The sequence below is a fragment of the Agilicoccus flavus genome (genome assembly GCF_014857905.1).
Classification (GTDB): Bacteria; Actinomycetota; Actinomycetes; order Actinomycetales; family Dermatophilaceae; genus Agilicoccus; species Agilicoccus flavus.
In genome coordinates, this window is record NZ_JACYXE010000002.1 from 1 (window position 1) to 115,343 (window position 115,343).

Below are 115,343 nucleotides of genomic sequence, written 5' to 3' on the forward strand. Positions count from 1 at the left end.
GTGATAACCGCTGAAAGCATCTAAGCGGGAAGCACGCTTCGAGATGAGGTTTCCATGCCCCTTGTGGGTGAGAGGCTCCCAGCTAGACTACTGGGTTGATAGGCCAGATGTGGAAGCACAGTAATGTGTGGAGCTGACTGGTACTAATAAGCCGATGACTTGACACCATGAAGATGCTACGCGTCCACTGTGCGGTTCCCGGAACATGAACCCCTGCCTGTCCCCCCCCTTGGTGGGGGGTGGGTGGAGGGAGTGTCGTGTCCCGAGAGGGTTACGGCGGTCATAGCGTTGGGGAAACGCCCGGTCCCATTCCGAACCCGGAAGCTAAGCCCAACAGCGCCGATGGTACTGCACTGGTGACGGTGTGGGAGAGTAGGACGCCGCCGGACAATATTTGCATGGTGGGGGTCGCATCTTCGGGTGCGGCCCCTACTGTCATGTCCGGACCCTGTCGTGCCCGGAGCCAGACATGCCCGGAGCCCGTCATGCCCGCAGCCTGGCGTGTCCGGTCCCTGTCGCGGTCCCCCCTCGGTGGGTGAGGGCGTCCGCGGTGCGTGCCGGCGGGCGCCGGAGCATCGGATCGTCCCGGAGCAGGCGCGAATTGCGTTGTCTGCGCTAGGGTTTCGCGTCACCGGAGCTGACGCGGCTTGGATGCAGTGCCCCCTGCTCGCCACCAGGACCACCGATGCTCCAGAGGACCCCGCACGTCATCCGTCGTTCGCTCGCGCTCACGTCGTGCCTCCTGGCGACGACGATCGCGCCCGTGCCGGCCGCCTCGAGCGAGCCGAAGGCCCCGGGGACGCCGGCCCCGGCCCCGGCCCCGTACTCGGAGCCGTTCCGGCCGCAGTATCACTACTCGCCCGCGAAGAACTGGGTCAACGATCCGAACGGACTCGTCTACTACGAGGGCGAGTACCACCTCTTCTACCAGCACAACCCGCTCGGCAACGACTGGGGCAACATGTCCTGGGGCCACGCCGTGAGCCGTGACCTCGTCCACTGGACCGAGCTCCCGGTCGCCATCCCGTTCGATGCGACCGAGGGCGTCTTCTCCGGCAGCGTCGTCGTCGACACCGCGAACACCTCCGGATTCGGGCGCCCCGGCAAGCCGGCCATGGTGGCGGTGTACACGTCCGCCAAGGCGGGGAACCAGTCCCAGGCGCTCGCCTACAGCCTCGACAACGGTCGGACCTTCACGAAGTACGCCGAAAACCCGGTGCTCGACATCGGTTCGGGCGAATTCCGCGACCCCAAGGTGTTCTGGCACGCCGGCAAGCGCGCCTGGGTGATGGTCGTGGCCAAAGCGTTGGACCGTCAGGTGGCCATCTACTCCTCCCGCAATCTGAAGACCTGGACGCACGAGTCCGACTTCGGGCCGATGAACGCCACCGGGGGAGTCTGGGAGTGCCCCGACCTGTTCCCGCTGCCGACCCCACGGGGCGGCAAGGCCAAGTGGGTGATGATCGTCAACCTCAACCCGGGCGGCCCCCAAGGTGGCTCGGGCGCCCAGTACTTCGTCGGCGACTTCGACGGCACGACGTTCACCCCGGACGAGAAGCCGTACGTGGCGCCCCGTGGACGGAGCCTCGGATCGTTCGACACCGGAACGTTCGGGTCGTGGACGGCAACCGGCACGGCCTTCGGGACCGGCCCCGCGGCCGGGAACCTGCCCGGGCAGGCGGGAGTCCGCGGCTGGGTCGGGGCGGGCCACGTCAACAGCTTCCACGGAGGGGACGCGGCCACCGGGACGCTCACCTCACCCGCCTTCCGGATCGACGCGGACCACCTCAACTTCCTCGTGGGCGGCGGCGCCCACCCGAGGGTTCCGGGAGCGGTCACCGGCGGGCAGGCACCGGTCGGGCGCGTCATCGCCGACTTCGAGTCGACGACCTGGCCGCAGGGCTGGACCGCGACCGGCGGGCTGGCCTCGAAGGGCCCGGCGGCGGGCACGATCGGCACCCAGCAGCCCGTGTCCGGCTTCCAGGGCAGGCGTCTGGTCAACACCTTCCTCGCCGGCGACGAGACCACCGGAACGCTCACGTCCCCGGCCTTCACCGTGACGTCGCCGACCCTGTCGCTGCTGGTGGGGGGCGGCAACCGCCCGATGAGCGGAGAGAACCCCACCGCGGTCAACCTGCTCGTCGACGGCAAGGTCGTGCGCACGGCCACGGGCTCCGACAGCGAGGCGCTGAACTGGATCGACTGGGACCTCGCGAGCGTGCGCGGCAAACAGGCCCGGATCCAGATCGTGGATCGACACACGGGTGGGTGGGGGCACGTGCTCGTGGACCAGATCGTCGCCGCGGACGCCCCGGCGAAACCGGTCGCCACGGACACCTCCGTCGACCTCGTCGTGGGCGGGAGGGTCGTCCGCTCCACGACCGGCGCGAACGACGAGAACCTCGACTGGCGGAGCTGGGACGTGCGCGCCCTCAGGGGGAAGAACGCGCGGATCCGGATCGTGGATCGGAACACCGGCGGGTTCGGACACATCCTCGCCGACCAGTTCACTCTCTCTACGCGGGCCGCGACGACCTCGCTCCAGCGCGCCCACTGGCTGGACGAGGGCGCGGACCATTACGCGGCGGTCACCTGGAACGACGCACCGCGGCGCAAGCGCATCTCCATCGCCTGGATGAACAACTGGCTCTACGCGGGCACCACCCCGACGTCACCGTGGCGCAGCTCCTTCACCGTCCCGCGCGAGCTGTCTCTCGTCCGCCGCGGCGGGGCCTGGGCCCTGGCGTCCCGTCCGGTCGCGCAGTTCGACACGCTCGAGACGACGCCGCCGACCGACCTGCGCAACGTCGCAGTAAACGGGACACGGCCCACGAGGATCTCGGGTCGTCAGCTCGATCTGCGCGTCGCTCTCGACCTCTGGCGGGCCGACAAGGCCGGGGTGGACGTGCTGGTCGGGGCGGGTCATCGCACCCGCATCGGGGTGGACCGCAGCTCCGGGGAGCTCTTCATCGACCGGCGGGCGTCGGGTGCCACGGGATTCAGCGCCGCGTTCCCGGCCGTCCACCGGGCACCGCTGAAGGTGCGGAACGGACTCGTGCACCTGCGCGTGCTCGTCGACAGCAACAGCGTCGAGGTCTTCGCCGACGGCGGAGCCCTCGTCATGTCCGATCTCGTGTTCCCGGACGCGCGAGGACGCGGCGTCTCGCTGTGGTCCGAGGGCGGGCGTGCCGAGGTCCGGCACCTGTCGGCGCGCAGAGTCGACTCGACCTGGCGCCAATGACAGCTGACCAGCGGACGATGCGGGGCGACGCCGACCGACCTCGGCCCGCGTCGCCCCGGCCGGATCACCGCCCGCGGGGCCAGAGCGACGCCCACGGGACGTCGATCTCGAGGAGGAGCTGCCGCAGCAGGGGCAGGCTCACGCCGACGACGTTGTGCGGGTCGCCCTCGATGCGCTCGACGAACGGGCCGCCGAGCCCGTCGAGGGTGAAGGCGCCGGCCACGGCGAGCGGCTCACCGGTCGCGACGTAGGCGTCGATCTCGTCGTCGTCGAGGTCGGCGAAGTGGACGGTCGTCGTCGCGGTCTGTCCGAGGGTGCCGCCGGTGCCGTCCGCGCGCAGGTCGACGAGCCAGTGACCGGTGTGCAGATCCCCGGAGCCGCCGCGCATCGTCGCCCACCGATCCCGGGCCGTCGCCGCGTCGCCCGGCTTCCCGTACATCGCGCCGTCGATCTCGAGGACGGAGTCGCAGCCGAGGACGATGACGTCGTCGTCGTCCTCGGACGCCTCCACCGCGGCGGCGACGGCCTCGGCCTTCGCGCGCGCGAGGACGAGGGCGGCGTCGGCCGGCGCCAGCTCCCCGTACCGGGCACGGGCGTCGGCGAGGGCCACGTCCTCGTCCACCCCGCTCACGAGGACCCGTGGGGATACCCCCGCGGCGCGGAGCGTGGCCAGCCGGGCGGGGGAGGCCGAGGCGAGGAGCAGGGTCGCGTCGGAGCCCGCCGGCTCGGCCGGAGGCGTGGACGTGGGGTCGGTCATCGGAGAAGCCTCGTTCCAGGAGTGGGGTCGGTGCCGGGGACTGGGCGTCCGGGCGCCGGCGTCGCGGGGTCGACGACAGCCGGTGGGCTGCCGCCGACGGGACCCGGTCAGTCGTGCCGGGGGCGGCGGTCGGCGAGGACGGCGAACCGGAGCGTGTCGAGGCCCAGGTTGCCGAGCCCCAGTGCGCGGCGGTGGAACTCGCGGACGTCGAAGCCCGCGCCGTCGGCCGCCCGCGCCTCGTCGCGCAGCCGGAGCCAGCTCCGCTCGCCGATCTTGTAGGACGGGGCCTGGCCCGGCCACCCCAGGTAGCGGTCGAGCTCGAAGCGGGCCACCTCCTCGGCGAGGTTCGTGTGCGCCCGCAGGAACGCCCACGCCTTGTCGTAGGTCCAGGCGCCGCCGCCGACGGACGCCGGGGCCGGCAGCTCGCAGTGCACGCCGATGTCGATGACGACGCGGGCCGCGCGCAGCGACTGCGCGTCGAGCCACCCGAGGCGATCGCCGGGGTCGGCGAGGTACCCGAGCTCGGCCATGAGGCGCTCCGCGTAGAGCGCCCACCCCTCGCCGTGACCGGACGTCCACGCGAACTGGCGGCGCCACGTGTTGAGCGTGTCGCGGGCGTACACGCTCTGGCCGACCTGCAGGTGATGCCCGGGGACGCCCTCGTGGTAGACGGTGGTCCGCTCCTGCCACGTGGCGAAGCGGGTGACGCCCTCGGGGACGGACCACCACATGCGCCCGGGGCGGGAGAAGTCGTCGGCGGGGCCCGTGTAGTAGATGCCACCGGTCTGGGTGGGGGCGATGCGGCACTCCAGGGTGCGCAGCGGCTCCGGCACGTCGAAGTGCGTACCCGCGAGGTCGTCGATCGCGCGGTCGGAGGTCTCCTGCATCCAGGCGCGCAACGCCTCCGTGCCCTCCAGGGCGTAGCGAGGGTCGGCGTCGAGGGCGGCGACGGCGTCGGCGACGCTGCCGCCGGGAACCACGCGGTCGGCCACCTGGCGCATCTCCGCGACGATGCGCGCGAGCTCCTCCTGGCCCCAGGCGTACGTCTCGTCGAGGTCGACGGCGGTTCCGAGGAAGGTGCGGGAGGCGATCTCGTACCTCTCGCGGCCGCACGCGTCCGACTCCGGGGCGACCGGGAGCAGCTCGCCGCGGAGGACCTCGGCGAGATCGGCGTAGCCGCGCCTCGCCTCGCGCGCCCCGTCGGCCAGAGCACGCGCCGCGGCGCCGTCCACCGGGCCGTCGGCGGTGGCGGCCCGGCGGGTGAGCGCGTCGAAGAACCCACCCTCGGCCGCGCAGTCGTCGGCCTGGGCCGCCGCCGCCCGGACCTGCCGGACCGGGCTGACGATCCCGCGGGCGGCCGCCGCCCGCAGCGACTCCGCGTACTGCGACAGAGCCCGCGGCACGGCCCGCAACCGTTCCGCGACGACCTCCCAGTCCTCGGACGAGTCGGTCGGCATGAGGTCGACGATGTCGCGGCAGTGCTGCACCGGTGACTCGATGACGTTCAGGGAGGCGAGGTCGGCGCCGGCCTCGTAGCTCTCTTGGGCCACCCCGAGGCGTTCACGCATGGCGTGGACCGTCACCTCGTCCACCTCGTCGGCGGGGGCGAGCCCGTCGAGGTCGGCCAGGGTGGCCGTGCGCAGGCGCGCCAGGGCCTCGTGGCCGGCGGGGGAGAGGTCGTCGATCTCGTCGTGGCGCCCCGGCAGCCCGCAGGCGGTGGCCGACAGGGGGCTGAGGTCGAGGAGGCTGACCACGTACGCCTCGGCGAGACGGTCGACGGCGGTGGGTTCGCGGGGTGTCGTCGGCGTTGTCGTCACCCGCTCGACGCTACCCGAGACGGCCGGGCGCTCTCACGGGTCCCGCCGGGTCCGGCGCCGCCGTCGCGGCAGCTCACGGAATCCGCACGGAACCCCTGCGCCGCGTGCCGAGGGTGACCGACGACGACCGCACCGAGGTCACGCAGGCTGCCGGCGACCGCGCGTGGGCCGCCTCGCTCATCCTCATCCTCCGCGGGGCCCGCGGCCGGTGGACGCCCGCGCGGGCGACCGGTCCGCTCCGGTGCGCCCACGGGTGTGGCCCTGGCTCGAGCGCACGTGCGGGCGCGGGGCGCGGGGCCCGGTTCGTGCGGAAACGGACGACACCGTCGGTCCTCGGGAGTACCGTCGGGGCAGCCTCACCCGGCGGCGTCGCGGATTCTCTCGCGTCCTCGCCGGTCCCCTCACACGGCACTTGGAGCGCTCATGACCCCCTCCCAGCGACAGACGTGTCGCGCCGCCGGCGCCCTCCTCCTCGTCGGCTCGACCCTGTCCGCGGCCCCCGCCCAGGCGGCTCCCGCGGGCGCCGGCTCCGGCGCGAGCGCCTCGAGCGCGACCCAGCAGTACCTCGTCCTCGCCCGGGTCGGCGTCGCCGACGCGCAGGTGCGGGCGGCCGTGGCCGCCGCCGGCGGCACGGTCCGGTCGGTCAACGCGGCCGTCGGTGTCTACACGGTGGACTCCGCCGACGCCGGGTTCGCGGCCAGGGCCCGCGCCGCGGGCGCCGTCGACGGCGTGACGACCGATCGACGCATCGGCAGCGCGGTGCCGTCGCAGACCCCCGCGCAGGCTCGCGCCCTCGAAAAAGCGACCCGGGCTCGGGCGCTCGCCGCGTCCACGTCGGCGACGACGAAGCCCAAGCCGCGGCCCGGCGGCAGCGCGACCGAGCCGCTCGCGGGGTTGCAGTGGGACATGGCGATGATCGACGCCTGGCGCGCCCACCGCGTCGAGCAGGGCGACGGCGTCAAGGTCGGGATCATGGACACCGGCGTCGAGGCCGCGCACCCGGACATCCGGCCCAACTTCGACTACCGGCTCTCGAGGAACTTCACCACCGACAAGCCCGACATCGACGGCAAGTGCGAGGACGAGCCCGACAAGTCCTGCTCGGATCCGGCCACGGTCGACGAGAACGAGCACGGCACGCACGTCGCCGGCACGATCGCCGCGGCCCGCAACGGCGTCGGCATCGCGGGCGTCGCGCCCAAGGCCGACATCGTCAACCTGCGCGTCGGGCAGGACTCGGGGTACTTCTTCGTCGACGCGACCGTCAACGCCCTCACCTACGCGGCCGACCACGGCATCGACGTCGTCAACATGAGCTTCTTCATCGACCCGTGGATGTTCAACTGCGCCGCCAACCCCAAGGACAGCCCGGAGGCGCAGGCCCAGCAGGCCGCGACGATCAAGGCGACGAACCGCGCGCTCGACTACGCCCGCAAGCGCGGGGTGACCCTCGTGGCGGCGGCCGGCAACGAGCACCTCGATCTCGACCACGTCACCAAGGACGCGACGAGCCCGAACTACCCGGCCGACAAGGCGTACGAGCGCACCCTCGACAAGGGCTGCCTCAACCTGCCGGCGCAGGGCAACGGCGTCATCACCGTGTCGTCGGTGGGCCCGTCGGGCATCAAGGCCGATTACTCGAACTGGGGCGCGGAGTCCGTCGACGTCGCCGCCCCCGGCGGCTCCTACCGCGAGGGGTTCGGCACCCCGACCTACGCGAAGCCGACGAACATGGTCCTCGCGCCCATGCCGAAGGCCCTCGCCCTCGCCAACGCGAAGGTCGACAAGACGACGGGCGCGTCCAGCGACCCGTTCATCGTCTCGCAGTGCAAGAAGAAGGGGGACTGCGTGTACTACCAGTACCTGCAGGGCACCTCGATGGCCGCGCCGCACGCCGCGGGTGTGGCCGCGCTGATCGTCGGCCGGTACGGCAAGAAGGACCGCGCCCACGGTGGCCTGAAGCTCGACGCCCGCACGACGGAGCGGATCCTGCTGAAGACGGCGACCGACACCCCGTGCCCCGCCTCCCCGTACGCCTACCCGGGCCGCCCGGCGGAGTTCACGGCCACGTGCACCGGCTCGCCGCGCGAGAACACCTTCTACGGCGAGGGCACGGTCGACGCCCTCGCCGCCGTCACCGGCCACCGGAAGGCCGCGAAGGGGCACCACCGTCCCTGACCCGTCCTCTCGCTGACCCGTCGGTGCCCCACCTCCGCGCAGGTGGGGCACCGACGTGCGTCAGGCGCCGACCTCGCGCAGGCGGCCGGTAGAGGAGTCGACGACGACGACGCGGAGCGAGTCCGTGCGCGGTGCAATGCCGAGCGACGGTGCGACAGAGGCCGTCAGCGTCGGGGGTGCGCGGCGGCGTCCAGGGCCCGGCGGGGGTCGGCCCACCGTGACCGGGTGGGCTCGGGGGCGGGGTCGGTGCCGCCGGAAGCGAGCAGGACCGCGGTGAGCGCGGCCACCTCGGCCGCGTCGGGCGACCCGGCGACCACGCGGAACAGGGGCGCCTGGGGGCTCACGTCGGCGGGGTCGGCGTCGGGCATCGGGCGCTCCTTCGTCTCGGGCGATGGCGTCTCGTGGCGTCTCGTGGCGTGGCGTGGCGCGCGGCGCGCGGTCACCGCCGGCGGGTCACAGGGGGATGTTGCCGTGCTTCTTCGCGGGCAGGGTCTTGTGCTTCGTGCGCAGCGCCCGAAGTGCGTGGACGACGTGGCGGCGCGTCTCCGACGGCGGGATGACCGCGTCGATGTAGCCGCGCTCGGCGGCCACGTACGGGTTGGCCAGGGTCGTCTCGTACTCGTCGACGAAGGCGGCGCGGGCCGCCTCGACGTCCCCGCCCTCGTCGACGACCTTCTGGATCTGCCGCCGATAGAGGATGTTGACGGCGCCCTGGGCGCCCATGACCGCGATCTGCGCCGTCGGCCACGCGAGGTTGATGTCGGCACCGAGGTGCTTGGACCCCATGACGTCGTAGGCGCCGCCGTACGCCTTGCGGGTGATGACGGTGACGAGCGGCACGGTCGCCTCGGCGTAGGCGTACAACAGCTTGGCCCCGCGCCGGATGATGCCGTTCCACTCCTGGTCGGTGCCGGGCAGGAAGCCGGGCACGTCGACGAACGTGAGGACGGGGATCCCGAACGCGTCGCATGTGCGCACGAACCGGGCGGCCTTCTCGGAGGCGTCGATGTCGAGGGTGCCCGCGAGCTGGCTCGGCTGGTTCGCGACGACCCCGACGCTGCGCCCCTCGACGCGCCCGAACCCGCACAGGATGTTCGGCGCGAAGAGGGCGTGGACCTCGGTGAAGACCCCCTCGTCGAGGACCGCCTCGATGACGGTGCGCATGTCGTAGGGCGTGTGGGCGGAATCGGGGACGAACGCGTCGAGCGCCTCGTCCTGCGGCGTCGTGCCCTCGAACGGCTCGGCCTCGAACACGACGGGGTCGTCGAGGTTGTTCTGCGGCAGGTAGGAGAGCAGCTCCTGGACGTAGGCGATGGCGTCGTCCTCGTCGAAGGCCATGTAGTGCGCGACGCCGGACCGCGTGTTGTGGGTGCGCGCGCCGCCGAGCTCCTCGAAGTCGACGGTCTCGCCGGTCACGGTCTTGATGACGTCGGGCCCGGTGATGAACATGTGCGACGTCTGGTCCGCCATGACGACGAAGTCGGTGATGGCGGGGGAGTAGACCGCGCCGCCGGCGCACGGGCCCAGCACGAGGCTGATCTGCGGGACGACGCCGCTCGCGTGGACGTTGCGGCGGAAGATCTCGGCGTACAGGCCGAGGGCCGCGACGCCCTCCTGGATGCGCGCACCGCCGGAGTCGTTGATGCCGACGACGGGGCACCCGATCTTCATGGCCAGGTCCATGACCTTGACGATCTTCTCGCCGAACACCTCGCCGAGGGACCCGCCGAACACGGTGAAGTCCTGCGAGAAGACGCACACGGTGCGCCCGTCGACGGTGCCGTACCCGGTGACGACGCCGTCGCCGTACGGGCGGTTGCCCTCCTGGCCGAAGTTCGTCGAGCGGTGCCGCGCGAGCCCGTCGGTCTCGATGAAGCTGCCCTCGTCGAGGAGCGCCTGGATGCGCTCGCGGGCCGTCTTTTTGCCCTTGGCGTGCTGCTTCTCGACCGCGCGGGCCGAGCCGGCGTGCACGGCCTCGTCGTTGCGGCGGCGGAAGTCGGCGAGCCGTCCGGCCGTCGTGTGCAGGTCCACCTCGGGTGCCTCGCTGCGCCGAGCATCCTCACTCATGCCCTCACCCTAGCCTTGGGCCATGACCTCGATCGCTCGTCTCGGCGAGGAGCTCCGCGCCGCCGGGCGCCCGTGGCGCCACGTCGACGTCCTCGGGGAGGTGGACTCGACCAACGCCGTGAGCCTGCGCGACCCGCGCGCCTGGCGGGTCGTCGTCGCCGACACCCAGAGCGCCGGCCGCGGCCGGCGAGGACGCACGTGGGCCTCGCCCCCCGGGACGTCGCTCGCGATGTCGCTCACCCTGCCGATGCCGGCCGATCACCCGGCGCCCGGGTGGATCCCGCTGCTCGCCGGGCTCGGGGTCCGCGACGCGCTCGCCGGGCTGCTGCGGTCTTCGGGGCGGTTTGCGCTCAAGTGGCCGAACGACGTGCTCGCCGCCGACGTCGACGGGACGTGGCGCAAGGTGTGCGGCGTCCTCGCGCAGGCGGTGTCCGCGCCGACGGCCGGCGCGTGGGGCTCGTCCTCCTCGGCGGGCGGCGGTCTCGTCGTCGTGGGGGTGGGGATCAACGTCGGCGTCGAGGACCTTCCGGTCCCGACGGCGACGTCGCTGCACCGCCTGCCCCGCCCGGCGGGGATGCCGGCCCCCGACCGGGCGGCGGTGGCGCTCGCCGTCGCCGACGCCGTCGCGCCCTGGTACGCCCGATGGGCGGAGGGAGACGTGGCCCCGCTGCACGCCGCCTACCGGGCGGCGTGCGCGACGATCGGCCGCGACGTCGTCGTCCACCTGCCCGGCGGGGACGTGCGCGGGCGCGCGACCGGGGTCGGGGACGACGGCGCGCTCCTGCTCGACACCCCCTCGGGGAGGCGCGTCCTGTCGGCCGGTGACGTCGTGCACGTCCGGCCGGGCGAATCCGATTCTCCCCGTGAAGGATCGGAGCTCGGATCGCCGACCGGGGCGGGCGATTCGGGCATGATCGGACCATGACCGGGGGGGAACGGCACGCAGGCGACGCGACGCCGCCGCCCGGTCGTGGCGACGCTGCGGAACGGCTGCTCGGCGCCGGCCACGCCCTCAGCAGGCGCGAGGTGAGCGCGGGCGCGGGGGTGTCGCTGCTGCAGGCGCGCCGGTTCTGGCACGCGCTCGGCTTCCCGGCGATGGGCGACGACGAGCTGTCGTTCACCGACGCCGACCTCGCCGCGCTGGACCGGGTCGTCCACCTCTCCGGGGCGTTCGACGACGCGATGATGCTCGCGATGACCCGGGCGTTCGCGCGTACGGCCGAGCGGCTCGCGACCTGGCAGCTCTCCCTTGGGGTCGAGGCCGCGTTGGGCGGGGCCGACGACGAGACGGGGGCGCCGGTGGTGCCGGACCTCGCGGCCACGCTCGCGGCCGACGAGGAGGCGGAGGAGGGCCTGTTCGACCAGCGTCTCGGCCCGGAGGCCCGGGCGTCGGTCGCGGAGTTCCTCGTCGCCTCGGCCAACGACCTCGAGCCGCTGCTCGTTTACGCGTGGCGGCGCCACCTCGCGGCCGCGATCGGGTCGCTCGTCGCGGAGGGCATGCCCGACGACGCGACGTCGACGGAACGGTGCGTCGGGTTCGCCGACCTCGTCGACTTCACGAGCCTCGTCAGCCGGCTCTCGGAGCGGCAGCTCTCCCGGCTCGTGCAGCAGTTCGAGGCCCACGCGGCCGACATCGTCACGGCCCACGGCGGCCGCATCGTCAAGACCCTCGGCGACGAGGTCGTCTACACGTGCGAGCGGCCCGCGCCGGCAGCGGCCATCGGTCTGGACCTGTGCGAATCCCTCGCGCAGGACCCGGCGATGCCGTCGTTGCGGGTGGGGATGGCCCGCGGGCCGGTCCTGTGGCAGCTCGGCGACGTGTTCGGCACGACGGTCAACCGGGCGAGTCGCCTCACGCGCATCGCCCGCCCCGACACCGTCGTCGTCGACGCCGCGCTCGCGGCCGAGCTGGGCAACCTGTCGGGCTTCGAGACCCGCCCGCTCCCGCCGCGGGCCCTGCGCGGCCTCGGCGTCACCGCGTTCTCGGAGCTGCGGCGCACGCCCGTGGCGGCCCGACGCCGCCCGGTCGCCCGGCGCCGACCCTGACCCGGCGGCCCTGAACCGTAGAACTGAGGCGTGGCCCCGGACCCGCTGTCGCTGAGGCCGACGCGCCGTCACGGGCCGACGCTGTTGCCGACGCTGTCGCTGTCGTTGACGCGCCTGACCCGGCGGCCATGATCTGCCGAGCTGAGGCGCTCCCCTGAACCGCTGTCGCTGAGCCCGACGCGCCACCCCGGACCCGCTGACGCTGAGGCGCCACCCCGGACGCGCTGGAAGCTGTCGCTGAGGCGCTGCGCCGGGCCCCACGACGACGCCGACAGCGCTGAGGCGCTGCCCCTGACCTGGCGGCCCCGACGCGCCGCCGCGGCCCGCGCCCGGAGGGCGACTCGCGAGGGTGCCGCGGATCGAAGAACCGTACGGACGACACGGGCGCAGGTGCGGTGGGGGGCCCGACGCTGTGACCTGGTCGTTCGCGACGGGAGGTGGCGACAATGTCGTCCGAACGGGTCTTCGATCCGGGACACGCCCGTCTCGCGGCGGCCCGAGACCCCCGAGTGCGGGGGCGGGGGAGGTCCCCGCGTCGATACGCTGCCGAAGAACGCCCGGAGGACCCCGGGCCCCGAGCGCGAGGGAGCGCCATGAGCAGCGACGACCGCCGACAGACCACCGACGACACCTGCGACGCCGGGCCGGACACCCCGTCCGGATCGACCGGTCAGGGCGGTTCCGGGCGGGGGGCCGGCCCGAATGTCGAGGCGACCCGCCCGCTCGTGCGCCTCGAGCGGCACGGTGACGAGGGCCACGTGGCCGAGATCGTCCTCGATCGCCCGGAGGCGATGAACGCGGTCTCCAGCGACCTCGCGATCGCGCTCGCCCGCACGTGTGCGCAGGTCGCGGCGCTCGCGGAGGCGGGGGACGTGCGGGCGGTCGTCGTGAGCAGCACTCACCCGAAGGCGTTCTGCGTGGGGGCCGACCTCAAGGAGCGCAACGCGCTCTCCGACGCCGAGCTCGTGGCCCAGCGGCCGACCGCGCGCGCCGCGTACCGCAGCGTCCTCGACCTGCCGGTCCCGGCGGTCGCGGCCGTCGACGGGTACGCGCTCGGCGGCGGGTGCGAGATCGCCCTCTCGTGCGACCTCATCGTCGCGGCGCCGGGGGCGACGTTCGCGCTGCCCGAGGTGTCGGTGGGCGTCGTCCCCGGCGGGGGCGGGACCCAGCTCGTCACACGGCGCCTCGGGTGGGGCGGCGCCGCGTCGCTCGTCTTCACCGCCCGCCGCGTCGACGGGACGCAGGCGGTGCGGATGGGGCTCGCCGACGAGCTGGCGCCCGATGGGGCGCGCGCCCACGCCCTCGAGCTGGCCGCCGGTATCGCCCGGCACTCGCCGGTCGCGCTGCGCAACGCCAAGCGGGCGATGCGGCTCGGCGCGGACGTCGACCTCGCCGCCGGCCTCGAGATCGAGGACAACGCCTGGCGCGCCACCGCCTTCTCCGGCGACCGCGCCGAGGGCGTGGCCGCATTCGTCGAGAAGCGCTCCCCCCGCTGGCCGGGCCGCTGAGCCACCGAGTCGGCGCCCGGGACAGGTCGGGCGTCCCGGCCCGCGGGGCGGCACGGCCGGACGTCACGCACGGCCGAGCCGCTCAATACGGCCGGGCGGTGCGCACGGCGAGGCCCGGGTCGCGCGGGGTGGGGCCGGTCGGCGCGGCCTGGGTCACTCGGGGCGGGGCCGCGCGTGACCGCTCGGTCCGATCGGCGCGACCGCCCGCAGTTCCCGTCGGACCGTTCAGGGACGTCCGTCCCCGCTCTGACGCGCCGGGTCGACGATCCGCCGACCAAATCGGAACTCTGGACATAACATGTGCGCCATGACGAAGGTGCTACTGGCAGAAGACGATTCTGCGATCAGCGATCCCCTCTCGAGGGCCCTTCGTCGCGAGGGGTACGAGGTCGTGGTCTGCGCGGACGGCTTCGAGGCCTACCTCGTCGGGCGGGAGGGGCCCGACCTCGTCGTGCTCGACCTCGGCCTGCCGCGGATGGACGGCCTCGAAGTGTGCCGGCGCCTGCGCGCCGAGGGGCGCACCGCGCCCATCCTCATGCTGACCGCCCGGGCAGACGAGGTCGACACCGTCGTCGGCCTCGACGCCGGCGCCGACGACTACGTCACCAAGCCGTTCCGCCTCGCCGAGCTCCTCGCCCGGGTGCGCGCCCTGCTGCGCCGCAACGCCCCCGATCAGGACGCCGGGGTGCGTCTCGACGTGCAGGCCCGGCGCGTCTTCACCGGCGACGTCGAGGTCCAGCTCACCGCCAAGGAGTTCGATCTGCTGCGGGTGCTCGTGCGGGAACAGGGCAAGGTCGTCTCCCGCGAACAGCTCATGTCGGAGGTCTGGGGGACGGGCTGGTTCGGGTCGACGAAGACGCTCGACATGCACGTGTCGGTGCTGCGGCGCAAGCTCGGCGACGACGTGGCCCGCCCGACGTTCATCACGACGGTCCGCGGGGTCGGGTTCCGCTTCGAGCGCCCCACGACCGCCGCCTAGCCGTGCACGCCGTCCTGCGTCGCACCGCGCTCGTCGCGACGGCGATGACCGCGGGGTTCGTCGGGGTCCTGTGCACGGCGGGAGCCCTGTTCGTGAACTTGCGCGACATCCAAGACGGCGGGGTGCTCGTGGGAGCGTGCGCCGTCCTCGGGGTGCTGCTCGCGTCCCTCGGGGCGCAGCGCTACGCCGAGTGGGAGGCGCGCACGATCGCGGGGTTCCTCGACGTCGTCGCCCGCCAGGCCGAGCGACTCGGGACCGGCGACCACGACCCGGCGCACCTGCCGGTCGGGGTGCCCGAGATCGACGCGGTCGGCTCGTCCATCGCCCGCAGCTCGCGGCAGCTGCTCGGGGCGCTCTCGAGCGAGCGGGAATTCGCGGCCGACGCCTCGCACCAATTGCGCACGCCGCTGACCGCGCTGCTCATGCGGCTCGAGGAGATCGGCATGACCGACAACATCGACACGGTCCGGGAGGAGGCCGCGGTCGCGATCGAGCAGGCGGAACGCCTCGACGCGACGGTGGCGACCCTGCTCGCCCGCAGCCGGCGGTCGGGGGACGTGTCGCGGCCGGTCCGGGTGGACCACGTCCTCGTCCTGCTGCAGCGGCACTGGCAGCCGCGGTTCGAGCTCGACCACCGCTCGATCGCCGTGACGGGGGCCCGCGGCGTGCGGGTGACGTCGACCGAGACCGCGCTCGAGCAGATCCTCAGCACCCTCGTCGAGAACGCGCTCGTCCACGGCGGCGGGACCGTGAGCATCGACGTGCGCCACTCGGGGCCGTCGGTGGTCGTCTCCGTCGTCGACGAGGGGGAGGGGATGACGGCCGACATGGCGCGCCGGGCCTTCGAGCGGCACGCGAGCACGAGGAGCACCGGCATCGGGCTGCCCCTGGCCCGCGACCTCGCGGAGCGGCACGGCGGGCGCCTGGAGCTCGTGTCGCCGCGGCCGGCGCACTTCGAGCTGTTCCTCTCCGGCGTCGAGGACGAGGCGGCCACGGCGGCGCCGGAGGGCGGGAGCGGCGGGTCAGCCGCGGCGGGCGGGGACTGAGCGCTCGGCCGGCTGGGGCGTCAGATCTTGGAGCTCGTGCACGAAGACGAACCGGCGGTAGGCCCAGAAGCGGAACAGCGTGCCGAGGCCGATCCCCACGCCGCGGGCCACGGACTCCCATGTGAGGGCGTCGGCGTGCAGGACGTCGATCGCGAGGGCCACGCAGGCGACGGTGATGAGCGCGCCCACGACGTTGAAGGCCGCGAAGAGCAGACCTTCGCGGACGAGGTCGTCGCTGCGCTTGTCCCGGAAGGTCCAGTACCGGTTGCACACCCACGAGAAGAGGGTGGCGACCGCGGTGGCGGCCACCGAGGCGAGCTTGGCGTGCGTGTACAGCGGCCCGTGCTCCGGGCCGAACCAGCCGTAGCGGAAGAACGCGTAGGCGCCCATGTCGACGAAGACGCCGATGCCGCCGACGACCCCGAACTTGGCCGCCTCCGCGAGGAACATCCCCCACCAGCCCCGGAGGCGGTCGCGCAGCGACGTGCTCATGCGACGGCTCCTCGAGTCGGGGTCGGGGTCGGGCCGGGTGGCCGGCGGGGCGCGAGCCGGGCTCGGCGGCGCCCGGAGGGCCGGGCGGGCGGCGCGACAGCGGTGACTCCACAGCATACGGATCAGGCTGGGCGGGAGCTGGACCGTCGGCGGGGCTGGGGGTGGCTGTGGCGGCGGGGGACTCGGTCGGGCTCCGGGAGCGGTGCGGTCGCGTCGGCGCGAGTCGGACTGTCGGACGCGCGAGGCGGGAAGTGCGAGGCGTGCGGGTGAGCGGCTTCGCGGCGAGCGGGCGGCGCAGGAGGGAATGGGGCGGAGGGAACGGGCCTGCGACGAGGGGGCCGGCGAGGGGGCCGTGGCGCGGGAGCGCCGTCGGGGCGGACGGCCTCGCGGGCGGGGGCGCCGGTAGTCTCACCGGCGTGAGCACCCCCAGACGCGCACCCGGCGGATTCCCGGTCGTCGGCATCATCGGCGGAGGCCAGCTGGCGCGGATGTGCGCGCCGCCGGCGGTGGGGCTGGCCGTCACCCTCGACGTCCTCGCCGAGTCGCCCGACGCGAGCGCCGCGCTCGTCGTGCCGGCCGCGCCGGTGGGGGCGTGCGACGACCTCGAGGCGGTCCGGGCCTTCGCCCGCGACTGCGACGTCGTCACCTTCGACCACGAGCACGTTCCGGGGCCCGTCCTCGCCGCCCTCGAGGCCGACGGGGTGCCGCTGCACCCGTCGCCGGCGGCGCTGCGGTTCGCGCAGGACAAGCTCGCGATGCGGGAGCGGATGGAGGCGATCGGGGTCGCGAATCCGCGCTGGGCCCGGGTCCGGACGCGGGCCGACCTGGAGGCGTTCGGGGCGCAGGCCGGATGGCCGCTCGTGCTCAAGACCCCGCGGGGCGGTTACGACGGCAAGGGAGTTCGGGTCGTCGACGCGCCGGAGCAGGCCGCCGACTGGCTCGAGGCCGCGCGGGCGGGGCAGGCGCCGTTCGAGGACGGGATCCTCGCCGAGGAGCGGGTCGGGTTCGTCCGGGAGCTGGCCGTGCTCGTGGCGCGCAGCCCGAGCGGGCAGGCGTCGGCGTGGCCCGTCGTCGAGACGGTGCAGGTGGGCGGCATCTGCACCGAGGTGCTCGCCCCCGCGCCGGGACTGTCGGACGAGCTGGCCGGCACCCTCGTCGAGGCGGGGCTGCGGATCGCGGGCGAGCTCGGCGTTACCGGCGTCATGGCCGTCGAGATGTTCGAGGTGCCCGACGCGGACGCGCCCGGCGGGACCAGCTACGTCGTCAACGAGCTCGCGATGCGCCCGCACAACAGCGGGCACTGGAGCATCGACGGGGCCGTGACCAGCCAGTTCGAGCAGCACCTGCGGGCGGTGCTCGACCTGCCGCTCGGCTCGACCACACCCCGCGCGCGGTGGACCGTCATGGGCAACGTGCTCGGCGGGGAGTATCCCGAGCTGTACGGCACGTACAAGCACCTCCTCGCGCGCGACCCGGGGCTGAAGATGCACCTGTACGGCAAGGGGGTGCGGCCGGGGCGAAAGATCGGGCACGTCAACGTGTGCGGCGACGACCTCGGCGACCTGCGCGCCCGCGCCGCCCACGCCTGCGACTACCTGCGCGGGACGGTCACCGAATGACGCCCGCCCGACGAAACCCCGCCCGATCAAGCGAGCAACTCGCGTCGCTGCGTGTCATCCCGGGCCTCGAGGTCGTCCGCCCGGCCGACGCCAACCCGCCCGAGCAGACCCCGCCCGACGAACCGCCCGCCGACACCGGAGGACCGCATGAGTGAGACCGCCCCCCTCGTCGGGGTCGTCATGGGCAGCGACAGCGACTGGCCCACGATGGAGGCCGCCGCGCAGGCGCTCGAGGAGTTCGGCGTGGCCTACGAGGCCGACGTCGTCTCGGCGCACCGGATGCCCACCGAGATGATCGAGTACGGGCAGCGGGCGGCCGACCGCGGCCTCCGGGTCGTCATCGCGGGGGCCGGGGGCGCGGCCCACCTGCCCGGGATGCTCGCGGCGGTGACGCCGCTGCCGGTCATCGGGGTGCCGGTGCCGCTGAAGCACCTCGACGGGATGGACTCGCTGCTCTCGATCGTGCAGATGCCTGCCGGCGTACCGGTGGCGACGGTGTCCGTCGGCGGGGCCCGCAACGCCGGCCTCCTCGCGGTGCGGATCCTCGCCTCCGGCGGCGGCGACGACGCGGCCGCGCTCCGGTCGAGGATGCTCGACTTCCAGCGCGACCTGCGCGACCAGGCCCACGCGAAGGGCGCGCGCCTGCGCGAACGCCTGGGCTGAGAGTGCCTCCGGCTGAGGCATCCACCTGTTGAGATGTCACGTCTGACCGGCCGGAATCATCCGCCGTCGGTCAGAACCGTCATCTCACGATGTGGCACCCCCGTGGTGGGTGGGTGTCAGCGTGTCAGCGTTCGTTCCCACCGCCTGCGCTGAGGGCGCGTCCGGCTGTTGAGATGTCACGTCTGACCGGCGCGGATCGTCCGCCCTCGGTCACAACCGTCATCTCAGGATGCGGCGTCCGCCCCGGGTGGGTGGGTGTCAGCGTTCGCCCCCACCGCCTGCGATGAGGGCACGTCCGGCTGAGGGCGCGTCCGGCTGTTGAGATGTCACCTCTGACCGGCGCGGATCGTCCGCCCCCGGTCACAACCGTCATCTCACGATGTGGCGCCCCCGCGGGGGTGGGGGTCAGCGGCCATAGGCGATGCCGTCGAGGCGGAGCAGGTTGCGCTTGCCCGTGGGGACGTCGACGACCTTGACCGTGTGGGCGCCCCATCGGACGGGGACGGCCTTGATCATCACGCGGCTGCGCCCTTGGGCGCGTACGTGTTGATGAGGGCGGCGGGCCGGCCGTCGACGTAGACGCGCGCCTTGGCGCCGAGGGGGCCGGTCGCGAACCACAGGAGGACCTTGTCGGTCTTCGCCGTGCGCACGGACCATGAGGCGCCGGCGCGGGTGGTGCCCACGAGGGTGCCGCCGATCGCCGTCTTGTCGGGCGTGCGCACCCAGCCGCGGGGGCCGCTCGTGACGTCGAGGGGCACGTACACGGTGGTCGGGGAGGTCCACGGTGTGGCCTCGATCCCGGCGCGGCGGGCGCTGATCCGCACCTGGTAGACGCCGCCGGGCAGGCCGCTGAGGTTCGCCGAGAGCGCCTTGGTGCCCGCGAGCCACGGCCTCCAGGTGGTCGGGATCTCCTCGCCCCACGCGTTGCGCGTCGGCGCGGTGCGGAACTGGACGTCGTAGGTGAACCGGTCCTTCGACAGGTACGGCGGCGCCCAGCGCACGACCGAGCGCCGGCCGATGCCGGCCTCGTGCAGCGGCGCGACGATCGCGGGCTTCTTCGGCAGGGGCATGCAGGTGGCCTCGGTGACGGTCCACGTCGTCCGGCCATCGAGGACGGTCTCGCGGTCGACGGGGGTGGCGGTGACGACGACCTTCGTCTTCGTGCCGATCGGCACCTCGACGAGCGGGGTCTTCGCGTCCGCCTTGACCGGCTTGCCGTCGACGATCCACGTGATGCCGTCCACTGCCGTGACGACGACGTTCGGGTTCGGCTTCGTGCTCTTCGCGCCCGGCTCCGCGGGCTCGGCGAGCTTGAAGGTCGGCACGGCCGTGTCCGGCACCGCGACGGTCCGGCTGGGGTCGAACGTGTGCGTCCACCGCGTCTGGCTCAGCGGGATCGGCGTGCCGTCCTCGTCGGCGAGGCGGTACCCCTTCGCCGCCGTGGCGGTCACCGTGACGGTGCCCTTGCCCGGCTGCGTGCCCGACTTGGGGGAGTACACGACCCCCGTCGTGGTGGGCACGGTGAGCGTGTCGTTCGCCTTGCCGGGCAGGTCGTCGAACGTGGGCTCTTCGGGCTCGACGCAGTCCTCGTTCGTCAGGACAAAGGTGTCGGTGCCGCGGGCGCTCGCGCCGTCGATGCGCACGTGCTGCATTTGGTCGTCGACGACGCGGAACGTGAGCCCCTTGACGGCCAAGCTGTCGATGTAGTTGGAGCGCCGGGTCCAGGTCCAGGTGTTGCCGTTGAGGGCCATCTGCTCGGTGGCCATGATCTTCGGCGATCGAGGGTTTGCGGGGTCGGATGGGACAAGGACCGTGGGGAATTCGAGCGTGTAGCTCGATCCCGAGCCGGTCACCGAGACGCTGTCGACTCTTCCGCAGCCGTCGATGGGGGTGGCAATCGCGTCGGAAACGGCTCCGGAGGCCAGGGGCGTCAGGCCGGTGAACGCGACGGCGAGGGCGGCGGACCCGCCGAGCAGCGCGGTGCCGCGGGAGGCGGCGAGCGGTGTGCGGGGTCGCCGCGGCGCGGAGTGCTTGCCCATGAGGTCCTTCTCTCGTGATCATCCGTGATCCGGGCGCGCATCCTGCGGCCCGCGCCGCCGTCCGGGCAGCGCTGTCCTTTTCCGTACGGCCGCTGCTCGGGTCACCCCAGCATCGCGCACATCACGATTCGGTAACGGCCCGTCGAACGCTCGAGGATCCCCGGTGTCAAGCGACGTCGCGCCGAGAGGGGCTATGCCGACAAGCCGTGGCATGAACGCCCGCTGTCCGAGTCCGACCGACGCCCGCGGCAAACACTGCAGCGGGGCGACACAGACGGGGCGGCGACCGGGGAGAGCTTCGACAAGTTCGGCCGCAACGAGGTGGCGTGATCGGTCCGCGGTGGCCCGGCGGCGTTCCGGCCGCCGGACGATGGAGGGCCGACGGCGACCGTGGTGAGGTGCGACAACGTCGGTCGTGGGGAGCATGCGCCCGGGTCCCGCGGTGGCCTGCCGGTGTTCCGGCCGCCCGGATGATGGCGGGCCGGCGGCGACCGTGGGGAGGTGCGACGACGTTGGTCGGGGGGAGGTGGCGCGCTCGGTCCCGCGGCGGCCCGGCGGCGTGCCGGCCGCCGGACGATCGGCGACCGTGGGGAGGTGCGACGGAGTCGGTGCGACAGGGGCGGCCGCGGCGAGGCGGAGCGATCAGGCCGCGAACCGCCCGAGACCCGGCTCGTCCTCCTGTCGCGACGAGATCAGTCGCGGGGCAGGCCGGTGGCGTTCCAGCCGTAAGCGTTCGCGACGTGGGGGCTGGAGTCGAGGACGCGGCCGGTGTGCACGGACGTCGCGCGCCACGCCCCCGAGCGCCACGTGTAGGTGCGGACGGTACCGTCCATGACGTTCGGGTTCCGGGAGAAGTCGCGCTCGTAGATCGAGGCCGTGAGGGTGGTGACGCCGCGGCGGGTGGCGAACCGGTAGCCCTTGCTCACGGAGAGGGCGCCGTCGGTGCTCCACTCGGCGTCGCCCGTCGACGGGTCGGCCTGCGCGACGAGTCGGCCGCCGCGCCACGAGAACATCCGGAACATCGCCGTGTGCGCCCCGAACCCGCTGCGCACGACGATCTCCGCGCCGGGCGCGCCGTCGAGGGCGGCCGCGCCGTACCAGGCGGGCTCGCCGAACAGCCAGGGCGTCTCGACGACGACGCTCGAGGACCGGCCCCGGGCGGTGCGCGTCGTGAGCCGCCACGCCAGGTCGCCGTGGGCGGTGGTGCGGGCGATGGTCGTCCGGTCGGCGCGGCCGTCGCCGTCGATGTCGGCGCGGGACACGAGCCGCGCGGCGGCGGTCGCCGTCCGGGTCGGCGCGGCGGCCGGGGCGCTCGCGCGCGTGGCCGGGAACGAGGTCGAGGCGGTGGCGGGGGCGGCCGTCGCGGGGGCGGCGGTGGCGCCCAGGAGCCCCGCCCCGAGGGACAGGACCGCCGCGCGGCGCAGGGTGGTCGACCGACGGATGGACGGGACGGACCTCGACGTGCTGAACATGATGAAACCCCTGATGAAACGTGCCCCACGCGAGCACCCGATGGTGCTCACGCCGTCATGGTGCGCCTGTTCTGTGCCCACCGGTGGGGCAGTGAGTGCCCTCCGGCGTGTCGGCCAATCGCGGTGTCGCGCCGGAGGCTTCGCCCGCCCGGGGAGTCCACGGCCCCGGGCGGGCGGACGCGCCGGCCCGTCAGCGCTCGTCGAGCGTCAGGAGGGTGGCGAAGTCGAGGTGCAGGGTGTGGAACTCGCCCGGTGATCGGGGGTGCGCGGCGGCCCGCCGCAGCGTGTGGCTCAGCTCGGCGCCGGTGCGGGGTTGCCCGGTGATGCGGATCGACGCGGGTCGGCCGTCGGGGCTGGGGCGGGGTGGTTCGTGGCCCGGCCAGTCGGGCCGGGGGGTGAGGTCCCAGACCACGCCGTCGGCGGTGACGGTCGCGGCGTAGTGCCGGGCGTGGACGACGTCGTGGTGGCGCGCGCACAGCGACGCGAGGTGGTCGACGTCGGTGGGGCCGCCGAGGCCCCAGGGGATGAGGTGGTGGGCCTCGGTCCAACTGTGCGGCCGGTCGCAGCCGGGGAAGGTGCAGCCGCCGTCGCGGACCGACAGCAGGGTCCGCTGCCGGGCGGTCGCCAGGCGGAAGCGGCGGCCGACGTCGAGGACGTGCCCACCCCCTCCGCTCTGCCCGAGAGAACCGGCGCCCTCGTCGTCCGCCCCGGGGCGGCCGGTGTGGCGGTCGAGGACGACGGGGGTGAGGCCGCCGTCGCAGACGAGCCGGTCGATGAGGTCGAAGGAGAGGGGCTGGCCGGTCTCGGTGGTGGCGTACCCGCGGCGGCCGTGGTCGGCGAGCTGCTCGGCGGTGAGGGTGACGACGACCTGCGCGCGGGTCGCGGACCCGGGGCGGGTCTCGGGCAGCGCGGTGGGGTCGGTGCCGACGTGGGTGAGGACCTCGACGAGCACGTCGGCGCGGCGCTGGGCGCGGTCGCGGGCGTCGGTGGTGCCGTCGGGCCGGACGAACGCCGCGGAGCGGGCGTCGAGGACCGCGGCGACCTGCGCATGTGCGCCGGGGTCGAGGCGCAGGGTGGCCACGTACATGCCGGAAGCGTCGGTGCGGAACTCCCCGAAGCTGCGCAGCCGGCGCTGGACGCGGGCGCGCTCCTCGAACTCGCCCTCGTCGCCGTAGTTGGCGATGATCGCCTCGTGCGCCTCGGCCAGGCGCCGCACGCCCACCCCGGAGGCGAGGTAGTCGACGAGCGTGTCGGTCGCGACGTCCCACAGCGCGGCGGGGATCCGGGGCCGCATCGCCCGGAACTCCCGGAGCGCGGCCGCGGTCTCGTGGGCTCCGATTCGCCCGGCCGTCGCCGCGCCCATGAGACGGGTCATGCCCCCGTCGTCGGCGCCGGCCGCCGCCTTCGCGAGGTCGGACGCGAACGACGCCGTCAGCGTGACCCCGCCCGCCGCTGCGGTCTCCCGCGCCCAGCCGGCCGGGGTCGGGTGATCCGAGGACGAGACGACGCCCCGCTGGGTGGCCTCGACGAGCGTCGCCAGCGCCGCGCCCTCCGCGACCGCCCGCAGGCGGGTCAGGGCCGCGAACGTCTTGCCGAGCGACTCCTCGGGCAGGCGTGTGAGCGCACTCCGGGCGTCGTCGATCGCGGCGAGGGCGTCGGCCAGAGCGGCGGACACCTCACCCTCGCTCGTGAGCTCGACGGTGGTGGTCACTCGTCCAGTTTTGCTCGAACTGGCGAACGAAAGAAGGCTACTGATCAGTAATTTATCACCTAGTCCGAAACGGTTGAACTATGCTCGCTTGCCCGTTCGGTCAGCCCCTGCCCTGTCAGCGGCACCCGTCGTCGAGCGGATGAGTCGATGCCCGGCGCTCACCCCCGATCGGCCCCCGGCCGTTCGCATCGGCCACGTGCCGAGCGGGCTCGTCGATGCCGGGCCTCTCCCCGCCCGACCTCACGGCTACCGCGCCCGGAAACCCCTCCCGGGGGAGCACACCCGCCGTCAGCGCACCTGGAACGTCGTGGTGGCGGTGCCGGCGGTCCAGCGGATGCGCAGCTCCCAGTTGGGCACCCGCTGGCCGAACGCGGGGAAGTGCCAGCCCGCGACGGGGCGGGTGGCGCCGCGCACGGCGGAGGCGAGGCGGCCGGTGGTGCGGATCGTCAGGGTGCGGCCGTCGGGATGGCGGAACGACATCGTGGTGCGGCCGGCGCGCAACGACACGGCCTGCCACTCCGGCCCGAGGTGCCAGTACTGGGTCGCGGCGCCGCGGGCGAACGCGTCGCTGACGGACACGGTGCGGGTGGCATCGGTGACGGCGACGGTCCGCTTGTGGGCGAGGCCGTGCGCGCGGTCGGCGAGCACCCAGGTGCGGGTGCCGCGGCGCAGGCTCGTCGCGGTGACGGCGGCGGTGGCGCGGGTGTCGTAGCGGCGGCGGTCGGGGACGGCGACGTTGTTCGCGGCGACCGACTTCTGGTAGGTCACGTAGGGGCTCCGCGGGTCGTTGGCGCCGTATCCGGTGCCGACGAGCACGCGCGTCCCGGCGGTCGACCACGTGAGGCTCGTCTTGTCGGGGTGCCCGTGCGCCCACTGCCGCGGCCCGTACCGCAGCGTGTAGTGGTTGCCGAGCGGCGAGGACCAGGAGTCGCGGCCGACGACGAGACCGCCGGCGTCGTCGCGGAACACGCCCACGTCGCGGCGGGCGGGAGCCGGCATCCCGGGGGTGTGGCCGGCGTCGCCGTACTGCGCGAGGCGCCCGTCGGGCTCGGTGAGCCACTGGGCCACGTTGGTCGCCCGCGCGACGGTCCCGTTGATGGCGCGCACGGTCGGGTCGGTCGGGTTGAGCTGCGCGAGCGAGCGGGCCGCGCCGGCCCAAAGGCCCAGGTTGACGAGCTGGTAGGCCGACGACTGCTCGTGGGACGTCCCGAGCCGGGTGAACGCCGAGCCCGCCTCCGCCCGAATCCGCGCGCTCGCGGCGCGTACCCAGTCGGGTCGGCCGATGAGCAGGCCGGCGTCGACGAGCCGCAGGTTCGCCATGAGGCCGTGGTTGTGGGTGCGGCGGTAGGGCGGCCCGTAGTAGCGCGGCCCGAACTGCACGGCCGCCTCGGCCTTCATCGCGGCGACGAGGCGCGGGTCGCGGGTCATGCGGTACAGGCAGTTGACGGTCTCGAGCCGGCGCAGCGAGCTGCCCTCGTCCCACCCAGCGGCGTTCGTGCCGCGATCGGGGTTGCCGCGGTAGAACTCCATGACCTGGCCGATGAGGGCGTCGCGGGAGCGCATCTGACCGTCGTCGACGGCCCGGCGCACCGAGGGCGAGATCCACCTGAAGCTGTAGAACCACAGCAGCCACGCGGGGTCGGCGACCGGGGGCTTGCGCCAGATCTCCGGGGCCATCGCGCCGATGGTGAACGTCGGCGCCGGGGCATAGTCGATCCGGATGGGGGCGCCGTCCGGGACGGGCTGCTCCGCGCTCGCGACGCATGGGGCCGTGGCGGGGGCAGCGGCGGCGAGGCGCCGGCCGGACGTGCGCACGACCGTCGGCGCGGGCGTGAGGATCGCGCCCGGATCGGCGGGCGCGACGAACGTCTGCGGCGGCGGGTCCGGGGTGGTCGTCGGGCCGGGCGAAGCGATGGCGGTGGACGCCGTGAGGCCGAGGCACAGCAGCGCCGTCGTGGCCGCGGTGGCGGGGGTGGCGAACATGATGCCTCTCGGGTGGCGTCGTCGGTGCCCTCCCTGTCGGCCGGGCCGACCGGCAACTGAGGGCCCTTTGACCCGCTCCCGGGGGCGATCGTCAAGCGGTTCAACGAGGTTCGCCGGGGCAGTCACCGCCCTGCTGTGGGTGCGCCGCGCAGGAGGAAGATTGGGGGCGATCGAGTAGCGGGAGGTGGACGGCTGTGACCGTTCGGTTGGTGTACCGGTCCTACGGCGGCGAGAACGGCAAGGGCCGCCCCGCGTACTACGACAAGGACATGGCGTTGGCCTCGTTCCTCCGGGCGGCGGGCCGGGCGCGGGAGTCCGGGGCCGACGTCGAGGTCGTGTTCGCCAACGACGGGCCGATCGCGGAGCATCGGGCCGCCCTCATGCGGCGCCACGGCCCGGTGTACTCGACGCCGCGGGGCCCGGTCGGCCCGCAGGCCAGCTACCGGTTCGCCCTCGACCTCCCGGACCTGCTCGGGTGGGACCACGGTGACGTCGTCGCCTACAACGAGGACGACTACCTCTTCGACCCCGACGCCTTCGCCGCGCTCGCGCGGGCCGCCGACGAGCTTCCCGACGCGCACTACTTCGCGCTCGGGCACGGCCGCCCCACCGACCTCGCCGACCAGGCCCAGTGCCTCTTCTACGGCGTGCCGCCGGGGTGGGCGCCGGCGGCCGACCGCCGCGTCGGCGGCGTCACGTGGATCAACATCCTCGGCGTGACCAGCACGTTCGCGGGGCGGGTCGGGTCGCTGCGCCGCGACCGGCACATCTTCGAGATCGCGCAGAAGCCGTTCCGGAAGCGCTGGCTCGACCACGAGACGGCCCTGATGTACCAGGGCGTCGTCCCCTACTCGGGAGTCCGGTTCCTCACGGGGCTGGCCGAGCCGCTCCCGCTCACCCCCCGCGGCATCGCGCGGGCCATATACCTGCTGCCCTACCGGTTCGCCTACAACGCGAAGGCCCGCGCGCAGGGCACGCCGCACTACCTCTACGCGCCGTCGCCGCCGCTCGCCGCGCACCTCGAGACCGCCGTGCTCGACACCTCACGCGACTGGGGCGCCCTTGCCGCCGAGACGGTGGAGTGGGCGCGGCGCGAGCTCGTGTCGCAGGGCTGACGGGCGGCCGCTTCCTTCGGATCGCGGGGGCTCAGTCGTCGGCGTTCCCCGCACCAGCAGATGAGAAGGCGGGACCAGGGCGACCCCTGGTCCCGCCTCGTCGGTTCACCTCGTTCGCCCCCGGTCGCCAGATGTGCGTCTCGGCCGCGGTGACCCGCCCCGGCCGGCCCGGTCAGCGCCAGCGCAGGCCGAACAGGCCGGAGTAGTGGCGCTGGGCCGTGGCGTCGGGCACGAGGCCGGAGGGGCGGGTGGCGACGCGGACCCAGCCGGTGCGTCCCCAGCGGTACGTGGTGTGGGTGCCGCGGTAGGGCCCCCCATAGCGGACGCCGTTGAGCTCGTGGGCGACGACCTGCCGCGTCCCGCGCACCGTGGAGAACGTGTAGCCGGCGACGAGCATCCCGTGGTTGGCCACCATCCAGCTCGACCGGCGGGATCCGGGGGCGGGGGCGTTGACGAAGCGTCCGCCGCGGAAGGTGTAGACGCGCACGTCGGGGAAGTCGCCGACGGTCCAAAGGTCGAGGACGACCTCGCCGCCGCGCACCCCGTCGACGCCCGCGGCCCCCACCCACACGTAGTCGGTCGTGAGGTTGGTGCCCTCGTCGGGCAGCGTCACGGACATGCGGGCGCGGTGGCCCGTCGCCGTGCGCGTCTCGAGGAGGAACCGGTGAAGGCCGCGGGTGAACCCGACCTTGCGGAACGTGGTCGTGTCGGCCCGCCCGTCCCCGTCGATGTCGATGCGGCTGCGCTTGACCGGGCCGGTGGGCGCGGCCGCCCGTTCGGCGGACCGGGCGGCGGGCGCGGACGTGGCGGGCGCGGCGCTGCTCGGGGTCGGGGCGGCGACGAAGCCGAGAAGTCCGAGCGCCACGGCCGCGGCCGGCGCGGTGGTCCGGGTGATGAGCGAGTGAGTCATGGTCGTCCCCTCCGAAGGATCGGGGCGGGCCATGCCGTTCGGCGGCGCCGCCGTGTCGAGGGCGTCATCCTCCTCCGTGCACGCGCGCACGGACAGGGCGCAGGCTGCCCGCGGGGTAGGTGGGATGTCTGGGTGACTCAGCCACGAGTCTGAGCTGCCAGCCGGGGTATCGCGCGGCGCGTCGAAGCATGGATACGAACCGGTCACCCCATTCCGTGGTCCTGTGTAAAGGTGGCGTTCTCTCTGTCGCAGCCCCCGGGTGATGGACACGCGCCCGATTCATCGTCGGGGCTCGAGATGCTGCCAACGGGCGTATGCCATTCAAGTCGGTCGACCGACTTGAATAGCGGCTCGGTCGCGGTGGAATGGGTTCTTCATGCAAGTGCATCTTGATGGATGTGAGGGCGGGTGCGGTCGGATCGGCGGCGACCGCTACGCGAGCCGTCGATGTTCGCCCTGGTGAGAGTGGCACACGGCCGCTGCTGGTAGCAGACATGGACCCAAACGTGATCTACATCACAAGAGCTGCCCTCAGAAGAGCATGCCTCGCGCCGATCGCGCGCCTTGTCCATGAATTACTGGACGTACGTCTTGAATGCGCGAGCCGATCGAGTCTGAGTGTGAGGCGCATTGATCCGTAACGAAATCTGTGTATCTTCGATCTAGCGAGTGGATCGGAACCCCGGGGGGAATTGGGGCGCCGACCGGGGGAGGGCCCAACCGTGGGCTCCGCTCGTCTCAACCCCGAGTTACCTCACAGCACTATGCCTTCAGGAGGCCACAGTGAGCTCTGCAGCCAAGCTGCGTACCCGCGGGATCGCCATTGCCGGCGCCACCGCGATCGTCATGACGTCGTTCGGCCCTGCGGCCTTCGCCTCGTGGGACGACGCGCCCCAGACGGCAACCGTCGAAGCCGCCCAGACCACCGGCACGATCGGCGTCGTCGACTCCGACCCGGCCGACGCCCAAAACCAGGGTGCGACGCTGGTCGAACCGGGCAAGACGGGCCAGGCCATCGGTGACGTCCGCATCACCCTTCCCAACCGTTTCCGCGCCGGCGACATCGTCGACCTGGTCCTCATGGACCGCAGCGCCGCCGAAGCGACCAACGGCTTCACGAACTCCGGCCCGTCCACGTCGCTCGGCTTCTCGGGTGAGCCCACGGTTGCCGTCAGCGCCGTGCAGAACGACAACACCATCGTCGATGCGGACACCGACGCGGGCGGCACTACGACGCCGAACCCGAACATCGGTGAGACGGTGAGCAACCCTTGGATTGCCCCGGCCACGGTCGACCCGACCAACCCGACCACGGTCAAGCCCACGGTGGCGCCGACCTTCAGCACCGCCATTCAGCAGGACACCGGCCTGCAGGGCAAGAACCGCATTCGCCTCACGGTCACCTCCGACCCGTCGACGGGCGACCCGGACGCCATCTGGGCCGTCACGCTGTCCGGCCTCAAGGTCGACCTCGGCGCCAACGTCACCCCGGGCGAGCTCCGCGTCGTGCCGTTCGCCGCGAACCGCGACCCGGAGAGCCAGGCGTACACCGAGTCCACCTGGTTCCAGGCGAACGAGAAGAACGACGACACCGCGGCGGCCGACCGCGTCGTCAACACCTACACGGTGCCGGCCTACGTGTCCCCGGTCACCGTGTCCAGCGAGCTGCAGAACATCACGGCAGACGGACAGCCTCAGGCGGTCGGGACGCTGACGGTCGCCGAGACCACCGCGTACTCGATGGGTAACGGGACCTACCGTCTCAACGTCGACAATGCCACGATCGAGAATGAGGACGCGACGAGCATCCAGGTGACGACCACCGGTGGCCCGACGACGCAGCAGGTCAGCGGTGTGACCACCGGTACTGACGCCGGCACGGGTAACGATTACATCGAGTTCACGCTCGCCGGCGCCGACGCGGCGACGCTGAGCAACATCAAGGTCGACGGTCTGCTCCTCTCGACCACGACACCGGCGACCCTGGAGTTCTCCGTCACCGGTGGCACGATCAGCGGAACGGCCGCTTCGTGGCTCGCCGCCCCGGGTACGGGCACGCTCCCGGCCGGTGCGCCGACGCAGATCGGTGCCGCCGCGGACCTGGGTGTTGTCAACCAGGCCGACATCGAGGCGCCCCTCGACGAGCTCCTGCAGTCGGGCGTCGCCGTCGCGCCGTCGACGCGCATCGGTGGCAACAACCGCTACGAGACCGCCACGAAGATCGCGGCGACGCGACTGGGCGGTCAGTACGTCAAGTCGTCCACGATGATCATCGCCTCCGGCGAGAGCTACGCGGACGCGCTGTCGGCGTCCTACCTGTCGCAGCGGACCGGCGCGCCGATCCTGTTGACGATGCGCGGCATGCTCAACGAGGACACCCGCGACGCGCTGCGCAACCACCAGGTCGACCGCGTCTTCGTCATCGGCGGTGAGGCCGCCGTGAGTAGCGACGTGGCCACCACCCTGCGTGGTCTCAACACGTACCAGCGCGACGCGGTGACGGGCAACGTCACGGAGAGCACCGACAGCCTCCAGGTGACGCGTCTCGGCGGCGCCTCGCGCTATACGACGAACCAGCTCGTCAACATGTACGCCGCGGCCTGGGGCACGGGTACGACGCCGAACACCATCGGCAAGACGGTCTACCGGTACGGCGAGGCCGCCAAGAACACCGCCATCGTTGCGCGCGGCGACGTGTTCCCGGACGCGCTCGCGGCCGGTGTCCTCACCGAGGGTATGCGGATCAACGGCGCGACTCGCGGCGCAGACGCGGCTCTTCCGCTGATCCTCACTGAGCCCAACCGCCTCTCGGAGGCGGCCGAGGCTCAGGTCGACCGCCTCGACGTGCAGCACGCCCTCCTCATCGGAGACTCCGGCGCGCTGAGCGACACCGTCAAGACGGACCTCGAGGACAAGGGCCTCACCGACACCCGGATCGGGGGCGCCGACCGCTACGCGACCGCCGCTGCCGTCAACGAGTTCGCCATGCGCGATTCGGACGTGCGGGCCGCCAACACCTACCCGGGTCTCGGCTTCCTCGAGTACGTGAACGGCGAGGTGGCGGCCGGCAACACGGTCAACACCTACCTGGCCAACGGTCTGAAGTACCCGGACGCCCTCACGGCCGCTCCGTGGATCGGTGACCTGGGTGACACGCTCAGCCTCGTCCTCCCGAACGAGATCCCGGGCGGCACGCGCGACTTCCTCACCAAGCGCTCCAGCGACGTCGCTCGTGCGATCGCCCTGGGCCTTGGGGACGTCGTCAGCTTCAAGGTCCTCAACGACGCGAACGCCATCGTCTCCGCGAAGTGACCACGCTTCAACCGGTGAGCCGGCCATAGGGCCACTCATCAGCAGCGGGCCGGAACCTCTTGGTTCCGGCCCGCTGTGCGTTGTCGTTCGATCTGATGCCACCTCGCCCCGAGACGGTCAGCCGGCGATCGGTCATCGCGGCTGAGACTGGCGGAACGGAATGTGCCTTGCTCGCACACGTGACCCCGAGGTCCGGCTGGTCCAGACTCGCGATGGGGCGCCTGCGTGACAGGTCCTGCCGCGTCTGCATCCTCCACTCCGCTCCGAGCGCGCGGCTCTGACGGAGCCGGGGGCGGGCGTCAGTTTGTGGTCTACGAGAACAATGAGGCGTCAGGCTGACCGGTTGTCGACGCTGGTGTGCTTGCCCATGGCCTGCTGTGATGCCATGCGGGTCGGGCCGAACTTCTCCTCAGTCCGATCCCACGGATCCCTGCCCCGTCGAGCCCGTTCGACCCGCCCACGTGTTCATCGCGGGGAGCGTTGTTCTCAGGGCGTGCTCGCCTGCACGACGGGCTACGCCGGATGCTGCGTCGACACGCCGCCGCCAAGATGGCTCCTGAAACTGTCGGCCAACGCGTGGGCCGAGCGACGACGAACGCCCCGGATCGACCTGGTCCGGGGCGTTCGTCGTCCTCGTGGCGTGTCAGCCGAAGGTGGCGCTGGCGGTGGCGGTGCGGGTGCCGATCGTCTTGCCGGAGGCGTCGGTGTAGGTGATCGTCGAACTGAACCCGGCGCTGCCGCTGATCTGGCCCTGCGTGGAGGTCGTCAGGGTGCCGGAGCCGAGGGCGGGGTTGAGTGCCAGGGGGGCATCGACGCGAGCGTTGCCGGTCAGCGAGGCGACCATGAGTGTCCCGGAGATGGTCGTGGTCTCGGTGACCGTCTGGGGGACGTCGTTGACGATCGCCGAGATCGTGCGGGTCGTGGAGGCCTGCCGGTAGTTCATGGGGCCTGGCTTCCACTGCGTGGTCGGCTCGATCGAGAAGTAGAGGGGGCCGCCGACCGTCGGTCCCTGACCGCTCATCGCGATCGACCCGTTGCGGATGACCAGGGCATGGCTCCCCGAAAGGCCCACCCCACCGCTCTGGCTGATGAAGTAGCCGGTGGCCGATCCCGCCCCTCCGATGAAGCTGAGCGGGATGACGTTGCTGCCCTTGGCGGCGTCGATCCGGTTGACCGGGGCGGGCGGGGGCGGCGGCGTGTAGACCGGCGGGGGCGTGTAGACCGGGGGCGGAGTCGTCGTCGGGGCGGGGGTCGGCGTCGTGGGCGTCGGGGTGGGCTTGGGCGTGCTCGTCGGAGTCGGGGCGGGGGTCGGGGCGGGTGTGGGCGTCGTGGGCTGGTGCTTGGTGGCCTCGGCGATGAACGCGGCTGCGTCGGTCGCGGAGACCAGGGCGGTGGTGCCGAGGACGACGACCTTGGCGGGCTTGAGCGTGGCGAGGGCGGCGGTGGTCTCGGCCGAGCGGGCGCCGGTGACGTTGAGCAGGATCGGACCGTCGGTGACCGACCCGGCGGCCAGAGCGGACTCGGGGCGGATGCCGTCGGCCAGGTAGACGGTGCGGGCACCGCCCGGGAAGGCGGCCAGGGCGATCGCGGCGGCCGTGGCCGCTCGGTCCCGGCCTGCGAGGCGGGTGGCCTTGGCCTTGACCAGGGACGCCGCCGACGTCAGGCTCGTCGCGGCGATGGCGCCCTGGGAACCCAGCGCGGTGACGCGGGTGGGCTTGAGCCGCAGGATCTCGGCCTTCACCGCAGCGGGGAGGGCGCCACGGGGCGGCATCGGCAGGACCGGACCGTCGGTGAGGGTGCCGCCGGAGATCGCGTCGGCCATCGTGACGGAGTTGGCGAGGTAGACCGCGGTGGCGGTGGCGGGGAAGGCCCGCTTGGTGATGAGGGCAGCGGTCTCGTAGCGGTCCTTGCCGCCGAGACGCCCGGCGATGCGGCCCTTGGCCAGCGTCGTCAGGGTCGCCTGGCTCACGACGTCCGCGCCGCCGATCGCGATGACGCGGCGCGGGGCCAGACGGGCGATCTCGGCGCTGATGGAGGCGGGGACGGCGCCGGTGCGGGGGACGTAGAGCAGCGGGCCGTCGGTGAGGGCGCCCGCCGAGAGAGCGTCGGCCAGGACGTCGCCGCGAGTGATGTAGACCGTGGACGCGCCGATGGGGAAGGCGTGCCGGGAGATGGCGGCAGAGATGTCGTAGACCGTGCGCCCGGACAGGCGGGTGGAGGCGACGTCGGCCTGGGCCGGGGCGGGCGACAGGGCCAGGCTGGCGGACAGGGCGACCGCGGCGGCGATCGTCCTGGGGGTCAGGCGCTTCATCGTGGTGGTTCCTCTCGGATGCTCGCACTCGAGGTGGTGGTGACCAAGAGCGCGGGCTTCCCGGCATGGACACGTGGATAGCCGCGGGGCCCACGACGCCATTCGCGCGGGCGCCAACCGCTTTGCACGAGGCGCGTGGCGAATTTGGTCCGGGGGCGCCGTGGCCGGCGTCGGGGTGCGTGAAGTGTGAGGGTGGTACGAGGTTATTGCTGAGCCTGGGTGGTGGCGAGCTGCGCGAAAGCAACAGCTTGGTGGGTGGGCGGTGCGCACCGGCTAGTTGCGGTGCTGGTCCTCGACCGACATGCACGCGCCCCGCGTGGCAGGAACGCACGGGGCGCGCGCGCCAGTGTCTCAATCGACAGGGTCAAACTCGCCCGGAGGCGCTGTGCGCAGTACCTGTGCAGCGCCGAAGCCCACGTATTCACTACCGCCGTCCCGGTCGGTGGTCGCCAGCGTCAGTCGTTGAACGCCCTGCAGTCCGGACTCGACTGCCCGTCCCTCCGAGGACCCGAATTCTGCTCCGAAAAGTTGCCTTCCGTCGCCGAGGACTTGCAGAAAGTGCTTACCTTTGATGTGGTCGCCCCATGCGGGGGTTCCTGCAAAGGCGGTGATTCGCGAGCAGGTGCCATTGAGCCGGTAAGTTCTGAACGAATTGGATCCGAGCCAGCTCGAACCGATGAAGTACTGGTACGTCTGGCCGGCCAGCTCAGAGGCCGCGTTGGCCGTGGAGACGGCAGAGGCTGCGCTGGGCTTGTAGTTCGCCAGCCAATACCAACGTGCGACGGGTGGCGCCGAGACCACGACCGATGAGCTGAACGTGGACCTCTTGGCGAAAGTCGCGGCCACGCGGTAGGCCACGCGTCCATTGATCGGATGCTTCACCGCAATCCGGTAATTCCCGCGGTTGCTCGCTTTTGCCCGAGCAGGGAGCGTGCGCCAGTTCCTTCCGACGGCGTACTGCACGAGGACGCTTGCGCTTGAGGGTGCCTTGCCCGTGAACGAGATGACCTGATCCTTCTTGGCGGCCCGTACCGAAGCCCTGATGTTCGGCTTTGCCAGTGCCGGTGCCGCCGCCACAGCTCCGGGTGCGGTCTGCACCGCAGCAATAGACGCTGCGGCCTCTTGGGCCGAAGGTGCAGTTGCTCCCAGACAGTTGCCAAGGTCGTGGCTGCGCACACCGCAGCCCTGTGAAACGCCTGCATCGGCTGACTTCCTTCCGTGGGGCCGACTGCCTGGCGCCCCGCGGGTTCTGTCTTCACCCGTTCAGCTTCCGGGCTTCATCGGCGATCCTGGTCGACCGTGCTGGTCGCACGTCCGACACATTCCACATCGACCCGAAGATAATCGACTTGAGGGCATGAAGACGTCTTTCACAACGGCCGAATATGTCAGTCGACCGGGTCGGCCTCGCCGGGGGCGTGGGCGCAGTAGGCGCGCGCTCCTGTGATGCCGAAGCTCTCGGCGCCGGTGCCCTGGTCGACCATGCCGACGGTGAGGGTCTGGGCGCCGCTGACGTCGACCCGGACGGGTTCGCCTTGGCCGTCGAACACCTGCTTCGAGTACACCTGGATGGCGTCGGCCGCGAGGGACACCGTGTAATGGTCGTCGTTGCCGGGCGTATCGCCGGCGGCGCCGATGTAGCCCTCGACGATCGAGCACACGCCCGCGATGCGCCACGCCATGCTGCCGCCACCGGTGGCGGTGATCGCGTAGTTGCGCACCTGCCCGCCCAGCTCCGCCATCGTGGTGCGCTGGGCGCCGGTCTCGGCGATGGGCCGGTAGTTCGCCAGGTAGTACCACCCCTCGCCGCCGGTCGGCGCGACCGTGCCGCCGCTCGCGGCGGCGGGGTCGGCCAGAACTCCACCGACGTTCGAGTCGGTGCTCGCGGCCGGGTCGCTCAGGGTCGTCGCCGTCCCGGTCGGGGTCGGAGCGGTGGAGGCCGCCGTGTTCGCGGACGTGGAAGCGGCGGAGGTGGCGGGCGTTCCGCAGCCCGCGGCGAGAGCGGCGATGCCGAGCACGAGCGTCAGCGTCCGCGCGTGACGGATCGGGGGCCGAGCGCGCATGGTCATCGGGTCCTTCGGACGGGGGCCTGGGAGGCGGGAGTGGGGGCGGCGTCGCCGGTGGACGCCGGGGTGTGGGCGCTCACCGGTACAGGCGGACGGCGGCGTTGCGGCCGCCGCGGCACTCGACGACCTCCGACGAGCGGCGCTCGCACCGGAGGAAGATGTCCCGGCCGGTCGCCGGGCTGTAGACGCTGAGGTTCGTCGAGCCGCCCTGCGCGCCGGAGTCGTTGTACGCCCGGCGGACCCGGTCGGCGAATCCGACCGACATCGTCGACGTGAGCTCGGAGTAGTACGGGAACGGCGACCACGCCCCGGCGCCCGAGTCGGAACCGGACGCGTCCCCGGGGGCGACGGTGACGGTGCGGGTCACGACCCCCGGACCGGTCGGCGGCACCGCGAGCGCCCCTCCCGTGGCGACCGCCCCCGTCGGGGCGGGCGTCGCCGTGGCCGCCGAGGCCTCGGGCGGCCGGGGCGCGGCCGGGGTCGTGGCCACGGCGGTCGGTGCGGTCGTCGGGGTGGCGGACACGAGCGCGTCGCCCTGGGAGCGCGCCAGGAAAAACCCACCGGCGGCGAGGCCGAGGACGGCGACGGCGGCGACGATGGCCGTCACCACCTTCTTCCCGTTCCCGGCCGGCGCGGCGTAGGCCTCGGACTCGGAGTACGTGGGCGCCGCGTAGGCGGGCGGCGGCCCCGGATGTTCGGGCGTGATCCCCACCGGCCGGGTGGGCGCCGACGCCGGAGCGCCCGCTCCGCACGATCCGCAGAACGCATCCTCCGCGCCCCGCGGCGCTCCGCAACTGTGGCATCCCTGCGACATGACGTTCTCCGTGATCGTTTCGGCGGGGAAGGTCGCCGTCGTGAGTGCGACGTCGGAAGGAAGGGCTTCGACCGACCCATCGACCCGCGGACCAGGGGCTTGAGACATTCCGCGGGGCCACCGTGGGCGCGGGTGTGCCGGTGAGGAGCTCGGCTCGGGGGGGTACGCCACTCGGCCCGAGAGCCGACGCCTTTGCGAATGAGGTAGATCGGACGACTTTCTCCACCTTCGAATGTCCCTGCCGATATGGCCGATGAACGGGGAGTCGTCCGAGAACCGGGCCGCGCACCGCTCGCCGCACGCGCATTCCCCTCGGTGCGTGCGTCAATCTGCGATCGGTTCATCCCGGCCGGTTCGCGCTCATGCACCACCGGACCCCGTGAGGGAAACATGACCACCTGTTCCTGCGGCAACGCCCTGGCGCCCGGCGTCCGCTTCTGCACCTCGTGCGGGCAGCCCGTCGCGGCCGCGGCGCCGACAGCTCACATCGCGGATGCCGTCGTCGCCCAGGCCGACACCGCCTCCGCCGTCGCTCAGGCGACCGCTCCCGCCCCGGTCGCCGCGGCGGCCGGCTCGGCCGCACCCGGCGGCGCCACCGCCGTCGTCCCGCCGCCGGCGTCGTCGCCGCCTGCCGCGCCGTCCTACCCCGTGCCCCCGGCCGGCCCGGCCGGCCCGGCGGGCCCGGACGCCGGCCACGCCCGGCTCGCCGAGACGCCCGGCGCTCCCACCGAGCCCGCTGCGTGGGGCGCCGCGCCGGAGGCGTCGACGACCTCGAGCCCGTACCCGGAGCCCGTTCCCGCCGCTCCGCACCGCTACGACGCGCAAGCGCTGTCGTCGGCGGCCGAGCGGGCCCGCACGGGCGTGGCCGCGTCGGTCCAGCGGATCCCGCTGCCGCAGGAGCAGGTCGTGCGCGCGCTGCGCGACGGAGCCCTGCTCGCGCTGGGGTCGTGGATCGTCTGTGCCGTCCTCCTCCTGCTCGTGGACCTCTTCGACGAGCCCAACCCGCGCCCGCTCATGTGGGCACGCGGCGGAGTCCTCGTCCTGGCGCTCGCGCTGCGGGCACCCATGGGGGTCACCGGAACGGTCCAGGACCAGGAGCAACTCGGTCGGATCCTCGACTCCTTCAACATCGACGCGGTCGGGAACGCCGGGGTCAGCGTCACCGCCATGTCCTTCACCCTGACGCTGGCCGTCGCCGCAGCGACCGTGGCCGTCGCCCGTCGTGCCAACCGGTTCTCGTCGTCCAACACGCGCCGGGACCGGGCGATCCGGGCTGTTCTCGTCGGTCTGGCGTTCGGTGTCGTGGCGGCCGTCCTCGCTCTCGTGCTGCGGGGTGAGGTCACCGGCACCGCCACCCTCAGCATCGGAGCCGACGCGGGCTGGATGTTGATCTGCGGCGCCGTACTGGTCGCCGTCGCCGCGTTCGTCGGCCTGGGCGTCGAGGCGCGGGCCGGAGTCGGTCTGCCGAGCACCTGGCAGCGGGACGTTCGCGCCGCGCGGGACTTCGTCGTGGCGGGACTGGGCGCGAGCGCGCTGGTGCTGCTCGGCTACACGATCCACGAGATGTCACAGCGGCGGAACGAGCCGTGGGCCCCCGCGGTGACGCAGGCGGCGACCACCGAGGGAGCCGGACCGGGTGCTCTCGCGCTCGCCGTCGTGCTGTTCGTGCTCTTCGTACCGACGCTCGTCGTCGTCGCGGCGGGGGTCCTCATGGGGGCGTCGGTGACCGGGTCGGCCGTCGCGACATGGTCGGGCGCAGAGAACGAGCAACCCCTGCTGGACGTCGACCGTCGGATGGGCATCGTCGAGGGGACGGTGCCGGGCTCGATGATCTTCGCGGCCCTCGCGGTCGCCCTCCTCGTGGTCGCGTTCGTCGCCGTCAGGTCTGGAGTGCGGGCGCCCGCGGGCGCCCGCGCGCGGTGGTGGCAGCCGGCGCTCGTCGCCGCCGGCGGGTGGGCGCTGCTGGCCTGGCTCGCCTCGATGCGACTGGACGCCGACGCCACCGTCAGTGAGGCGGACGGTGCCGGCGGACTGAACAGTGTCATCCAGATGTTGGCCGGCGGGGAATCGGGCGGATCCGTCACCGCGGACGCCGGGGCCGGCCTGGGTCTCGCGGTCCTCGGCGCGGCGCTCGCGGCGGCCCTGTGGACGGCCGTGGCGGCCTGGATCGGGCCGATGGTCGTCGGCGCGGTCGCCCGGTCGGCGCCCAAGGTGGTCGCCGTCGTCGGCGGCCGTCACATGGACGACTCCTGGCGGGTCCTGCTCGCCGACGCGATGCTGCGCCGCGGCCAGCAGCCGCCGCGCCACCTGGCTCCCGTCGCCGCCGGCCTGCGGGAGGGGCGTATCGCCCCGCCGCAGCACCCACTCGTCTGACCGGGCTCGGAGTACACAGAGCCGCCCCCGGCGTCGTGTCGGGGGCGGCTCTGTCGTCGTGCAGGAATCGAGGTGGGCTGGTCGATGAGCCGATCCCGGATGGGTGCGTCGCCGATCACCTTGCCGCTACGTCGTCGCTCAGGCGCGCTCCGGCGGGCTCCGTTCCGGCCGCAGGGCGTCTGTGACGTCTCTGAGACATCATGCGCGAGACGCGCGGATGACGCAGGCGCGCGCTTCCTCATCCGCGCGAGACATCACCGATCGCGGCGTACCAGGTGGGCGGCGAGGACGGCGCCTCCCCCGAGGCCGAGCACCCCGAGCACCGGCAGGGCGTCCCCGGGGGAGACACCCTCGTCGGTCGATCCTGCGGCCGCGACCACCTGGGTCGTCGAGGTGGGCGATGACGAGGTGGGCGACACCGACGTCCGCGATGTGGCCGGAGTCGAGGCCGAGGGCGTCGCCGATGCGGTCGTGGTCGGCGCGCCGGAGGCCCCGCGAGATGCCGTGGCCGACGGAACGGCACTCGGCGCGGCCTGGGTCGGCGGACCGGAGGCGACCTGTCCGCGACCTGCCGCAGCGACCACGGCTCGGGCCTGCGGCAGGAGCCGGGAGCGGACGAGCGGGTACAGAGCGTCCCCGGGGCACTCGGTCAGGGACATGTCGCGGTGCGCGGCGATCGGGTCGGTCGCCACGCGTGCTCCACGCGGCCAGCGGTTGGAACCACGCGAGACGAACGCGACCCGACGCCGCGGGGTCAGGTCGATCGAGTAGCGCCCGGCCAGCCACCCCAGCAGGGCCGCCATCGCGGCCATGGCCTGCGGCGTGGGTGGGACGCCCGTGTGGTCGCCGACGAAGCAGCACAGCTGCGCGAAACCCTGGCTCCCGCCGGTGGCGTCGCCGCGGACGGGCCCGGCGAGGCTGCCGGCGCGTCCTTCCCAGATGCCGCCGAAGGGGTCGACGAGAAAGTTGTAGGCGAGGTCGGGCCAGCCCTTCTCGCCGGTGTGGAAGTCGTACATCTGGCGCAGACGCGCCGGGACCGCCGCCGGTCGATCCGGGGTCGGCGTCTGGGTGTGGTGGACGAGGAGGAACCGCACGTCCTCCCGCCCGGCTCGCGCCGTGGGGGGCCGGTTGTCAGCCCACTCCGCGCGGGGATGGATCCGAGGTCGCGCGACGTCGGGGCCGGCGTGCGCGACCGCGAACGGGGTCGCTGCGAACGGCACCGCGAGCGCCCCCGCGAGCAGAACGGTGCGGCGACGCACCGGGGCGTCGAGCAGCTCGACGGCGTGGCTGGAGGGCGGCGACGCGGTGGAGGGGTCACACACCGTTCAGCCGATCCGCCGCGGGTAGCAGGCGCCGCCGACGCTCCGACTGTGGCTCGAACACCAGGCGGTGGCGGCGGACTTCGACGAGAAGTACGTGTCATGGACGACGGCCCAGTAGCCGGAGTTCAGCCCCGGGGTGGTGCTGCTGTCGAGGACCGAGGCGCTGCCGATGCGGGCCGCCGTGGCATTCGCCGACGCGAGTGAGTACGTCGACTTCGGCAGCGATTCGAGGACGAGCACATAGGAACCGTAGGGCAGGTCGGTTCGTGGGGCGGCAGGCGCGCTGTCTCCGTTGCGTGGCTCGGGGGCGCGGGTGACGGTGACGGTCTGGCCCGGCCCGGTCGGCGGTGCCGCGAGGAGGCCGCCTGGGACGGGCGCGGTCGACGTCGCGACAGGGGCCGTCGCCGGCGTCTCGGCCGGCCTGGGGGCCGTGGGTGTGGCCGCGGCCGAGGCGGCGGCCTGCGAGGTCGCGGCGGGCGTGGCCGCGACCGGTGCCGCGGCCTGCGTCTCACCTCGACCGAGCGCGAGCCACCCGATGAGGCACGCGGCGCCGACCGCGACCAGAGCCGCCGCGACGATCCACCCGACCGTCGACCTCCGCGGCGGCGGCGCCTGCGGGTAGCCGGCCTGTGGCCCGGGCGACGGCGTGACCTGCACCCGTTGGTCGTGGCCGCAGGTGCCGCAGAACACGCCCTGGCCGGCTTGCGGCGCGCCGCATCGAACGCACGTGTCCATGTGTTCGCTCTCTTTCGTCGAGGTCGGGATGTGGGCCTGACGGCCTTGAGACGTCGTCAGATCGGTCGAGACATCACAGGCCGCGGGGCCCCATCCCGCGCTGCCACGCGCTCACCGGCACGAAATCGGTCCCGGACCATCTGAAGATGCGGTGGCGGTAGTTCGCCGCGGCACACATGGGGTTGCAGGTGTTCTCGTGATGATTGATCCGGTGCCGACCGTCCTTGCCCACGGGAAGGAGCTCGGAGTTGTACCAGCGGCCCAAGTAGTACCGCTTACCTGGTAACGACGAGAGGTCGGTGAATCCGGTCTCGGTCGGTCGGAAGACGGCGACGCTCGGGTAGCGACCGGGGTCGTATCGGAGGTAGATGTTGCCGGAGGAGTCGCGCTTGGCGCGGGGGTAGAACGTCCAGGCGTAGCCGACCTGCTCGACCCTGCGGACCCAGCGGACCCTCTTGGTGCCGTCGATGGCGGCGGCGACCCCCTGCGTCCTGTCCACCTGCAGCGCAAGCACCAGTCGGACCGCTCCGAACCGTGGATGCCGGACCGTCGTGGTTCCGGTGATCGTGCACGCGCTGCGGCACACGCCGCGGGCACGCAGCCATGCAGCCGTCGGAGTCGGGGGCGCCACGGACCGGCCGGTCTGCGGCGAACTGCTGGTGGCGGTGCCGACGTAGCCGGCGGGCGTTGCGGAGGCGGCGGGCATCATGGGCAGGCCGACGATCGCAACGAGGAAGGCGATGGTCGCGGCCCAGAGCCTGTGACGGTGACGCGTCGATATGTCGGATGGTGGACGTCCACCAGTCCGTGAGGTGATGGGATCGGTGCCATCGGACTGTCGACGTTCCATCGTCTTCTCCCTGAGGTTGCCGGGGTCGGTCGTCCCGGACACCTGACCATTCACCGACCTGATCGACCTTGCTGGGACGCACCTGAGTGCATCCCGGGCGCAACCTGGTTTTCGTCGATCCCGGGGCCTCGGCGGGCCTGAAAGGCGCTCTTTCATGAAAGCGACGACATCGTCGCTTTCATGAAAGAAGGTGGCCCCGTCCGCTGCTGCGTCTGAGCGCAGCGCGGTCTTCGAGGGGCGCACGTCCACGGCTCCGGGCGCCTCGATGCCTCCAGTCGTCACCGGCAGACCGTGGTCGGGTCGATGTCCCCGACGACCGGCCGCCCGCCGATCCGCACGACCCGGCTCAGCGGCAGCGGCGTCAGGGCGGAGACGACGGCCGGGGAGAGGCATTCGCCGGACGTGAGCACGAGCGGGGCCTTCGCCGCGGCGGAGGCGGGAACGCCGACGAGCGCGTCCGGGAACGCGCCCCCGGAGGCGACGTAGACGCTGGTCGCGGTGCCGGACCGACCGGTGACGGCCGCCACCACCGCCGCCGACGTCGCGTAACGGTCGGCGCCCGCCAGGCGTGTGACGCTCGCCCCCGGGAGGAGCTCCCGCACCTGCTGCGCCACCGAGTCCCCGACGACGGCCGGCCCGCCCACGATGACGACCCGCTTGGCCGAGGTCCGGGCGAGCGCGGCGGCGGTGGCCGGGGTGATGGATCGATCGTCGGTGAGCAGCAGCGGCGCGTTTTCCGCCGCCGCGCCCGAGCCGGCCGACAGCGCGTCGGGGAACGCGGTGCCGGCGGCGAGGTAGACGGTCGGGGAACCGGACCACGTGTCGGCGACGCGCGCGGCCGTGGCCCAGCGGTCGGCTCCGGCCACGCGGCTGACCGGGGCGATCTTCGCGAGCGCCGTCTCGACCGTGGCGTCGACGGCGCCCGTCCCGCCGACGACGGTGATGCGCTTCGGCCGCAGGCGCGCCACCTCGGCGAGCACGTCGGCGCGGAGCGAGCGCGTGCCGCTCAGGAGCAGGGGTCCGCCCGCCCGGGCGGCCGCGGGCCCCGCGGCGAGGGCGTCGGGGAAGGTGACGCCGCTCGCGAGCGTCACGCGCTCGACCGGACCCGGGAACGCCTGCCGCGAGACGGCGACGGCGGTCGAGAACCGATCGGCGCCGGCCAGGCGCACCGAGGCCGGAGGCCCGTCGAACCGGAAGGTGAACTCGAAGTGTGGCGATCCGCCGACGAAGGCGCGCCCGTCCGCGGCCACGGCGACGACTCGGACGGCGCCGTCGGCCTCCGGTGAGACCGGCACCGTCGCCGTGTCCCGGCCGCTCTCGAAGGTGACCGGCGCCCCCGCGACGCGCCACGAGTAGTCGGCGCTGCGGGTGAGGGTGAGGGTGTCCTGCAGGCGGCCGGGTTCGTCGCGGCGGACCGGCGTGGCCGGGTCGTCGAGGAACGCCGGCGCGGGGTTGTCGGGGGTGAAGCGGTAGGCCTTGCGCCACGTGGTCGACCCGTCCGGGAACGTCGTGCCGGGGGCGGCGTCGCCGACCACCTCGACGTCGCGCCACGTGAGCGCCTGGGCCTTCACCGCGCCCGCCGCCGCGCCGAGGGTCCACGCGTCGACGAACCGGCGGGTCTCCCCGTCGGCGAACGTGACCGCGACGCCCGCCACGCGCCACGTCACGCCGGGCAGGCGCTCGAGGCGGATGACGTCGTTGCCGGTGCCGCCCATGTCGACCGCGGCGGGGAGGGCGGTCGGCGGCGGGGCGCCCGAGGGGGCGCTCGCGGCGGCGACGACGGTGACCTCGGTCCGCGCGACGACCGCGGCCACCGCGTCCCGGAGCTCGACGACGTACCGGCCCGCGGTGTCCTCCTCCAGCGTGCACGTGAGCGGCGTCGACCCGCCGTCGGTGCGGGGCGCGCGGCACGAGTTCGCCTCGGCCGCGTCGGCGCCGCCGCCTGGGGCGTCGATCGGGGTCAGGGCCGCGGTGTAGAACTCGTTCGGCGCGAGACCGGTCGCGGTGACGGCGAAGTCGTCGCCCGCGACGGGAGCCGCAGACGGGCCCCAGATCACCTCGACGCCGGACGCGGCCTCGGCGGCCGGTGTCGTGGTGAGGCCGGTGGCGACGAGAGCGGCGGCAGCTGCCCCGACGGTGATCCTGCGGCTCGTCCTCATGCTGACCGACCCCTCTCGGCGCGCCACGCCGACCCGACGGCCCACCCGCGGACCCGGGCGGGACAGCGCGACCGTGCGACGGTGCACCGCCGTTCCCATCGGCGGGCGGCCCTTCGTACCAAGACGTCTCGCCGACGCGTCGCGGCAGCGCCCCGCGGAGGGCGCTCGGTCGATGGGCGTCGTGGGACGAGAGCGGCATCGGGCGCGGGCACCTCGGGGTGGCGGCGTCGGGGAGGGCTGCGGTGCCGGTAGCGCTGCGATCCGTCTGGAGCCACAGCCGACCACGGCTCGAGGCGCCCCGGCCGGAACGAGATCGGATGGGGCGCCGACGCGTCGGGATGGGGAGCCGTCGTGAGGGCTGGGAGCCGCCTACCGCCGCGACCGTCAACGGCTCGAGGCGCGCCGGCCTGGACGACCTCGGCGCCGGGCGGGGCACCTCGGGGCGGGAGCCTCGTGAGGGCTGGGAGCCGTCCGCCGCCACGACCGCTCCGGCGTCGAGCGGGTGCAGCGGAGGGGGGCCTCTCGTCCGCCGGAACTCAGAGCTTCTCGCAGGCGATGCCGTCCTTGTCGCGGTCGAGCGTGCGGGGCTGGGCGGCGTACAGCTTGGCGTGGACGAGGTGGGTCGTCACCGGGCGGCCCTTGGTCTTGTCCTTCGCCTTGGGCTTGCCGACGCCGTGCGGGTGCACCTTGTTGAGCGCGGCGCAGTTCTTGTACTTCACGACGCGCACCGTCTTCGTCGCGGCGGGGGCGGCCGCCGCGGACGCGGCCTGGACGGCCGGACCCGAGACGCCGGTGGCGGCGACGAGGGCCACGGCGGGAAGCGCCGACAGCAGGGAGGCGATCCGGATCATGGCGGTTCTCCTTCAGGAGGTGATGCTCGAAGGTGAGCGCCGCACGACGTGCGCGTTCATCCGCCTATCGGCCGCAGCGGGGCGAACGTCCAGCGTTCCGTGAGCTCATCCGCCGGTGAGGTCCGCGCCGGATCGACGTGCCTCACATGTCCGTCTCGGTGCGCACGGCCGCCAGCCCCATCGGGCGTCGGACCGTCTTCTCCCACTGCTCGATGAACTTGCGCTTGTGCCGCTGGGCCGCGGCGGACTGGATGAGGCCCGCCTCGTAGGACTCCGTCGCGGTCGTGCACGGGCGCGGCGTGCGCACGCGGTACGTGGCCCACTCGAGGAAGTTCGCGTCGGCGTACATCGACAGCTCCCACGCCTGGCGCAGGTGGTGCTGCAGGTGTTCGCCGCCGGGGAGGGGCGCGAAGTTCGCGTCGCCCACCTGCTCGAGGAGCCGGCGCCGGCCGTCGTAGACCTCCTCGAGGTCGCGCACCGCGGCGGCGGCCGACCGCCGGCACGTCACCGCCCGCTGCAACGTCGAGCGCTGGGCGGCGCTGCGCGCGAGCAGCTTGTCGATCTCCTTGGCCGCGGCCAGCGACTTCGGGGCGACGGGCCTGACGCTCTGCCGGCCGCCGGTACCCGAGTTCCGCGGGGTCGTCGGAGACGGGGAGGAGCGCGGCGCCGCCGTCGGCGTGGTGCCGCCGTCGCGGATGGGCCACGCGAACGTCAGCAGCGAGGCGACGAGGATCGCCGTCACCGTGACGGTGACCGCGACGAGCCAGGCCGAGCGGACCCGCGCCGACCGCGCCGCCGTCTCGTCGGACAGCCGCATCGGCTGCCGCGGCGCGTACGCCTCGCCCGGCCATCCCCGGGAGGCGGGCGCCTCCCACGTGCGCGGCGGGGTCCACCCGCTCGCCGCAGTCGCCCCGACCGCCCGGGTGGGCTGCATCGGTGGCGCGGGATCCTCGTGACGACGCTCCGCCGACCGGTCAGACCGATCGCCGGGGGCGCCGGCGTCGGGAACGGGGTCGGACCGCTCGGCCGAGGGCGGTCCTCCCGTGTCGGGGCGGGCTCCGTCGTCGTGCTCGGGCTCGGGCCGGTAGGCGGGGACAGCGCCCGTCTCGGCCTGGCCCCACCCGTCGTCGACGGGCCCGGGCCGGTCACCCGACGAGAGCGACGCGGGGTCGGTCCACTCGTGCGGACGGCCGCCCCCGGCGCCGGTCTCGGCCTCGGCCCACGCACGGTCCGCGCCGACGGGCCCGTCCGACGACGTGGCGAGACGGACGCCGCAGTTCCCGCAGAACCGTTGACGTCCGTTGACCGCACCGCACGCGTCGCACCGTGTCACGGGCGGCTCGCCGCGGGGTCGACCGACGCCGAACGCACCGGTGGCGCGGGGGAGAGGGAGTCGTTCGCGGGCAGCGCTGCGTCCTGCCCGGCACCGAGCTGCCGACGGCCGACGCGCATGATCCCGCTCCTTTCGACGATCGAAACCACCCTGTCACGCACCCGCTGCCCCACACAGGCCCCCGAGGTTGCGAACCGGACACGGTGGACACGGGGGCGGCCGGCCGCGCTCACCGCGGCTCGCACTCGCCTGCGTCCGCTGCTCAGAGCTCACTGTCGCGCTCACTGCGGCTCGCGCTCGCCTGCGTTCGCCGCTCGTGTTGTCTGTCGCGCTCACTGCGGCTCGCAAGCTCGCCTCCGTTCGCCGCTCGTGCTTGTGGTCGCGCTCACTGCGGCTCGCACGCTCGCCTACGTTCGCCGCTCGAGCTGCCCAGCCCCTGGGCAGGGTTCAGCGGGCGCCGGCCCTCACTGCAGGGCGGAGGTCAGCCGCATCGCGTTGTCGACGTACCGCCGCAGCCACGAGCGCTGGTTCCACTCGTGCTGGGTGAGGAGCACGCAGCGGTCGCGGTAGCCGTCGATGAGGCGGCCGAGGTCGTCGACCATGTTCCCGCCGAACCCCATGAGGCTGATCTCGAAGTTGAGGCCGAAGCTGCGCATGTCCATGTTGCTCGACCCGACGACGCCGACCTCGTCGTCGACGACGAAGCACTTCGTGTGCAGCACGGCGGGCTTGGGGAGGCGGTAGATGCGCACGCCGGCGTCGAGCAGCGCCTGGTAGTACGACGACTGCGCGTGGTCGACCATGAACTGGTCGGCCTGCTCGCTGACGAACAGCTCGACGCTCACCCCGCGGTAGGCGGCCGTCGTCACGGCGGCGAGGATCGACTCGTCCGGGACGAAGTACGGGCTGACGAGGCTCAGCCGGCGCTGCGCGCGATAGACGAGCGAGGTGAACAGCCGCAGGTTCGGTTCCGTCGTGAACCCCGGCCCCGACGGCACGACCTGGAACACGTTGCCCTTCCCGCCGACCGGCGTCTGCGGCGTGGCGTGGAAGTACCGGTCGCGGGAGAGTCGCTCGCCGGACTCCGTGTACCAGTCGACGGCGAACACCGCCTCGAGCGCGGCGACGACCGGGCCCGACAGCTCGATCATCACGTCGTTCCAGCGCCGGCCGCTGCGCTGGTTGGCCCGCGTGAGGTAGGCGGCCTCGATCATGTTCTGCGACCCCATGAACCCAACCTCCCCGTCGACGACGAGGAGCTTGCGGTGGTTGCGCAGGTCGACCCGGCGGAACCGACCCCGCCACGGCTGGATCGGGAGCATGTAGTGCCAGTCGATGCCGGCCGCCGTCAGCCGGCGGCCCAGCTTCGCGAACCCCCGGTACTTGATCGACCCGATGTGGTCGAAGAGGAACCGCACCTCCACGCCGCGCGCCCGCGCCCGCTCCAGGGCGCGGAAGAAGACGTCGGTCGTTTCGTCCCAGGCAGCGATGTAGATCTCCGCGTGCACGTAGTCCTGCGCCCGGTCGACCGCCGCCGCCATCGCCGCGATGGACTCCTCGTAGTCGCTGTGCAGGCCGTGGTTGTCGCCGGTGACGCACGGCATCGACGTGAGGTGTCGGTTGAGGGTCGGGATCGTCGCGAACCGCGGCGGCGGCTCGATCCCGGCCGGGATGTCGGGCAGGTGCGAGAGGCCCTCGTCGAGCGTCGCGTTCGCCTCCGCCTGGATCTCGTGGCGGCGCCGGTTGACGTACGGGCTACCGAGCAGGAGGAACAGCGGCAGCCCCACGATCGGCACGAGGAGGATGAGCAGGAGCCACGCCGTCGACGACGACGGGCGGCGGTTCTCGGGCACGACCCCCACGGCCACGATCTTGATGACGTAGTCCAGGACGAGCAGCGACGTCTGGACCGTCTGCAGGAGCGTGGAGTCGGCCATGGGCTCATCCTGCCCGGCGCGCACCCGCCCCACCGCGCCCCGCCCACGAGTCGCACCATCCGCACCGCGCCCCGCTGACACGAGTCGCGCTCACCGCGCCCCCGCTGACCGAGTCGCGCTCACCGCGCCCCCGCTGACACGAGTCGCGCTCACCGCGCCCCGCTGACCGAGTCGCACCCACCACGCCCCGCTGACACGAGCCGCGCCATCCGCACCGCGCCCCGCTTACGCGAGTCGCGCGTGCAGCGCCGCCTCCGCCTCGAGGTTGCGGCGCCGCAGGTCGACGGCCTCGGTGAGGCGCAGCAGCAGCTGTGCCCGGTCGGCGACGACGTCGTCGTAGACGACGCTGAGGACGAGCCACCCGAGGCAGGTGAGCCGGACGTACCGGCGACTGTCGCGGCGCCGCTGTGCCGGCGTCGAGTGCCACGCGTGGCTGTCGGCCTCGATCACGATGCGCAGCGCCGGATCGGCGAGGTCCACGCGGACGTCGAACCGACCCGGTGCGCCCACGTCGCCGTCGGTGATCCGGTACTGCGGCACGACGTCCAGCCCGGGGACGTCCAGTGCCGCGGCGCGGACGGCCGACTCGAAGGGACCCGCCGCCAGGGGAGAGGCGGCGCCTGCGACTCGTCGGGCCCGACGGCAGCCCGGGCCCCGGCCGAGGTCGGCCGCCTCGCGGAGCTCCGCCGCGCCCACGAGCCCGGATCGCAGCGCCGAATCGGCGACGGCCAGGGCCTCCGGCCACGGCGCAGTCCGCGCCACGTCGAGCACCGTCTCGAGCGGGGTCGTGATGTCGCGGGGGAGGCCGGAGTCCGTCGCGCGTCGATGGACGACGAGCCCTCGCCCCTGCCGAGCGCTTACACGGCGGCCCTCGACCACGGTCACGTGGACGGCGTCGGGCTCCACGAGTAGCGGCCACCCCCAGACGCGGGCCGCCGACAGGTGCGACAGCGTCCCACCCGCCCGGACCGTCGCCTGGAGATCCGCCCCGGCGAGGTCGGGGCGCGACTCCGGGTCCGTCGCCGCGGGCTGCCCGGGGCCGGCGCCCGGCGGTATCCGTTCGGTGGCGGCGTCGCCGGCGAGGACGTACCACCCGCGCCGGGGTGAACTGAGGACGCCGTCCCGCACCGCCCGGCGCAACAGGTGCGGAGAGGCGGCGGCGCTGAGGGTGCGCGCGTGGGCGATGCCGCCGCAACGGACGACGGTCGCGACGAGCTGGTCGAGTTCATGGCGGGGGCGAGGCATTCGGCCACGGTGCGCCCGGGGCGCGCGGGGCACGGTCCGTCGTCCCCAGCCGGGCCCGCCGCGGGCCGTCGCGCCCGCCCGGACGACCGCCGGTGGTCTACGCCACAGGGGAACCGCGACCCGGCCGAGCGGAGTTTTCACGCGAACTGCACTGCCTTTGGAGGTGCCGTTTTCATCGTCGCTGGTCAGGGGGTCGGTCCCGACGCCGGAGCGCCATTGGCAGTGCAGTTGTCGTGAAAACTCGGCCGACGTCGGCCGGGCACGAGGTCCGCGTGCGCGGGAGGCGCAGCCGTGCGCGCCGGCCGCCTGTCACGAGGCAGCGCGTGGGAGGGGCGCCCGAACGCGCCGAGCTACCCGCCATGAGGCGGCGCGCGGGAGGGGCGGCCGTGGGTACCGAGCTGGCCGCCATGAGGTGGCGCGTGGGAGGGGAGGCCGTGCGTGCCGAGCTGGCCGCCATGAGGCGGCGCGTGGGAGGGGCGGCCGTGGGCGGGGGTGCCGCCACGACGCTGACCGCCGCGGGCCGTCGCGCCCGCCCGGACGACCGCCGGTGGTCGACGCCACAGGCGGACCGCGACCCGGCCGGGCGGAGTTTTCACGCGAACTGCACTGCCTTTGGAGGTGCCGTTTTCATCGTCGCTGGTCAGGGGGTCGGGCCCGACGCCGGAGCGCCATCGGCAGTGCAGTTGTCGTGAACACTCGGTCGTCGTCGTCGGCCGGGCACGAGGCCCGCGGGCGCGGAGGCGCAGCCGTGCGCGCCGAGGTGCCCGCCACGAGGCGGCGCGCGGCAGAGGCGGCCTTGCGTCGGGGTGCCGCCACGACGCTGACCGGCGTGGGCCGTCGCGCCCGCCCGGGCGACCGCCGGTGGTCGACGCGAGCCGGTCCCACAGGGGACCACGAGCCGGTGCCACAGGCGGACCGCGGCCCGGCCGGGCGGAGTTTTCACGCGAACTGCACTGCCAATGGAGGGGCCGTTTTCATCGTCGCTGGTCAGGGGGTCGGCCCCGACTCGGAGCGCCATTGGCAGTGCAGTTGTCGTGAAAACTCGGCCGACGTCGGACCGGTTGCGCCGCCGCGTGCGCGGGAGGCGCAGCGGTGCGCGCCGAGGTGCCCGCCACGAGGCGGTGCGCGGGAGGGGCGGCCCTGCCCGCCCGACACGCCGGGATCGCGGCTGCGGCGCCGGGCGCGCGGAAGAGGCCCTTGGGGGAGGGCGCGGTGACAGGATGGACGCACTCGAGGAGCGGGAGGCGACGATGCGTTTCGGACTGTTCGTGCCGCAGGGATGGCGGATGGACCTGGCGGGGATCGATCCCGCCCAGCACTGGGGCGTCATGGCGGGGCTCGCCCGGCGCGCCGACGCCGACGAGCACTGGGAATCGGTGTGGGTCTACGACCACATGCACACGGTGCCCGTCCCCTCCACCGAGGCGACCCACGAGGCGTGGACCCTCATGTCGGCGCTCGCGGCGGTGACCGGCCGGGTCCGGCTGGGGCAGATGTGCACGTGCATGGGCTACCGCAACCCGGCGCACCTCGCGAAGATCGCCGCGACCGTCGACGTGATCTCCGAGGGGCGCGTCGAGATGGGCATCGGCGCCGGCTGGTACGAGGACGAGTGGCGCGCCTACGGGTACGGCTTCCCCCGCGCCGGCGAACGCATCTCGATGCTCGGCGAGGGGGTGCGGATCTTCCGGGACATGTGGACCCGCGGCGAGGCCACCCTGCACGGCAGGCACTACGACGTCGACGGCGCGATCTGCGCGCCCCGGCCGCTGCAGGGCACGTCGGTACCCGGGTCGCCGCGCAACGGGATCCCGCTGTGGATCGCCGGCGGCGGTGAGCGGAAGACCCTGCGCCTCGCCGCGGAGTTCGCGGACTACACGAACTTCGACGGCACCCCCGAGGTCTTCGCCCACAAGAGCGAGGTCCTCGCGGGTCACTGCGCCGACGTGGGCCGCGACCCTGCCGAGATCGTCCGGACGGCGGACTACAACGTCGTCATCGGGCGGGACGAGGCCGAGGTCGCCGACCGTCTCGCCTGGTACGGCGACCACCTCCGCGGCGTCGGCGTGCCCGAGGCCAAGGTCACCGAGCAGGTCGAGATGCTGCGCACCGGCCCCCTCGTCGGGACGCCGGAACAGGTCGTGGAGGCCCTGCGCTCCCTCGAGCGGATCGGCATGGCGTACGCGATCTGCTACTTCGCCGAGGCCGCGTACGACACCTCCGGTCTCGACCTGTTCGAGAACACCGTCCTGCCCGAGCTCGCCGCCCCGCACGAGCACCACCACCGGTACCACTTCGGCCGGATGCGGCGCTGAATCCGCCCCGTACCCTGAGGGGATGAATCGCGACTTCGACCTGTTTCGCACGTCCGAGGACCACGAGGAGATGCGGGAGGCGTTGCGCGAGATCGCGCGGGAGCGGATCGCACCGCACGCGGCGGCCGTCGACCGGGAAAAGCGCTTCCCCCAGGAGGCGTACGACGCCCTCCGGGCCGCGGACTTCCACGCCCCCCACGTCGATGAGCAGTACGGCGGGGTGGGCGCCGACGCGCTCGCGACGTGCATCGTCATCGAGGAGGTCGCGCGCGCCTGCGCGAGCAGCAGCCTCATCCCGGCGGTCAACAAGCTAGGGTCGATGCCGGTGATCCTCGCCGGCTCCGACGAGCTGAAGCAGACCTACCTGCCGCGGCTCGCCTCCGGCGAGGCGATGTTCTCGTACGGGCTGTCGGAGCGCGAGGCCGGCTCCGACACGGCGTCGATGTCGTGCCGGGCCCGCCGCGACGGCGACGACTGGGTGCTCACCGGCCAGAAGTCGTGGATCTCGAACGCCGGCGTCTCCGAGTTCTACACGGTGCTCGCGGTGACCGACCCCGACGGCGCGCGCGGCCGGAACATCTCGGCGTTCGTCGTCGAGAAGTCCGACGAGGGCTTCACCGTCGGCGAGCCGGAGCGCAAGCTCGGCATCAAGGGCAGCCCCACGTGCGAGCTGCACTTCGACGCCTGCCGCATCCCCGGCGACCGCATGATCGGCGCCGAGGGTGAGGGGCTGAAGATCGCCCTGCGCACCCTCGATCACACGCGCGTGACGATCGGCGCCCAGGCCGTCGGCATCGCCCAGGGCGCCCTCGACTACGCGATCGACTACGTCAAGGAGCGCCGCCAGTTCGGCAAGGCGATCGCGGAGTTCCAGGCGATCCAGTTCATGCTCGCCGACATGGCCATGGCGGTCGAGACGGCCCGCCAGATGGTCTACGTCGCCGCGAGCAAGTCGGAGCGCCACGACGCCGACCTGCCGTTCTTCGGGGCCGCCGCCAAGTGCTACGCCTCCGACGTGGCGATGCAGGTGACGACCGACGCCGTGCAGCTCCTCGGCGGCGCCGGCTACGTCGAGGACCACCCCGTCGAGCGCATGATGCGCGACGCGAAGATCACCCAGATCTACGAGGGCACCAACCAGATCCAGCGCCTCGTCATGGGCCGCACGCTCGTCTCCTGACCCCGCTCCGATCGCCCGTCGCCCGCGGGGCGGCGTGAGCGACACGGGAGGTGACGTCCAGGGTCGTCCAAGGACTCTGGCGGATACTCGACCATCATGAGCAGGTTCAGCGACGCCTCGGATCCGCACGCCGACGGCGACGAGGCGGTGGAGGTCCGGCGGGGTCGGGGGAGCCGGGCCCTGTCGAACCCGGAGGACCTGTCGCCGCGGATGCGGCGCCGCCGCGCCTGGACCCTCGTGCTGCTCACCCTCGTCGCGCCCGGCTCCGCTCAGATCGCCGCGGGCCACCGCCGGCTCGGCGCCGTCGCGATCCGCGTGTGGTTCACGCTGCTCGCGGTGGCCCTCGGCGTCGGCGCGATCTACCTCCTGCGCCGCGCGCTGCTCCTCGGCCTGATGACCAACCCGGTCGTGCTCACGGTCGTCGCCGTCGCGCTCCTCGCGGGCGCGCTGCTGTGGGCCGTCCTCTTCCTCGACGCGTTGCGGCTCGCGCGTCTCGGCTCCGTCGGCCCGCCGGCCAACCGGTGGCTCGCGGCGGTGACGGCCCTGCTCGTCGTCGCGACGTCGGGCACGCTCGCCTTCGCCGCCTCGAACGTCTGGGCGGGGCGCGACGCCGTCACGGGCGTCTTCGGCGGGCACACGGTCCGCGAACCGAGCGACGGCCGCTACAACATCCTCCTCATGGGCGGCGACTCCGGCGCCGACCGCACCGGCACCCGACCCGACACGATCATGCTCGCCAGCGTCGACGCCGACACCGGCCGCACCGTCCTCTTCTCGTTCGCCCGCGACACCGAGAACATCGACTTCCGCCAGGGTTCGACGATGCGTGAGCTCATGCCGGAGGGCTGGAACTGCGGCGACGAGTGCCTGCTCAACGGGCTCTACCAGTGGGCCGTCGAGAACAAGGACCGCTTCCCGGCGGGCAGCGGCGACGTCGGCGCGCTCGCGACCAAGGAGGCCGTGGAGTCCCTGTCGGGGCTCGACATCCAGTACTACGGTCTCGTCGACCTCAAGGGTTTCCAGCGCTTCGTCGACGCCGTCGGCGGGCTCGACATCGACGTGAGGTCGAGGGTGCCGATCGGCGGCGGCACGTCCCCGATCAAGGGGTACATCGAGCCGGGCGAGCAGCACCTCGACGGGTACCACGCCCTCTGGTACGCCCGTTCGCGCGAGGGGTCGAGCAACTACGAGCGCATGACCCGTCAGCGGTGCGTGACCACGGCGATGATGCGCCAGCTCACCCCCGCGAACGTCGTGCTCAAGTTCCGGCAGATCGCCGACGTGTCGGGCAGCGTGCTCAAGACCGACATCCCGGACGGCGACCTCGGCCGCCTCGGTGACCTGGCGCTGCAGGCCAAGTCGCAGAAGATCACCAGCGTCCAGTTCGCCCCACCCCTGATCAAGCCATGGGACTACGATCCCCAGGTGATCCGAGACAAGGTCGAGCAGACGATCGTGGCCTCGCAGAAGGCGCCGAGCACGGGCTCGCCGACCCCGCGACGCTCGGCGACCCCCTCGGCGACCCGCTCCCGCTCGTCGGAGGACACGCCGACGCCGTCGGCCTCCACCGGCGCGGACGCCGACGACATGGAAGCGGTGTGCGCGGCCCTGTGAGCACCTCCCCGACCCCCTCCGCCACGCCCGACCCCGCGCCGGCCGCCGACGCGCCACCGTCGCTGTCGCCGGCGTCGCCACTGTCTGCGACGCCGCCGACGAACCCGGCGCTGCCCTCGGTGAGTGTCGTCATCCCCGTGCTGAACGAGGAGCGGCACCTCGCCGCGGCCGTCGGTCGGGTGCTGGCCCAGGAGTACGGCGGCGACCTCGAGGTCGTCCTCGCGCTCGGCCCGAGCCGCGACCGCACGCACGCCGTCGCCGAGGCGCTCGCCGCCTCCGACCCGCGCGTGCGGTGGGTCGACAACCCGAGCGGCCGCACGCCCGACGCCCTCAACGCCGGCATCGCGGCCGGCCGGCACGACGTCATCGTCCGCGTCGACGGCCACGCCGAGCTGTGCGACGGCTACATCGCGACGGCGGTCGCGGAGCTCGAGCGGGTGGGCGCCGACAACGTGGGCGGCATCATGGACGCGCAGGGGGTCACCGACTTCGAGAAGGCCGTCGCGTGCGCGATGCGCAGCAAGATCGGGGTGGGCAACGCGCGCTTCCACGTCGGTGGTGGCGCCGGCGAGGCCGACACCGTCTACCTCGGCGTGTTCCGCCGCGAGACGCTGACCCGGGTCGGCGGGTACGACACGCACTTCGCGCGGGCGCAGGACTGGGAGCTCAACCACCGCATCCGCTCCGCCGGCGGGAAGGTGTGGTTCACCCCCGAGCTCACCGTCACCTACCGCCCACGCGGCACCCTGCGGGCCCTCGCGCAGCAGTACCTCAACTACGGGCGCTGGCGGCGGGTCGTCGCCGCGCGGCACGAGGGGACGATCAACCTGCGCTACCTCGCCCCGCCCGCGATGGTGGTCGGGACGACGGCCGCCACCCTCCTCGGCCTGGCCTGGCGTCCTGCGCTCGCCGTGCCCGCGGGGTACCTCGCGGCGATCACCCTCGGCGGGATCGCCACGAGCCGCGGGGAGGCGCCGGCCGTGCGGGCCCGGCTACCGCTCGTCCTCGCGACGATGCACTGGAGCTGGGGCATCGGGTTCCTCACGAGCCCCGCGGCGCTGCGCGCGACCGACCCGGCGCCGCAGCCCGGCAGCGACGGTGGAGACCTGACGTGAGGGTGCTCATGCTCGTCGCGACGTCGGTCGCGACCGACGCCCGCGTGCTCAAGCAGGCCCGCACCCTCGCCGACGCCGGGCACAGCGTGCACGTCATCGGCAAGTCGGTGCCGGCCGACTTCGTGCCCGGCCCGGGCATCACCGTGAGCAGCGTGGGCGCGTCGTCGGTGCTGCGCAAGGAGGGCTCGGCGTCGCTGTCGACGCGCCGGCTGCCGCCCCACCTGCGCCTGGCCCGGTGGGCGCTGCTGCCGATGCACCGCAACTCGACGTTCACGCGCTGGGCGCACGGCGCGGTGGAGCAGGCCGCCGGCCTGCCGGCCGACGTCGTCCACGCCCACGACTTCACCGCCCTGCGGGCCGGGCGCGACATCGCCCGGACCAAGGGCGTGCCCTTCGTCTACGACTCGCACGAGCTGTGGTCGGGCCGGGCGCGCCAGTACCGGCCGACGCCGCTGCAGGACCGGCTCGAGGTGCGGGCCGAGCGCGCCCTCGGGTCGGAGGCGGCCGCCGTCATCACCGTCGGCAACGGGGTCGCCGGAGCCCTGGCGGACCTGCACGGCTGGCGCGACATCGCCGTCGTCCGCAACTCCTTCCCCCGGGACGCCGCCGGGGACGCCGCGGCCGCGGGGCCGGCAGCGACGACCGAGACGGCCGGGACGGCCGGGCCGACGCCGTCGGCGGAGCCGGGCGACGCGGACCTGACCGCCGGGGGATCGGCGCCTCGCGGCCTCGTGTACGCCGGTCGGCTCGGTGCGCACCGCGAACTGGAGGTCGTCGCCGCCGCGAGCGGGCCCGCGCAGCGCGAGCTCGGCCTGACGACGACGCTCATGGGCCCCGCCGACGAGACGTGGACCGCGACGTTCGATCCCGGCGCGGCGTCGCTCGTGCCGCCGTGCCCGCCCGACGACGTCGACGACCACCTCCGGGCGGCGGGCCTCGTCCTCGTCACGCTCGCGCCCGGGTGGGAGAACCACCGACTCGCCCTGCCCAACAAGCTCTTCCACGCCGTGCGGGCCGGCGTGCCGGTCGTCGCGACCGACCTCGGCGAGCTCGCCGCCGTCGTGCGCGAGCACGGCATCGGGCGCCTGTACCGCCCCGGCGACCCCGCCGACCTCGTCCGGGCGGTCCGCGAGGCCGTGGCAGACTATCCAGCGCTCCGCGCCGCCGTCGCCGCCGCGCAGCCGGCGCTGACCTGGGACCGGGACGCCGCCGTCCTGCTCGGCGTGTACGAGCGGCTCGCGGCGGAGGGCCGGCGATGACCGGCCCGCATCGCGGTGGACCCGGCCGATCGGGTCGTTCGAGCCGATCGCGCCCACGACGTGTCCGCGTCGGGACGCTGTCGGTGCGCCCCGGTAGCGTGGACGCAGACGCACGAAGGAGCCACATGCCGCCACACACGACAGCAGCGACGGGAGGGCAGCGATGAGCACCGCGACCCCGCGCTCGGAGTCCTCGGCCTCGGCGGCCGACGACTCCTACACCTCCGTCTACCACCTGTACGAACCGCACAAGGTGGGCCTGCCCAAGCTCGGCGTCTACTTCAAGGAGCTCTGGAAGCGGCGCGAGTTCGCCGCCGAGTCGAGCAAGGCGGGCATGCGCGGGGCCAACTCGATGACGTTCTTCGGGCAGGCCTGGCTCGTCATCAACCCGCTGCTCCTCGCGCTCGTGTACTACTTCCTGCTCAACGTCGTCTCGGGCAAGATCGGCCAGGGCTTCGACGCCCAGCAGATGGCCCACATCACCGGCGGGCTCTTCGTCTTCTACTTCTTCCAGGGGGCCGTCGGCACGGGCGCCGGGTCGGTCGTCGGGGCCGGGAAGCTCATCCTCAACACGGCGTTCCCGCGCCTGCTGTTGCCGCTCGCGGCCGTGCGCACCGGGTTCTACCGGTTCCTGCCGACCGTGCCGGTGTACATCGTCTTCCACATCCTCGCCGGCAACCCGTGGAACGTCGCGACCTTCGTCGCGGCCCCGATCTTCCTGCTGTTCATCACGATCTTCGCGGCGGGACTGGCCGCGGTGTTCGCGGCCCTGCAGGTGTACTTCCGCGACACGAGCAGCTTCCTGCCGTACGTCATGCGCATCTGGCTGTACACCTCGCCGGTGCTGTGGACGATCGATGCCCTCCGGGGGCACCGGTTCGCCGAGATCCTCGCGCCGTTCAACCCGCTCTACGCGCTCATCGGCGGGTACGGCGAGGCGCTGCAGCGCGGCGTCTTCCCGTCCCTGAGCGTGTGGCTCATCGCCGCTGCCTGGGCCTTCGGGGCCGCGCTCGTGGGGTTCGGATTCTTCATGTCGAGGGAGCGTGATTTCGCTGTCCGCCTCTGAGCAGGAGCAGACCACCGGGGTGGGCGGGGGCACGGCCGACGAGGCCGCCGCGAAGGCCGCCCCCGCGAAGACCGCCCCCGCCACGCCGGCGCCGACGTCGGGCGACCGCGGGCTCGTCGGGGGCTCGTTCTCCATGAGCTCGAAGCGGCCCAAGCGCGAGGGACCCACCTCCGGCGACGGGGAGTACACGTTCCGCGACAACTCGGGTCGCACCGACCTCGCCGTGAGCGTCCAGCACCTGTCGATCACCTACCGGACGACGTTCGAGCGCGTCCCGACGTTCAAGAACGCCATCGTGCGGGCGGGGCGTGGGGAGCGGGCCCTCATCGAGGTCAACGCCGTCAACGACGTGAGCTTCGACGTCGCCAACGGCACCGCGCTCGGCATCATCGGCAGCAACGGCGCCGGCAAGTCGACGATCATGCGCGCGCTCGCCGGCATCCTGCCGCCCACCAAGGGCCGTATCGAGACGTGGGGTCGGGCCAGCACCCTCCTCGCGCTCGGCGTCGGGTTCAACGCGATGCTCTCGGGCCGCGAGAACGTCATCCTCGGCGGCCTCGCCTCGGGGCTCTCGCGCGCCGAGGTCGAGGAGCGGGCCAACGACGTCGCCGAGTGGGCCGAGCTGGGCGACTACATCGACGCCCCGATGCGCACGTACTCCTCGGGCATGTTCAGCCGCCTCGCGTTCTCGGTGGCCGTGCACATGAAGCCCGACATCCTCATGGTCGACGAGGCCCTCTCGGCCGGCGACGCCGCGTTCCGCGAGAAGGCCCAGGCCAAGATGGACGAGCTGCGCAGCTCGGCGCGGGCCCTCTTCCTCGTCAGCCACGCGCTCGGCAGCGTCAAGGAGATGTGCAGCGACTGCATCTGGCTGCACAAGGGGAAGATCATGATGCACGCCTCGCCCGCCGAGTGCGTCGACGCCTACACCCGCTTCGTCAAGGTCGGCCAGACGCCCGCGACGATGGAAGAGCTGTAGTCCCGTGGCCGCGCCGGTCGACGTCTCGGTCGTGACCTCCGGCCACGACGTCGCCGACGCACGGCTGCACCGCGAGGTCGCGGCCCTGCTCGCCGTCGGGCTCGACGTCGAGGTCCTCGGGCTCGGCGACGCCGCAGACGGCCCGCCCGGCGCGAGCGTGACGACGTGGGACCGGCCGGGAGGCCTGGCCCGGGTGCATCTCGCGGGCCGCATGGCCGCGCGGGCCCGCGGCCGGGTCGTCATGACCCTCGACCCCGACTCCGCGCTCGCCGCCAACGCCGCGGTGCTGGCCAGCGGCCGCGTGCTCGTCGTCGACGTCCACGAGGACTTCGCCAAGCTGCTCTCCGACCGGCCGTGGGCGGGGTCGTACGGCGGGCTCGCCGGTTATGGCGCCCGGCGCCTCGTGTCGGCGTTCACCCAGGTGGCGCGGCGCGCGGCGCTGACGGTCGTCGCCGACGACCACGTGCCCCCGCTGCGGGCGCGCCACCGCCTCGTGCTGCCCAATGAACCGGTCGCCGAGATGCTGCCCGGACCCTCCGAGCCCGACGAGCGACCCCGCGCCCTGTACGTCGGCGACCTGCGGGCCACGCGGGGGCTCTTCGCGATGATCGAGGCCGTGCGCCTCGCTCCGGACTGGGCCCTCGACCTCGTCGGCCCGGTCGCTCCCGCCGACGCCGACCGCCTCGCCGAGGTGCTCGCGGCCCCCGGCCCGGACGGCGCCGCCCCGCTGGGCGAGCGCGTGCGGCTGCTCGGCCGGCTCCCACCCACCCAGGCGTGGGAGTACGCGCGCGGGGCGTGGTGCGGGTTCCTCCTCCTGTCCGACACCCCCGCGTTCCGCGAGGCGATGCCGAGCAAGCTGGGCGAGTACCTCGCGTGCGGGCTCCCGGTCGTCACGACCGACCTGCCGCGGCCCGCGCAGGTCGTGACCGACAGCGGCGCCGGGGCCGTGGTGCCCGCGGGGGCGGCGGCCCGGTCCGGCGCGTCCGCCGGGTCGGCGGCATCCACCCCGGACGCCGTGGTCGGCGCCGCCGCCGCTCACGTGCTGCGGGGGTGGGCCGACGACCGCGCCGCCCTGGCCGTCGTCCGCGACGCGGCCCGCCGCGCGGGGGCGCCCGGCGACGCCGCGGCCTCGCCGTACCGCGCCTTCGCCGCGGCGGTGGCGGAGCTGGCGCACGAGAACGTGCATGGTGAACGGGGGGAGGGCGACGAGGACGACGGGCCCGCCGCCCCGAACGACGAGCAGCACGCCGACGGAACGAGCGAGGGGAGCACCACATGAGCGCAGGACGCGAGGGCGGGAAGCCGGGGGCGGCGCTGCGGACGGGGTTGCGGGCCGTGATCGGGCCCGATTCGCCCGTCCGCCGGAACCTGCCGGAGCCCGTCCGCGACGGCCTGCGCGACGTGCGGCGCCGGATGCCGACGCGCGTGGCCCGGGTCATCGACCGGGCCGCCGGCAAGGAGGTCCCGCCCGCGGTCTCGCGCGCGCTGTTCGAGGCCGGGTCCAAGCGGCCCGTGCCGCCCGCCGAACCGACGCGGCTGTGGATCGCACCCGCGAACTTCGCCGGTCAGGGCCGCCTGTGGGCGCGCTCGGTCGACCGGAACATCGAGGGCGTCGGGGCGCGGTGCATGGCCGTCACCGGCGCGATGCGCTTCGCCGTCGACCAGGAGGTCGATCCCAGCGTCTACCGCGACGCCAAGTGGCAGTACGAGCAGGAGAAGTACGTCCTCGCGAACTACTCCCACGTCCTCGTCGAGGCCGAGCGCCCCGTCTTCGGCACGCTGTACGGACGCACCTGCGCCCCCGAGCTGCCGCGCCTGCGCGCGGCGGGCCTGCAGGTGGGGCTCATCTCGCACGGCTCCGACGTGCGCATCCCCAGCGAGCACGCCGCCCGGTTCCCGCACTCGCCGTTCGACGACCCCGACGACCGCACGACGAAGATCCTCCAGAAGCGGGCCGAGATCAACGCCCGGCTCCTGCGCGAGTTCGACGGACCCGTCTTCGTCTCCACCCCCGACCTGCTCGACTACGTGCCCGGCGCGACCTGGTGCCCGGCCGTCGTCAACCCCACGTACTGGGTGTCGGACTGGCCGCTGCTGCAGCGGCGACGCCCGCGGGTCGTCCACATCCCCAGCAACGGCCGCCTCAAGGGCACCGAGTTCATCGACCCGGTGCTCACGGCGCTCGCCGACGAGGGCCGCATCGAGTACCGCACCCTGCGCGGCCTCGACCACGACGCCGTCCGCCTCGAGTACCAGGAGGCCGACATCGTCGTCGACCAGGTCGTGCTCGGGCTGTACGGCGTCGCCTCGATCGAGGCCATGGCCGCCGGCCGGGTGACGATGGCGTTCCTCGGCGACGCCGTGCGCGACCGCATCCGGTCCGCCGCGGGGCTGGACTGCCCCATCGTCGAGGTGACGCCCGAGACCCTGCGCGAGCAGATCGAGCGCGTCCTCGACGACCGCGACGCCGCGGCGGCCCACGCCGCGCTCGGCCCCGAGTACGTCCGCGCTGTCCACGACGGGCACTTCTCGGCCCAGGCGCTGCAGGCGCTCGTCGGGGGCGAGCTGCGGCCCGCGGAGGAGGTGCCCGGCTGGTCGACGCCCAGCAACCTGCCGATGCGCCCGTCACCGGCCCGCGACGCCGACGTCCGGCTGTGGGTCGGCCCCGCCAACTTCGCCGGTCAGGGCACCGCGTGGGCGCGGGCCGCGGAACGGCACCTGCCCGGCGTGAGCGCGCGGGCCATGGCCCCCGACAACCCTGTGCTCGCGTTCGAGACCGACTACACGGTGGACCGCAAGCACTTCGAGGCCGAGGCGTGGCCGCTGCGCCAAGAGCGGTACCTCACCCAGCTCTACACGCACGTGCTCATCGAGGCCATGCGTCCCGTGACCGGCTACCGGCACGGCCTCAAGCCGACGGGCGAGATCCCGCAGCTGCGCGCGGCGGGCGTGTCCGTCGCGATGATCGCGCACGGCACCGACGTCCGGATCCCGAGCGTGCACCGCACGCTCACCCCGTACTCGGCGTTCCGCGACGAGTACTGGACCGGCGTGCCGAGCATCGAGGTCATGGAGGAGCGCGCCCAGCTCAACGTCGAGCTCATGCGGAACTTCGACGGGCCCCGGTTCGCCTCGACACCCGACCTGCTCGCGTTCGTGCCGGAGGCGACCTGGTGCCCGGTCGTCGTCGACCTCGACCGCTGGCGCGCCGACACCGTGCCGGGGGCGGGCGAGCGGATCGTCGTCGCCCACGCCCCGAGCCACGGGCCGCTCAAGGGTTCGGCGCCGCTCGACGCGACGGTCCGTGAGCTGGAGCGCGAGGGCGTGCTCGAGTACCGGCGCATCGAGAACCTGAACCCGGCCGCCATGCCGGGGGTGTACCGCGACAGCGACGTCGTCCTCGACCAGTTCGTCATCGGCAGCTACGGCGTCGCCGCCGTGGAGGCCATGGCCGCCGGCCGCGTCGTCGTCGGGCACGTCACCGACGACGTCCGCGCGCACGTGAAGGAGACGACCGGGCTCGACCTGCCCGTCGTCGAGGCCACCCTCGACACCGTCGCGGACGTGCTCCGCGGCCTCGTCGCCGACCCCGCCCGGCTCCGTGAGCTCGGCGAGGCCGGGGTCGCCTTCGCCCGCGAGGTCCACGACGGCCGCCGCTCCGCGCAGGTGCTCGGCACCTGGCTCGTCGGCGACGGTGACCACGAGGACAGCGGGGGCGGTAGCGACGACGGCAGCGAGACCGCTGACGCCGCCCGCCCCGAGGGCTGATCCGGGGCGGCGCCCGACGTCACGAACCATTTGGGCCTGGTCGATGGGGACGCGTTCGGGGCGACAGCCCGCTGACCAGCGCGAACGACCGGGCGGGTACGTCGATCGGGTGCTCGACCCGGCCCGAATGGTTCGTCGGCGCGGCAGAGGCGCGCCGACCCGCACCGTCGGGCCGGGAGCCGCCCGGAGTCGTGGCCCCGGGTCAGTCGCCGCGCAGACGCAGGTGCTCGGCGAGCACGCGCGCGCTGAGCCGGCCGTCGTGGACGGCCCCGGCGAACTCGCGCCCGGCGTGGGCGGCGGCGCGCAGCGCGTCGCGGTCCGCGGCGAGGCGGCGCAGCTCGTCGGCGAGGGTGTCGGGGGAGGCCTCGACGATGGGGAGCGGGCCGGCGCCCTCCGCCCGGGCCGCGGCGTCGGCGACGCCCCGCACCCGCTCGGTGACGTGCCCGATGACGGCCCGCCCGGCGGCCATGCCCTGGACGGCCATGACCCCGTAGCTGCCGAGCGCGAACTGGTCGAGGACGATGTCGGCGTCGGCGACCAGGGCCGGCATCTCCTCCGGGGGGACCCCCTCGACGCGGCGGTAGTCGATGACCCCGGCGTCCGCGAGCGCCTGCGCCGTCTCGTCGGCCCGCGCGGACCCCTTGAGCGAGGCCCGGCTCGGCGCGTGGAGCACGACGGGCCGCTCGCCCGTGCCGACCTCGCGATCGGAGCGCCACACCGCGGCGTCGACGCACACCGGCAGCCAGATCGACCCCTCGACGTCGTCGAGCAGATCGGGCGTGGAGACGAACACGGGCCCCGCCCCGGAGGCGGCGAATTCGACGAACTTCGGGGCGAGGGCGTCGAACTGCCGCTGGAGGCGGGCCGTGAGCTCCTCGTCGGGGTCGGTGAAGGGCGACCACGGAGTCGTCGTCGCGTGCCGGGCCGGGTTGCGGGCCTCGGAGCCGTGCAGGAGCAGGCCGACGCGGATGCCGACGCGGCGCATGACCTCGGCGTCCCCGGAGAAGTCGCCGCCGTGGCGGACGCCGAACAGGGGGCGACCGGCCTCGAGCAGGGCGTGGGTCCACTCGGCGAGGGCGCGGGACTCGAACGCCTGGCCCCAGGCCGGGTCGCGGCGGTACGTGGCGACGGGCACGACCTCGTCGGCCGGGAAGAGCAGTGGCAGGTCGCGGTCCACGACCATGACCTGGGTGCGGACCCCGGGCACGTTCGCCTCGACCGCCTTGGCCCACGCCCACGCCTGCCCGGCCATGTTCGCCGGCCCGATCCCGACGACCGACGGCCGGTCGGTGCGCTCGACCGGCTGCTCGGTGAGTCCGTCGAGCGTGGACGACGCCGCGGGCTCGACGATCCCGTCGGGGTCGCGCAGGAGCCGGCGGTAGAAGTCGCGCAGATTCTTCTCCTGGTGCGGCCACGAGTACGGCTCGAGCAGGCCGGGGGAGTCGGCGATGGTCCGGCGGATCTGCGACGCGCGGTCGAGGACGTCGCGCAGCGCGGCCGCGAACGAGTCCGGGTCGTCGGCCGTGTGGACCCCACCCAGGCCGTGCCGGGACACGAACTCGGCCTGCGCCTTGCAGTCGCTGACGAGCACCGGCAGCCCCGCGTAGGTGTACTCGAAGAGCTTGTTGGCGAGCGCCACCTCGTGGCTGCCGAAGTGCCGCAGCGGGATGATGCCGACGTCGGCCGAGGCGACGAAGCTCGACACCTGGTCCGGGGGGACCGGGTCGAGCAGGTGGAGGCGGTCGGCGACGCCGAGCTGCGCGGCCTTCTCGGCCAGGAGAGTGGCCGGCGTCACCTTGTGGTGGGGCACGCACACGACGGCCAGGTGGACGCCGTCGAGCTGCGGCAGGGCCTCGACGGCGGTGTCGATGCCGCGCGCCACCGTCACGCCGCCGCTGTAGACCATGAGCGGCACGTCGGGCGCCAGGCCGCAGGCCTCGCGGATGCCGACCTCGATGTCGCGGGTCGCGTCGCCGAGGACGGGGCTGTTCATCACCACGGTGGGGGTGTCGGGGAGGCGGTAGCGGCGCTGCAGCTCGACCGCGAGCGGCTCGGTGACGGTGACGACGCCCGAGGCGCCCCGCACGTACTCCTGCTCGAGGTCCAGGTAGGCGGCCACCTTCCGCTTCGTGCGCGGCGGGTACACCGACAGCCCGGCGACGAACTCGTGCGCGTCGTAGACCCAGCGCGCGTCGGCGTCGCCCGGGCCGCCCCGGGCTCGGCGGCGCGCCACGGCGCGGGTCGCGACGCCGACGAGGTGGACGTCGTGCGCGTGGATGACGTCCCAGTCGAGTTCGTCGATCGCGGGCCCGAACGCCAGCTCGTAGTCGTCGATCTCGGGGATGATCCGCCGCCAGCTCGCGCCCGTGTCCTGCCCGGCGAGCCACGTCTCGAAGTCGGACCGCCACGCCGTCTCGCGTCGGGCGATGCCGGAGCCGTACCGCTGCCGCACGGCCGCGACCTTGGCGGAGGCGCGGCCGACGACCGCGCGCGCCCGGCGCCCGCGCCCGCCGAGCTGCTCGGCCTCCCGAGCCCGGAGCCCGGCCTCGAGGGCGGCGAGGCGGCGGCCGCGCTGGTCGAGCGCGCCGTGGAAGAGACGCCGCTCCCGCGCCGCGCGCTGCCGCGCCCACATCCGGTCCCGCAGCCGCCACGCCACCGGCACCCGGACGATCCGCACGGGCCCGAGGTGAGACTCCTCCCGCGCGCCCGAACTGGCGTAGCCGAGGATCGTCACGTCGACCCCACCGTCGGCGAGCGCGAGCGCCGTCTTGAGCACGCGGGTGTCGTGGCGAATGTCGTTGCCGACCATCATGAGTACGCGGTGAGCCGTCACGGGCGAAACCCTATCGGGGACACGTCCTCGCGGCGGCGAGCGCGGCGATGACGGCTCGGCTCGCGCTCGTCGGGGCCGTCGTCGGGGGCGGACGAGGCAGTGCCCGGGGACGGATGCTTCTGCGAGCGGGACCGGGCCGAGGGGCCACCGGGCTCGGTCCCGAATCTGCCCCCGTGACCGGAGGCCGCCCAGGATGCTGCCGCTGCCGCCGCCGCGAGGGCGAGCCACCACGTCTGGTGGGGGAGCGCGGAGCTGGCGCTGAGGCCGAACGCCGCGAACGCCGCGCACTGACCGGTCGCCTCCGCGAGGTCGACTCGGGTCGTCTCCGCGGATGTGCCGACGCGGCCGCGCTCGCGCCACGCCGTTCGGGCGACGGTGGCGGCGACCGTGGCGAGCACGAGCGCGAAGGCGGCACCGACGACGACTCCGTATTGCGTGACGAGCTCGACGAAGGCGTTGTGCAGGTTGGTCAGCTTGATGACGTTCGCGTCGGGGTCCGCGTACAGCAGGGGCTCGAAGGATCCGGCTCCGGAACCCAGCCAGCTCGACTCGCGAAGATACCGCCAGGCCGCCGTGATGAGGCCGGCTCGTAGCGAGTCGGAGCGTGCTGTCTCGGGGTCGAACGCGCCGAGCAGGAGGCGGCGCAGCGGGTTGCGCGACACTCCGGGCGCGAAGAGGAGGGCGAGGAGAACGACCGCTCCGGCGACGAGGACCGCTGTCGCAGCCCCACGATGCGCCGAGGCGACGTCGCGCAGACGCCGCCCGCCCAGCCGGCCCCGCAGCAACCGCCATCCCTCGAGTGCGAACACGAGAGCGAGGGCCGCGAGCCCCGACCGGCTGCCCGTGAGGAAGACGACGACCCCACCCGCGGCGACGAGCGCGAGCAGCGCCGCCCGTGTCGGTCGCGACGCCCGGGCGGCGAGCGCGAGGGTTCCGGCGACCATGGCCACGAGCGCGCCCGCGAAGTTGTTCGGGTTCTGATAGGTGCCCACGGCCATGAGGGCGTCACCGAACGGCCACGGATGGGCCGCGTCGATCCACAGGTGCCGCCGGGTCGTCAGCTCCCAGGCCGCGATCACCACCGAGAGCGCCAGCCCGAGGCACCAGCCACGGCGCAGGCCATGCAGCCCCGCGCGGTCCCCGGTCGCCAGGATCAAGGCCGTACACGCGAGGATTCCGCTGCTCGCGAGGGCCAGGAGCTCCCGGTCGCCGACGACCGGATCCGGGGTGGCTGCGCGGGCGACGGGACTCCACGCCGCGAGGACGACCCAGAACCCCAGGAACGCCCAGGCCAGCGCGGCCGATGTGCGGGCCCGACCTCGACGGCCCCGCCAGGTCGCCAGAGTGCGGGACCCCGCGATGAGCAGGGCCAGCGCCCCCACCCCGATATACGTCGGCCAGAGGGCCCCCATACGTGACAACGGCACCGAAACGAGCCCTCCGGCCACGATCACCGGCACGAGCGCGGTGGTCAGCACCCCGGGCGGACTCGGGAGCTGCCTTCGGCCGCGGCTCGGGGGCGCCTGCGGCGCAGTGGAATCCACCCGTCCGAGGGTAGCCGCGCGACCACCTCCGAAGGGGAGGCCCGCCGGGATGCCCGGGGCTGCTCGATCAGTCGCTGCGCCGCGCGTCGAGGGCGCGGATGCCCGCGGGGAACCCGACGACGACGGCGGGTCCGTCGATGCGGTGCGCGAGCACCCAGGCGGCCCGCTGCGAGCGCGAGTCCATCGGCATGACGAGGTCGGCGCCGCGGAACACCTCGGCCGCCATGTCGGAGCGGGCGACCGAGAGGGCGAACTGGGTGGCGATCCCGTCGGACGTCGCGCCCATGAGCGTCTGGGCCACGCGGGCCGGGCGGCTGTCGCTCGCGCGGACGCGCCGCTTGACGCCCCGGTAGCCGTTGCGGGCGGTGATGCGGACGCGGTTGGCCCGCCACAGCGCCGCCTTGCGCAGCCGGGTGGGGTGGTAGACGGGCAGCGTCGTGGCGCGGGCCCGCACGGACCCGGCGACGGCCTCGTCGAACTCCTCGTCGCCCGCGAACGCCTCGGGATCCAGGGCGTCGCTCCCGAGCACGGTCTCCGGCATCTGCTCGGCGAGGTCGGCCTCGCCGAGGGAGGAGTCGGCCTCGCCGCTGACCGCGTCGCTCTCCTGCGCCTGCTTCTCGGCGGCGCTGTCCTTCGGCGGCAGCTTCGCGTCCTCGCGGCGCATGGCCGAGGAGTCGATGTCGGCGTCGTGGAACAGGTCGTAGGCCGTCTCGCTCCGGCGGGGCTCCTTGCGGCGCGGGTCGAGGCGCGGCCCGAAGACCAGGTGCTCGACGACCGGCAGGGGCTCCCGGGGGGGCTGCCAGCTCAGCAGCGAGACGCTGTCGTCGCCGCGCAGCTCGAGCTTGGTGCGCCATCCCTCGATGACGCCGCGGTGGTTGCCGCGGCCCGTGTCCATGAACACGACCTTCACGCCGACTCCTTCGGGCTGGTCCTCGTGCCGGTGATGCCGTCGCGCAGCGCCTCGATGCGGGGGGCGAGCTGCAGCTCGCGCGAGTAGCGCCGGGCGAACTCGCGGCAGGCCTCGCGGGTGGCCGGGTCGGCCTCGCGGGCCGCGACCGCGGCGGCCTCCAGGGCGGTGGCGATCGACTCGGGCTCGAGGTCGGCCACCGGGAACCACAGCGGGTACTCGCGCAGGACGTCGGTCGCGGCGTTGCCCGGGTCGTGCACCGCGACGATCGGCAGCGCCGACGCGGCGTACTCGAAGACCTTGCCGCTCGTCACGTACTTCCCGGCGCCGAGGATGAGCAGGCACGCGTCGAACGAGGCGTAGGTGGACTGCACCTTGGCCTTGGGGACCGGTCCCTCGTAGCTGAGACCGTCGGGCCGGAAGGCGTCGACGAGGGTGAGGAGCACGTGGCTCGGCGCCGAGTAGAAGCCGAGGTAGCCCCACAGCTGGGCGCGGGCCCCGGCGAGGGCCTCGTGGCGCCCGCGGGCGAGCCGCCAGCCCTCCGCGAACTCCGCGAGCGGCACCTTCGCGGACGCCGTGCCGATGTACCCGAACGTCAGCGGGGCGTCGGCGGCGGCCGGCTCGACCGAGGGGAGCGGGGCGAACTCCGGGTCGTAGCCGTTGGCGACGACGTGCATCCGGTCGGCGAGGTGGGGGTGCCGGCGCTGGTGCCAGGCGCGGATGGGCTCGTTGACGAACCACACCTCGCGGGCCGAGTTGAGCAGCCGCTTCTCGAGCTGGTCGACGCGGCCGCCCTGCTCGTGCAGGAACGAGCCGTCGAAGACGTCGAGCATCCACGCGTCGCGGTAGTCCATGACGTAGGGGACGCCGTGACGGCGGTGGAGGACGTCGGCGGCCATGAAGTCGACGTTCGGGTTGGCGCTGGCGACGACGAGGTCGACGGGGCGGCGCCGGTGGATGTCGAGCGCGGCCGCCTCGAGGGGCTCGCGCCACGGGCCGTACCCGTTCTCGGGGAAGTTCTTCGTGTCGTTGCGCAGCTGCCGCTTGCGCCACAGCTTCGGGGCGAACGCCCGCAGGGCCGGCCACTTGCGGATGTTCGTCTCCATGGCCGGCCACGAGAAGGGCAGCCGGACGATCTCGATGTCGGGGTGGATCTTGTCCTCGAGGGAGAAGTCGGCGCCCGTGAACTCGATGAACGTCTCGCGCTCGGCCGTCAGCACCGTGACCCGGCAGCCGGCCTCCGCGAACCCGTTGGCCGTGGCCAGGGCCCGGTAGACGCCGCCGCCGCGGGAGGGCGGGTAGCCCCAGGCGACGTAGAGGACGTGCGGTGGGTCGGTCGCGGGGTCGGTGACCGCCTCGACTCCTCCGGGCGGTGCACCCGGTTCGCTCGACATTCGGAACATCCTCCTCGGGCGCGGGGCGCGGCAGACGGGGCCCGGTCACCGTACCGCACGGGGGAGTCCGCGCCGCTCGACGCGCGGACCGCCCGACGCGCCGCGCCCCGGAGCGCGCGGGTCGGCGGCATAGGCTGGCGGCCGAGCACGACGACCCGCGATGACCACGAGGACCGCCGCCGTCGGCCGGCCGCGTGAGTCCATCGCCCCGCCACCGTCAGGAGACCGACATGCCCGTCCGCATCCAGCCCAGCGCCGACGTCTCGCCCGACGCCCGGATCGGCGAAGGATCCAGCGTCTGGCACCTCGCGCAGGTGCGCGAGCAGGCCGTGCTCGGCGAGAACTGCATCGTCGGGCGGGGGGCCTACGTGGGCACCGGGGTCCGCATGGGCGACAACTGCAAACTGCAGAACTACGCCCTCGTGTACGAGCCGGCGGTCCTCGAGGACGGCGTGTTCGTCGGCCCGGCCGTCGTCTTCACCAACGACCACTACCCGCGGTCCGTCGCCCCCGACGGCAGCCTCAAGCGCGGCGACGACTGGGAGGCCGTCGGCGTCACGTGCCGCCAGGGCTCCTCGATCGGGGCCCGTGCGGTGTGCGTCGCGCCGGTGACGATCGGCGCCTGGGCCCTCGTCGCCGCCGGGTCCGTCGTCACGAAGGACGTGCCCGACTACGCGCTCGTCGCCGGGGTCCCGGCGCGGCGCCTGCGCTGGGTCGGGCGGGCCGGCGAGCCCCTGGAGGACACCGGCGACGGCACGTGGCGCTGCCCGCGCACCGGCGAGACGTACCGGGAGGACGGCGAGCGCCTCGTGCGCGACGGCGACTGACGACCCGTCGCGATCGCCGCCGCGCGTGATCCTTGCGCGCGGGGGTGATGCAGGCGCGTTCACGGCCGATGGGGGAGCGTGAGCTCCTCGCGCATCCGCCCTCGTCGCGCCGCCCCCGTGGTGGCGCTCGCCCTGGCCGCCGCCACCGCCCTGGGGGGCCTCGGCCCCGTGACCTCCGCCGCCGCCGGTCCGGCGTTCACCGTCCCGGCGGCCACGGCGGCCACGGCGCCCGCCACGGCGGTCGTGCCCCGCTCGGCCCCGGCCGCGGCCCCGGCGACCGCCCTCACCGCCCCGGTGCTCGCCACCGCCGCGGGCCCCCTCGCCGCCCTCGCCGCCCCGGCCACCGCGCCGGCCGCGCCCGCGGCGAGCACCCGCACGACGGCGAAGACCCGCATCCTCGGGGCGAACCGCAGCAAGACGCGCTGGTTCTCGGGCGTGTGGACCGGCGGGTACATGTCGGGGGCGCGCGCGGAGGCCTTCGGCCGCTGGCGCGGCACGCCGACCGACGCGGTGACCACCTATCCCGAGTACGACACGTGGGCGACCATGCTCGACTCCGAGTGGCACGTCGCGACGTTCGACTCCTTCACGGGCCGCCTCGTCTACGGCCTGCCGATGCTCCCCCGCCGCGGCGGCGGCAGCCTCGCCGACGTCGCGAAGGGCCGCTACGACCGGGTGTGGCGCAAGATCGCCACCGACCTCGTGCGGCACCGGCGCGGGAACGCGATCGTGCGGATCGGCTTCGAGGGCAACGGCGACTGGTTCCGGCACGGCGGGACGGCCGCCACGGCCGCGACGTACCGCGCCGCGTTCCGCCGGGTCGCGACGACGATGACGCGGACCGCGCCGCGCCTCGTCATCGACTTCGACATCACCTGCGGCTACTCGATGCCGGGGTCGCGGCACCGTCTCGACAGCCTGACGAAGCTGTACCCCGGCGACGACGTCGTCGACGTGGTCGGCTGCGACGTGTACGACGAGATCCCCACCCGGGCCCGGAACGCGCGGGAGTGGGCGCGGGCGCTGCGGCCGGCCGGCTCGCCGGGCCTGGCCGACGTCGCCGCGTTCGCGCGCGCCCACCGCAAGGGCATGACGATCCCGGAGTGGGGGGTCGCCACCCGCGGCCGCAGCGGCTACGGCGACAACCCGTACTTCGTCGCCGCGATGCGCGCCTGGATGCGGCACCACACCGACGTCCTCGTGCTCGAGAACTACTTCAACGACACCGACGCGCACATCCGCAGCGACATCTGGGGCGGGCAGAACCCGCGCTCCGCGGCCGAGTACCGCCGCCAGTGGTGACACCGGCCCCGGCGGGCGCGCTCGCCCCCTGATCGACGACGACGCCCCGCCACCGGGATCGGTGGCGGGGCGTCGTCGTGCGGGTCGGCCCGGGTCAGCGCGTGCGCGTGTCGCCGCTCGCGGTGCGGGGGGTCCGGCCGAACACGTATCCCTCGATGAAGCCCAGGCCCCAGCCGTAGTGCATCGCCGCGAACGAGGCGGGCAGGGTGGGCAGGTCGGTCGGGGCCGACCGGTCGCGCTCCGACCAGGCCTTGGCGGTCGCGACGCCGAGCCCGAGCACGTACGGCGAGTAGGCCGCGGCCGCGAACCGCGGGAACCGCAGACCCAGCAGCGCGAGGCCGGCCGTGCCCACGACGGCGACCGGGGCCGCCAGGTGACGCGGGCGGATGGCGGCGCGCCCGTTCTTGCGGGCCATCGCCGCCTTGCCGCGCCCGTAGCGGCGGTACTGCCGGGCCAGCTCCGCCGCGGTCCGGCGCACGTGCCAGTCGATGTGCATCGCCGGCTCGAACCCGAGGGTCGCGCCCGTGGCGAGGATGCGGTGGTCGAAGTCGACGTCCTCGTTGACGAGGAGCGTCTCGTCCCAGCCCCCGACGCCGCGGGCCACGTCGGTGCGGTACACGCCGAACGACGCGTGGTCTGTGAGTTGGTAGCTCGTGCCGAAGTGGTTGATCGAGTCGCCGACCCCGAACGGGCTCGACAGGGCGAGCGCGACGGCGCGGCCCGTGGCCGAGTCGCTCACGCCGCGGCGCAGGCCGCCGACGCCGGCCAGCGCGGCGTCGCGGCGCAGGTGGGCGACGCCCCGGGCGAGGTAGTCGGGGCTCACCGTCGCGTGCGCGTCGATGCGGCCCACGAACTCTCCTCGCGCCGCGGCCAGGCCGACGTTGAGGGCCGCCGGGATCGTCACCTGCGGGTTGTCGAGGAGACGGACCCGGGGGTCCTCCTGCGCGAGGCGCGTGACGATCGCCGCCGTCGCATCGCTGGAGCGGCCGTCGACGACGAGCACCTCGACGTCGACGTCGGCCTGCTCCAGCGCCGAGCGGACGGCCCCCTCGATCGAGGCCTCCTCGTTGAGGGCGGGCATGATGACGCTGACGAGGCCGGGCGTCGTCTCCGGCGCCGACTGCTCGGCCGGGGTGGTCGGCGTGGACTCCGCCGGGGTCACGGGCGTGGTCATGGTGTCCTTCCGGGTCAGGAGGGGACGTGGCGGCGCGCGGCGCGCCGGGGGCGGAGCCGCTTGAGCAGGCCCGGCGGGGGTTCCCGCCGCTGCGGGCCGGTCCCGTTCGGCCGGTCGCCGCGCAGGGCCGGGGCGAAGAGCGTGACCAGCAGGTACGCCGGCACCATGAGCGGCTGGGCGGGCGGCTGGATGATCGCCATGGAGGCGAGCACCGTCATGCCCAGGGCCGGCTCCGGGGAGCGCACGTAGCTGACGACGAAGACGAGGAAGAGCAGGGCGCCGACGACGAGGCCGTAGTCGTAGAAGACCTTGCCGATCGTCGGTACGACGAGCCCCCGGACACCCGACCCCCCGACGATGAGGTGCGAGGAGCCCGCACCGCCGCCGAAGAGCACGCGTGGCCAGTCCTCGATCCAGCGCGGCCACAGGTACACGTACGGCTCGAACGTGCGCAGCGCGGTGGACGAGTTGGAGCTCGAGCCCTCCGAGAGCCGGGTCCAGATCTGTTGCCCGACCTGCGTCGGTGCGGCGATGAACCCGAGGATGACCGCGGGGACGAGGTAAGGACGCAGGAGGCGACCCTGGCGGCACAGCACCATGACGACGACGCCCGCGAGGACGATAGCGAAGCCCGACCCGCCGACGGTGACGATCATGCCGGCCGCCATCCACGCGATCTTCCACACGCTCGCGCTCGTGAGCAGGCCCGCCATGATGCACATGCCGAGCGTGAACGACATGAACGACGGTTCGAGCGCGACCCAGCCGTTGGACTTGTACAGCGGGCTGTCGTAGAAGATCGGGTAGGAGATGACGAAGTCCTGGACCAGGAGGTCCGAGGGCAGCGCCTCACCGAGGTAGTCGCGGTACGGCAGCCCCGCCACCTGCGAGGCGAAGAAGAACACCGACAGCGAGGCGATCCACACCCCGATCGTCGTGATCGCCCGCAGCGCGCGGTTGAACGTCTCCCGGCTCCGGTCGGCGAACATGAAGCACATCGGCACCCAGATGACCATCCAGAAGGCCCAGCTGCCGGGGCTGATGTACAGCTGGTCGACCCAGAGGATCTGGGGGACGACCATGAACGCCGCGGCGCCGGCCGCGAAGACCCACAGCGACATGCGCCGGGGTTCGATGACCAGGACCTTGGCCCGCCACGCGAAGACGAGCCACGCGAGGGTGATCGGGACGGTCAGGGGGATCGAGATCCCCGGCAGCGAGATGCGCTGCAGGAGGAAGTTGAGGACGTAGAGCCACGCGATCCACGGGACGGGATCGGGCCCGCGACGAGCCGCGGTGCGCTCGACCCGCCCCCGCACGGAGAGGTTCTCCGTGGGGGCGAGCGTGGCGCGGCTGGTCAGGGGGTCGGCCCGGTCGGTGCCGACGTCAGTTGTCGACGACGACGTAAGTGCGGTCACCGAACTGGGGTGCGTGCTCGTCGAGCCACTCGAACCGGGTCTTGTGCGGGCGCACCAGGACCATGAGAACCGAGCGGGGGTCGCGGGCGACGCGCTTGACGATCGCCCCGGACAGCGGCGTCTGCAGCACGGTGACCGTGTGCCCGCCGCGAGGGACGTCGGCGCCGAACTGGGCCACGTCCTCGGTGATCGCCGTGTCGCGCCCGGCGGCGTGGACGCCCGAGGTGACGGGGTCGACGAGACCGCGGACGGCGCCCGCCGGCACCCGCACACCCGAGAGGACGATGCGGTCGGCGGAACCGGCCTCCATGCTCATGATGGCGGGCACGTCGCGCGCCGGGATGAACTCGATGTCGGGGTAGAGGCGACGCATCTCGCGCAGCGAGCCCATGCGGCCGCGGCGGCCGCCGAAGAGCAGCGCGAGGGCGATGCCGAGCAGGGCGCCACCGATGAGGCCCATGCCGGCGAGCAGCACCGGGGACGTCGAGCTCACCTGGGAGGCGTCGGCGCGCTGGAGCAGCGAGAGCTGACGCGACTGCACCAGCAGGTTGCCCTGGGTGTCGGCGAGCTGGCCGCCGAGCCGGAGGACGCGCTGCGCCTCGGCCTCGGGGTCGGCGAGCTTGGCCGCGCCGATGAGCCTCTCGGTGCTCGCCGTCACGGCGTTGAGCTCGTTCTGCAGGCGCCCCGCGCTGACGCCCACGCCGGCCTCGGCGATGGCGTTCGCGTCGGCGACCGCGACCTTGGCGTCGGGGTCGGTCACGACGACCGACAGGATCGACGAGTTCGAGACGTTCGTGATCTTGGTCCGGGCGCGCAGGACGGCCTCCGGCACGTTGCGCTTGGCGGCGGCGGCGGCGAACACCTCGTGGGTGTCGAGTTCGGCCATCGCGCTCTGCGCCTGCTGCGTCGTGGCGTCGGGGTTCTCTCCCGAGCTCTGCACCCGCAGCATCGCCTGGGCGGTGCTCGGGGTGCGGGCCCCGGCCACACCGCCGATCAACGCCCCGATCAGCGCGAGCACGGTGGGCACCCACCACCACCGACGCAACGTCTCGCCCAGCGACCGCCCCCACGGGTCGATATTGGTCTCGGCCTGATTGGCCACTGTCATCCCCCTCGTTCGTGCAGCTTCGGCGGTCGATGTCGTCCCGCCGAGTCAACCTCCCCCACTTTAGCGAACTTTGGCGGCCGTCCAACTTGGAGCTGGACGGTCGTATGAGTCCGCGGGCGTCGAAGATGCGGTCGCGTGGGCCGTGACGTCGTCTCCCCGCGTCGGCGACCACCTACGGCGACAACGGAACCGGTCGAGGACCGGCATCGGCGGTCGCGCCGGGCACATGCCGGCCCCGGATGTATCCATGGGGGAAAGCAGGGGGTGACCGTGGCCCGTCACCGCCTTCCGGACGTCGCGGACGAGCGCGGATACCCTGGCCGAAGTCGTAACCCCGTGATCGACCATGAGGACACCCCCCACCGTGCGCATCCTGATGCTGACCAACAGCTATCCGACGCGCCACAGCCCGAGCGGGGCGGCCTACATCACGTCGCGCATCGATGCGTTCGCCTCGCTGGGCGACTCCGGCGCCCCGGTCGACCTGACGGCCCTGGCCCTGCGGCCCGTCCAGCCATGGTGGCTCGACGTCGTCCGTCGTGTCGTGCGGGCGACGCCCGGAGCCGGCCTGGCCCTCGCCGACGAGGAGCGTTACGGCGAGGTGCGCGTCTCGTGGGGCGTCGCCGACGTCGTCCGCGGAAGGCGCGGACGCCGGCCCGAGGGTGCGGTGCGCTCCGCGGTGCAGGGGGTCCTGGCGCATCCCGCCGTCGCCCGGGCCCGATCGGGCGAGGAACAGCCCTTCGACGTGGTGCACGCGCACGGCATGTACACGATGCCGGCGGGGGAGGTCGCTCGTCGGGTGGCGGCCGAGCTGGGGGTCCCGTTCGTCGTCTCCCTGCACGGGAGCGACGTCGAGGTCGCAGCCCGCGCCGACCCCGAGGCGGCCGCCGCGACGCTTCGACAGGCCGCCGCGACGACGTACGTGAGCGACGCCCTGCGCCGGACCGCCACCGGCCTGGGGCTGCCGACCGCGACGGCCACCGTCATTTCGAACGGCGTCGACCTCGCCCGCTTCCGTCCGCCCGCCGACGACTCTTGCGTCGACCCGGGACGACGGCCCGGGACGGCCGGGTCCCCCGTCCGCATCCTCTTCGCCGGGAACCTCCTCCCGGTCAAGGGCGCCGACCGTCTCCCGGCTCTCGTCGGCGCGATCGAGAGCCTCGGAGGGGAGGCGGACCTCACGGTGGCGGGAGACGGACCCCTGCGAACTTCCCTGACGTCCCGACTGCCGCGCGCCCGCTTCACCGGACGGGTGCCGCAGGACGAGCTCGCGCGCCTCATGCGCTCCGCCGACGTGCTCGTGGCCCCCAGCCGGTCGGAGGGTTGGGGCTGCGTCGTCACCGAGGCGTACGCCAGCGGGACGCCGGCGGTGGCCTTCGGGGTGGGTGGTCTCCCCGAGGCGCTGCTCGGCTCCGACGGACTCGTCCCGCCGCCGGGCTCGCAGGAGTCGGACGATCCGGACGCCGAGGCGGCCGCGATCGTCCGTTTCGCCCGCGCCGTCCTGGACGTGGCCGCCGCGCCGCCCACCGCGGACGCCATGGCGGCCCATGTCCGGCCCCACGGATGGGCCGACGTCGCCCGCGCCGAGCTGGACGTCCTGCGCGCGGCTGTCGGGCCGGCGTGAGTCACGACGCGCCGCGGGCGGGCCGACCGTGGCTCCTCGACCTCGAGGCGCCACCGTCGGCGTCGCTCGCCTCCAGAGGGGTCACGAGCTTCGTCGGTCTCGCCGCCCAGGGTCTCATCCGGCTCGCGGTCGGCGTCGCGGTCGGCCGCTTGGCCGGTTCGGCGGCGCTCGGGGTCGTCGCGGCCGGACTCGCGACGGCGCAGTTCCTCATCCTGCTCGGCCCGACGACCAGCGGTCAGGCGGCCTCTCGCTTCATCGCGCGGGCCCGCGGCCGGGACGACGCCGGAGAGGTCCACTCGGCGGCCGCCCACCTGGCCCGCCGTGTCGCCGGCGCCACCCTCGGACTCGCCGTGGTGGCGTTCGTCGTCGTCGTGGCACGCGGGCAGGGAGCCTCGGGTGCGGCGTGTGTCGCCGCACTGCTCGTGGGGTTGGCCGGGCAGCAGTTCACGCGCGGGGTCCATTACGGCGTCGGGGCCGTCGGGCGCGTGGTGCTCCTCGATGTCGTGCTCAGTTCGCTGGGGTTCATCGGCCTCGTCGCGGCACTGCAGGCCGGCGTGCGGGGTCTGACGCTGCTCCTTCCGCTCGCCGTGGCCTACCTGGTGCTCACCCTCCTGTGCTGGCCCTTCGCCGCTCGGACCGACGTGTCGGTCGACGACAGGCGGGCGCTGCGGGGTGAGATCGACCGCTTCGTCGTGCTCGGTTCGCTGGGCACCCTGGCCAGCGCGGGCCTGGTCCAGCTCTCGATCCTCGTGACGGCCCGGCTGGGCGCGACCGCGGCCGGCGAGTACGCCGCGGCCTCGAACCTCGCCATGCCGCTGACCCTCGTCTCGGGCGCGCTCGCCCTGGTCCTGTATCCGGCCATGTCGGAAGCGGTGGGACACGGCGACGACGCGACAGTGGCGGCGCAGCTCGACCGGGGCGTCCGCGGCATCCTCCTGCTCGTGACCCCCGTCGCAGCCGGTCTGGCCCTGCTCTCCGACGTCGTCGTGGGGCTCGTCTACGGCGCCGGTTTCACCAGGGCGGCCGCGGGCGGCGGCGCCGCCGGTGACGTGCTGGCCGTCCTCGTGCTCGCCGTGCTCGCCGCGATGGTGGCGGTCCCGTGTGTCAACGCGCTGACCAGCGCCGATGAGCGCGGTATCGCGGAGATGGCTGCCGCCAGCGGCGTGGGCCTGCTCGTCGCGGGCGCGGGATGGGTTCTCGCGCTCGGCCGCGGGGACGTGCGCGTCGTCGCCTACGCCTACGCGGCGGGAGTCATCACGACCGCCGCGTACGCGATCGCCCGGGCGGCCAGACGATGGCACCCCCGGTGGATGCGGCCACTGCTCGGCGCGGCGGCGATGGCTGCCGCGGTCCCGCTCGTCCGGCAATCGAGCGACGAACCCGTCGCCCGTGCCCTCGCCGCCGTCGCGCTCGCCGCGGCGTGGGCGGCGCTGCTGGCGCCCGAATGCCGGCTCGTCCTGTCCCTCCTCAGACGCCGCGGCCGGTAGAGGGTCGCGCGCGCCCGGTGTCGATCGGGTGCGGCATCAGGTCGAATACCGATGCGTGGTTCCGGCCGGCCTGCCACGCGTCGTAGGCGTCGGCGACGCGTGCGCGCTCGGCCCGGCGCTCGTCGGGCGATCGACGCGCCCGGTCCTGCAGCGCCCGAGCCCAGTCGGCCGGTTCCCGGGAGCCCACGACCTCGCCGCCGCCGGAGCGAAGGACCGGCGACCACGGCGTCGTGTCGGGCAGCAGGACGGGGCACCCCACCGACAGGGCCTCGGCGATCGTGTGGCCGAAGTTCTCGTGCGCCGTGGGGAACGCGAAGACATCGGCGGAGGAGAACAGGGAGCGGACGCGGTCGCTGCGGACCGCGCCGGCGATGTCGACGCGATGCCCGGCGGTTCGGGCCGTCTCGGCGAGTCGTTCGCAGCGCGCGAGGTACGCGGCGTCCGGGGCGGCGCCGATGACGTCGATCCGGGTGGGCGTCGACACGCCCGAGAGCGCCTCGAGCAGCACGTCCACGCCCTTCTTGTCGGCGACCCGGCCTACGTAGACGATCCGCAGGCGGCCGTCGTCGGCTGTGGGGATCGGCGCACGCGTCGCCAGCTCGGGCAGCTCCACCTCGTTCTCGTGCACGACGATCTGCGCGCCGGGGACCACGCCCGCGATCTCGTCCGCTTCCAGGTTCGTGGACGCGTGCCACGTGACGCCCCGGAACAGACCGAGGAGACGCGCCGCGACGAGGAAGACGCGTTTCTTGTCCGGGCGGAGCGCGAGGGCTCCGCTGCCGAACTCGCCCCGGGGGGCGAGCAGGACCTGGCCGGGCCGCCACCCGAGCCGACGCGCCGCGAGTGGTGCGATCGTCGTCCAGGTCGGGAAGACGCCGTTGAGGTAGAGGACATCGGGTCGCAGGCGACCGACCGCGCGCCACGTGCGCCACCAGGAGGCCGCAGAGCCGGCGCGGGCGTACCAGACCTGCGCTCGGCCGACGGGTGTCCAGCGTTCCGTGGGGACGGGAAGCGGTTGGCGCTCACCCCAGTCGTGGTCTCCGGTTACGACGTGGACGTCGAGCCGGTCGCCGTGCCGGGCCACCATCGCGGCCACCGTCCGGATCGGGCCCCCGCCCCGGTACGCGGGCAGGTAGGCGGGTAACGCGGCCACCACCCGCAGTCGTCGGTCCGTGCCGCCCCTGGCGCCGGTCGGGTCGCTATCGCAACCCATGCCACGCCTCGTGGCGTCGGTGGGTCGAGAGGATGAATCGCACGGCCCGGCGCGAGCAGTCCGCGATGGCGTAGTCGGCCGGGAGGGTGACGTCGGTGCGGCCGTCGGGGCCTGTACCCGCGACCGCGTCGCGGACCGCCTCGACGACGTTCTCGGGATCGAGGCCCGTCATGACGATGGCGCCCGCGTCCAACGCCTCGGGACGTTCGATCGCGTCCCGCATCGTCACGGCCGGGAACCGCAACAGGCTGGACTCCTCGCTGATCGTGCCGCTGTCGGAGAGCACGCACAGGGCGTCCTGCTGGAGTCGCACGTAGTCGATGAACCCCAGCGGGGGATGGAAGGTGATGCCGGACAGGTCGAGGTCCCCGCCGCCCGGGCGGGAGGCGAGCAGGTCGAGGCGCTTGCGGGTGCGGGGGTGTGTGGACACGAGCACGGGGACCTCGAAGGCGTCGCGGGCGGCGACGAGGCAGCGCAGCAGAGCGGACAGGCGCGTCGGATCGTCGACGTTCTCCTCACGGTGGGCACTGACGAGGAGGTATCCCCGCGGGGCCAGGCCCAGGTCCGCCGGGGCGGAGCTCTCCGCGAACGCCACGGCGTGATGGTCGAGCACCTCACGCATCGGCGACCCCGTGAGGAGGATCCGTCTCGGATGCAGCCCCTCCGCGAGGAGGTTGCGGCGGGCGTGCTCGGTGTAGACGAGATTGAAGTCGGCGACGTGGTCGACGAGGCGGCGGTTCGTCTCCTCGGGGACGTTCTCGTCGAAGCAGCGGTTGCCGGCTTCCATGTGATAGACGGGAATCCGCATCCGCTTGGCCATGATGGCGGCGACGCAGCTGTTCGTGTCGCCGAGGACGAGGACGGCGTCGGGCCGCTCCGACGCGAGGACCGCCTCTGCCTTGATGAGGGTCTCCCCGAGGACGTGCCCCAGCGTCGAGGTGTCGACGGAGAGGAAGTGGTCGGGACGCCGGATGCCCAGCTCGTCGAAGAAGATGCCGTTGAGCTCGTAGTCGTAGTTCTGACCGGTGTGCACGAGCACGTGCTCCACCTCGGCGTCCAGCCGGTTCATCACGCGGGACAGACGGATGATCTCCGGCCGCGTTCCCACGATGGTCATCACCTTGGTCACGGCCGGTCCCCGCCCCCGGCGTCGTGGCCGGTCGTGTCGAGATCCTTGACGTAGCGGTTCATGCGTCGCCCCTCGGGGGTCACGTACTGCGACTCCAACGTCCAGCCGTGCCGCTGATGATGGCGGTTGACCGCGTCGTTGTCGTCGCGGTCGGTGGTCAGATAGGCCCGCTCCGCACCCATCCGGCGCGCGGTGGCCGACCACTCGCTCGAGAGTCGGGAACCGACACCGCGGCTGCCGCCGTCGGGATCGACGCACATCGACGCGAACAGGGCCGCGTCCGGGATCTCGGCCGGCGCGTCACCGCGGTAGCCGACCGCACGCACGAGGCGGGGCACCGCGCGCGGATTCCGGATCGCGCCCCGCGCCCCGGCCCAGGCGAAGCCCCACCAACGACGGCGCAGCAGCCGCCCGTAGAACGACCCCGGTCGGGTCGTGCCCACCGCGACGCCGAGCACTTCTCCCGAGGTGTCCCGGGCGACGACGGCAACCGCGGACGGGTCGCGGAGAAACGCCCGGTAGAACTCGCGGAGGAAGGGTTCGCCGAGCTCGGCGAGGAAGAACCCCGAGAACGCCCGCCGGTGGATCGACGCGCACCGGGCCACGTCACCCGCGCGGAGCGGACCCAGGGTGATCTGCGGAGCGGCCGGTGGGGGAGAGATCATCGTTCCTCCTGGATCATGGGGCCGCCGGACGCTCGGCGATCCTCGAGGTCCCGCCCTGTGAGCACCGGGAGCGGGTAGGTGTCCGGATGCTCGGGGTCGAAGAGCTCGTTGGTCCAGAAGGACGTCACCAGGGGCTCCGTACCGATGTTCGTGATGCTGTGGGTCCACAGAGTGGGCATGTCGACGACCGCGGGCTCGCGACCGTCGACCTCGAATTCGAGAACCTCGTCGTGGAGGACACGGCGCAGTCGGATCAGTCCGCGACCCGCCACGACCTGGAATCGCTCGATCTTGTGCAGGTGGACGTGATCCCCCCGGGTGCATCCGGGGTTCGTCGTCGACAGAAAGGCCTGGCCGCTCCCGCCGTGCACCCGCACGGTCTCGACGAGCGTTCCGCGCTCGTCCTGCCGCGGGGCCGGCCGGAAAGGGTACGCCGCAGGCCACATCGCTGCTCGGAGCGTGTTGAAGAGGGCCACGTCGAACCCGCCGGTCAAGGCGGGGATCTCGCCGACGGGGGCGTAGACGTCGTGCATCTCGCGCAGGCGGCGGGCGACGTCGGAGATGCGCGTCGGGCGTCCCGGTTGGGTGATCGTCCCGGTGGCACGCCGGCCCGCTGCACCGAACATCCGCTGGACCGCCTCGCCGACGTGCAGCAGCGGCACCTCGCGGTCGCTCTGGACGCGGGGTTCCTCCCCTCGTGCCACGCGGTGGGCGAACGTGGCGACGAACGAGTTGTAGTCGGGCCGTCCGTGTTCCCCGAAGAGCCCCGGGAACCTCAGATCGGCCGCACTCGCCCCGGGCGTGCGGTCCGCCCAGGCCGACAGCTCGGCACCGGCGGCCCGTTTGCCGCGCGCGTACGGCGTGTCGCGGGCGGGGTGGTCGTCGTCCGCCTGGCTGCTCCCGGCCACGACGACGGCCGGCGCGGGGCCGGGGTTCTCGTCGAGGGCGGCGACGAGGCGGCGCGCGAGGTCGATGTTGCCCGCGAATACCTCGTCGCCGTTGCCGCGGTTGAGGCCGGCGCAGTGCAGGACGACCTCCGCGCCCCGGACGGCCCGCGCGAGCGCGTCCGGCGTGAAGGTGGCCCGGGTGACCGGGACGACGTCGATGTCCTCGCCGTCCACCTGACGGGCCAGCAGGCGAGCCCGCGTGTGCCAGCCGAGGAAGCCGTCGCCGCCGGTCACGACCACCTTCACGACCCGGACCCCCCGAATTCGGGCAGGGTGCGCAGCAGCGCGACGGTCGCATCGACGTCGAGGCGGGTCGTGTTCTCCGAGGTGTAGTCCGACTCCACCGACGCGCGCGGGTCGCCCTCCTCGAAGTATTTCGAATACTGCATCGACCTGGCGTCGACGGGGACGCGGAAGTAGTCCCCCTCGTCGTCGGCGGTGGCCATCTCCTCCCGGGAGAGCAGGGTCTCGTGCCGTTTCTCCCCGTGGCGGGTCCCGATGACCTCGACGGGGTGGTCGGGCACACCGCGGACGACGGCCACGGCCCGGGCCAGCGTCTCCATCGTCGCGGCGGGAGCCTTGCGGACGAAGAGGTCGCCCGGGCCCGCGTGCGTGAAGGCGTGGTCGACGAGGGCGACAGACTCACCGAGGCTCATGAGGAAGCGGGTCATCGTCGGGTCGGTGACGGTCAACGGCCGCCCCGCGGCGATCTGGGCGACGAACAGCGGGATCACCGACCCGCGCGAATACATGACGTTGCCGTATCGGGTGACGGACACGACGGTGCGTGACTGCGGGTGTTGGCGCGCGAACGCCTGGGCCGTCTTCTCCATGAGCGCCTTGCTCATCCCCATCGCGTTGACCGGCTGGACGGCTTTGTCGGTGCTCAGGCAGACGACGGAGCGGACGCCGGCCACGTGCGCGGCCTCGATGACGTTGTGGCTGCCCACGACGTTCGTCTTCACCGCCTGCTGCGGGAAGAACTCGCAGCTCGGTACCTGTTTGAGGGCGGCGGCGTGGAAGACGTGATCGACCCCCACGAGTGCGGACCGGACGCTGTCGGGGTCGCGCACGTCGCCGAGGAAGAAGCGGAGGCGGGGGTCGGCGAACGCGAGCCGCATCTCGTGCTGTTTGGCCTCGTCCCGAGACAGGACGTGTACGGCGGCGACGTCACGGTCCCGGAGCAGGTGGCGGGCCATCGTGGACCCGAACGAACCCGTGCCACCCGTGATGGCGACCCGGGCGCCGGACAGATCGGTGGAGGCGGGCGGCTGTTCCGGCGCCGTGGTCATCGTTCCTCCCTCGTCCGTCGTACGGCGGTCAACAGGGACTCGGCCCTGTCGACGGCGCGGGTGACGGAGAACGTCTCCTCGTAGTAGCGGCGTGCGGCGCGGCCCCGCGAGCGCAGCGGCGCACGCCCACCATCGCACAGGGCGCGCAGGATGCCGGACAGGCCGTCGACGTCGGCAGCCGGCGCGCTCCACCCCGCTCCGGAGTCGGCGACGACGTCACGCACGTCACCGTCGGCGCAGACGACGAGGGCGCGGGACGCCGCCATCGTCGCTTGGGTCTTGCTGGGCATCGTGACCTCGGCCCCCGGACCGGGGGAGAGGCCGACGTACCCGGCGTCGGCGCCGGCCAACAGGGTCGGCATCAGTGAGGTGGGGACGCGGCCCACGAACTCGGCGGGCGCCCGACCCGCGCCTCTCGAGGATCGCCCGAGGGACCGGCTGAGCGAACGCAGCTCGTCCTCGTGGGTGCCCGAGCCCGCGACGACGACGCGCAGGCGGGGGTCGTCGACGCGGGCCGCCGCGCGCACCAGGGTGTCGAGCCCCTGCGCCGCCCCGAGAGCACCTGCGTACAACAGCAGCACCGCGTCGTCGGGGACACCCAGCGACCGGCGCCAGGCGAGGCCCGCCGTCTCCGTCTGCGGACCCGGGGGCCGGAAGGTCGTCTCGTCCGCCCACATCGGGGCGTAGGCCAGCTTGCGGTCCGGGACACCGCGAGATCGCAGCACGTCCCCGACACCCGGCGAGATGTAGCTGACCGCCCCGGAGGCGGCGTACATGGCGCGGCACCATGCGTGCAGGCCCGCGTCCGCCGCCCGCGCCCCGGCGGCGACAGGAGCTGCGGAGCCGGCGGTGCGGCCGATGAGGTCGAATCCACTCACGGCGAGCGTGTCGGGCCAAAGGTCGCCCACGTGACACACGAGGGGGACACCGAGCGCGTAACGGGCGGCCCACATGGTGGGGGCCACGGTGACGGGCGAGTAGTTGACCCAGAGGGCGTCTAGGCCCGCAAGGACGCCGATCCCGCTGACCAGCGAGCTCGCGCCGAAGGAAGCGTAGTTCGTCAGACGTCGGACGGGGGAGGCGTCGTGACTCGGGTAGAGCGCCACCCGTGTGATGTCCACGCCGTCCACGCGCTCGTCGAGCCGGCGGCGCAACCGGTACCCGTCGGCCAGCACCCCGCTCGGGTAATTGGGGAACCCGGTCAGGACGCGGACCTCGTGCCCGCGGTCCACGAGACCTCGGGCGAGGACCCCCGGCAGGGCCGCAGGCCCGGGCTCCGGGTCGAACCACTGCGTCAGCAACCCAACCCGCACGCCTCCGCCTCTCCGGTCGTCTCCGACCGTGCCCCGAGCTGTTGCGACGCGTCACCGTGGACCCGCCGGCCCCGCGCCCGGCCGCTCCACCTGCCCGACCCGCGCCGTGTCCACGGATATCGTAGCGAGGGTGACCGTTTCGGATCCCCGGCCCGAGTTCGTGCCCTTCGCGCCCCCGGACATCGGTGAGGCCGAGATCGAGGCGGCCGTGGAGGCGATGAGGTCGGGGTGGTTGACGACCGGGCCGCGGGCGGCGAGCTTCGAGCGGGAGTTCGCGGCGGTGCTCGGGACCGACCTGCGCGACGAACCCGATCCGACGGTCCTCGACTCCGCCGCCGAGGGACCGGGCGGCCGGGTTCACGCGGTGGCGCTCAACTCGGCCACGGCCGGACTGCACCTGGCTCTCGAGGCCGTCGGCGTGGGCCCCGGCGACGAGGTGATCGTGCCCACGTGGACCTTCACGGCCACCGCCGAGGTCGTGCGCTACCTCGGGGCACGTCCGGTGATCGTCGACGTCGACCGCGTCACCCTCAACCTCGACCTCGACGCGGCGCGAGCCGCGGTGACGAGCGCGACGAGGGCCGTCATCCCCGTGCACTTCGCCGGGCTGCCGGTGGATCGCGGCGCTCTGGCGGCGTTCGCTCGCGAGGCCGGTGTCGCCGTGGTCGAGGACGCCGCCCACGCCTTCCCCGCCATGTCGTCGGGGCAACCGGTCGGCGTCGGCGAGAGCGAGGCCGTGGTCTTCAGCTTCTACGCCACGAAGACCATGACGACCGGCGAGGGGGGCATGGCCGTCACCGCTCACGAGGATCTCGCCGCGCGCATGCGGACGATGCGTCTGCACGGCATCAGCAAGGACGTCTTCGCCCGATACGCGGGCGGCTACGATGCCGGCGGCCCGCGGGTGCCCCGGTGGGCGTACGAGGTGATCGCCCCCGGATTCAAGTACAACCTCACCGACCCGGCCGCCGCGATGGGGCGGGTGCAGCTGCGCCGGGCCGTGGCGATGCGTCGGTCCCGGGAGGCGATCGCGGCGCGATACGACGAGGCCTTCTCCGACCTGCCCCTCGACCTGCCGCCCCGGGGAGGACCGGGCGACGTGCACGCGCGGCACCTGTACGTCGTGCGCCTCCGAGACGACGCGCCGATGGGGCGGGACGCGTTCGTCGATGCCCTCACCGAGCTCGGGATCGGCACCAGCCTGCACTTCATCCCGCTGCACCGGCACCCGTACTGGGCGGACGGTTTCGCCCGCGGACCGTACCCGGTGGCCGACGACGCCTTCGGCCGGGTGGTGAGCCTGCCCATCCCTTCGGGCCTGCGACCGGATCACCTCGACCGCGTGGTCGATGCCGTCCGCCAGGTCCTGTCGTGACCTCCCTCGCGGGACGCGACGAGGTGACGGCCGCCGCCGTGGACGTCGGGCGGGTCACCGACGTCGTGCTCGCCTCCGCCGGGCTCGTCGTCGGCGCGCCGTTGCTCGGGGCGATCGCCGCAGCCGTGCGCCTCGACTCGGGCGCACCGGTGCTGTTCCGACAGGAGCGAGTCGGACGGGGCGGGCGGACCTTCGAGATCCTCAAGTTCCGTTCCATGCGCTCGGCGCCGCCGGGCGGGCCGCTCGTCAGCGCCACCGGCGACGCGCGGGTCACCTGCGTGGGGGCCGTACTGCGGTCGACCAAACTGGACGAGCTGCCGCAGCTCGTCAACGTGGTCCGCGGCGACATGAGCCTGGTCGGGCCTCGGCCGGAGGTGCCGCGGTACGTGGCCCTATGGCCGCAGCAGGACCGGGACGTCATCCTGTCCGTGCGCCCCGGAATCACCGATCCCGCGAGCATCGCCGGCCTCGACGAGGGCGACGAACTGGCCGGTCAGGCCGACCCGGAGCGGTACTACGTCGACGTGATCCTGCCGCGCAAGGCGGCCTTGTACGTCGAATACGTGCGCGGCCGCACGTGGTCATCGGACGTGCGGATCCTCGGCCGGACCGTCCTGGCCGTCGCCGCCCGCCGGACGCCGTGGCGGAGACGCCGGTGACGCCGATCGCGTGATCGCCCGCGTGGCCAGCGAGCGCAGCGCCGCGCGGACGTCTCCGTCGCGCCGCGACGTCAGGCCCGCGAGTTCCGCAGGGTCCAGTGGATCCGGGGTCACGCAGTCGACGAGCGGGTGGGCCGTCGCGCGACGCGCCTCGTGAACTCCGAACAGGTCCTCGGTCAGCTTCTCCCCGGGCCGCAGACCCGTGAAGACGATCTGCACGTCGCTGCGACCGGACAGGCGGATGAGGGTCCGGGCGACGTCGGCGATGCGCACCTGTTCACCCATCTCGAGCACCATGACCTCGCCGTCACCCCCCATCGCCGACGCCTGGAGGACGAGTTGGCAGGCCTCCGGGATGAGCATGAAGTAGCGCTCGACGTCGGGGTGGGTGACGGTGACGGGGCCGCCGCGGTCGATCTGGGCCGTGAAGGCGTGCAGGACCGAACCGCGGGACCCGAGCACGTTGCCGAACCGCACGCTCACGTAGCGCCCGAGCTGGGTGCGTGCGTAGTGCGCGGTGAGGAGCTCGCCGATCCGTTTGCTCTGCCCGAGCACCGATGTCGGGTCCGCGGCCTTGTCCGTCGAGATGTTGACGACGGTCCCCACCCCGTGTTCGGCGCACACCTCGAGCACGTTCGCCGTCCCCAGCACGTTCGTCTGCCACGCTTCGAACGGATACGACTCCAACAACGGCAGGTGCTTGAGCGCCGCCGCATGGAAGACCACGTCGGGGGCGACGGCGGCGATCACCTCCCCCAGGCGCTCGCGGTCGCGAATGTCGGCGAGGACGATGTCGTCGGAGTCGAGAAGGCCGTGCCCCGAGAGCGACATCTGGGTGGCCTGCAGCCCGGACTCGTCCCGGTCCAGGAGGACGAGCCGGCCGGGCGCCAGTCGATCGATCTGGCGGCACAGCTCGGAGCCGATCGAACCACCGGCGCCGGTCACGAGCACACGTCGTCCTGCGATGTGCTCGGCCAGGAGTCCGGTGTCGAGGTGGACCGGGGTCCGTCCGAGGATGTCGGTGAGGTCGACGTCGCGCAGGTCTCGCGCCGACGGCGCGCCGCCGACGAGTTCGCTGACGCGGGGGGCGACCTTGAGGTCGAGGCCGAGACCCGCTGCGAGATCGGACACCTCGCGCAGCACGGCAGGGTCGGCGGACGGAGCGGCGAGGACGAGCATGTCGGCCTCCGTCCGGGCGACGACGCCCGCGACGTCGGACCGTACGCCCAGCACGCGGACCCCCTCGACCCGGAAGCGCGCCTTGCCCGGGTCGTCGTCCAGGAGGCCGACGGGAAGCACATCCCCCTCGGTGTCGGCCAGGAGACCCCGCACCAACCGACAGCCCGTGTCGCCGGCGCCGAACACAAGCACGCGGCGTCCGGGCCGCCGCAGGGCGCGCCGAGCGGCCCGAGAGCGCACGACCAGGCGGGTGGCGAGCATGGTCAGCAGCGCCAGGGCGCCGGCGGTGATCGCGGTCGAGCGCGGAACCGGCGGTGGGTACACGAGCAGCGGGACGACGAGCAGCGGCACGGCCGTGATCGCGACCGTCCGGGCGAGGTCGGCGATCTCCTCCGCGGATCCACGGCGGTGCCGCGTCACGTACGGGCCGATGACCGAGCCGACGAGGACGTGGACGGCCCCGGCGCCGATGGCCGCCGCGAACGTACTGCTCGTCAGCAGGAGGCCGAGTCGAAAGTCATATCGCAGCCAGACCGAGGCGTACACCGCCACGACCCAGACGCCGGCGTCGATGATCGGCCAGAGGTGCGTCCGCAACGATGTCCGCAGCCGCTGGGCACGCTCCGCCGCCACCGTGCCACCTCCCGCCGTGATCCGCCCCCCGGCGCACGACCCACCCGAGCGCCGTGGCCAGTCTACGTGGGAGGGGCGGGCGGGTCGTCAGCCGCGCACGGGCGTGGAGATGCTGCCCCACACCGAGGGCGTGCCGCCGACGTAGGTGCGCCAGTACGCGCGGGCGGGGGAGGAAGCGCGGAACGTGGCGCGACCCCGCGCGTCGGTGACGGCGGTGCCGGCGTTGGTCCAGGTGCACCCCGACGCGCAGGAGCTGCGCTGGAGGACGACGCGGGCCTTGGCGCGCGGGGCGAAGGCGCCGGCGCGCACCGAGTAGGACGAGGTCGTGGCGGCCACGGTGACCGTGCGCCCGGAGCGGACGGCCTTGACGGCGGTGCGCGACCGCGCGCCCACGGCGATCGTCGGCCGGTTCTGCGCGAGCTGGGTGTAGCTCGCGTCGTTGGCGGTGACGGGCCGCAGGCGGTAGACGCCGAGGGTCCGCGCCGCGGTCACGGTGAAGGCGCGGCCCGAGGACGGCGGGAAGCTCAGGCGCTGGACGGTGACGCCGCGCGGGTCGACGACGTCCCACCGCGCGTACGCGCCGGCGGGGCAGTCGGACGAGAGCGTGATCGGCACCTGCGTCGCGCGGGCGGCGACGGCGACCCGCGCCGGCGCCGTCACCGAGCACGTGCCGTAGGTGGGCCGCGGCGGCGGGGCCGGGGTCGACGGCGACGGGCTGGGGAAGATCGGGTCGGTGTTCTCCGCGGCGCCCGCGGCCCCCGGGGTGCCGGCCAGCAGGGCGCCGCCGACGGCGCAGATCGTCAGCAGGCGCAGACGTGACGGACGGTTCATCTCGGGGCTCCTGTCGACGCCCGCGGGTCGCGCGGGAGAGGGGGGTCGGGCGGGAAGGGCCCCACTCTAACCCCGCGTGTGACCCGGCCCACCCGCGTCGAGGACGTCGCGGATGCGCGTGGCGGCGTCCCGCATGATCACCCGGATCTCGGCCCATTGCTCGGCGCTCGGAATCCGTCCGGCACCGAACGGATTCCACTCGTCCTCGCCTCCGGCGCCGGCCCCGGGCACCGCCCGAGGTGACGATCCGGTCTCGGCCCCCGGGGCCGTCTCGCCGGTCGGACGCGGGCCGGCCGCCGCCGGATCGTCACCTCGGGGATCCGCGGCAGGAGGGGCGGGGTCCCGGGGCACGTCGGGGCGGTCGACCGCGCCCGACCACGACGACCGGCCGCCGATGAGCTCGCCCGCGGCCTGCGCGTAGCTGAACCAGCGGGCCAGGTCCGACCAGTCGGTTCCCGACCGGAACGGGTCGTCGGGGCCCGTCCTCGCCCCCGCCGGGGGGCCGTCCTCGGCGCCGTCGTCCGACCCGCTGCGCTCCGACCCGGCCCGTTCCGATCCGGCCCGTTCCGACCCCGCCGGTCGCGGACCGGCCCCGTCGGCCCGCGCCGGTCCCGCCGCGGCGTCCTCGCTCGGCCGGGATCCGGGCTGCTCCGGCCGGGGCTCGGAGCGGTCGTGCTCCGGCCCGACGTCCGTCGGCGGACGCGAGGCGCGCTCGGCGCCGGGTCGTTCGCCCGCCCGCGGGGCGAAGGGGCCGATGAGCGAGAGGGGGTCGAACTCGCGTCGGAAGCGGTCGAAGGGGGAGTCGGGCGCGCTCTCGTCGCCACGTTCCGGTCCGTCCGCGGGGCGCGGGCCCGCCGCCGGGCCGCGGGTCGCCGGGCCGCCCTCCGGAGTCGTGCCCGACGCGTGGTCCGCGCCCAGGCCGGACCACCACCCCACGAGGGCAGCGGCGTCGCGGGCGAACCGGGTGGCGGCGTCGACCTCCTCCCGCAGGTGGGCCGCGCCGCTCGTCACCCGGTCGCGCATCTCCTGCGCGAGCCGCCGGTGGGCGGCGTCGATGTCGGCCTCGAGCCGGGCCACGTCGTCGGCGCGCTGGGCGAGCTCGGCCCGCCCGGCGTCGGTGAGCTCGAAGGGGGAGCGCCGCCCCTGCGCGTGCCGGCGGACCAGCCCCTCCTCCTCGAGCTTGCCCAGGCGCGGATACACCGTGCCCGCGCTCGGGGAGTACAGCCCGGCGAAGCGGTCGTGCAGTTTGCGCATGATGTCGTAGCCGCTCGCCGGCCCGTCGGCGAGCGCGACGAGCAGGTAGAGGCGGAGCTGGCCGTGCCCGAACACCGGCCCCATCAGGTGCCCCTCACGTCGTCCTGCACGTCGTCCTGCACGTCCCCGGCGCCGGGGCCACCGCCGGGACCGGGGTCGATGAGGGGGCCGTGGGCGCCGTCGGCGCGCCGGAGCACGACGTTGCCCGACACGCTGCGCAGCTTGGCCGCGACGCCGCGGTCACCGGAGCTGCGGTGTCCGCCCTTCTGCGACCCGCTCCCGCTGAGGGTCTGCTCGTCGACGACGACGTGCCCCGACGTGGAGGCGGCGTGCACGTCGTACCCCGCGTCGCGGGGGAGGACGACGGTGACGTCCGCCGACACCGTGTTCGCGGTGATCAGGCACGACGCCGCCTCCGCGCGCAGCGTGACGGTGCCGTCGACGGTCGCGACCTTGCTCGAGCGCATGGGCCCGGCGAGGGTGCTCGCCCCGGACACGGTCTTCACGAGGACGTCGCCCGAGAGCGCGTCGCCCTCGACGGCGGCCGTCACGGTCTTCACGTCGACCCGTCCGGCGAGGTCGGCCACCCGGACCCCGCCCGAGGCGGTGTTCACCCCGACGTCGCCGGACAGGCCGGAGATCCGCACGGGGGCGTTCATCGTCGTGATCGACACCCCGGTCTCGGCGGGCACCGTCAGCGTGAGGCAGACCCGCCGCTTGGGCCCGGTGAGCAGCCCCTTGATCGTGTCGAGCAGCGGTGCGTCGGGTTCGCGGACCTGCTCGAAGCTCAGGCGGTCCCCGTCGAGCGAGGCCCGGAGCGGCGCGCCCGTGGCCTCGGCGACGTCGTAGGCGACGACCCCGCGCGAGCCCCCCGCCACGACCTCGACCTCGCCCCCGACGACGGTGACCCGCACCGAGCGGACGGGGGCCTGCTCCGAGCCGACCTGCTCGCGCCGGGGACCCGCGACCTCCCAGCGTCGATCCACTTCGTGACCCATGACGACCCCACCCTCGCAACGCGTCGTATTCGCGTATGACGCGTTCAGCCTAGGAACGCCGCGCACCGTCCGCAACCCGGGCGCCGACGCGCGACGGCGGACGCGACGCGCCCCCGGTCGCGGGACCGGGGGCGCGTGGGGCAGACGAGACGGGGCTCAGATGGCGATCTGCAGCCAGCTCTCCCAGCCGCCGTGCAGCACGAGCCAGGCGAGCAGGCCGTAGCCGGCCTGGCCGGGGTGGCGCGAGTCGCGCGAGGCCGACAGCTCGCTGAGCCACTGGTCGTGCTCGCTGAGCGGGTAGAAGCAGTCGACGAACGGGATCGAGCGGCGGGAGCAGACGTCGGCCTGCGCCTCGACGACGACCTCGAGCCGCTCGTTGACGTCGGCGTCGAGCGTGGGCGGGGGGCCGACCACGAACGGGGAGATGCCCCGCGCCGTCGCGTCGTCGAGCACGTTCGCGAGGTTGAGGCGGGACCGGGCGGTCGTCAGCCCCTGGGCGACGTCGGCCTGGCCCACGCCGAGGACGAGGCGCCGCTCGCGCCGGTCCTGCCAGCGGGGGAGGGCCTCGGTGCGCCACCGGCCGAGGACGTCGGCCGAGCTGTCGCCGCGGATGCCGAGGTTGTAGGCCGTGAGGTCGAGGTCGGGATGGTGCGTGCGCCCGACGACGCGCGACACCCAGCCGTGGCCCTTCGGGTCGCCGTACCCCGCGACGAACGAGTCGCCGATGAACACGATGCCCACGTCGCGCGGCCCGTCGTGCACGAACGAGTCCGCGCTGCGGGTGAAGTGCGTCGGGATGTCGTTGTCCTCGGGGTCGGCGTAGCCGCCGTCGGGGCCGTAGCCGTCACCGTAGTCGTTGCTCACGCCAGTTCAGTCCTCGTCGTCGTCGCGTCGTGCCAACCAGGTCGCGAAGCGTTCCATGGGGGTCTCGAACTCCGGGTTGACGTCCACGAAGGTCCGCAACGCCTCGGCCAGCCACGCGAGCGTCACCTCGTCGTCCCCCCGCCGGCTCTCGAGCTCCTCGATTCCGCGATCGGTGAAGTACACGGAGTTCATTCTGCCTCACCGGCACCGGAGCCTTCGTCAGGCGGCGCCGGACCGGCAGTGCGCGCCCGGCGGGCCGCACGCGCCGATCCCCGGCCCGGCGGCGAGGGGCGCCGCGGACCGGGGATCGGGGACGTCGGCTCAGCGGTCGAACGCGGCCGCGACGAGCGCCTGCTGCTGGGCCGCGTGCAACTTGCTCGACCCGGTCGACGGAGCCGCGGAGTCGGGCCGGCCGATGACCCGCAGGCGACGCTCCTCGCCCACGTCGGGGAGGTCCTCCGGCAGGTTCGTGTACACGTACGGCCACGAGCCCTGGTTCGTCGGCTCGTCCTGCACCCACACGAGCTCGGCGTTCGGGTACTGGGCGACGGTCTCGGCGAACTCCTCGAGCGGGAACGGGTAGTACTGCTCGATCCGCACGATGGCGGTCCGGTCGTCCTCTCGCTTGATGCGCTCGGCCTCGAGGTCGTAGACGATCCGGCCCGACGCGATGAGCACGCGGTCCACGGCGCTCTTGTCGAGGTCGGCGTGGTCGGGCAGGACCGGGCGGAACGACCCCGACGTGAAGTCCTCGGCCGGGCTCGTCGCCGCCTTGAGCCGCAGGAGCTGCTTCGGGGTGAAGACGATGAGCGGCTTGCGGGGCCGCGCGTACGCCTGCCGCCGGAGCAGGTGGAAGTAGCTCGCGGGCGTGCTCGGCTGCGCGACGATCATGTTGTCCTGCGCGCACAGCTGCAGGAACCGCTCGATGCGCGCCGAGCTGTGGTCGGGGCCCTGGCCCTCGTACCCGTGCGGGAGGAGGAGGACGACCGAGCTGCGCTGGCCCCACTTCTGCTCCGAGCTGCTGATGAACTCGTCGATGATCGTCTGCGCGCCGTTGGCGAAGTCGCCGAACTGGGCCTCCCACAGCACGAGGGCGTCGGGGCGCTCCACGGAGTACCCGTACTCGAAGCCCATGGCCGCGTACTCGCTCAGCAGCGAGTCGTAGATCCAGAACCGCGCCTGCTCGTGCCCGAGGTAGAGCAGCGGCGTCCACTCCTCGGCGGTGACCCGGTCGATGAGGACCGCGTGCCGCTGGGTGAACGTGCCGCGTCGGCTGTCCTGACCCGACAGGCGGATCGGGGTGCCCTCGGCGAGCAGACTGCCGAACGCGATGAGCTCGCCCATCGCCCAGTCGATCCCGCCCTCGCGGGTCATCGCCGTGCGCTTCTCGAGCATCTTCTTCAGCTTGGCGTGCACCTCGAAACCCTCGGGGTAGGAGGTCCACAGGTCGCCGACGCGCTCGAGCAGCTCGCCCGAGATGGCGCTGTCGTGGCGCGCGGCCGGCGAGCGGTCGTCGGCCTCCTGCGCCGCCGGGCGCTCCAGCCCCGAACCGGAGGAGGAGTCCTTCGACTTCAGGGCCTCCTTCGTCTCGACGAACACCTGCTCGAGGCGGCTCTGGTAGTCGCGCATCGCGGCGTCGGCGTCCTCGGTCGTGATGTCGCCACGACCGATGAGGGCCTCGGTGTACAGCTTGCGGACCGAGCGCTTCGCCTCGATGAGGTGGTACATGAGCGGCTGCGTCATCGAGGGGTCGTCGCCCTCGTTGTGCCCGCGGCGGCGGTAGCACACCATGTCGATGACGACGTCCTTGGCGAACTTCTGCCGGAACTCGTACGAGAGCTGCGCGACCCGGACGACGGCCTCGGGGTCGTCGCCGTTGACGTGGAAGATCGGCGCCTGCACCGTGCGGGCGAGGTCCGAGGAGTAGATCGAGCTGCGCGAGCTGCTCGGCGCCGTGGTGAACCCGACCTGGTTGTTGACGATGATGTGGATCGTCCCGCCGGTGCGGTAGCCGCGCAGCTGCGAGAGCTGCAGCGTCTCGAGCACGACGCCCTGGCCGGCGAACGCGGCGTCGCCGTGCATGAGCACCGGGAGCACCGTGAAGGCCTCGCCGCGGCGGTCGAGCCGGTCCTGCTTGGCCCGGACGATGCCCTCGAGGACGGGGTTGACGGCCTCGAGGTGGCTCGGGTTCGCCGCGAGGTAGACCTTCGTCTTCTCGCCGCTCTCGCCGGTGAACTCGCCCTCGGTGCCGAGGTGGTACTTGACGTCGCCGGAGCCCTGGACCGTGCGGGGGTCCTGGCTGCCCTCGAACTCGCGGAAGATCTGCCCATAGCTCTTGCCGGCGATGTTCGCGAGCACGTTGAGGCGCCCGCGGTGCGGCATGCCGATGCAGACCTCGTCGAGGCCCTCCTGGGCGGACGAGAGCAGGATCCGGTCGAGCATGGCGATGACGGACTCGCCGCCCTCGAGGCTGAACCGCTTCTGGCCCACGAACTTCGTCTGCAGGAACGTCTCGAACGCCTCGGCGGCGTTGAGCCGACGCAGGATCCGCATCTGCTCGTCGCGCGGGACCTTGTCGCCCGTGACCTCGACGCGGTCCTGGATCCAGTCCCGCTGCTCGGGGTCCTGGATGTGCATGTACTCGACGCCGGTCGTGCGGCAGTAGGCCGCCTGGAGCAGTCCGAGGATCTCGCGCAGCGTCGCCATCGGCTTGCCGCCGAAGCCGCCCGTGGCGAACTCCCGGTCGAGGTCCCAGATCGTCAGACCGTGCGTGGACAGCTGCAGGTCGGGGTGGCGACGCTGGCGGTACTCGAGCGGGTCGGTGTCGGCGAGCAGGTGGCCGCGCACGCGGTAGGCGTGGATGAGCTGCTGCACGCGGACCGTCTTGTTGAGGTCGTCGTCGTGCGACGCCGAGACGTCGGTGCTCCAGCGCACCGGCTCGTACGGGATGCGCAGGCTCTCGTAGATCTCGTCGTAGAAGTCGTTCTCGCCGAGGAGGAGCTGGTGGACGACGCGGAGGAACTCGCCCGAGCCGGCGCCCTGGATGATGCGGTGGTCGTAGGTCGACGTGAGCGTCATGATCTTGCTGATCGCCGATCGGGCCAGCGTCTCGGGGCTCGCGCCCTGCCACTCGGCGGGGTACTCCATGGCGCCGACCCCGACGATCGTGCCCTGCCCCTTCATGAGGCGCGGCACCGAGTGCACGGTGCCGATCGTGCCCGGGTTGGTCAGCGAGATCGTGGTGCCGGCGAAGTCGTCGACGCCGAGCTTGTTGTTGCGCGCCTTGCGGACGATCTCCTCGTAGGCGTTCCAGAAGCCGAAGAAGTCGAGCTGCTCGGCGGCCTTGATCGAGGGGACGACCAGCGAGCGCGTCCCGTCGGGGCGCGGGAGGTCGATCGCGAGGCCGAAGTTGACGTGCGCGGGCGTGATGAGGGCGGGCTTGCCGTCCTTCTCGCCGAACGCGTTGTTCATGTCGGGCATGACCCCGAGGGCCTTGACGACCGCGTACCCGATGATGTGCGTGAAGCTCACCTTGCCGCCGCGGTTGCGGCGCAGGTGCTCGTTGATGGCGATGCGGTTGTCGATGAGCGCCTTGGCGGGCACCGCGCGCACCGACGTCGCGGTGGGGATGCTCAGGCTGGCGTCCATGTTCGACACGAGGCGGGCGGCCGGGCCCTTGAGGGGCTTGACCTGGTCCTCGTTCGTTCCCGTGCTCGCCTTGGCGGCCGGGGTGTCGCGCGGCTTGGGCATCTGGCGGGACTTGGGCTCCTCGCCGGCGACCTCCGGTGCGGGGCCGGCGGGGCTCGTCTCGAGCCCGGCGCCGCTCGCGGCCCGCGACTCGGCACCGGTGTGCCGCGCCGCCCGCTGATCTGCGGACGGCTTGGCCGGGGTGACGTCGCGGGTGGGGGTGCGCGCGCCCGCGTCATCGGCGGCGTCCTTGGCCCCGCCCGAGCCGGGGGCGTCGGAGGTGCCCTTCGTGCCGTTACGGGCGGCGGCTCGCACGCCGCCGGCGTCGCCCGGACCGGCCTGCGCGGGTGCGCCCTCCGGGGCCGCGGCGGCGGCCTTGGCGTCCGAGTCGTCCGAGCCCCCGGAGGCGCCCTTCGGCGTGGCGGCGGTCGATGCCGCCCCGTCACCCTGACCGGGGGTGTAGGTCTCGAAGAAGTCCCACCACCCCTCGTCGACGGACGACTTGTCCTCGCGGTACTGCTGGTACAGCTCGTCGACGAGCCATTGGTTCGGGCCGAAGGCCGTCAGCGGGTCTGCCTTCGATGACTGGTCGGGCACGGGACTCACGCCTCTTTCGTTTCGTCTGCGGTGACGGCTTCGGTGCGTCGACACCGGTCGAGCGACGCCTCCCCCGAGACGTGCGAGCGCGCAGGATGCGCCCGATGACGGTGGACGCCGGGACCGGTCGATCCGCGAAGCCTTCGTGCTCATCACCCGTGACGCGCCGACGCGCGCGTCGCCGGACGCCGCGGTGGACGGACAGGTTCAACACTACAGGCCGGGGCCCTGCGTGCAGCCTGGGGCGGTCGAGGTCGCCGCGTCGGATCGCCGGTCGCGCGCGGCGCGCACCGCGAGGCGTGACCGCGGGCCCGGTGACGGTCCCTACGATGGTCGGCACTATGACCGAATGGCTGCTCGCCGGTCTCGGCGCCCTCCTCACCCTGGGCACGGCGCTCTTCGTCGCCGCCGAGTTCTCCCTCGTCGCCCTCGACCGCAGCAGCGTGGCCCGGACCGTCGAGGACGGCGACACCGCCGCGGCCCCCGTGCTCGCCTCGCTGAAGCGGCTGTCCACCCAGCTCTCGGCCGCCCAGCTCGGGATCACGCTGACGACGCTGCTGCTCGGCTGGCTCGCGACCCCGTCGATCGGCGCCCTGCTCGAGACACCGCTGCGGGCGATCGGGGTGGGGGAGTCCGCCCTCGAGCCGGTCGGCTCCACGGTCGCGCTCGTGCTGGCGACCGTGTTCTCCATGGTGTTCGGCGAGCTCGTGCCGCAGTTCCTCGGCATCTCGGCGCCCCTGCCGACCGCCAAGGTCGTCGCGCGGCCGGTCCAGGTCTTCGGCGTCGTGCTGAAGCCCCTCATCCTCGCGCTCAACGGCTCGGCCAACGCCGTCCTCGACTCCTTCGGCGTGACCCCGCAGGAGGAACTGTCGGCGGCCCGGACCCCGCAGGAGCTCGCCTCCGTCGTCCGCCGCTCGGCCCAGGTCGGCACCCTCGACGAGGACGTCGCCCGCCGGGTCGCCCGGTCCCTCGACTTCGGCGGGCGGACCGCGCAGGACGTCATGACGCCCCGGGGCCGGTGCGAGTTCATGGAGCGCACCGCCTCCGCGCAGGACGTGCTCGACGCGGCCCGCCGCACGGGGCACTCGCGGTTCCCGGTCGTCCGCGACGACTGGGACGACGTCGACGGCCTCGTCCACGTGAAGAAGGCGATCGCCGTGCCGCACGAGCGGCGCGCCGAGGTGCCGGTGTCGGCGCTCATGTCGCCGGCGACGTTCGTGCCCGAGTCGATCGGCCTCGACCCGCTGCTCGTCGCGCTGCGCCGCGGCCACCAACTCGCCGTCGTTCTCGACGAGTACGGCGGCACGGCGGGGGTCGTCACTCTCGAGGACGTCATCGAGGAGCTCGTGGGGGAGGTGGCCGACGAGCACGACCGGCGCGGCTCCGAGGCCCGGGCCCTGCCGGGCGGGGGCTGGTCGGTGCCCGGCCTGTGGCGCCCGGACGAGGTCCGCGACCGCATCGGCGTCGTCGTGCCCGAGGGGCCCGACTACGAGACCGTGGGGGGCCTGCTCATGGCCGCGCTCGGACGCGTCCCGCTCGTCGGCGACCGCGTCGAGCTGCCCGGGTGGCGCATCCGCGTCGACGTCATGGACGTCCGCCGCGTCGAGCGCGTCCGGTTCGTGCCGCTCGAGGCGTCCGAGGCCACGCCCCCGGACGAGGCGGCGCGCCCGACCGGGGCCGCCGTCCCGCCGGGGCGGGTCGTGCTCCTCGAGACCGCGGTGGGCCCCGACCGCCGGGTCGACGAGCGGGCCGGGGAGGCGTCGTGAGCCCCGGACCCGCCCTCGCCTTCTCGCTGCTGCTCCTGCTCGGCAACGCGTTCTTCGTCGGCGCCGAATTCGCCGTCATGGCCGCTCGCCGCAGCCAGCTCGAGCCGCTCGCCGACGCCGGGAGCCGCCGGGCGCAGATGTGCCTGCAGGCCCTGGAGCAGGTCGCGTCGCTGCTCGCCTGCGCCCAGCTCGGCATCACCGTCTGCTCGGTGCTCCTCGGCGCCCTCGCCGAGGACGCCCTGCACCACCTGCTCGCGCCCCTGCTCGCCGCGATCGGGCTGCCCGACGCCCTCGGACACGCGGTCGCGCTCGCGATCGCCCTGCTCGTCGTCGCCTACCTGCACGTCGTCCTCGGCGAGATGGTGCCGAAGAACCTCGCCATCGCCGGGCCCGAGCGGTCGGCGCTCCTGCTCGGTCCGCCACTGCTGCTCGTCACGCGCGCCCTGCGCCCGCTCATCCGGGTCATGGAGTGGGTGGCGAAGAGCATCGTCCGGGCGATGGGCGTCGAGCCCAAGGACGAGATCGCGTCGGCCTTCACCGCGGAAGAGGTACGCGAGATCGTCTCGGAGTCGGCGCGCGAGGGGCTGCTCGAAGAGGAGGCGCGCGGCCTCACGACGCGGGTCCTCGAGTTCAGCGACCGCGTCGCCGACGACGTCGCCGTCGGGGTGGACGACCTCGTCGTCCTCGACGTCGGGTTCACGCCCGCGGACGTCGAGCGGCTCGTCGCCCGGCACGGCTTCTCGCGGTTCCCGGTCCGCGCCGCCTCGGGCGAGCTCGAGGGGTACCTGCACCTCAAGGACGTGCTCTACGCCGACGACGTCGAGCACGAGGAACCCGTGCCCCGCAAGCGCATCCGGCGCCTCGCGACGGTCGCCCGCTCCGACGAGGTCGAGGACGTCCTCGCCACCATGCAGCGCTCGGGCGCCCACCTCGCGCGGGTCGTCGAGCGGACGGGCAAGGTCATCGGCGTGGTCTTCCTCGAGGACGTGCTCGAGGAGCTCGTCGGCGAGGTCACCGACGCCGCCCAGCGCGCCGGCGCCACCGCGGCGCGCCGGCGCGAGGGGCAGACGTTCGGCGAAGGTGGGGCGACCCACGACAACGGCGGGCCTACGAAAACGTAGACCCGCCGTCCGCCATGTCGTGAGACATCACCTGGTGCCCCCGGCAGGATTCGAACCTGCGCTCCCGCCTCCGGAGGGCGGTGCTCTATCCCCTGAGCTACGGGGGCGGTACCGAAAGAGGTTATCAGCCTCCCGCGGGTGCTCCGAACGGCCCGACCCGGCTCGTTCCCCCGGCCGCGACCGGGGTGGTCGCGAGGTCGCCACGGGGTCGCCGCGAGGCCGCCACGGGGCTCGTCGCGGGGTCGTGGCCACGTCGTGGCGGGGCTCGCCGCCGGGTCCTCGCCGGGCCGGGGAGCGGGCCGTCCGCCCCTCGGATCCGCCGCGGGGCGGCGCGCGGGCGTTCGTAGAATCGGGCCGCGTGACCCCCGAGGACCTCTCCGTCGCCGTCCGCGACGCCCTGATCGACGCGATCGCGGCGGGCGAGGTGTCGTCGGCCGTCGAGCCGCCCCGCGCGGTCGGCCTCGAACGGCCGCGGGCGGGGGAGCGGGGCGACTGGAGCACCAACGTCGCGCTGCGGCTGGCCCGGGAGGCCGGGCTGCCTCCGTTCGAGCTCGCCGGGATCCTCGCTCGCAGCCTCGGCGCCCACCCCGGCGTGCGCGGGGTGGGGGTCGCCGGCCCCGGGTTCCTCAACGTCACCCTCGCGAGCGGGTCCGCCGGGCTCGCCACCGACGTCCTCGCCGCCGACGGTGCCCGCGTCGGCCGCGCCCGGGTCGTCGCCGGACGCCGGATCGAGATCGCCACCTGCGTGAGCGGCGCCCGCGTCCTCGCCCCGGCCGGCGGCCTCGACGCCGGCCCGGACGCCTCGACGCCCATGCCGATGCCGACGCGCATGCCCACGCCGACGGCCGGGGCGCCGGAGTCGGCCGATCCCGCCGCGGCCGCGCGGCTGCGGCGCTCGGCGTACGTCGCCGACGCCCTCGAGCGGATGCTCGTCGCCGGCGGCGCCCAGGTCACGCGCACGACGACGACCCGCCCCGGCCGCGCGCCCGGCCAGCTGCTCGTCACCGACGGCGGGGTCGTCGACACCATCGCCGTCGGCCCCCTTCTCCTCGACGACGAGCTGTCCGGCGCGGGCGCCCCCGTCGAGGTCGACGACCCCGGCAACCGCGACCGCGCCGGCGACCGCGTCGGCGACGGCCCCCTCCCGGCCCCGGAGGGGGAGGACGCCCTGCGCCTGTGGGTCCTGCGGGCCGCGCCCACGGCGCCCGTCGAGGTCGGCGCGGCCCAGGTGCGCCGGCGCGGCGCCGGGAACCCGGCCTACGTGCTCGGCCACGCCCACGCCCGCCTCGCCACCCTCCTCGAGCGCCTGCCGGTCCAGGCACGGACCGGCGCTGCCTCGGCGCCGCCCGACCCCGCGCTGCTCGTCCACGCCACCGAGACACGCCTCCTGGGCGGCCTGCACGACGTCGACCGCGTCCTCGCGCTCGCGATCCGGCGCCGCGACCCGAGCCGCCTCGTCCGCCACCTCGAGACCCTCGCCGAGCAGATCGACGCGTGGCTCGCGGCCTGTCCGCCCCGGCCGCCGGGCGATCGCGCCTGGCGGGAGGTGCACCGGAGCAGGCTCGCGCTCGCCGCCGCCGCCCGGGGCGAGCTCGCCCGCGGCCTCGACCTGCTCGGCGCGCAGGCCCCGCGCCGGCTCTGACGACCCCGGGGCCCGCCCCCGGCACCTGCGTCCGCCGACCGCGACGACCACCAGCGACGACCAACCAGCGACGACCACAGCAGCGACCACCCAGCCCCACCCCGAGACGAAGGACCACGACATGCGCGCACACGAGGCCGGCGCCCTCCACGCCGAGGGGTACGGCGGGCCGCCGCAGTGGCTGCCGGCGCCCGACGACGTCAACGACCTGCTCGAGCCGCTGTGGCCGCGGACGGTGCGCCGCGACGAGCGGGGGCGCCTCGAGGTCGGCGGGATCGACGCCGTCACGCTGGCCGCGCAGGTCGGCACCCCCGCGTACGTGCTCGACGAGGACGACTTCCGCACCCGGGCGCGGGCGTTCCGCGACGGCGTGGCGGAGGCGTTCGCCCGGTTCGGCGGCGCCGACGTGTACTACGCCGGCAAGGCGTTCCTGTGCACATCGGTGGCGCGTTGGATCGCCGAGGACGGGCTCGGCCTCGACGTGTGCTCCGGCGGCGAGCTCGCCGTCGCGCAGCGGGCGGGCGTCCCCGGGGCGAGGATCGAGATGCACGGCAACAACAAGTCCCGGGGCGAGATCGAGGCGGCGCTGCGCCACGGCGTGGGCAGGATCGTCGCCGACAGCTTCGACGAGCTCGACCGCATCGCGTCGGTCGCGGCCGAGCTGGACGTCGTCGCGCCGGTCATGCTGCGGGTCACCGTGGGCGTCGAGGCGCACACCCACGAGTACATCGCGACGGCGCACGAGGACCAGAAGTTCGGCTTCAGCCTCGCCGGCGGCCACGCCGACAAGGCCGCCGAGCGGGTCCTCGCGGAGCCGACGATGACCCTGCTCGGCTTCCACAGCCACATCGGCAGCCAGATCTTCGAGACCGCCGGGTTCGAGGTCGCCGCCCGCCGGGTGCTCGGGCTGCACGCCCGCGTCGCCCGCGACCACGGGCACGTCTGCCCGGAGCTCGACCTCGGCGGCGGCTTCGGCATCGCCTACACCTCCGAGCACCACCCCCTCACGCCCGCCCAGATCGGCGCGCAGATGGCCGACATCGTCGAGCGCGAGGCGCGGGCCGAGGGCGTCGAGGTCCCCCGCGTCTCGCTCGAGCCGGGCCGGGCCATCGCCGGGCCGAGCACGTTCACCCTCTACGAGGTCGGCACCGTCAAGGAGGTCGAGCTCGACGGCGGCCTCCGCCGGGCCTACGTCTCGGTCGACGGCGGGATGAGCGACAACGTCCGCACCGCGCTGTACGAGGCCGACTACTCGTGCACCCTCGCCAACCGCGCGAGCGACGCCCCGCCGATGCTCTCCCGCGTCGTCGGCAAGCACTGCGAGAGCGGCGACGTCGTCGTCATGGACGAGTACCTGCCCGCCGACGTCCGCCCCGGCGACCTCATCGCCGTCCCGGGCACGGGCGCCTACTGCCGCGCGCTGAGCAGCCAGTACAACCACGTGCCGCGTCCGCCGGTCGTCGCCGCGGCGGACGGCCGGGTCCGCACGCTCGTGCGCCGCGAGACGGTGGCCGACCTGCTCGCCCTCGACGTCGACGAGTGAGCCGGCCCCGGGCGACACGCGGGGTCCGTGATCTGGACCGGGTCCCGTCCGGATGCTGACCGCCGGGCAGGATGGGTGGGTCCGATCGAACGACGAACACGAGTGAGGGACAGGCGCATGAGCGCGAAGGTCGAGGGTGAGCCGCTACGCGTCGCCATCCTGGGATGCGGCGTCGTCGGGTCGTCCGTGGCCCGGATGCTCACCGAGAACGCCGACGATCTCGCCGCCCGCGTGGGGCGGCGACTACAGATCGTCGGGATCGCCGTGCGGCGGCTCGGCCGGGACCGCTCCGCGGCCGGGGTGCCCGAGCACCTGTTCACGACCGACGCCGAGGAGCTCGTGACCCGGGCCGACATCGTCGTCGAGGTCGTCGGCGGCATCGAGCCCGCGCGGACCCTCATCCTGCGCGCCTTCGAGCACGGGGCGAGCGTCGTCACGGCGAACAAGGCCCTGCTCGCCGAGGACGGGCCCACCCTGTACGCGGCGGCCGACGCGGCCGGCGTCGACCTCTACTACGAGGCGTCGGTGGCCGGGGCCATCCCGCTGCTGCGCCCGCTGCGGGAATCGCTCGCGGGCGACGACGTGACCCGGGTGCTCGGCATCGTCAACGGCACGACGAACTACGTGCTCGACAAGATGGACTCGACGGGTGCCGGGTTCGCCGACGCCGTCGCCCAGGCGCAGGCCCTCGGGTACGCCGAGGCCGACCCGACCGCCGACGTCGAGGGCTTCGACGCCGCCGCGAAGGCCGCGATCCTCGCGTCGCTCGCGTTCCACACCCGCATCGGCGCCGCCGACGTCTACCGCGAGGGCATCACCGAGGTGAGCGCCGCCGACGTGGCCGCCGCCGCCGAGATGGACTGCGTCGTCAAGCTGCTCGCCATCTGCGAGGTCGTCGACGGGGCCGGCGGGTCGGAGGGGGGCGCTCCCGGCGTGTCCGCGCGCGTCTACCCCGCGATGATCCCCCGCAGCCACCCGCTCGCCGGCGTGCGCGAGGCCTTCAACGCCGTCTTCGTCGAGGCGCGCGCCGCGGGCGCGCTCATGTTCTACGGGCCGGGCGCGGGCGGTGACCCGACGGCGTCCGCGGTCCTCGGCGACGTCGTCGCCACGGCCCGGCACCGCGTCGGCGGCGGCCTCGGCCCCCGTGAGTCGGCCTACGCCGACCTGCGCCCGCTCGACATGGGCGCGGCGACCACGCGCTACTACGTTCGGCTCCACGTCGCCGACCGCCCGGGCGTCCTCGCCCAGGTGGCCGCGGAGTTCGCCCGGCACGACGTGTCGATCCAGCAGGTGCGCCAGGACGTCGCCGTCACCGCGGGCCTCGCGGCCGGCGACGCCGACTCCGACGGCGAGGACGGCGCCGAGCTCGTCATCGTCACGCACGCCGCGCCCGACGCGGCCCTGTCGGCGACCGTCGACGCCCTCGCCGAGCTCGACATCGTGCTCGGCGTCACCTCCGTCATGCGTGTGGAAGGGGACTGACCATGGCCCACCAGTGGCGCGGCGTCATCACCGAGTACGCCGACCGGCTGCCGATGCTCGCGGGGGCGCCGGTCGTGACCCTGCGGGAGGGGGGCACGCCGCTGCTGCCCGCCGAGAAGATCTCCCGGCGCGTCGGCGCGCGGGTGCACGTGAAGTTCGAGGGCCTCAACCCGACCGGGTCGTTCAAGGACCGCGGCATGACGACGGCGATGTCGATGGCCGCGAAGGCCGGCGCGCAGGCGGTCATCTGCGCCTCCACGGGCAATACGAGCGCGTCCGCCGCCGCGTACGCGACGAAGGCGGGCATGACGTGTGCCGTGCTCGTGCCCGACGGCAAGATCGCCATGGGCAAGCTGTCGCAGGCCATCGCCCACGGCGCGACCCTCCTGCAGGTCGACGGCAACTTCGACGACTGCCTCACCGTCGCGCGCAAGCTCGCCGAGCACTACCCGGTGGAGCTGGTCAACTCCGTCAACCCGGCCCGCATCGAGGGGCAGAAGACGGCGTCGTTCGAGGTGGTGGACGCCCTCGGCGACGCGCCCGACATCCACGTGCTGCCCGTCGGCAACGCCGGCAACATCACCGCCTACTGGCGCGGCTACCGCGAATACCGCGACGGCACGCCCGGCGCGACGGGTGACGCCGCGACGTCGGGCCCCGCGACAGCGACTCCGGCGATGTGGGGCTTCCAGGCCGCCGGCGCCGCCCCGCTCGTGCTCGGCCACCCCGTCGACGAGCCCGACACCATCGCCACGGCGATCCGCATCGGCAACCCGGCCTCGTGGGAGCAGGCGATCGCCGCCCGCGACGAGTCGGGCGGCCTCATCGACTCCGTGACCGACGCCGAGATCCTCGACGCCCACCGGTTCCTCTCGAGCGAGGAGGGCATCTTCGTCGAGCCCGCGTCGGCCGCGAGCATCGCGGGGCTGTTCAAGGCCCACGCCGCGGGTCTCGTGCCCGCCGACGCGACGATCGTGGCCACGGTGACCGGCCACGGCCTCAAGGACCCCTCCTGGGCCCTCAAGGCGGCGGACGGCTCCGAGGTCGTGCCCACCCGGGTCGGCGTCGACGCGGTGAGCATCGCGACCGCGCTCGGCCTCCAGGACTGAGGGTGGCCGTCCTCCCGCCGGTGGCGCCGGGCGCCGCCGCGTCGGTCACCGTCCCCGCGAGCAGTGCGAACCTCGGCCCCGGCTTCGACTCCGTCGGTCTCGCGCTCGGGGTCTGGGACACGTACGCCGCCCGGGCGCTCGACGCCCCCGGCGTGCGCATCGAGGTCCGCGGCGACGCGCAGGGGGTCCCGCTCGACGAGCGTCATCTCGTCAACGCGACGATGCGCCGCGCCTGGGCGGAGTGGGGCGTGACCCCGCCCGCCGGGCTCGAGCTCACCTGCGACAACGCGATCCGACAGGGCCGGGGGATGGGGTCCTCGGCCGCGGCCATCGTCGGCGGCGTCGCCCTCGCGATGGCGCTGTGCCTGGCCCCCGACGCCTCGGAGGCCGGGGCCGACCGGGTCGACGTCCCGGCCGACCCACGGGGCGGGGTCGACGGCCACGGTAGGGCCGGTCGTGGCGAGGCAACGGGCCGCATCCCGCTCGACCTCGACGTCGTCAACGACCTCGCCGGGCGGCTGGAGGGGCACCCCGACAACGCGTCGGCGAGCGTCTACGGCGGGGCGACCCTGTCGTGGACCGACGACGACGTGGCGCCCGGGTCGGTCGGCGCCGTCCGCACGGCCCGGCTCATGCTGCACCCGGACATCACGCCGGTCGTCGTCGTCCCGGAGGTGCAGCTGCCGACCGCGACCGCCCGCGCGGTCCTGCCGGGGCACGTGCCGCACGTCGAGGCCGCCCTCAACTCCGCGCGCGCCGGCCTGCTCGTCCTCGCCCTGACGAGCCGCCCCGACCTGCTGCGGCCCGCGATGCGCGAGTGGCTGCACCAGGAGCAGCGGCGCTCCTCCCTCGGCGGCGCGATGGAGGTCGTCGACGCCCTGCGCGCCGCCGGCCACGCCGCCGCCATCTCCGGGGCCGGCCCCAGCGTGCTCGTCCTCACGGTCGCCGGCGAGGCCGCCGGGCGGCCGGTCGAGGACCTCGTGCCGGCGGGATGGCGGCCGCTGCGTCCCGGGGTTCCTCCGGAGGGCGTGCGGGCGAGCGTGTTACATTGAAGACGCTTTGCCTGGAGATCCAGGCGTAGGGGTGGTGCTCGACGATCTCGTCGCACGCGGTCCGGAACGACTCGGTCCTCAGGCTCGGTCCTGGTGGTTCGGGTCAGGTGAATCCGCGCTCGACGGGTGAGCGGGACAGGGCCCCTCGCCGGTGATCACGCCTCCCGGATCGCTCCCTCGTCGTCGATGTGAATCGGCCGACCGAAGGCGTGTCCGGAGGTGACGGCGAGTCGGCGCACCTCTGCGGCGCCGGCGTGCGGGGCGCATCGAGCCCCGTCACCGCGTCCGAACCCCAACGGAGTCCCCGGATCATCGGACACCTCCCGCGGCTCGGCGCTCGTTCCGGGTTCGAAGTACCCCCGTCCGTGACCCGAGTCGGTCCCGGCCATCACCGGCCGCGTCCGTCCCGACCGGTCGCGGGCGCGCAGATGCAGCACGACGACAGGCCCGTCCGGCCGGCGCGATGCGCGGCGGGCGGGCATCCGTGAAGCCAGGACCAGGATCACTCCGGTCCGCAAACGAGGGGAAGGATCCTTCGTGACCGACACCATCGACGTCGCCGACTCCGGCGCCACGCGGCGCCGCGGCCTGACCGCCATGCGGCTCGCCGAGCTCCAGGAGCTGGCCGGCGGCCTCGGCATCGACGGCACCGCCAAGATGCGCAAGGGCGACCTCATCACCGCGATCAAGGCCCGTCAGGGGTCCGGTTCGCCGGCCCCGGCCGCCTCGCGCGGCGTGTCCTCCGTCGCCCCGACCGTCGCCGCCGCCCCCGCCTCCACCGGCTCCGACGCCGGCGCCGCTCGCTCCGGCCGCGGTGGTCGCCGCGCCGGAGCCGCCGCCGGTGCGCCCTCCGCCGAGCCGGCCCAGGCTCAGGCCCCCGCCCAGGCCGAGGTCGCCCCGTCCCGGGGCGAGCAGGGCGAACAGCGCCCCGACCGCGGCGAACCCCGCGCCGACCGCAACGGCGGCGACCGGGGCGACACCCGGGGCGCCGACCACCGCGGTGACCGGGGGAGCGACAACCGGGCCGACCGCGGGAACGACAACCGCGGCGACCGGGGCGACAACCGCGGCAACGACAACCGCGCCGAGCGCAACGACAACCGCGCCGACCGGAGCAACGACAACCGCGGCAACGACAACCGCGCCGAGCGCAACGACAACCGGGGCGACCGCGGCAACGACAACCGCGGCACCCGGCACGACGACGACTCGCGCGACGGCAACGACCGCGGGGACCGCCGTGACCGGCAGCGCAACAACCGGGCCGGCAACGACGACGACGAGCGCGGGGGGCGCCGCCGCAACCGGCAGCGCAACCGCGACCGCAAGCGCCGGGGCAACCGCGGCGGCGAGGGCTACGAGAACGAGCAGACCGAGTCGATCACGCCCGACGACGTGCTCGTCCCGGTGGCCGGCATCCTCGACGTCCTCGACAACTACGCGTTCGTCCGCACGAGCGGCTACCTGCCCGGCAGCAACGACGTGTACGTGCCGCTCGGCATCGTCAAGAAGCACGGGCTGCGCAAGGGCGACGCCGTCACCGGGGCCGTCAAGGCCCTGCGCGACGGCGAGCAGCTCCCGCCGCGCCAGAAGTTCAACGCGCTCGTGCGCCTCGACACCATCAACGGGACCCCGGCCGACCAGAGCCGCCCGCGCGTCGAGTTCGGCAAGCTGACGCCGCTCTACCCGCAGCAGCGCCTGCGGCTCGAGACCGAGTCCAACATCCTGACCACCCGGATCATGGACCTCGTCAGCCCCATCGGCAAGGGCCAGCGCGGGCTCATCGTCGCCCCGGCGAAGGCCGGCAAGACGATGGTCATGCAGTCCCTCGCGAACGCGATCACGACGAACAACCCCGAGGTCCACCTCATGGTCGTGCTCGTCGACGAGCGCCCCGAGGAGGTCACCGACATGCAGCGCGCCGTCAAGGGCGAGGTCATCTCCTCGACCTTCGACCGGCCTGCGCTGGACCACACGACGGTGGCCGAGCTCGCGATCGAGCGGGCCAAGCGCCTCGTCGAGATGGGGCACGACGTCGTCGTCCTCCTCGACTCGATCACCAAGCTCGGCCGCGCCTACAACCTCGCGGCCCCCGCGAGCGGGCGCATCCTCTCCGGTGGTGTCGACTCGGCGGCGCTCTACCCCCCGAAGCGCTTCTTCGGCGCCGCGCGCAACATCGAGCACGGCGGCTCGCTGACGATCCTCGCGACGGCCCTCGTCGAGACGGGCTCGAAGATGGACGAGGTCATCTTCGAGGAGTTCAAGGGCACCGGGAACATGGAGCTCAAGCTCGACCGGCAGCTCGCGAACCGCCGCATCTTCCCGGCGGTCGACGTCAACAACTCCAGCACCCGCCGCGAGGAGATCCTCCTCTCGAGCGAGGAGCTGAAGATCATGTGGAAGCTGCGCCGGGTGCTCGCCGCGCTCGACTCGCAGCAGGGCATCGAGCTGCTCATCGACCGCCTGAAGAAGACGAAGAACAACGTCGAGTTCCTCATGCAGGTGCAGTCCAACTCGCCCCTCAAGGGCGACGACGACTGACCCGCGGCGTCGTCGTTCCACGGTCCCCGGACCGCAGGACGCGCCCGAACGGCCCACCCGGAGCATCGCCTCCCGGTGGGCCGTTCGTCGTCCGCGGCCCTCGTCGCCACGTCGCGTCCCCCCTGGCCGCGCCGGCGCGGCGGATCGGCCGACCCTCAGATGCACCCGACCTGCGCCGATGGGACCGGCGTAGACCGAGCCGGCATGAGCCGGCGGGCGATTGAGGCACAGGGACCCACATGAGCGCAGATCCGACCCGGGTGGTCGTCGCCGACGACGACCCGGACATCCGCGAGCTCGTCACGTTCAAGCTCGAGCAGGCGGGCTACGTCATCGACGCCGTCGAGGACGGCGCGGCGGCGTGGGAGACGATCGCGGCGGCCCCGCCGCGGTTGGCCGTGCTCGACGTGATGATGCCCGGGCTGTCGGGCCTCGACGTGCTGCGCAAGCTGCGCGAGGAGCCTGCCACGCGCGACGTCCCCGTCATCCTCCTCACGGCCCGCAGCCGCGACTCCGACGTCGACGGCGGGTTCGCGGCCGGCGCGACGGACTACGTCATCAAGCCGTTCAGCCCGCGCGAGCTCGTCCACCGCGTCTCCTCGGTGCTGCGCCGGCCGTGACCGCCCGGTCGCTGCTCACCGTCTCGCTCGTCGCCGTCGCGCTCGTGTGCGTCGGCCTCGTGGCCCTCACCGTGGTCGCCCGCGTCACCCGGCTGCGCCGGGCCCGGCGGCTGGAACGCCTCGCGGCGCCGCACCGCCGGCTCCTGCTCGAGGTCGCGGCGGGGGAGGACGACGACGGGAGCGCCGCCGCGGCCCTCGCCGCCCTGCCGCCGGCGGCCTGGCGCAGCCTGCGGCCCGTCGCCGTCGCGATGCTCGGCAAGGTCCGGGGTGCGCCGGCCACCGCGATCGTGGCGACGTTGGACGCCCACGGCGAGATCGACCGGGCGCGGGCGGCCCTGGGCTCCCGTTCCGCCCTGCGCCGGGCGAACGCCGCGCACCTGCTGGGCATCGTCCGCGACGAGGCCTCCGGCCCCCGCCTCGTCGCGCTGCTCGACGACCGCGACGAGGACGTGCGCGTCGTCTGCGCCCGGGCCCTCGGCCGGATCGGGGAGGCGTCCGCCGCCGACGCCCTCCTGCGCGCCGCGGGCCCCCGCGCGGGCCGGAAGCGGCGACGGTCCGCGGCGGTCGGGGACGCGGTGGACCACGGGGTCGGCCCGGCGGGCCGGCCCGCGGGCATCCCGGCCTGGATCGCGGCGGAGGCGCTGCTCGCCCTGCGCGAGGACGCCGCCGACACCGTCGCCCGCGGGGTGGGCGCGCCCGACCCCGGCGTGCGGGCCGTCGCCGTCACCGTGACCACCCACGCCGGGCACTCCGAGGCCGTGGAGCTCGTCCGCGACCACCTGCCGACCGAGCGCGACCCGGACGTCCTCGAGGCGATGGTCGAGTGCCTCGGCCGGGTCGGCGTCGAGGCCGACGCCCCGCTGCTCGTCGGTCTGACCCGGGCCGGCAGCGCGCCCGGCCTGCGGCGGCACACCGTCCGCGCGCTCGGCCGGCTCGGGGGCCCGACGGCGCTCGAGCGGCTCAGGGAGCTGCTCTCCGACCCCGACCGGGCCACGGCCGCCGTGGCAGCCGAGGCCCTGCTCGACTCGGGTCACGCGGGCGTCGCCGTCCTGCAGGCCGAGCGCCTGGCCCACCCGGCGACCGCGCGCGCGGTGTCCGCCGCCCTCCACCTCGCCGGACTGCGCGGCGTCGCGGCGGTGACCCGGTCGTGAGCGACGAGCTGACCCGGAGCCTGCGGGCCGCGTTCGACGTCGTCGACGGGCCGATCCTGGCCTACTTCGTGCTCATCAACTCCTCCTACCTCGTGCTCATCCTCTGCGCCGCGGCCGAGTTCGCCCGCCACCTGCGCCGCTCCGCGCACTCGTGGCGGCTCGACGCCGTGTCGTCCCGGCTCCTGCCCGGGGTCACCCTCGTCGTGCCCGCCTACAACGAGGCGGCCGGCATCGTCCCCTCGGTCTCGTCGATGCTCTCGCTGCGCCACCCGCGGCACGAGGTCGTCGTCGTCGACGACGGCAGCACCGACGACACGTTCGAGCGTCTCGCCGACGCGTTCTCGCTCGTGGGCGTCGACCGGGTCGTGCCGGCCGACATCCCCGTCGAGGGCGACGTGCTCGGGGTCTACGTGCCGCAGGACGGCGCGACCCGACTGACCGTCGTCCGCAAGCAGAACGGCGGGAAGACGCACGCCGTCAACACCGGCATCAACGTCGCCGCCGAGCCCCTCGTGGCCGTCGTGGACGCCGACTCGATCCTCGACCCCGACGCCCTCGTCTCGGTGAGCGCGCCCTTCGCCGAGGACCCGGTACGCACGGTAGCGACGGGCGGGGTCATCCGCGCCGCCAACGGGTGCCGCGTCGTCGACGGCCGCGTCGTCGAGATCGGGATGCCGCGCGACTGGCTCGCCCGCATCCAGGTCGTCGAATACCTGCGCTCGTTCCTGCTCGGCCGTTCCGGCTGGTCGCGCCTGCGCTGCCTCATCCTCATCAGCGGCGCCTTCGGGCTGTTCCGGCGCGACGTCCTCGTCGACATCGGCGGGCTGCGGGCCGGGAGCATCGGCGAGGACTTCGAGCTCGTCATGCGCCTGCACGAGCGGATGACGCGCGAGCGCCGCGACTACCGCATCGAGTTCGTCTCCGAGCCGATCGCGTGGACCGAGGTGCCCACGAGCCTGCGCGTCCTCGCCGCCCAGCGCCGCCGCTGGCACCGCGGGCTGTGGGAGGTCCTCTGGTCCTACCGCCGCCTCGTCGGGAACCCGCGGTACGGGCGCATCGGGCTCGTCGTCCTGCCGTGGTTCTGGGCCTTCGAGCTCGTCGCGCCGGTCGTCGAGCTCGCGGGCGTCGTCTTCGTGACCGTCGGCCTGGCGTTCCGGATCGTCGACCCCGGGTACGCGCTGCTCTTCCTCACCCTCGCGTACGGCTACGCGCTGCTCGTGAGCTGCGCCGCGCTCGCCATCGAGGAGCTCACCTTCCACAAGTACTCCCGCTGGCGCGATCTGGGGCTCACCCTGCTCGCCTCGGTCGCGGAGAACGTGGGGTACCGACAGCTCACCGCCTGGTGGCGGTGCCAGGGGTTGCTCGCCGGGATCCGGCGCAGCCGCCAGGAATGGGGGACCATGACCCGCACCGGGTTCGACGTGGAGGGTCGGGTCGACGAGCCCGCGCGCACGAGCGGGACGCCGGCATGAGGGCGGCGCCGCCCCCACCGGGCGCCGGCCGCGGATCGCTCGGCCGGTCCGGCCGACGCCGGGGCCGTGCGGGTTCCGGGGCCGCCCACGACCGCCGCCGCGTCCCGTCCGTGCGGCGGCGGCTGCTCACCCTGTCGGCCACGCTCGCGTCGCTGACGCTGCTCATCACGGGCGTGGGCCTCATCGGGCTCTTCGACATCCGCCGCGAGTCGGACCAGATCATCAGCGTCGTCGGTCCCGCGGCCGACGCGAACCGCACGATCCGCGACCTCATGCTCGAGGCGCAGAGCGCGGGCCGGGGCTACCTCGCGCTGCCGGCGAGCGAACGCGCGTCGGCCACGGGCCGGACGGTCCTCGAGCCCTACCGGCGAGACCACCTGCAGGTGGAGTCCCAGCTCCTCGAGCTGGAGCGTCACCTGGACGACCCCGGCTACGACGCGAGCGACGACGAGCGGGCCCGCCTCGATCGGCTGGCGGCGCGCCAACGCGCCGCGATCTCGGCGTGGTGGGAGATCTCGGGGCGCACCGTCGAGGCCGCCGGCCGGGGCGACGCGGACGTCGCCGCGAGCCTGGCGCGGGGCCGCGCCCGGTTCGACGAGTTCACCGCCCTCAACGACGAGATGACCACCCTCGTCGTCGCGAAGCGCGAGAGCCTGCGCCGGCACATGCGCGACGGCGCGATCAGCACGTCGTGGCGCGTCGTCGGCGCGACCCTCGTCGCGATGGCGCTCGCGCTGCTCGTCGCCCGGCGCACGTCGAACGAGTTGACCGAGCCCATCGTGGCGCTGCGCGACACGATGCGCCGGCAGCGGGCGGGCAACCGCGACGCCCGGGCCGACACCGGTGTCGGCGCCTCCGAGGTGCGCCAGCTCGCCGTCGACGTCAACGCCCTCACCGCCGAGTACCACCGGCTCCTCGACGAGCAGACGTTCGCGGTCAACGCGCAACGGGTCGAGACGGTGACGACGCGGCGCATCCACCGGGCGACGGACCTGCGGGAGGCCGTCGCCGAGACGGTCCGCAGCATCGCCGAGGGCCTGCGGCTCGGGCGCGTCGCGTGCGGGACGGTGGACGCCGACGGGGGGATCGATCACGTGACGCTCGGCGTCGTCAAGAGTGACGGCACCGCCACCCTCAGCGAGTTCGTCGTGCCGGAGCGGTCCCGCCGCCCCCTCGGGCGGGTGGTGGCCTCGTTGTGGGCGCAGCGCAAGACCGTCGTGCTCCAGCCGGGCTCGGACACGGACGCGTCGACCCTCGCCTACGACCTGCTCGGCGCGACCGGTACGGCGGGGCTCGTCATCGCCCCCATCGGCCTCGGCGAACGCGTCATCGGTGTCGTCGTCGCCTCGTACCACGACCGGCAGCGCCGGTGGCGGGACGTGACCATCACCTCCCTGCAGCACATCGCCGGTGAGATCGCCACGCGCGTGGTCTCGGCGGAGGCCGATCAGGCGAGGGCCGAGCACGTGCTCCGGCTCGAGGACCTCGACCGGCAGAAGAACGACTTCATGTCGACGGTGAGCCACGAGCTGCGCACACCCCTCACCTCCATCTCGGGGTACCTCGAGATGATCGAGGACGGCGACGCCGGCGAGCTGACGCCCGAGCAGCGGCGGATGCTCGACGTCGTCGACCGCAACGCGCTGCGCCTGCGGGCCCTCATCGAGGACCTCCTCGTCCTCAACCGGATGGAGTCGGCCGTCCCGCTGACCGGCGGCGAGATCGTCGACGTCACGCGGCTGCTCGCCGACACCGTCGAGGAGCTGCGCCCGGCGGCGCTCAAGGGGGACGTCGACCTGCGGGTGCTGCTCCCCGTCGGTGAGGGTCCTCTCGATGCTCCTGTGGAGGGTGCTCCGGAGGGGGCGACCGATGCCGGGGCACCCCTGACCGCGCGCGGCGACCGGTCCCAGCTCGGGCGGGCGTTGACGAACGTCATCGCCAACGCCGTGAAGTTCACCCCCCGCGGCGGGTCGGTGACGGTCACCGCGGTGCGGACGTCCGGTGCGCTCTCGGAGGGCCCGCAGGCTCCGGGTGGCGGGGGCGCCGTCGGCGACGTCGTCGAGGTCCTGTGCACCGACACGGGCATCGGGATCCCGGCGGCCGACCAGGCACGGCTCTTCACGCGCTTCTTCCGGGCGACGAACGCCACCCAGGCGCAGGTCCCCGGCACCGGTCTCGGGCTCGTCGTCGTCAAGGGCATCGTCGAACGCCACCGCGGCCGGCTCGACGTCACCTCCGTCGAGGGGGAGGGGACGAGCGTGCGCATCACGCTGCCCGCCCACACCCCTGCCGCGGTCTCCTCGGTGCGCTCGGGCGGGCAGTGACGACCGGGGCAGTGACGACCGGGGCCGGGGAACAACGCGTTTCTCGACGGTGTTCTGCTCTGGCACAATGAGAGGTCGGCCCCGGTTCACGTGCGTCACACGCGACGCGCGACCCGGCAGCCCCGAGACCAAGGAGAGCCCCGTGCAGAAGAACATCCACCCGGAGTACGTGACGACCACGGTCACGTGCACCTGCGGCAACACCTTCGAGACCCGCAGCACCGCCACGTCCGGCGCGATCAACGCCGACGTCTGCTCGCAGTGCCACCCGTTCTACACGGGCAAGCAGAAGATCCTCGACACGGGTGGTCGTGTCGCGCGCTTCCAGCAGCGCTACGGCAAGAAGGCCTAGCAGGCTCCTGACGCCGGCCCGTCCCTCCTTCGCGGAGGTCGACGGGCCGGCGTCGTCGTTTCGCCTTTGCCCCGGCTCATTGCCGAGCCCCACCACGGTGCCCCTCCCGTCCGAAAGGCCTCGCATGCTCGAGTCCGCCCGCCCCCTCGTCGACGAGCACGCCGCGCTCGAGGCGCGCCTGGCCGACCCCGAGGTCCTGGCCGACCCCACCGCGGTCCGCCGCATCAACAAGCGGTACGCGTCCCTCGGGCCGGTCGTCGCGGCCTACCGGGAGGCGAGCACCCTCGCCGACGACCTCGGGGCCGCGCGCGAACTCGCGACCGAGGACGCGTCGTTCGCCGCCGAGGTCCCCGGGCTGGAGGCCCGGCTCGACGAGGTGACGCAGCGCCTGCGGCGACTGCTGCTGCCGCGCGATCCCGACGACGACCGCGACGTCATCCTCGAGGTCAAGGCGGGGGAGGGCGGCGAGGAATCGGCTCTGTTCGCCGGCGACCTCGTGCGCATGTACCTGCGCCACGCCGAACGGCGCGGCTGGTCGACCCAGGTGATCGACGCGACCGAATCCGACCTCGGCGGGTACAAGGACGTGCGGATCGCCGTCAAGGCCAAGGGCGCGCCCGAGCCCGGCGGAGCGCCCTGGGCGCGGCTGAAGTACGAGGGCGGGGTC

84 protein-coding genes, 1 tRNA gene and 2 rRNA genes (1 of these 87 running past the window's edge) are annotated in these 115,343 nt (G+C 73.7%); 43 read left to right on the plus strand and 44 right to left on the minus strand.

The genetic code is table 11. From position 1 onward, the window contains the following. The 3 genes from ICW24_RS03635 to ICW24_RS03645 all read left to right on the plus strand — a co-directional run. Positions 1-167, plus strand: a 23S ribosomal RNA gene (locus ICW24_RS03635); the annotation flags it as partial. 105 nt (positions 168-272) lie between these two features. After that, positions 273-389 (plus strand): 5S ribosomal RNA (rrf, locus tag ICW24_RS03640). A gap of 296 nt (positions 390-685) precedes the next feature. Then, positions 686-3,241, plus strand: coding sequence for a GH32 C-terminal domain-containing protein (locus ICW24_RS03645; protein ID WP_226344356.1), 2,556 nt, complete (start codon positions 686-688; stop codon positions 3,239-3,241). A 64-nt stretch (positions 3,242-3,305) separates the two neighbouring features. On the opposite strand, the gene ICW24_RS03650 is transcribed toward ICW24_RS03645, so the two are convergent. Then, positions 3,306-3,998, minus strand: a complete 693-nt coding sequence (locus ICW24_RS03650) for a Maf family protein (protein ID WP_226344357.1) — start codon at positions 3,996-3,998, stop codon at positions 3,306-3,308. Between the two features lie 107 nt (positions 3,999-4,105). Further along, positions 4,106-5,815, minus strand: a complete 1,710-nt coding sequence (locus ICW24_RS03655; protein WP_226344358.1) for a DUF885 domain-containing protein — start codon at positions 5,813-5,815, stop codon at positions 4,106-4,108. Positions 5,816-6,238: 423 nt separating this feature from the next. On the opposite strand from ICW24_RS03655, the gene ICW24_RS03660 reads away from it, so the two are divergent. Then, on the plus strand, positions 6,239-7,993 hold the full coding sequence (locus ICW24_RS03660) for a S8 family peptidase (protein ID WP_226344359.1): 1,755 nt from the start codon (positions 6,239-6,241) through the stop codon (positions 7,991-7,993). 164 nt (positions 7,994-8,157) lie between these two features. Here ICW24_RS03660 and ICW24_RS03665 read toward each other — a convergent pair whose 3' ends face one another. Together ICW24_RS03665 and ICW24_RS03670 are read right to left on the minus strand one after the other, a co-directional pair. After that, positions 8,158-8,361 carry an acyl-CoA carboxylase subunit epsilon gene (locus ICW24_RS03665; RefSeq protein WP_226344360.1) on the minus strand — a complete coding sequence of 68 codons (204 nt, stop codon included), beginning with the start codon at positions 8,359-8,361 and terminating at the stop codon, positions 8,158-8,160. 85 nt (positions 8,362-8,446) lie between these two features. Beyond that, positions 8,447-10,060 carry an acyl-CoA carboxylase subunit beta gene (locus ICW24_RS03670; RefSeq protein WP_226344361.1) on the minus strand — a complete coding sequence of 538 codons (1,614 nt, stop codon included), beginning with the start codon at positions 10,058-10,060 and terminating at the stop codon, positions 8,447-8,449. Between the two features lie 22 nt (positions 10,061-10,082). Between ICW24_RS03670 and ICW24_RS03675 the strand changes: the two genes are divergently transcribed. From ICW24_RS03675 to ICW24_RS03695, 5 genes are all read left to right on the plus strand, one after another. Then, the gene (locus ICW24_RS03675) at positions 10,083-10,985 is read left to right on the plus strand and encodes a biotin--[acetyl-CoA-carboxylase] ligase (protein WP_226344362.1); all 903 of its coding nucleotides are present in this window, start codon (positions 10,083-10,085) and stop codon (positions 10,983-10,985) included. Then, complete coding sequence (locus ICW24_RS03680) at positions 10,982-12,106, plus strand: adenylate/guanylate cyclase domain-containing protein (RefSeq protein WP_226344363.1); 1,125 nt, start codon at positions 10,982-10,984, stop codon at positions 12,104-12,106. Before ICW24_RS03675 ends, ICW24_RS03680 begins: the two co-directional genes overlap by 4 nt. 593 nt (positions 12,107-12,699) lie before the next feature. Next, positions 12,700-13,614 (plus strand): enoyl-CoA hydratase/isomerase family protein, encoded by a 915-nt coding sequence (locus tag ICW24_RS03685; protein ID WP_226344364.1) that lies wholly within the window; start codon positions 12,700-12,702, stop codon positions 13,612-13,614. Between the two features lie 307 nt (positions 13,615-13,921). Beyond that, on the plus strand, positions 13,922-14,593 hold the full coding sequence (locus ICW24_RS03690) for a response regulator transcription factor (protein ID WP_226344365.1): 672 nt from the start codon (positions 13,922-13,924) through the stop codon (positions 14,591-14,593). Between the two features lie 2 nt (positions 14,594-14,595). Further along, positions 14,596-15,639 (plus strand): sensor histidine kinase, encoded by a 1,044-nt coding sequence (locus ICW24_RS03695; RefSeq protein ID WP_226344366.1) that lies wholly within the window; start codon positions 14,596-14,598, stop codon positions 15,637-15,639. Here the strand turns inward: ICW24_RS03695 and ICW24_RS03700 are convergent. Beyond that, complete coding sequence (locus tag ICW24_RS03700; protein ID WP_226344367.1) at positions 15,616-16,131, minus strand: GtrA family protein; 516 nt, start codon at positions 16,129-16,131, stop codon at positions 15,616-15,618. The two genes, ICW24_RS03695 and ICW24_RS03700, sit on opposite strands and share 24 nt — an antisense overlap. A 416-nt stretch (positions 16,132-16,547) precedes the next feature. Between ICW24_RS03700 and ICW24_RS03705 the strand changes: the two genes are divergently transcribed. After that, complete coding sequence (locus tag ICW24_RS03705; protein ID WP_226344368.1) at positions 16,548-17,750, plus strand: 5-(carboxyamino)imidazole ribonucleotide synthase; 1,203 nt, start codon at positions 16,548-16,550, stop codon at positions 17,748-17,750. Between the two features lie 147 nt (positions 17,751-17,897). Next, the gene (gene purE / locus ICW24_RS03710; RefSeq protein ID WP_226344369.1) at positions 17,898-18,413 is read left to right on the plus strand and encodes a 5-(carboxyamino)imidazole ribonucleotide mutase; all 516 of its coding nucleotides are present in this window, start codon (positions 17,898-17,900) and stop codon (positions 18,411-18,413) included. 515 nt (positions 18,414-18,928) lie between these two features. Here purE and ICW24_RS03715 read toward each other — a convergent pair. The 4 genes from ICW24_RS03715 to ICW24_RS03730 all read right to left on the minus strand — a co-directional run bounded on the left by ICW24_RS03715 (position 18,929) and on the right by ICW24_RS03730 (position 25,618). Beyond that, positions 18,929-20,452 carry a hypothetical protein gene (locus ICW24_RS03715; protein ID WP_226344370.1) on the minus strand — a complete coding sequence of 508 codons (1,524 nt, stop codon included), beginning with the start codon at positions 20,450-20,452 and terminating at the stop codon, positions 18,929-18,931. Between the two features lie 692 nt (positions 20,453-21,144). Next, a complete protein-coding gene (locus tag ICW24_RS03720) occupies positions 21,145-21,924 on the minus strand; it encodes a hypothetical protein (RefSeq protein ID WP_226344371.1) in 780 nt (259 codons plus the stop codon). Between the two features lie 190 nt (positions 21,925-22,114). Next, positions 22,115-23,635 carry an HNH endonuclease signature motif containing protein gene (locus tag ICW24_RS03725; RefSeq protein WP_226344372.1) on the minus strand — a complete coding sequence of 507 codons (1,521 nt, stop codon included), beginning with the start codon at positions 23,633-23,635 and terminating at the stop codon, positions 22,115-22,117. Positions 23,636-23,923: 288 nt separating this feature from the next. Then, positions 23,924-25,618, minus strand: a complete 1,695-nt coding sequence (locus tag ICW24_RS03730) for a heparinase II/III domain-containing protein (RefSeq protein WP_226344373.1) — start codon at positions 25,616-25,618, stop codon at positions 23,924-23,926. 194 nt (positions 25,619-25,812) lie between these two features. Here ICW24_RS03730 and ICW24_RS03735 point away from each other — a divergent pair, with 194 nt between their 5' ends. Then, complete coding sequence (locus tag ICW24_RS03735) at positions 25,813-26,733, plus strand: hypothetical protein (RefSeq protein WP_226344374.1); 921 nt, start codon at positions 25,813-25,815, stop codon at positions 26,731-26,733. A gap of 172 nt (positions 26,734-26,905) precedes the next feature. Here ICW24_RS03735 and ICW24_RS03740 read toward each other — a convergent pair whose 3' ends face one another. Continuing rightward, positions 26,906-27,643, minus strand: a complete 738-nt coding sequence (locus ICW24_RS03740; RefSeq protein WP_226344375.1) for a hypothetical protein — start codon at positions 27,641-27,643, stop codon at positions 26,906-26,908. 783 nt (positions 27,644-28,426) lie between these two features. On the opposite strand from ICW24_RS03740, the gene ICW24_RS19600 reads away from it, so the two are divergent. Next, positions 28,427-30,955 (plus strand): cell wall-binding repeat-containing protein, encoded by a 2,529-nt coding sequence (locus tag ICW24_RS19600; protein ID WP_226344376.1) that lies wholly within the window; start codon positions 28,427-28,429, stop codon positions 30,953-30,955. Positions 30,956-31,598: 643 nt separating this feature from the next. Here ICW24_RS19600 and ICW24_RS03750 read toward each other — a convergent pair. The 4 genes from ICW24_RS03750 to ICW24_RS03765 form a co-directional block, all read right to left on the minus strand. Beyond that, positions 31,599-33,266: a cell wall-binding repeat-containing protein gene (locus tag ICW24_RS03750; protein ID WP_226344377.1), complete on the minus strand. Its 1,668-nt coding sequence runs from the start codon at positions 33,264-33,266 to the stop codon at positions 31,599-31,601. A gap of 351 nt (positions 33,267-33,617) precedes the next feature. Then, a complete protein-coding gene (locus tag ICW24_RS19605; RefSeq protein ID WP_226344378.1) occupies positions 33,618-34,364 on the minus strand; it encodes an NPCBM/NEW2 domain-containing protein in 747 nt (248 codons plus the stop codon). A gap of 290 nt (positions 34,365-34,654) precedes the next feature. Next, complete coding sequence (locus tag ICW24_RS03760) at positions 34,655-35,335, minus strand: NPCBM/NEW2 domain-containing protein (RefSeq protein ID WP_226344379.1); 681 nt, start codon at positions 35,333-35,335, stop codon at positions 34,655-34,657. A gap of 73 nt (positions 35,336-35,408) precedes the next feature. After that, positions 35,409-36,044: a hypothetical protein gene (locus tag ICW24_RS03765; protein WP_226344380.1), complete on the minus strand. Its 636-nt coding sequence runs from the start codon at positions 36,042-36,044 to the stop codon at positions 35,409-35,411. A 492-nt stretch (positions 36,045-36,536) separates the two neighbouring features. On the opposite strand from ICW24_RS03765, the gene ICW24_RS03770 reads away from it, so the two are divergent. Continuing rightward, positions 36,537-38,519 carry a hypothetical protein gene (locus tag ICW24_RS03770; protein WP_226344381.1) on the plus strand — a complete coding sequence of 661 codons (1,983 nt, stop codon included), beginning with the start codon at positions 36,537-36,539 and terminating at the stop codon, positions 38,517-38,519. A gap of 254 nt (positions 38,520-38,773) precedes the next feature. On the opposite strand, the gene ICW24_RS03775 is transcribed toward ICW24_RS03770, so the two are convergent. The 9 genes from ICW24_RS03775 to ICW24_RS03810 all read right to left on the minus strand — a co-directional run bounded on the left by ICW24_RS03775 (position 38,774) and on the right by ICW24_RS03810 (position 48,951). After that, on the minus strand, positions 38,774-39,841 hold the full coding sequence (locus ICW24_RS03775; protein WP_226344382.1) for an N-acetylmuramoyl-L-alanine amidase: 1,068 nt from the start codon (positions 39,839-39,841) through the stop codon (positions 38,774-38,776). A 3-nt stretch (positions 39,842-39,844) separates the two neighbouring features. Next, positions 39,845-40,081 (minus strand): hypothetical protein, encoded by a 237-nt coding sequence (locus ICW24_RS03780; protein WP_226344383.1) that lies wholly within the window; start codon positions 40,079-40,081, stop codon positions 39,845-39,847. Positions 40,082-40,649: 568 nt separating this feature from the next. Further along, positions 40,650-41,090 (minus strand): hypothetical protein, encoded by a 441-nt coding sequence (locus ICW24_RS03785; RefSeq protein WP_226344384.1) that lies wholly within the window; start codon positions 41,088-41,090, stop codon positions 40,650-40,652. 614 nt (positions 41,091-41,704) lie between these two features. Then, positions 41,705-43,585 carry a cell wall-binding repeat-containing protein gene (locus ICW24_RS03790; RefSeq protein ID WP_226344385.1) on the minus strand — a complete coding sequence of 627 codons (1,881 nt, stop codon included), beginning with the start codon at positions 43,583-43,585 and terminating at the stop codon, positions 41,705-41,707. Between the two features lie 536 nt (positions 43,586-44,121). Further along, a complete protein-coding gene (locus tag ICW24_RS03795) occupies positions 44,122-44,436 on the minus strand; it encodes an excalibur calcium-binding domain-containing protein (RefSeq protein ID WP_226344386.1) in 315 nt (104 codons plus the stop codon). Positions 44,437-44,578: 142 nt separating this feature from the next. Continuing rightward, positions 44,579-45,370, minus strand: a complete 792-nt coding sequence (locus tag ICW24_RS03800; protein ID WP_226344387.1) for a hypothetical protein — start codon at positions 45,368-45,370, stop codon at positions 44,579-44,581. Between the two features lie 395 nt (positions 45,371-45,765). Next, positions 45,766-45,888, minus strand: a complete 123-nt coding sequence (locus tag ICW24_RS19170; protein WP_264176177.1) for a hypothetical protein — start codon at positions 45,886-45,888, stop codon at positions 45,766-45,768. 345 nt (positions 45,889-46,233) lie between these two features. Continuing rightward, positions 46,234-47,706: a cardiolipin synthase gene (cls, locus tag ICW24_RS03805; RefSeq protein WP_226344388.1), complete on the minus strand. Its 1,473-nt coding sequence runs from the start codon at positions 47,704-47,706 to the stop codon at positions 46,234-46,236. A gap of 225 nt (positions 47,707-47,931) precedes the next feature. Continuing rightward, the gene (locus tag ICW24_RS03810; protein ID WP_226344389.1) at positions 47,932-48,951 is read right to left on the minus strand and encodes a hypothetical protein; all 1,020 of its coding nucleotides are present in this window, start codon (positions 48,949-48,951) and stop codon (positions 47,932-47,934) included. A 1,250-nt stretch (positions 48,952-50,201) separates the two neighbouring features. On the opposite strand from ICW24_RS03810, the gene ICW24_RS03815 reads away from it, so the two are divergent. From ICW24_RS03815 to ICW24_RS03855, 9 genes are all read left to right on the plus strand, one after another. Beyond that, on the plus strand, positions 50,202-51,266 hold the full coding sequence (locus ICW24_RS03815) for an LLM class F420-dependent oxidoreductase (protein WP_226344762.1): 1,065 nt from the start codon (positions 50,202-50,204) through the stop codon (positions 51,264-51,266). Positions 51,267-51,288: 22 nt separating this feature from the next. Further along, complete coding sequence (locus ICW24_RS03820) at positions 51,289-52,446, plus strand: acyl-CoA dehydrogenase family protein (RefSeq protein WP_226344390.1); 1,158 nt, start codon at positions 51,289-51,291, stop codon at positions 52,444-52,446. Positions 52,447-52,542: 96 nt separating this feature from the next. Then, positions 52,543-54,060 (plus strand): LCP family protein, encoded by a 1,518-nt coding sequence (locus ICW24_RS03825; protein ID WP_226344391.1) that lies wholly within the window; start codon positions 52,543-52,545, stop codon positions 54,058-54,060. A gap of 110 nt (positions 54,061-54,170) precedes the next feature. Beyond that, on the plus strand, positions 54,171-55,175 hold the full coding sequence (locus ICW24_RS03830) for a glycosyltransferase family 2 protein (RefSeq protein WP_226344763.1): 1,005 nt from the start codon (positions 54,171-54,173) through the stop codon (positions 55,173-55,175). Beyond that, a complete protein-coding gene (locus ICW24_RS03835) occupies positions 55,172-56,434 on the plus strand; it encodes a glycosyltransferase (RefSeq protein WP_226344392.1) in 1,263 nt (420 codons plus the stop codon). The genes ICW24_RS03830 and ICW24_RS03835 overlap by 4 nt, the downstream gene beginning before the upstream one ends. Positions 56,435-56,597: 163 nt before the next feature. Beyond that, positions 56,598-57,500 carry an ABC transporter permease gene (locus tag ICW24_RS03840; protein ID WP_226344393.1) on the plus strand — a complete coding sequence of 301 codons (903 nt, stop codon included), beginning with the start codon at positions 56,598-56,600 and terminating at the stop codon, positions 57,498-57,500. Beyond that, a complete protein-coding gene (locus tag ICW24_RS03845) occupies positions 57,478-58,479 on the plus strand; it encodes an ABC transporter ATP-binding protein (protein ID WP_226344394.1) in 1,002 nt (333 codons plus the stop codon). Before ICW24_RS03840 ends, ICW24_RS03845 begins: the two co-directional genes overlap by 23 nt. Before the next feature lie 4 nt (positions 58,480-58,483). Then, positions 58,484-59,758, plus strand: a complete 1,275-nt coding sequence (locus tag ICW24_RS03850; RefSeq protein ID WP_226344395.1) for a glycosyltransferase — start codon at positions 58,484-58,486, stop codon at positions 59,756-59,758. Further along, positions 59,755-62,247, plus strand: coding sequence for a glycosyltransferase (locus ICW24_RS03855; protein ID WP_226344396.1), 2,493 nt, complete (start codon positions 59,755-59,757; stop codon positions 62,245-62,247). Before ICW24_RS03850 ends, ICW24_RS03855 begins: the two co-directional genes overlap by 4 nt. A 202-nt stretch (positions 62,248-62,449) precedes the next feature. On the opposite strand, the gene ICW24_RS03860 is transcribed toward ICW24_RS03855, so the two are convergent. The 4 genes from ICW24_RS03860 to ICW24_RS03875 all read right to left on the minus strand — a co-directional run bounded on the left by ICW24_RS03860 (position 62,450) and on the right by ICW24_RS03875 (position 68,925). Further along, complete coding sequence (locus ICW24_RS03860) at positions 62,450-65,080, minus strand: glycosyltransferase family 4 protein (protein WP_226344397.1); 2,631 nt, start codon at positions 65,078-65,080, stop codon at positions 62,450-62,452. Beyond that, positions 65,077-66,624, minus strand: coding sequence for an O-antigen ligase family protein (locus ICW24_RS19610; protein ID WP_226344398.1), 1,548 nt, complete (start codon positions 66,622-66,624; stop codon positions 65,077-65,079). Before ICW24_RS19610 ends, ICW24_RS03860 begins: the two co-directional genes overlap by 4 nt. Before the next feature lie 67 nt (positions 66,625-66,691). Beyond that, on the minus strand, positions 66,692-67,534 hold the full coding sequence (locus ICW24_RS03870) for a hypothetical protein (protein WP_226344399.1): 843 nt from the start codon (positions 67,532-67,534) through the stop codon (positions 66,692-66,694). Then, on the minus strand, positions 67,531-68,925 hold the full coding sequence (locus ICW24_RS03875; RefSeq protein WP_226344400.1) for a glycosyltransferase: 1,395 nt from the start codon (positions 68,923-68,925) through the stop codon (positions 67,531-67,533). The genes ICW24_RS03870 and ICW24_RS03875 overlap by 4 nt, the downstream gene beginning before the upstream one ends. Positions 68,926-69,155: 230 nt before the next feature. Here ICW24_RS03875 and ICW24_RS03880 point away from each other — a divergent pair, with 230 nt between their 5' ends. Both ICW24_RS03880 and ICW24_RS03885 read left to right on the plus strand, forming a co-directional pair. Further along, the gene (locus tag ICW24_RS03880) at positions 69,156-69,752 is read left to right on the plus strand and encodes an acyltransferase (RefSeq protein ID WP_226344401.1); all 597 of its coding nucleotides are present in this window, start codon (positions 69,156-69,158) and stop codon (positions 69,750-69,752) included. A 78-nt stretch (positions 69,753-69,830) separates the two neighbouring features. Next, positions 69,831-71,054: a glycosyl hydrolase gene (locus tag ICW24_RS03885; RefSeq protein ID WP_226344402.1), complete on the plus strand. Its 1,224-nt coding sequence runs from the start codon at positions 69,831-69,833 to the stop codon at positions 71,052-71,054. Between the two features lie 94 nt (positions 71,055-71,148). Here the strand turns inward: ICW24_RS03885 and ICW24_RS03890 are convergent, their stop codons facing one another. The 3 genes from ICW24_RS03890 to ICW24_RS03900 are packed head-to-tail and all read right to left on the minus strand — an operon-like array spanning position 71,149 to position 74,754. Beyond that, positions 71,149-72,228: a glycosyltransferase gene (locus ICW24_RS03890; protein ID WP_226344403.1), complete on the minus strand. Its 1,080-nt coding sequence runs from the start codon at positions 72,226-72,228 to the stop codon at positions 71,149-71,151. 14 nt (positions 72,229-72,242) lie between these two features. Further along, complete coding sequence (locus ICW24_RS03895; protein WP_226344404.1) at positions 72,243-73,646, minus strand: hypothetical protein; 1,404 nt, start codon at positions 73,644-73,646, stop codon at positions 72,243-72,245. Next, a complete protein-coding gene (locus tag ICW24_RS03900) occupies positions 73,615-74,754 on the minus strand; it encodes a YveK family protein (RefSeq protein ID WP_226344405.1) in 1,140 nt (379 codons plus the stop codon). The genes ICW24_RS03895 and ICW24_RS03900 overlap by 32 nt, the downstream gene beginning before the upstream one ends. A 364-nt stretch (positions 74,755-75,118) precedes the next feature. Between ICW24_RS03900 and ICW24_RS03905 the strand changes: the two genes are divergently transcribed. After that, positions 75,119-76,378, plus strand: coding sequence for a glycosyltransferase (locus tag ICW24_RS03905; protein WP_226344406.1), 1,260 nt, complete (start codon positions 75,119-75,121; stop codon positions 76,376-76,378). After that, positions 76,375-77,865, plus strand: a complete 1,491-nt coding sequence (locus ICW24_RS03910; protein WP_226344407.1) for a lipopolysaccharide biosynthesis protein — start codon at positions 76,375-76,377, stop codon at positions 77,863-77,865. The genes ICW24_RS03905 and ICW24_RS03910 overlap by 4 nt, the downstream gene beginning before the upstream one ends. Here the strand turns inward: ICW24_RS03910 and ICW24_RS03915 are convergent. Genes ICW24_RS03915 through ICW24_RS03940 form a run of 6 tightly spaced genes read right to left on the minus strand, consistent with a single transcriptional unit; the run spans position 77,846 to position 84,424 of the window. Then, the gene (locus ICW24_RS03915; protein ID WP_226344408.1) at positions 77,846-79,078 is read right to left on the minus strand and encodes a glycosyltransferase; all 1,233 of its coding nucleotides are present in this window, start codon (positions 79,076-79,078) and stop codon (positions 77,846-77,848) included. The genes ICW24_RS03910 and ICW24_RS03915 overlap by 20 nt on opposite strands. Then, a complete protein-coding gene (gene wecB / locus ICW24_RS03920) occupies positions 79,065-80,207 on the minus strand; it encodes a non-hydrolyzing UDP-N-acetylglucosamine 2-epimerase (protein WP_226344409.1) in 1,143 nt (380 codons plus the stop codon). Before wecB ends, ICW24_RS03915 begins: the two co-directional genes overlap by 14 nt. Beyond that, entirely contained in the window at positions 80,204-80,872 is a 669-nt protein-coding gene (locus tag ICW24_RS03925) for a GNAT family N-acetyltransferase (protein ID WP_226344410.1), read from the minus strand. The genes wecB and ICW24_RS03925 overlap by 4 nt, the downstream gene beginning before the upstream one ends. Next, complete coding sequence (locus ICW24_RS03930) at positions 80,869-82,065, minus strand: polysaccharide biosynthesis C-terminal domain-containing protein (protein WP_226344411.1); 1,197 nt, start codon at positions 82,063-82,065, stop codon at positions 80,869-80,871. Before ICW24_RS03930 ends, ICW24_RS03925 begins: the two co-directional genes overlap by 4 nt. Next, positions 82,062-83,111 carry a polysaccharide biosynthesis protein gene (locus ICW24_RS03935; protein ID WP_226344412.1) on the minus strand — a complete coding sequence of 350 codons (1,050 nt, stop codon included), beginning with the start codon at positions 83,109-83,111 and terminating at the stop codon, positions 82,062-82,064. Before ICW24_RS03935 ends, ICW24_RS03930 begins: the two co-directional genes overlap by 4 nt. Beyond that, the gene (locus ICW24_RS03940; protein ID WP_226344413.1) at positions 83,108-84,424 is read right to left on the minus strand and encodes a glycosyltransferase family 4 protein; all 1,317 of its coding nucleotides are present in this window, start codon (positions 84,422-84,424) and stop codon (positions 83,108-83,110) included. Before ICW24_RS03940 ends, ICW24_RS03935 begins: the two co-directional genes overlap by 4 nt. A gap of 130 nt (positions 84,425-84,554) precedes the next feature. Between ICW24_RS03940 and ICW24_RS03945 the strand changes: the two genes are divergently transcribed. Together ICW24_RS03945 and ICW24_RS03950 are read left to right on the plus strand one after the other, a co-directional pair. Beyond that, on the plus strand, positions 84,555-85,799 hold the full coding sequence (locus ICW24_RS03945) for a DegT/DnrJ/EryC1/StrS family aminotransferase (RefSeq protein ID WP_226344414.1): 1,245 nt from the start codon (positions 84,555-84,557) through the stop codon (positions 85,797-85,799). Then, on the plus strand, positions 85,796-86,458 hold the full coding sequence (locus ICW24_RS03950; protein WP_226344415.1) for a sugar transferase: 663 nt from the start codon (positions 85,796-85,798) through the stop codon (positions 86,456-86,458). The genes ICW24_RS03945 and ICW24_RS03950 overlap by 4 nt, the downstream gene beginning before the upstream one ends. On the opposite strand, the gene ICW24_RS03955 is transcribed toward ICW24_RS03950, so the two are convergent. From ICW24_RS03955 to ICW24_RS03985, 7 genes are all read right to left on the minus strand, one after another. Continuing rightward, positions 86,381-88,270, minus strand: coding sequence for a nucleoside-diphosphate sugar epimerase/dehydratase (locus ICW24_RS03955; protein ID WP_226344416.1), 1,890 nt, complete (start codon positions 88,268-88,270; stop codon positions 86,381-86,383). The genes ICW24_RS03950 and ICW24_RS03955 overlap by 78 nt on opposite strands. A gap of 87 nt (positions 88,271-88,357) precedes the next feature. Then, positions 88,358-89,101 (minus strand): hypothetical protein, encoded by a 744-nt coding sequence (locus ICW24_RS03960; RefSeq protein WP_226344417.1) that lies wholly within the window; start codon positions 89,099-89,101, stop codon positions 88,358-88,360. A 66-nt stretch (positions 89,102-89,167) separates the two neighbouring features. Continuing rightward, positions 89,168-90,439 (minus strand): PadR family transcriptional regulator, encoded by a 1,272-nt coding sequence (locus ICW24_RS03965; RefSeq protein WP_226344418.1) that lies wholly within the window; start codon positions 90,437-90,439, stop codon positions 89,168-89,170. Next, positions 90,439-91,353 carry a DUF4097 family beta strand repeat-containing protein gene (locus ICW24_RS03970; protein WP_226344419.1) on the minus strand — a complete coding sequence of 305 codons (915 nt, stop codon included), beginning with the start codon at positions 91,351-91,353 and terminating at the stop codon, positions 90,439-90,441. Before ICW24_RS03970 ends, ICW24_RS03965 begins: the two co-directional genes overlap by 1 nt. Before the next feature lie 156 nt (positions 91,354-91,509). Then, the gene (locus ICW24_RS03975) at positions 91,510-92,217 is read right to left on the minus strand and encodes a GDSL-type esterase/lipase family protein (RefSeq protein ID WP_226344420.1); all 708 of its coding nucleotides are present in this window, start codon (positions 92,215-92,217) and stop codon (positions 91,510-91,512) included. Between the two features lie 6 nt (positions 92,218-92,223). Continuing rightward, positions 92,224-92,400 (minus strand): DUF6104 family protein, encoded by a 177-nt coding sequence (locus tag ICW24_RS03980; protein ID WP_226344421.1) that lies wholly within the window; start codon positions 92,398-92,400, stop codon positions 92,224-92,226. Positions 92,401-92,538: 138 nt separating this feature from the next. Next, positions 92,539-96,501: a multifunctional oxoglutarate decarboxylase/oxoglutarate dehydrogenase thiamine pyrophosphate-binding subunit/dihydrolipoyllysine-residue succinyltransferase subunit gene (locus ICW24_RS03985; protein WP_226344422.1), complete on the minus strand. Its 3,963-nt coding sequence runs from the start codon at positions 96,499-96,501 to the stop codon at positions 92,539-92,541. A gap of 341 nt (positions 96,502-96,842) precedes the next feature. Here ICW24_RS03985 and ICW24_RS03990 point away from each other — a divergent pair, with 341 nt between their 5' ends. Together ICW24_RS03990 and ICW24_RS03995 are read left to right on the plus strand one after the other, a co-directional pair. After that, positions 96,843-98,267: a hemolysin family protein gene (locus ICW24_RS03990; protein ID WP_226344423.1), complete on the plus strand. Its 1,425-nt coding sequence runs from the start codon at positions 96,843-96,845 to the stop codon at positions 98,265-98,267. Beyond that, complete coding sequence (locus tag ICW24_RS03995; RefSeq protein WP_226344424.1) at positions 98,264-99,388, plus strand: hemolysin family protein; 1,125 nt, start codon at positions 98,264-98,266, stop codon at positions 99,386-99,388. The genes ICW24_RS03990 and ICW24_RS03995 overlap by 4 nt, the downstream gene beginning before the upstream one ends. A 32-nt stretch (positions 99,389-99,420) precedes the next feature. Here the strand turns inward: ICW24_RS03995 and ICW24_RS04000 are convergent. Further along, positions 99,421-99,495, minus strand: a tRNA-Arg gene (locus ICW24_RS04000). 251 nt (positions 99,496-99,746) lie between these two features. On the opposite strand from ICW24_RS04000, the gene ICW24_RS04005 reads away from it, so the two are divergent. From ICW24_RS04005 to prfA, 12 genes are all read left to right on the plus strand, one after another. Then, a complete protein-coding gene (locus tag ICW24_RS04005) occupies positions 99,747-101,030 on the plus strand; it encodes a DALR anticodon-binding domain-containing protein (RefSeq protein WP_226344425.1) in 1,284 nt (427 codons plus the stop codon). Positions 101,031-101,151: 121 nt separating this feature from the next. Then, positions 101,152-102,573 (plus strand): diaminopimelate decarboxylase, encoded by a 1,422-nt coding sequence (lysA, locus tag ICW24_RS04010; RefSeq protein ID WP_226344426.1) that lies wholly within the window; start codon positions 101,152-101,154, stop codon positions 102,571-102,573. A 117-nt stretch (positions 102,574-102,690) separates the two neighbouring features. After that, a complete protein-coding gene (locus ICW24_RS04015; protein ID WP_226344427.1) occupies positions 102,691-104,055 on the plus strand; it encodes a homoserine dehydrogenase in 1,365 nt (454 codons plus the stop codon). A gap of 2 nt (positions 104,056-104,057) precedes the next feature. Next, positions 104,058-105,164: a threonine synthase gene (gene thrC / locus ICW24_RS04020; RefSeq protein WP_226344428.1), complete on the plus strand. Its 1,107-nt coding sequence runs from the start codon at positions 104,058-104,060 to the stop codon at positions 105,162-105,164. A 2-nt stretch (positions 105,165-105,166) separates the two neighbouring features. After that, positions 105,167-106,216 (plus strand): homoserine kinase, encoded by a 1,050-nt coding sequence (locus ICW24_RS04025; protein WP_226344429.1) that lies wholly within the window; start codon positions 105,167-105,169, stop codon positions 106,214-106,216. A gap of 537 nt (positions 106,217-106,753) precedes the next feature. Beyond that, positions 106,754-108,757, plus strand: a complete 2,004-nt coding sequence (gene rho, locus ICW24_RS04030; RefSeq protein WP_443588036.1) for a transcription termination factor Rho — start codon at positions 106,754-106,756, stop codon at positions 108,755-108,757. A gap of 239 nt (positions 108,758-108,996) precedes the next feature. Continuing rightward, positions 108,997-109,377 carry a response regulator transcription factor gene (locus ICW24_RS04035; RefSeq protein ID WP_226344430.1) on the plus strand — a complete coding sequence of 127 codons (381 nt, stop codon included), beginning with the start codon at positions 108,997-108,999 and terminating at the stop codon, positions 109,375-109,377. Then, positions 109,374-110,528 carry a HEAT repeat domain-containing protein gene (locus ICW24_RS04040; protein ID WP_226344431.1) on the plus strand — a complete coding sequence of 385 codons (1,155 nt, stop codon included), beginning with the start codon at positions 109,374-109,376 and terminating at the stop codon, positions 110,526-110,528. Before ICW24_RS04035 ends, ICW24_RS04040 begins: the two co-directional genes overlap by 4 nt. Continuing rightward, positions 110,525-112,000: a glycosyltransferase family 2 protein gene (locus tag ICW24_RS04045; protein WP_226344432.1), complete on the plus strand. Its 1,476-nt coding sequence runs from the start codon at positions 110,525-110,527 to the stop codon at positions 111,998-112,000. Before ICW24_RS04040 ends, ICW24_RS04045 begins: the two co-directional genes overlap by 4 nt. Before the next feature lie 110 nt (positions 112,001-112,110). After that, positions 112,111-114,324: an ATP-binding protein gene (locus tag ICW24_RS04050; protein ID WP_226344433.1), complete on the plus strand. Its 2,214-nt coding sequence runs from the start codon at positions 112,111-112,113 to the stop codon at positions 114,322-114,324. A 142-nt stretch (positions 114,325-114,466) separates the two neighbouring features. Next, on the plus strand, positions 114,467-114,676 hold the full coding sequence (rpmE, locus tag ICW24_RS04055; protein WP_226344434.1) for a 50S ribosomal protein L31: 210 nt from the start codon (positions 114,467-114,469) through the stop codon (positions 114,674-114,676). Positions 114,677-114,800: 124 nt separating this feature from the next. Continuing rightward, a protein-coding gene (gene prfA, locus ICW24_RS04060) for a peptide chain release factor 1 (RefSeq protein WP_226344435.1) crosses the window boundary here: on the plus strand, positions 114,801-115,343 show its start. Its footprint extends 561 nt past the window's final position; 543 of the gene's 1,104 nt are visible here — the first part of the coding sequence; the start codon lies at positions 114,801-114,803; the stop codon falls past the right edge of the window.

Excerpts from the sequence above, each read along its gene's own strand:
- ICW24_RS03880 (WP_226344401.1), top strand. The coding sequence starts at position 69,156 with ATGCCCGTCCGCATCCAGCCCAGCGCCGACGTCTCGCCCGACGCCCGG.
- ICW24_RS03800 (WP_226344387.1), bottom strand. The coding sequence starts at position 45,370 with ATGCAGCCCACCCGGGCGGTCGGGGCGACTGCGGCGAGCGGGTGGACC.
- ICW24_RS03770 (WP_226344381.1), top strand. The coding sequence starts at position 36,537 with ATGACCACCTGTTCCTGCGGCAACGCCCTGGCGCCCGGCGTCCGCTTC.
- ICW24_RS03915 (WP_226344408.1), bottom strand. The coding sequence starts at position 79,078 with ATGGGTTGCGATAGCGACCCGACCGGCGCCAGGGGCGGCACGGACCGA.
- ICW24_RS03730 (WP_226344373.1), bottom strand. The coding sequence starts at position 25,618 with ATGTTCGCCACCCCCGCCACCGCGGCCACGACGGCGCTGCTGTGCCTC.
- ICW24_RS03795 (WP_226344386.1), bottom strand. The coding sequence starts at position 44,436 with ATGATCCGGATCGCCTCCCTGCTGTCGGCGCTTCCCGCCGTGGCCCTC.
- ICW24_RS03675 (WP_226344362.1), top strand. The coding sequence starts at position 10,083 with ATGACCTCGATCGCTCGTCTCGGCGAGGAGCTCCGCGCCGCCGGGCGC.
- ICW24_RS04015 (WP_226344427.1), top strand. The coding sequence starts at position 102,691 with ATGAGCGCGAAGGTCGAGGGTGAGCCGCTACGCGTCGCCATCCTGGGA.
- ICW24_RS03960 (WP_226344417.1), bottom strand. The coding sequence starts at position 89,101 with ATGAACCGTCCGTCACGTCTGCGCCTGCTGACGATCTGCGCCGTCGGC.
- ICW24_RS03750 (WP_226344377.1), bottom strand. The coding sequence starts at position 33,266 with ATGAAGCGCCTGACCCCCAGGACGATCGCCGCCGCGGTCGCCCTGTCC.
- ICW24_RS03890 (WP_226344403.1), bottom strand. The coding sequence starts at position 72,228 with ATGACCACGCCCGTGACCCCGGCGGAGTCCACGCCGACCACCCCGGCC.
- cls (WP_226344388.1), bottom strand. The coding sequence starts at position 47,706 with ATGGCCGACTCCACGCTCCTGCAGACGGTCCAGACGTCGCTGCTCGTC.
- ICW24_RS03690 (WP_226344365.1), top strand. The coding sequence starts at position 13,922 with ATGACGAAGGTGCTACTGGCAGAAGACGATTCTGCGATCAGCGATCCC.
- ICW24_RS03840 (WP_226344393.1), top strand. The coding sequence starts at position 56,598 with ATGAGCACCGCGACCCCGCGCTCGGAGTCCTCGGCCTCGGCGGCCGAC.
- ICW24_RS03760 (WP_226344379.1), bottom strand. The coding sequence starts at position 35,335 with ATGACCATGCGCGCTCGGCCCCCGATCCGTCACGCGCGGACGCTGACG.
- ICW24_RS03670 (WP_226344361.1), bottom strand. The coding sequence starts at position 10,060 with ATGAGTGAGGATGCTCGGCGCAGCGAGGCACCCGAGGTGGACCTGCAC.
- ICW24_RS03665 (WP_226344360.1), bottom strand. The coding sequence starts at position 8,361 with ATGCCCGACGCCGACCCCGCCGACGTGAGCCCCCAGGCGCCCCTGTTC.
- ICW24_RS03990 (WP_226344423.1), top strand. The coding sequence starts at position 96,843 with ATGACCGAATGGCTGCTCGCCGGTCTCGGCGCCCTCCTCACCCTGGGC.
- ICW24_RS03810 (WP_226344389.1), bottom strand. The coding sequence starts at position 48,951 with ATGCCTCGCCCCCGCCATGAACTCGACCAGCTCGTCGCGACCGTCGTC.
- lysA (WP_226344426.1), top strand. The coding sequence starts at position 101,152 with ATGCGCGCACACGAGGCCGGCGCCCTCCACGCCGAGGGGTACGGCGGG.
- ICW24_RS03660 (WP_226344359.1), top strand. The coding sequence starts at position 6,239 with ATGACCCCCTCCCAGCGACAGACGTGTCGCGCCGCCGGCGCCCTCCTC.
- ICW24_RS03935 (WP_226344412.1), bottom strand. The coding sequence starts at position 83,111 with ATGACCACGGCGCCGGAACAGCCGCCCGCCTCCACCGATCTGTCCGGC.
- ICW24_RS03650 (WP_226344357.1), bottom strand. The coding sequence starts at position 3,998 with ATGACCGACCCCACGTCCACGCCTCCGGCCGAGCCGGCGGGCTCCGAC.
- ICW24_RS03815 (WP_226344762.1), top strand. The coding sequence starts at position 50,202 with ATGCGTTTCGGACTGTTCGTGCCGCAGGGATGGCGGATGGACCTGGCG.
- ICW24_RS03680 (WP_226344363.1), top strand. The coding sequence starts at position 10,982 with ATGACCGGGGGGGAACGGCACGCAGGCGACGCGACGCCGCCGCCCGGT.
- ICW24_RS03970 (WP_226344419.1), bottom strand. The coding sequence starts at position 91,353 with ATGGGTCACGAAGTGGATCGACGCTGGGAGGTCGCGGGTCCCCGGCGC.
- ICW24_RS03900 (WP_226344405.1), bottom strand. The coding sequence starts at position 74,754 with ATGACAGTGGCCAATCAGGCCGAGACCAATATCGACCCGTGGGGGCGG.
- ICW24_RS03820 (WP_226344390.1), top strand. The coding sequence starts at position 51,289 with ATGAATCGCGACTTCGACCTGTTTCGCACGTCCGAGGACCACGAGGAG.
- ICW24_RS03965 (WP_226344418.1), bottom strand. The coding sequence starts at position 90,439 with ATGGGGCCGGTGTTCGGGCACGGCCAGCTCCGCCTCTACCTGCTCGTC.
- ICW24_RS03825 (WP_226344391.1), top strand. The coding sequence starts at position 52,543 with ATGAGCAGGTTCAGCGACGCCTCGGATCCGCACGCCGACGGCGACGAG.
- thrC (WP_226344428.1), top strand. The coding sequence starts at position 104,058 with ATGGCCCACCAGTGGCGCGGCGTCATCACCGAGTACGCCGACCGGCTG.
- purE (WP_226344369.1), top strand. The coding sequence starts at position 17,898 with ATGAGTGAGACCGCCCCCCTCGTCGGGGTCGTCATGGGCAGCGACAGC.
- ICW24_RS03855 (WP_226344396.1), top strand. The coding sequence starts at position 59,755 with ATGAGCGCAGGACGCGAGGGCGGGAAGCCGGGGGCGGCGCTGCGGACG.
- ICW24_RS04035 (WP_226344430.1), top strand. The coding sequence starts at position 108,997 with ATGAGCGCAGATCCGACCCGGGTGGTCGTCGCCGACGACGACCCGGAC.
- ICW24_RS03875 (WP_226344400.1), bottom strand. The coding sequence starts at position 68,925 with ATGTCGAGCGAACCGGGTGCACCGCCCGGAGGAGTCGAGGCGGTCACC.
- ICW24_RS03645 (WP_226344356.1), top strand. The coding sequence starts at position 686 with ATGCTCCAGAGGACCCCGCACGTCATCCGTCGTTCGCTCGCGCTCACG.
- ICW24_RS19170 (WP_264176177.1), bottom strand. The coding sequence starts at position 45,888 with ATGCGCGTCGGCCGTCGGCAGCTCGGTGCCGGGCAGGACGCAGCGCTG.
- ICW24_RS03790 (WP_226344385.1), bottom strand. The coding sequence starts at position 43,585 with ATGAGGACGAGCCGCAGGATCACCGTCGGGGCAGCTGCCGCCGCTCTC.
- ICW24_RS03700 (WP_226344367.1), bottom strand. The coding sequence starts at position 16,131 with ATGAGCACGTCGCTGCGCGACCGCCTCCGGGGCTGGTGGGGGATGTTC.
- ICW24_RS03720 (WP_226344371.1), bottom strand. The coding sequence starts at position 21,924 with ATGTTCAGCACGTCGAGGTCCGTCCCGTCCATCCGTCGGTCGACCACC.
- ICW24_RS03715 (WP_226344370.1), bottom strand. The coding sequence starts at position 20,452 with ATGGGCAAGCACTCCGCGCCGCGGCGACCCCGCACACCGCTCGCCGCC.
- ICW24_RS03685 (WP_226344364.1), top strand. The coding sequence starts at position 12,700 with ATGAGCAGCGACGACCGCCGACAGACCACCGACGACACCTGCGACGCC.
- ICW24_RS03740 (WP_226344375.1), bottom strand. The coding sequence starts at position 27,643 with ATGACTCACTCGCTCATCACCCGGACCACCGCGCCGGCCGCGGCCGTG.
- ICW24_RS03925 (WP_226344410.1), bottom strand. The coding sequence starts at position 80,872 with ATGATCTCTCCCCCACCGGCCGCTCCGCAGATCACCCTGGGTCCGCTC.